This window comes from Microbispora corallina, from assembly GCF_016863035.1.
GTDB classification, from domain to species: Bacteria; Actinomycetota; Actinomycetes; order Streptosporangiales; family Streptosporangiaceae; genus Microbispora; species Microbispora corallina.
This window is the reverse complement of the sequence record NZ_BOOC01000002.1, coordinates 1-113,953: the sequence shown is the minus strand read 5'-3', so window position 1 is coordinate 113,953 and position 113,953 is coordinate 1. Positions and strand designations below refer to the sequence as shown.

The window sequence follows — 113,953 nt, the reverse complement described above, 5'->3', positions numbered from 1 at the left end:
CGGCGGGGGGCGATCGACAGGTCGCCCCCCGCCGGGGTTTTCGCGTTGCGCCTGTCCCACCCGGCACGCGAGTGTATGGATTCGCCGGACAAATCATGGGACTTCACAGAAAATGTGAGCGCCGCTGCCTTCGGGCCGCGGCAGCCGCGGACCACAGACGTCGCAGTGGGGTGAGGGCCACTGCGTGAAGGGCGTCCCCGCCATCCCGGAACCGGCGTGCGATGCCCGCGAGTGTGAAGTGTGTGGCGGTCGTGCTGACGTGGTTGAGGTCCAGGAAGACGGCGGAGGCCGTACGGGAACCGGAGCGCGAAGGGGAGATCGACAGGCGGGAGGCAGAGGACTTCATCCGGCTGTACCACGCGGAGAACCCCTCCGCGGGGCCGGTGGGACCCCGGCTCAGGGAGGTCCTCGCTGAGGTCTCGCAGCGGGGGACGTACACCCACACGCCCGAGGAACTGGAGTTCGGCGCCCGGGTGGCGTGGCGCAACAGCAACAAGTGCATCGGACGGCTCTACTGGCGTTCGCTGCGCGTGCGGGACCACCGGCACGTGGACACGGCGGACGGCGTCGCCGAGGAGTGCGTGGAGCATCTCAGGGTCGCGACCAACGGCGGCCGGATCCGTCCGACGATCACGGTGTTCGCCCCCGACACGCCCGGGGAGCGCGCGCCGCGAATTTGGAACGACCAGCTCATCCGGTACGCGGGGTACGTCGGCTCCGACGGCTCCGTGACCGGCGACCCCGCGAACACCGAGATCACGGAGTGGGCGCGCCGGATGGGGTGGCGGGGCGAGGGGACCAGGTTCGACCTGCTCCCGCTGCTCATCGAGACCAAGGACATCCTCTCCATGCGCGAGGTGCCCTCCGACGCGGTCCTGGAGGTGCCCCTGCGGCACCCGCGGCTGCCCTGGTTCGCGGAGCTCGGGCTCAAGTGGCACGCGGTGCCGGCGATCTCGAACATGTCCCTGGAGATCGGGGGCGTGACCTACCCCTGCGCGCCGTTCAACGGCTGGTACATGGGCACCGAGATCGGCGCGCGCAACCTGGCCGACGCGGACCGCTACGACCAGCTCCCCGTGGTGGCCGAGCGGCTCGGCCTCGACACCTCCCACGACCGGACGCTCTGGCGCGACCAGGCCCTCGTGGAGCTGAACCTCGCCGTGCTCCACTCCTTCGAGGAGGACGGCGTGACCATGACCGACCACCACACCGAGGCGCGGCGGTTCATGATTCATCTGGACAAGGAGGAGCGCAACGGGCGGGTCTGCCCCGCCGACTGGTCGTGGATCGTGCCGCCGCTGTCCGGGGCCGCCACGCCGGTCTTCCACCGGTACTACGACGACGTGAGCCTCACGCCCGCCTTCGTCCGCCGTACCCGGGACTGACGGCCCGGCCGTTCCCCGGGACGGCCTCCTGGGGTAGAACATAGTTCTGCGAAGGAGGCGGCCATGGTGGTGCTGTCCGAGGACGACGGCGGCGTGCGGCTCCTGACGTTCAACCGGCCCGACCGGCTGAACGCCTGGACCGACGAGATGGGACGGAGCTACTTCGACCTGCTGGAGGAGGCCGACCGCGACCCCTCGGTGCGGGCCGTCGTCGTCACGGGCGCGGGACGGGGCTTCTGCGCCGGGGCGGACTTCCGGACGCTCACCGAGATCGGGTCGGGGGAGTACGCCGGGAAGCCGGACGACCGGCCCACCACGTTCCCGGCGACGATCCGCAAACCGATCGTCGCCGCCGTGAACGGCGCGTGCGCCGGCCTCGGCATGGTGCACGCCCTCGTCTGCGACGTCGTCCTCACGGCCGAGGACGCCAAGTGGACGACCGCCTTCTCCCGTCGCGGGCTGATCGCGGAGTACGGCCTGGCGTGGATCCTCCCCCGGCTCGCCGGGCAGGCCCGGGCCATGGACCTGCTGCTGTCCGCCCGGGTCTTCAGCGGCGCCGAGGCGTACGCCATGGGCCTGGCCGTCCGGGCCGTGCCGGGGGAGCGGCTGCTGGAGGAGGCCCTCGCCTACGCGGGCGAGCTGGCCAGGGAGTGCTCGCCCACCTCGATGTCCATCATCAAGCGGCAGGTGTGGGGCGACTGGGAGACCGGGCTCGACGAGTCCCGTGACAGGGCCGTCCGGCTCATGGCCGAGTCGTTCGGGCGGCCCGACTTCGCCGAGGGAGTGGGCGCGTTCCTCGAACGCAGGCCCCCGCGGTTCCCGCCGCTCGGCTGACCCCTACCGGCGGGGAGCGCCGGGCCGCACCGGGCGGGAGCGCCGGCGCGGCTTCGTGGTCCGCGGCGGGTCAGGCCAGCCTGCGGGCTCCGGGGGCCGGGACGGCCGGCAGGAACTCGGGGGCGGCCCAGCCGCGCTCCTCGTAGGCCCCGGCGACCGTGGCGCGCACCCGGTCCACCCGGTCGTCGGCCACGAGCGCGATCGCCGAGCCGCCGAAGCCGCCGCCGGTCATCCGGGCGCCCCGGGCGCCGCCCTTGATCGCCGACTCCACGGCGACGTCGAGCTCGTCGCACGACACCTCGTACTGGTCGCGCAGGGACAGGTGCGACGCGTTGAGCAGCGCGCCGATCTCCTGGACGGCTCCCGCCCGCAGCAGCCCGATCACGGCCTCGACGCGGTGGTTCTCCGTCACGACGTGCTGGGTGCGCGCCCGCTCGTCGCCGCTCAGCCGGGCCAGCGCGGCGGTGAGGTCGGTCACGTCGCGCAGGGACGCCAGGCCGAGGTGCTTGGCGGCGTTCTCGCAGTCCCGGCGGCGGCGGGCGTACTGCCCGTCCGCCAGTTCGTGGTGGACGCCGGTGTTGATGATCAGCAGCTGGAGTCCGTGCGCGGCCAGGTCGAACGGGATCGAGCGGCTGCCCAGGGAGCGGCAGTCGAGGAAGAGGGCGTGCCCCTCCTGGCTCAGCGCCGAGGCCGCCTGGTCCATGATCCCGCACGGCATGCCGACGAAGTCGTTCTCGGCCTTCTGGCCGATCCTGGCGAGCTCCATGCGCTCCAGGCCGAGGTCGTACAGGTCGTTCAGGGCGAGGGCGGCGCAGACCTCCAGGGCGGCGCTGGAGGACAGCCCGGCGCCCGCGGGCACGTCGCCGTCCATGACGATGTCGGCGCCCCCGACCGGCAGGCCGCGCTCGCGCATGACCCACACGACGCCCACGGGGTAGCGGGCCCACCCCTCGGCCCGGTCGGGGTCGTCGAGCACCTGGTCCTTGCCCGGCGCCTGGAGCGAGCGGATGCGGATCACGCCGTCCTCACGGGGCGAGACGGCGGCGGTGACGCCCCACGGGACCGCGAACGGCAGGACGAAGCCGTCGTTGTAGTCGGTGTGCTCGCCGATCAGGTTGACCCTCCCCGGCGCGTGCCACACCCCGGCGGGCTCGGCGCCGTACGCCTCCCGGAAAGCATCAACAACGCGCATAATCACACACTCCTCAACAACTCCGGCCTTCCCGTAGGGTAGCGCCTCCCGTCGCCCGCCAGGGTCCGGATGATCAGGGAGCCGGTGTCCGGTCGGGACGGACGCAGGGCGAGGTGGCGGCGAGGTAGAGATGGTCCCCCTCCGCCCAGGCCAGCGCCAGGACGAACCCGTCCGGCCGCGACAGGGCGGACACGTTCGGATGCCCGGACTCGAAGCCCCCGGTTCCGACGAGCGTGTGCCCCTGCCTGGTCCACTCGTCCACGACCTGACGTGCCACGTGGACGTTGTCCCGTGCCGGCACCTCGCGCAGCCAGTAGGCACGGCTCACGACGATCCGGCCGGCGCCGCCGTCCGAGGCCTGGCAGCGGCCGGGGACGGTGAACAGTGTCAGAGGCTCCAGGCGGGGGTGCGGACGCAGGACCGCCGCCGTGGAGGTGATGAGCGCGCCGATGCGGTCCAGCGCCTCGTGCTCGCTCAACGTCCTGTCCACCGCTTCGCTCCTCACGCCCCCGCAGCCGACCAGCACCGCCGCCAGAAGAGCGCACAGCACGCGTCTCACCGGTCCCACCCCCGCAAAGCGTCGGGGGCGAGTTCCGGCATCAGCAGCTCGGGCCGTTCGAGCGGCTTCGGCTGGATGAGCGCGTCGTACCGGCCGTTCACGATCATCGCCATGTTGAGCAGCGACGCCGAGTGCGGGTTCCAGTAGCTGGAGTGGGCGTCGGCGATGAGGGTGCGCTGGACGAAGAAGCGGCGGGCGCCGAAGGAGGCGTCGCCGGGGTCGGCGGCGAAACGGCCGAGGTACGCCACCGGGTCGTTGCCCGCCTCGCCCACCCAGACGTGCGCGGCCGGGACGCCGAGGTCGGTCGCGTGCTCGACGCCGACTCCGGGGCTGCCCACGAAGACGAACTCGTCCGCCAGGCGACCCGGCCGCAGCAGGGCGGCCTTGCCCGCGACCAGGGAGCCGTAGCTGTGGCCGAGGACGACGTTGCGCGCGTCCGAGGCGGGCCGGTGGGCGGCGTGCAGCCCGTCGGCGAAGGACGCGAGCGCTCCCGCGCCCGCCGTGGCCGGCGCTTCCGTCGCCACCGACGTCCCCGGCGTGATCATCGCCGGTCCGATCTGCGGGGCGTCGTACCCGAGCCAGGCGATCGAGGCGACCCGCCGCCCGGTGGCGGTGGCCCGGCACTGCTGCCACAGCTGGCGGGCCCGCTCGACGTCGCCGTCCGCGCCGTCGAGGCGGCTGCCGAGGCCGGGGACGTACGTCACCGTCGTGTCGGCCGTGTCGGGGTCGCCCCACGAGACGACGAGCCGCCCGAGCCCGGTGGGGTCGAACGCGAGCAGGTACGCGTGCGGGAGGCCGCCGGCGCCGCCCGGCGCGAGCGCCCGCTCGACCAGGAGGACCTTGTCCAGGGCGCGCTGCGCGGCGTCGAGGGTGAGGAGCACGCCGGGCTCGCCCGTCCGCCCCATGAGCGCGACGAGCCGGCGGCACTCGGCCGTCAGCCGGGCCTTCTCCGCCGTCAGGAACAGCCGGTTCGCCCGATCGCGTACGGCGGCCGGAAGGCCGTCGAGCGAGCCGACGCCGCCGGGCGCCGCGGCGACCAGTTCGTCGCGCCGTTCCTGGGGCAGCGCCCGCCACCAGGCGTGGACGCGGGCGGCGAGCCCGGGGTCGGCGCCCCGCGCCTGCAGGGCGAGCAGGGCCGTCAGGGCCCCGGCGTCGCCCGAGGCGGCGCGTCGCAGCAGCGTCCCGGCGTCGCCGGGGTCGGCGGCGAACGCCCCGAACAGCCCGAAACCGATCAGGCCGGCCGGCACGAGACCGGTGCCGTCCTCCGCCCGCTGGATCAGGTCGAGGCGGCGGCGCAGGTCCCGCGCCTGCTCGGCGGCCCAGGCGGCGATCCGGGCGACGGTCAGGCCGTCGCCCGCCGGAAGGCACAGGGCGGCCAGCTCGGCCCGGAGGAGGGTCGCGAGATCGGGCAGGCGGCCGGCCGCCGTGTCCAGCGCGGCGATCAGGCCGCCCATCGCCCGCGGGTCCACCCCCCGGTACGGCCCGGGCGTCGCCACCATGACCGTCACGGACGTCCGCACCTGTGGCACGCCGGGGGAGGGGGAGCCCTGCCGGGCGGCGAGGGCGGAGACCGCGCCGAGCGCCGACTCGAGGGCGGACTGGAGGGCGGCGCGGTGGCGGGCGAGGTCGTTCGCGAAGCGGGGGGCGCCGCCGCCGACCCAGGCGTGCGCGGCCGTCAGACGGGCGGCCGGGTCCAGGTCGGCGCAGTGGGCGGCGGCCGCGGCGGCGAGCCTGCCCATCGTCCGCGCGGCCGCCGTTCCCGACATGAGCGCCAGCTTCGCAGGGGCGGGCCGGTCCTCTCAGACGATCGCCGCTTCCTCCGGGTAATTCCCGAAGGCCCGGGAAGACGCCGGAAGCCCGGCTCCCAAGGGGGGCCGGGCTCCGTGACCGCGGTCGTCAGCTCTCGGCGGCGACGGTCGCGCGCTCGTCCGGGACGCAGTGCGTCATCTTCAGGCCGGACACGTCGCGGGGGCCGTTCTTGCCGAGGTTGGCGAGGCGCGCCTGGTCCTCCTCCGTCAGGTCCTGGCCGGCCAGCGGCTCCAGGTGCTTGACGTCGTCAGGCGTGATGCCGAGACCCTCGCCCACACGCAGCCCGAGGTCGTCCTCGGCCAGCAGGAGGTGCCAGACCATCCGCTCCTGGATGGGACGGACGCACTCGGACAGCATGGTGGTCAGGTTCTCCACGAGGTCGTCGCGCTCCCACTCCTCCATCAGCAGGTAGCGCTGGCCCGGCTGCGTGTAGTCGTCGGTCCGCGGGATCCGCTTGCGGGTGATTCGGCCCACGATCTCCGGACCCTGCTCGTCGTGCGTCGGATACTCCGCCTCCCTGAGCCCGCCGGTGATCGAGGGCTCGTAGTTGACGTGCGGGTTCTCGCCGCCTGTGTCGACGTGGTAGGTCATCAGGCCGTCCCGCTGATTGGTCCGCACCTGCGCGTTCTTCGCCTGGTTGACCGGAAGCTGCAGGTAGTTGGGCCCGACCCGGTACCGCTGGGTGTCGCTGTAGGAGAAGGTGCGGCCCACGAGCATCTTGTCGTCGGAGAAGTCGAGGCCGTCGACCAGGACGCCGGTGCCGAACGAGATCTGCTCGTTCTCGGCGAACTGGTTGGACACGTTCCGGTCGAGGACCATGCGGCCGACCGGCTTGGCCGGGAAGACGTCCTCGGGCCAGACCTTGGTGTCGTCCAGCGGGTCGAAGTCCAGCTCGGGGTGCTCGTCGTCGCTCATCATCTGGACGAGCAGCTCCCACTCGGGGTACTCGCCCCTGTCGATGGCCTCGCGCAGGTCCCTGGTGGCGTGGCCCAGGTCGTTCGCCTGGATGCGGGCCGCGTCCGCGGCCGTCATGCTGCGGACGCCCTGCTTGGGCATCCAGTGGTACTTCACCAGCCGGGTCTCGCCCTCGGCGTTCACCCACCTGTACGTGTTCACCCCGAACCCCTGCATGTGCCGGTAGCCGGCCGGGATGCCGCGGGGGCTGAACAGGTTGACGAGCATGTGCAGGCTCTCGGGGGTCTGCGACATGAAGTCGAAGATCCGGTTCGGGTCCTGGCGGAAGGTGACCGGGTCGGGCTTGAGGGCGTGGATGACGTCGGGGAACTTGACGGCGTCCCGGATGAAGAACACCGCGAGGTCGTTGCCGACGAGGTCCCAGTTGCCGTCCTCGGTGTAGAACTTGACGGCGAATCCGCGCGGGTCGCGGGCGCACTCGGAGGAGTCCCGGCCGCCGATCACCGTGGAGAAGCGGACCGCGACGTCCGTGCGCTTGCCGGCCTCCTGGAAGAGCCTGGCCCGGGTGTACCGGGCGATGGGCTCGTCGCCCCAGGAGCCGTAGGCCTCGAAGAATCCGTACGACGTGGTGCCGCGCGCGTGGACGACCCGCTCCGGGATGCGCTCCCGGTCGAAGTGGCTGATCTTCTCGAGGAAGTGATAGTTCTCGAGGGTCGCCGGCCCGCGCGCGCCGATGGTGCGCTGGTTCTGGTTGTCGTAGATCGGGTGTCCCTGCCGGTTGGTCAGCACGGGACGATCGTCCCCGGGCCCCGGTCCTTTGCTCGACACGTCCGTCATGCCGGACGTCTCCTCTCATCGATGTAGGCCGCGTTTAGCCCTGTTCGTGCATGTCAGGCACTCCCTATCCGCTTTTGCGCGGCCTATTCATCGATTTACGACGCGAAAACCGGGTCGATTCAAGTTTTGCTTGGCTCGCCCCGGTAGGTGCCGAAGGACCAGAGGTTGCCTTCCGGATCCCGCACCTCGAACCCCCGGGAGCCGTAGTCGTGGTCCTCCGGCTCCCGGACGACCCGCGCCCCCGCGGCGGTCGCCCGCGCGTACACCGCGTCGGGGTCGTCGGTCACGACGTACGCCCCGAACGATCCGGGGGTGAGGTTCCACGTGTCGCCGGGGGTGTCCCGGACCGACCCGAGCATGATCCCGCCCCCGAGGGGCCAGGTGAGCTGGGCGTGGTCGACGTGGTCCCCGTCGCCGTACACGGCGGTCTCCTCGAAGCCGAACGCGTCGACGAGGAACCGGATGAGGGCGCGCGCGTCGCGGGCGCGCAGCGTGGGCCAGACCTGGGGCGGTGGTGTGGTGTCGCTCATGCCCACGAGTCTGTGGCCGTACCGAGACCGGCGGCTTGGACGTTTCGGAACCAGGGGAACTCCTCGGCCAGCCACGCGCTGGGCGGCAGCCCGGCCAGCGCGCCGAACTCGCGCGCCAGGTGCGCCTGGTCGCAGTAGCCGTGGGCCGCCGCGGCGTCGGCCAGAGTGAGGCGCGACCCGGTCAGCGCGGCCTGTTGCAGCGCCCGCCGCACCCGGTGGAACCGGACGACCCGGCACGCCTCCTTCGGCCCGAGTCCGATCTCCCGCCGGAACCGCTCGGCCAGGTGCCGGGTGCTCCATCCCACGCCGGCCGCGAGGTCCGCCACGCTCACGCCGCCGCCGCTGGAGGCGACCCGCCGCCAGGCCCACTGGACCTCGGCCGCGGGCGCCGGCGCCGAGGCCACGCGGCGCAGCAGCACCTCGTCGAGCACGGCGAAGCGCTCGGACCACCCGGGGGCCTCCCGCAGGCGCTCGCGCAGTTCGCACGCCAGAGGCCCGAGCACGTCGGCGCCGTCCAGGTCCAGCCCGGACAGCTCGCCCGCCGGGACTCCCAGCAGGGCGCGGGCGCCGGGCGGCGTGAGCGAGATCTGGACGCCCGACTGCCTCCCGTCGTGCGTGATCAGCGCGGGCGTGGTGTGGAGCCCGCCCACCAGCGTGTCGTACGACCCGGGTGGGGTGCGGGGGTCGGGGTGCGCGGCCACCACGAGCGGGTCGTCGAGCGTGACGATCAGCGTGAGGTACGGCGAGGGCAGCCCGCGGTGGACCCGGGGCGCCGCGCCGGCCTCCCGGTAGCCGCCGTACTCGGCCACGAGCGCCCGGAGCGGGAGCGCGGGCGGCCGCCGGACGTACTCGCCCAATGGTTCGCCCGCCACCTCACGCCCTCCAGCCCGCGCCGGTCCCTCCCCGCGGGGAGGGGTTCCGCTCCCAGTCTGCCCCGGCGCGGCACGGTCGCGCGTCCCCTCGCTCGTCCCGGCCTCGCAGGGGGGCCGGCGGGAGGCGCGGGCGGGGAGCGGGCGAGGTCAGGCGCCCGGGGCGCCCTCGGCGTCGAGGTCGCGGCCGAGGAGCTCGGCCAGGGAGGCCAGCGCCTCGTCGGCGCCCGGGCCGTCCGCCTCCAGCGTGACCTCGGTGCCGTGCTCCGCGCCGAGGGACAGCACGGCCAGCATGCTGTCGGCCCGGACCGGCGCGCCGTTCCCGACGCGGATCCGCACCGGCGTCCCCTGCCTGGCCGCGGCCTGCACGAAGATCTTGGCGGGGCGGGCGTGCAAACCGGAGCGCGACGCGACCGCCACGGTCCTTTCCGGCATCGCGAACCTCCTTCAGGGCTCGATGGTGACCTTGATGGCCGCGCCGCGGCCGACGACGTCGATGGCGTCCAGGACCTCGGGGAGCCCGAGCCGGTGGGTGATGAGGTCGGCCACGGGGACGGCCCCGCCGGCGATCAGGCCCAGGGCTCGCGCGTTGTGTGCCGGGCTCGACCCGTTCGCCCCGACGATCGTGAGCTCCCGGTAGTGGACGAGGTTGGAGTCGAGCCGGATGACCGGGTCGTCCTTCGGCAGCCCGCCGAAGAAGCTGATCCGCCCCTGGCGGGCCGCCATCTGCACCGCCTGCTCCTGGGCGGCGCCCGAGGCCGCCGCCGTGACGACGACGTCCGCCCCGCGTCCTCCGGTGAGCTTGCGCACCTCGTCGACCAGGTCGACGTCGCCGGCGCAGATGGCCGCGTCGGGCCGGACCAGGTCGGCGGCCATGGCGAGGCGGTCGGCGTTGAGGTCGGCGAGGAACACCCGGCCCGCCCCGCGCGAGCGGGCCAGCCGCACGTGCAGGCAGCCGATCGGCCCGGAGCCGACCACCACGACGTCGTCGCCGTCGCCGACCCGGGCCAGCTCCTGGCCGTTGAGGACGCAGGCGAGGGGCTCGGCGACCGAGGCCTCCGCGAAGCCCACGCCGTCCGGGATCCGGTTGAGGCCGTCCACGGCGAGGACCTTGGCCGGCACGATCATGTACTGGGCGAAGCCGCCGTCGTAGTGGTAGCCCATCGACTCCTGGTTGGGGCAGACGGTGCGGTGCCCCCGGCGGCACTCCTCGCAGACCCCGCAGGGGATGGCGGCGATGACCTGGACGCGGTCGCCGGGGCTCCACCCGGTCACGCCGTCGCCCAGCTCGGCGATCTCGCCGGCGATCTCGTGCCCCATCACGCGCGGCGGCCTGATGTGGTGGTGGCCGTACCGGAAGATCTTCACGTCGGTGCCGCAGGTGGAGCAGTTGCGCACGCGCACCTTGACCTCGCCGGGGCGCGGCCGGGGCTCCGGCACGTCCTCGAGGCGGATGTCGCCGGGCGCGTGGAATCGGGCGACCTTCACTCGGATGCGTCCTCTCCTTCGGAGTCCGGATCGGGGGTGAGCAGGGCGACGACCGCGGCGACCTCGGTCGCGTCCCGCAGCGCGGCGGCCCGGTCCGGGTCGAGCAGGATCCGCGCGAGCTCCGACAGCAGCCGGACGTGGCCGTCGCCGCGGGCGGCGATGCCGACGCACACCGTCACGCGCTCGCCGTGCCAGTCGACCCCGCCGGGGAAGCGCAGCACGCAGACCGCGTCGTGCCGGACGGCGTCCTTGGAGACCAGCGTCCCGTGGGGGATGGCGACTCCCTCCCCGACGTACGTGGAGATCGACCGCTCCCGCTCCAGCATCGCCTCCGTGTACGAGCCGTCCACGGCGCCGACGGCGGCGAGGGTCCGCCCGCACTGCCGGATCGCGTCCTCGACGTCCGCGGCGACGGCGTCCAGCCGTACGGCGCGGGGGTCGAGGGGGAGCGGGGCCGTGCCGGCCCGGTCAGCCATTGATCGTCCCGCCGTTCTTGATGGTCGTGACGAGCCGGGTGACGGCGGGGTCGCCGATGAAGACCTGGAACGGCACGAGCACGACGCCGGGGGCGGTCGCCCGGGCCCGGGCCGCCAGCCCGACGTGGCACAGGATCACGTCGGCGTCCGTGGGGATCGAGTTGACCGGGGTGTGCTCCACGGCGACGGAGGAGCCCTTGAGCTGCCTGCGGAGCTGGCTCGCCAGCATCACGCTGCTGCCCATCCCCGCGTCGCAGGCCACGACGATCTTGTGGACGTCCTTGCTCTCGATGGTGGACACGGCGTCACGCCTCCTTGGCGGCCGGAACGGTGGTGTTGATCTCGACGGCGGTGGTCTCGGGAGTGGTCCCGTCGGCGGCCGTCCCGTCGGCGGCGTCCGCGGCCTCGGCGGCCTCGGCGGCCTCGGCTGCCGGCTCCCCGGAGTCGTCCCCGGCGCCCCGGCCGAAGCCGAGCAGGGCCGACGCCACCGCGAACGAGACGGCCGTGGCGACGACGATGCCGGCGATCACGCCGAACCAGCCGCCCTTGGGGGTGACGGCCATGTAGGCGAAGATGCTGCCGGGGGACGGCGTGGCCACCAGCCCCGCCCCGGTGACCAGGAACGTCAGGATGCCGGACGCGCCGCCCGCGATGACGGCCAGGATCAGGCGCGGCCTCATCAGCACGTACGGGAAGTAGATCTCGTGGATGCCGCCGAGGAAGTGGATCACGATGGCGGCGGGCGTGCTGGGCCGCAGGGCGCGCGGGCCGAACAGCAGGTACGCGATGAGCAGGCCGAGGCCGGGGCCGGGGTTCGACTCCAGCATGAACAGGATCGACTTGCCGTGCTGGACCGTCTCGGCGACCCCCAGCGGGCCGAGGACGCCGTGGTTGATCGCGTTGTTGAGGAACAGGACCTTGCCCGGCTCGATGATGACCGAGGCGATCGGCAGGAGGTGGTGGTTCACCAGCCACTCGACGCCGCTCTCCGCCACCTGGGTGCACCGCTCCACGACCGGGCCGATGGCGAGGACGCCGGCGATGGCGGCGAGGGCGCCCACGATGCCCGCGGTGAAGTTGTCCACCAGCATCTCGAACCCGGCCCGCGTCCGCTCCTCGGTGAACCGGTCGACGTGCTTGAGCACGTACGCGGCGAGCGGGCCCATGATCATGCCGCCGAGGAACATCGGGACGTCCGCCCCGACGACGACGCCCATGGTCGCCACCGCGCCGACGACCGCGCCGCGCTGGCCGTGGACCATGCGGCCGCCCGTGTACCCGATGAGCACGGGGAGCAGCACCTTGATGACCGGGCCGACCAGGGCCGCCAGCGTGGTGTTGGGCACCCAGCCGGTCGGGATGAACAGGGCCGTGATGAGGCCCCAGGCGATGAAGGCGCCGATGTTGGGCATGATCATCCCGGCGAGGTGACCGCCGAAGCGCTGGATCGTCGCCCTCACACCGGTTCCGTGGACGGTGGGGGTGTACGGGGTGGCCAATGTCGTGCTCCTTCCGGGGCGGCCGGCCCGGCGGGCCGGCTGGGGGGAGTTGCGCCGCTCATCCCCCGGGCGTGAGCGGCAGGGCCGGATCAGGGGTGGTGATCCGGACGGCTGTGCGGTCGATGTCGGCCGGACCGGGCATCCGGCTGCCGGGCAGCCCGACGGCGGCGCTCGCCCATGCGAGGCCCTCGGCCAGCGCCTCCTCGCCGCGGGCCCCCGCCGCGAGGAAGCCGGCGAGCATCGCGTCGCCCGCGCCGACGCTGCTGCGGGGCTCGGCGACCGGGCAGTCCCCGAACCAGGCGCCCCCGTCCTCGACGAGCAGGGCGCCGTCGGCTCCGAGGCTGGTGAGGACGGAGCGGGCGCCCATCGCCCGCAGCTTCCCGACGGCGTCGATCACGTCGCCCAGGTGGGCGATGTCGGCGCCCGTCGCCTCGGCGAGCTCGTCGCGGTTGGGTTTGACGAGGGCCGGTCCGGCGCAGACCGCGGAGACGAGGGCCGGCCCGCTGGTGTCCACGGCCAGGTGGATCCCCGCCGCCCCGAACCTGCGGCACAACCCGGCGTACACGTCCACCGGCACGCCGGGGGGCAGGCTGCCCGAGGCGACCACCCAATCGGCGGACCGGGCCGCGTCGAGCACGGCCGCCGCCAGCGTGTCCAGCTCGGCCGCCGTGAGGGCCGTGCCCGGCTCGTTGACCTTGGTGACCGTGCCGTCGGGCTCGGCGAGCGCGACGTTCGAGCGGGTCGGGCCCGCCACCGGCACGGGGATCATGTCGATGCCCTCGACCGACAGCAGCTCCACGAGCCGCCGCCCCTCGCTGCCGCCGTACGGGATGACGGCGCACGACCTGACCCCGTTGGCCAGCAGGGCCCGCGACACGTTGACGCCCTTGCCGCCGGGGTCGAGGTGGGCCGCGCCCGCCCGGATGACGGCCCCGCGGGTGAGCGCGCCGACCTCGATCGTGCGGTCGAGGCTCGGGTTCAGGGTCAGCGTGAGGATCATGCCCGGACGACCTCGGGACCCGCCGCCGCCAGGTCGGCCGCCAGCTCCAGGTCGAGGCCCGCGTCCGTGATGATCACGTCGATGTCCGCCAGGGTGGCGAAGCGGGCGAGGTAGTTCCCGGCGAACTTCGTGTGGTCGGCCAGCAGCACGGACCGCTGCGCGGAGGCGATCATCGCCCGCTTGATCGCCGCCTCGGCCGGGTCGGGGGTGGTGAGCCCTCGTGCCACCGAGCAGCCGTTGGTCGCCATGAAGGCGACGTCCACGTGGAGCTGGGAGAGCTGCTGGAGCGCCCAGTCCTCGACCGTGGCCAGCGTGCGCCCGCGGACCCGGCCGCCGAGCATGAGGACGGTCACGGAGGGCCGGGTGGCCAGCGCGGTCGCGAGCGGCGGCGAGTTCACGACGACCGTGAGCTCGCGGTCCGCCGGGAGGACCTGCACGAGGCGGCCCATGGTCGACCCGGCGTCGATGATGATCGCGCCGTCCTGCGGGAGCTCCGCCAGGGCGGCTTTGGCGATGCGCTCCTTCTCGGCCGTCATGACCTCGTCGCGGGCGGCGAGGGCGGGCTCGAACCCGAGCCGCTCGACCGGGATCGCCCCGCCGTGCACCCGGCGCAACACGCCCGCGCGCTCCAGGACGGTGAGGTCGCGGCGGATGGTCTCCGTGGTGACCCCGAACTGCTCGGCGAGCGTCACGACGTCCACCCGCCCCGCGGCCCGGGCGGCGCTCAGGATCTCCTGCTGCCGTTCCTCGGCGTACATCGTGTGGGTTCACCGCCGTTTCAATGTTGTTTCGTATGTGTTTATCCCCGCATTTGTGGAACGTCAAGAGGGTGAGCATCACGAAACAGGCGCGCCCGCGCCGATCGTCCCGGCGTACCCTGCGCTCGTGACCTCCGGACTTCTCCTGTGCCGCGACCCCCTCCGCCCCAGGACGCCCGACGCCCACTTCCGCCGCGACGCCCAGGCCGTACGCGACCTCGGCGGGCGCCTCGCGCTCCTGGACCACGACGCGCTGACGGCCGGGGACGCGGCGCGGGCGGTCGCCGGCGTGCCGGAGGGGTTCGGCCCGGCCTGGTACCGCGGCTGGATGGTCCGCTCGGAGCAGTACGCCGAGCTGTCCCGCGCCCTCGCGGACCGGGGATGCGTCCTGCTGACGACCTCCGCGGCGTTCCAAGCGGCGCACGAGCTGCCCGGCTGGTACGACCTCTTCGCCCACCTCACGCCCCGGACCGTGGTCGTGCCGCTGCGGTACGGCGAGGTCCCGCACGAGGCGGACCTCGTGGCGGCCGTGCGGCCGCTCGGCGGCGGGCCGGCCATCGTCAAGGACCACGTCAAGTCGCGCAAGCACGAGTGGGACGACGCCTGCTTCGTCCCCGACACGGCCGACGCGTCACGGCTGTCCGCCGTCGCCCGCCGGTTCCTGGAGCTCCGGGACGAGGACCTGGTGGGCGGGCTGGTGGTGCGCCGGTACGAGCGCCTTCTGCGGCCGGAGGTCCGGGTCTGGTGGCTGGACGGGAAGGTCCTGTACGCCGGACCGCATCCTGACGAGCCGGAGGCGGCGGTGCCCGCCCTCCCACCCCTGACGGAGGTGGCTGAGGCGGTCGCGGCGCTTGCGTGCCGTTTCGTCACCTCCGACCTGGCCGTACGGGAGGACGACGGCGCGCTGCGGGTCGTGGAGGTGGGAGACGGCCAGGTGAGCGACCTGCCCCGCGGGGCCGGCGCCGACGCTGTGATCGGCGGGCTCGTGGCGGCCGCTGCGGGGCCGGACGGCGGGGGCGCGGGCTAGGGTTCCGGCATGGGCATCGCGTGGAGCACGCACCTGCACGACCAGCTCGACTGGCACTGGCGCAACCATCTGCGTCCCCGGCTCGACGGGCTCACGGACGAGGAGTACCTCTGGGAGCCGGTGGCGGGCTGCTGGAGCGTCCGTCCCCGCGGCACCGGCACGGCCCCGGCCTCGGTGGGGGACGGAGAGTACGCGATCGACTTCGCCCTGCCGGAGCCCCGCCCGGCGCCGGTGACGACGATCGCCTGGCGGCTCGCGCACGTGATCGTCGGCGTCCTCGGCATGCGGTCGGCCGCCCACTTCGACGGCCCTCCGGTCCACCACGACCACTTCCCGTACGCGGGATCGGCCGCCGAGGCCCTTCGTCAGCTTGACGCGGCGTACGCGGTCTGGATCGACGGGGTGCGCGGGCTCGGGGAGGAGGGCCTCGCCCGGCCGTGCGGGCCGAGCGAGGGCCCGCACGCCGAGTTCCCGCTGGCGGCGCTGATCCTGCACATCAACCGCGAGGTCCTCCACCATGGCGCCGAGGTCCTGCTCCTGCGCGACCTCTACCGCAATCGCCGCACGCTCGGCGACCGGGTCCCGGCCTCGTGACCGCCGGGCCCCCGGCGCCGGAGGCGGTCAGACCCCCGCGAACGGGACGGCGGCCGGTGAGAGGGCGGCGGCCCGAGCCGGGTGCGTCCACAGGCCGCGCTCGGCGAGCAGCGGCAGGACGCCCTCGCCGAACCAGTACGCCTCCTCCAGATGCGGGTAGCCCGACAGGATGAACTCGGTCAGCCCCAGGTCGTGGTACTCGGCGATCCGGTCGGCCACCTCCCGGTGGCTGCCCACGAGGGCGGTCCCCGCGCCGCCGCGGACGAGCCCCACGCCGGCCCACAGGTTGGGTGCGACCAGGAGGTCCCCGGACCGGCCGCCGTGCAGGTCGAGCATGCGCCGCTGCCCCTCGGACTCGCTGCGCCGCAGGCCCTCCTGCACCCTGCTGATCGTCTCGGGGTCGACTGCCGCGAGCAGCCGGTCGGCCGCCGCCCACGCCTCGTCCGCGGTGTCGCGGGTGATGACGTGCAGCCGGATGCCGTACCGCAGGGAGCGTCCCTCGGCGGCGGCGAGCGACGCCATCCAGGCGAGCTTGGCGGCGACGTCCGCGGGTGGTTCGCCCCAGGTCAGGTAGACGTCGGCGTGGCGGGCGGCCACCGGCCCGGCCGGTTGGGACGACCCGCCGAAGTAGATCGGCGGCAGGGGGTCCGGCACGCGGGGGATGCGCCCGCCCTCGACCTGGACGTGCTCACCTCGGAAGTCGACCGGGCCGCCCGCCCACAGCGCCCGGACCACCTCCAGGAACTCGCCGGCCCGGGCGTACCGCGCGGCCTTGTCCAGGAAGTCGCCGTACCCCCGCTGCTCGTGCGCCTCGCCGCCGGTGACCACGTTGAGGAGGAGCCGCCCGCCGGAGTGCCACTGGTACGTGGCGGCCATCTGTGCGGCGAGCGTGGGGCTGAGCAGGCCCGGCCGGAACGCGACGAGGAACTTCAGCCGCTCGGTGGTCTCCGCCAGCATCGCCGTGGTCAGCCAGGCGTCCTCGCACCACGCGCCGGTCGGCGTGAGCGCGCCCGCGAAGCCGAGGTCCTCCGCGGCGCGGGCGATCTGGCCGAGGTAGCTGAGGGTGGCGGGACGGTCGCCGGAGGCCGAGCCCGCGGCCAGGCCGTGCCCGCCGCCGACGATGTAGCGGCTGTCGCCGTACGTGGGCAGAAACCAGTGGAACGTCAGGGGCGACGAGGTCATGGTCGTGCTCTCCGTGGGTCAGAGAAGGCCGTGGCGGGGCGGGAGGGTGCCGTTCAGCGTGTAACGGCCGATGTGCTGCACCTTCCACCGCACCGGGTCGTGCAGGGTGTGCGTGCGGGCGTTGCGCCAGTGCCGGTTGAGGTTGAGCCCCTCCAGGCTCGACCGCGTCCCCGACACCTCGAAGACGGCGTCGGCGAGCTCGATCGCGGCACGGTCCGCGTACGCCTTGGCGGTGGCGACGGCGACGGACGCCGCCCCCGCGGCCTCGGCGGCGTCCCGGTCGTCCGTGGCGTCCGATCCCGCGCTGGCCGCCGCGTCGTGGGCGGCGAGGACGGCTCGGGCGTCGTCCACGGCCCGGCCCGCCTCCCGCAGGAGGGCCTGCGCCGCCCGCAGGGTGACGGCCAGCTCCCCGAACCGCTGGATGAGCAGAGGGTCCTCGGCCGCCGTGTCGGAGCCGCTCTCGAACCACGGCCGGCTCTTCGTCAGCACGAACTCCCGGGCGTCCCGCAGCGCGGCGCCCGCGATGCCGACGTCGATGGCCGCGTGCAGGAGCTGGGCGAGCGCGCCGTGGAGCTGGGGGCCGGTGAACGTCAGGTGGTGCGGCACGACGTGCGCGGCCGGCACCCGCACCTCCCGGAGGCGGACCGTGCCGCTGGCCGTGACCCGCTGGCCCATCCCGGCCCAGTCGTCGATCACCTCGACGCCAGGGGCGTCCCGGGGGACGTACGCCACCTGGAGCAGGTCGTCGGCGTCCCTGGCCAGGACGGGGATCCAGTCGGCGAACAGGGCTCCCGTGCTGTAGTGCTTCTCGCCCGTGAGGACGTGGCCGCCGTCAGGGGCGGGGGTGAGACGGGTCCGGTAGTCCTGGACGTGCCTGGTTCCCGCCTCCGACTGGGCGTTGCCGAACCGCCTGCCCGCGAGCACCTCGCCGAAGAAGAACCTCTTCTGCTCCGGTGACCCCTGCGCGCGCAGGACGTTGACGTACACGAAGTGGCTCTGCGGGATCTGCGCGATGTTGGGGTCACCGGTCGCGAGCAGGCGGAACACCTCGGCGAGCGTGGCCGCCCCGACCTCGGCGCCGCCGTGCTCCCGGGGCACGGACACGCCCAGCAGGCCGCTCGCGGACAGCTCGGCCAGCTCGGCCTCGGGCAGGATCCGCCCGGCGTCCCGCGCCGCCGCGTCCTTCGCGAAGACCGCCGCGAGGCTCTCCGCCACGGCGAGGGCCTCGGCGTCGCCGGTGATGACGTGGGCCGGCTTTCCCGGCGCGCTCATGCGCGCCTCCCGGCATCGGACGGACGCCGGCGGGGGAGGAGGCCGCGGGGCGGGGAGGGCATCAGGACGAGTGGCACAGCCCGATGCAAACAGGAATGTGCCTATTTGTCAAAAACCTACCGGTTTAGTGGGATTGCTCCATGGTCTGGTGAGCATCACCGCGGCGCGTCACCCGCTCCCGGACGTCCGCGGTGAGCGGACGCAGGCCCCCTCGGGTCCGGCTGCCGTCGCCGGACGCCAAGGGGGCCGGAAGGGTCAGAACCCCGGGAAGACCCGTCGCAGGTCGTCCAGGGTGAGCGCGTCGCCCGTCAGCCGGACGTCGGCGGGGGTGCGCTCCGGCGCGTGCCGGCCGGTGACGAGGCGCAGCCACCATTCCGCGGGGGCCGTGAGGACGGCGTCGGGCTCGGCCGGGGCGCCGACGAGCGCCACTCCGTCGCGGATTTCGAGGCCGAACGAGCGCTCCGGAGCGGTGACGTGCACGGCGACCGTCACCTGCCGGCCGCCCAGCGCGTCCGCCTTGCCGAGGAACCCGGCGAGACGGCCGGCCTCGTCGACGAGCAGATCGACGGCGACCGGGTCCAGGGCGGCGGCGGAGTCGAACGCGACCTTCACGTCCCACGTGTGGTGCGCGACCTCGCTGAGCCGCATGCCCGCGAACCCCGCCACGTCGATCGGCTGCGGCAGGAACCAGATCGGGACGAGGAGGTCGTCCCGCGTCCGCCCGTCCAGGCTCTCCAGGCGGCTCACCAGCGCCTCGTTCGCCGTGACGAACTCCTGGGCGCGGGCGGCGGGCGACATCCCGTCCCATCGGGCCCACACGCCCTTGATGAAGTCCATGTCCGGGCCGTCGGTCCCGCCGAGCGCCGCGTCGAGGGCGGCAAGGTTGATCTCCGCGCCGCTGCCCAGGTGGCTCAGCACCTGGGAGACGTCCCACTCGGCGGCACCCGAGGGGCGGCCGAGGTCGTCCGCCGTGAGGCCGCGCACCAGCGCGGCGAGGTCGTCGAGTTCCGCGCGAAGCGCCTTGATCGCCTGATCGGCCCGCTCTGCCATCGTGTCTTCCGTTCCGCGAAGGTGCTGGGACGCCGCGAGGCCAGGACGTCGGCCCGGCGCGCGTCGCGTCGGCCGCGCACGGCCCCGGCGGCGCATGGATCATACGGCGGCGCCGGGGCACCCGGAGGGCGGGCCGGTACGGCTCGTCACAGGTCGGTGGCGATGATCTTCTCGATGTTCCGCTCGGCCAGGGCGGTGATGGTGACGAACGGGTTGACGGTGGTGTTGCCGGGGATCAGGGAGGCGTCGATGACGTACAGGCCGGGGTAGGCGGTGAGACGGCCGTAGTTGTCGGTCGCCTTGTTCAGCACCGCGCCGCCGAGCGGGTGGTACGTCAGGTGATCGCCCCAGATCTTGTACACGCCGAACAGGTCGGTCCGGTAGATCGTGCCCTCGGTCGCGTTGATCCTGTCGAAGATCGTCTTGGCCATGGCGATGGACGGCTGCTTCCACGCGGTCTGCCAGTTCAGGACGACGGTCCCGGTGGCGGCGTCCCAGGAGAACGCGGCGCGGTTGGGGTTTTTCGTGATCGACAGATAGAACGACGCGAAGGTCTCGATGCCCGTGGGCAGCGGCGCCACCTCGGCGAAGGCGCCGCCGGCCGCCCAGTTGTCGATGCCGCAGCAGGGGATGGACGACTGGAGGCTGCCCGTGGGGTCCCACAGGTGGTTGGCCCGGCCGCACATCACGTTGCCGTTGTCGCCCCAGCCCTTGCCGACCTCGTCGTTCAGGGCGGGCAGCGCGCCCGTGGCCTTGAGCCTGACCAGCAGCTTGCTGGTGCCGACGCTGCCGGCGGCGAAGAACACCCGGTCCGCGGTCACGGTCTTGGTGGCCGTGACGCTGCCCCCGGTGTCGATCTGGTCGATGACGACCGTGTAGCCGCCGCCCGGCGCGGGGGCGACCGAGGTGACCTTGTGCAGCGCCGAGACGGTGACCCTGCCGGTGGCGGCGGCCCGGGCCAGATAGGTCTTCTGCAGCGACTTCTTGCCGTAGTTGTTGCCGTAGAGGATCTCGCCGGCCAGCGCCGACTTGGGGACGGTCCCGGACGCCTCCTGCTTCATGTAGTCCCAGTCGTACACGTCGGGGACGAAGACGAACGGGAAGCCCGACCGCTGGGCCTGTTTGCGGCCGACCCGGCCGTACTGGTAGCACGCGGTGGAGTCGAACCAGGCCGGGTCGACGAGGCCCGCCCCGAGCCCGGCGTTGGCGCGGGGGTAGTAGACGTCGTACATCTCGTTCGCGTCCACCGACGGGAGGATGCCCCCGAAGTTCTCCCGCTTCGGGGTGACCGCCATGCCGCCGTTGACGAGGGAGCCGCCGCCCACGCCGCGGCCCTGGTAGACCGTGATGCCGGCGAACTCCTCGGCGTCCAGGACCCCGGTGTAGCGGGGGATGTCCCTGTCGATCGGGAAGCCGAGGAAGTAGTTCAGCGGCGCCTTGGTCCGGGTGCGCAGCCAGTAGGACCGTCGGTCCGGCTGAAGGGTGTTGCAGAAGATCTTGCCGTCGGAGCCGGGTGTGTCCCAGGCCATGCCCATCTCGACCATGTGCACGTCGACGCCGGCCTCGGCGAGGCGCAGGGCGGCGACCGAGCCGCCGTACCCGGTGCCGATCACCAGGACCGGCACGTGCGCGCCGCCGGCGATCGGCGTCGCGGCGACGGCGGCGCGGGCCGCGGGCGCGCGGCCGGTCAGGGCCGCGGCCCCCAGCAGCGAGCCGGTCCCGGCGATGAACGCCCGGCGGGAGATGCCCGCGACACCGGCACCGGACGGCGTGGGGTCGCTCATGGGAGGTCCTCGCTTTCGGGGGAGGCGGCGCGGTCCGGGACCCGGACGGGTGGGGGACCGCCGGGCAGCACGCACACGGCGTCGAGACCCAGCACGCGGTTGAGCCGGCCGAACGTCAGCCAGGAGCCGATGCACATGGTCAGCTCGACGATCTCCCGCTGGCTGTAGTGGGCGGACATCCGCGCCCAGAACTCGTCGTCGAGGCCGTGGTGATCGAGGGCGTACCGCTCGGCGTACTCGGCGGCCAGGCGGGTGCGGTCGTCGAAGGCGCCGGTGGTGCGCCACTCGGCCACCGCGCCGGCGAACTCGTCCTCGACCTTCCGGCCGTCCCGTTCCGTCCGCCAGTCGAGGCAGAAGGCACAGCCGTTGATCTGCGCGATCCGCAGCCGGGCCGCCTCGAACTCGCGGAGCCCGAGCGTCGTGCGGGCGTACACCGCCAGCGAGAACGCCGAGGCCGCCGGGCCGATGCCGGGCACCATCTCGCCCCACACGTACGCGATGGGGTCCTTGCCATCGGGGACGTCGATCCTCATGGCCGTTTCCTTCCGAGCCTGCCGGTCGCGGGGCGCAGCGGGACGTCGAGGGCGTCGTACAGCCCGGGATCCGCCTCGGCGAGCCAGTCGATCGCGTTGACCAGCCGGGCGGCGGCCGTCGCGTTGCCGCCGGCGGACCGGTTGCCGCCCTCGTCGGTGGCCTCGACCGTGACCTCGATCCGCGGCCGGCCCTCGATGATCACGCGGTGGGCGCCGTCGCCGTCCGGCGGCACGGGCCAGTCGGGGGCGCAGGACGGGTGGATGCGGGTGACGTGCTCGACGACGACGCGCGGCTCGCCCTCGACGACGCCCTGCACCTCGAACCGGACGGCGCCCTGGGTGCCGGCCTCGAAGTCGCCCATCGTCGCGGTGGTCACCGTGGCGTCGAGCGGGCGGCGCTCCACGACCTCGCGGATCTCGCCGAGCTCGGCCCCGAGCGCCCTGGCGATCAGCCGCACCTGGCCGCCCCACACCATCGACGGGACGCCCGCGGCGAGCATCGGCGGCTCGTAGTCCATCGGCTGTCCCATGCCGACCAGGTAGCGCACCGCGTCCGCCTGGTCGTACGTCGAGTAGTCGAAGATCTCCTGGCAGCGGATCACGTCGACGACGGTGCCGAGCCCGCTGATCAGCAGCGGGAGGACGTCGTTCCCCCAGCCGGGGTCGACGCCGGACACGAACAGCGAGCCGCCCCCTTCCGCGACGGCGGCCAGCACCGGCTCCCGCACCTCAGGCGGCGCGCCGCGCTGGTCGTAGAGGGCGTACAGCGAGGGCGTGACGACGACGGCCCCGCCGCGGATCGCCCGCACGACGTCGGCCAGGGCCTCGTCGGGACGGATGTCGCCGGACGCCGCGTACACGACGGCACGGGGACGGGCGGCGAGCACCGCGTCGACGTCGTCCGTCGCCGCGACGCCCAGGGAGTGGCCGAGCCCGGCCAGGTCGCCGGCGTCCCGGCCGGCCTTGCCGGGGTCGTGGACGAGCACGGCCGTGAGTTCCAGTGCCGGATGGGCCTCGACGGCGGGGATGGCCGCCCGGCCCACGTTTCCGGTACCCCAAACGATCGTGGAGACCATGACCGGAGCGTAGCAAGCGCTTGGTTGTGCGTATAGGCCGCGATTCCGGCGGCGCGCCAGAAGGGCGCCGCGGCGCCGCGCTTCTGTGCCGAAAGCGCGCCCGCGGCGGCGCGGAGCGGCCTACGGTCGGGGCATGGGCAAGATCCTCATCGGCACGGCCTCCTGGACCGACCGGTCGCTCCTCGCCTCCGGCTGGTATCCCCCCGGCGCCTCCACCCCCGAGGCGCGGCTCGGCTTCTACGCCGGCCGGTTCCCCCTGGTGGAGGTGGACGCCACCTACTACAACCCGCCCGCCCGGCGCACGGCCGAGTTGTGGCGGGACCGCACGCCGAAGGACTTCACCTTCAACGTCAAGGCGTTCTCCCTGCTCACCCGGCATCCGACCCGTCCATCGGCGTTGTACAAGGACCTGCGGGCCGGCCTCGGCGAGTCCGGGAGGTCCCTCTACCCGCGCGACCTCCCCACGGAGGTCGTCGAGGAGGTGTGGCGGCGGTTCCTGTCCGCCCTGGAGCCGTTGCACGAGGCGGGGAAGCTCGGCGCGCTGCTGTTCCAGTTCCCGCAGTGGTTCCCGCCCGGCGAGGCGAGCCGCCGCTACATCCTCGGGTGCCGGGACCGCTGCCTGCCCATGCGCATCTGCGTCGAGTTCCGCAACGCGGCGTGGATGGACGGGGCCGCTCGGGAGGAGACGCTCGGCTTCCTCGCCGCCAACGACCTGCCGTACGTCGGGGTGGACATGCCGCAGGGGCACCCGTCGTCGGTCCCGCCGGTGCTGGCCGCCACCTCGGACCTCGCCGTGGTCCGGCTGCACGGCCACTCGCAGAAGTGGACGAGCCGGATCATCGAGGAGCGGTTCGGCTACCTGTACTCCGAGGAGGAGCTCCAGGACTGGGCCGGCCGCATCGCCGGCCTGTCCGCCCGGGCCGTCACCACGCACGTGCTGACCAACAACTGCTGCGCCGACAACTCCCAGCGCAACGCCGCACGGCTGATGGACCTCCTGGAGGAGCGGGGCGCCGATGTCATGAGACCGTCGCGCGACGACGTCTGAGCACCCCGTCGGCGAGTGCCGCCTCCCGGCGTGGATTCGCCGCCCGAAGATTGTCGCCGCCGTCCTCTAGTCTCCGGGGCAATTGATCAAGCGGACCTCATCTGGAGATGGCGGGACATGACCTACCTTGAGCTGTCCGAGGACGGCGGCGGAGCGCACAAGTTCTATGAGACGACCGTCTCAGGAACGCGGGTGACCATCTCGTACGGGCGCATCGGCGAGGCGGGCCAGACCAAGATCACCGACTTTCCCAGCGAGGAGAAGGCGCAGGCCGCGGCGGCCAGGAAGATCGGCGAGAAGCTCCGGAAGGGGTACGCGCCCGCGGTTCGGGGGATGCGTCAGCGCAGACCGGTCACCCGCAGGACGATCGCGAGCACCCGCTCCACGGCCCAGCAGGCGCCGGTCCTGTGGCGCTTCGACAGCGGCGCCTCCGCCTTCGGGATCTTCGTGGACGAGGAGCGCTGCTGGGTGGGCAACCAGCGCGGCGATGTCTACACGGTCGCCCACTCCGGCACCGTCACCGGCCGCTTCCGCCTGCCCGACGGCGTCAAGTGCATCGTGGCCGACGACTTCTGGATCTACGCGGGGTGCGACGACGGCAAGGTGTACGACCTGAGCGGCAAGGTGCCGAGGCCGGCCTACGAGATCGCCGCCGACGTCGACATCTACTGGCTGGACATCCACGACGGCGTCCTCGGCGTCTCCGACCGCGCCGGGCGGATCACCACGATCGACTACGAGGACGAGTTCCAGTGGGCGCGTACAGGCCGGGGCGACTACGCCTGGATGGTCCGGTGCGACGAGGACGCGGTCTACCACGGCCACTCCGGCGGCGTGGCCCGCTACGACGCCTCCGACGGCGCCCTCGTCTGGCACACCCCGTCCGCCGACCAGGTGCTGTTCGGCTGGCAGGAGGACGACGCCGTCTACGCCGCGACCGCTCGCCGTACCGTCCACCGGCTCGCCAAGGACGACGGCCGGGTCGAGGCCGTGTACGGCTGCGACGGGCCCGTCTACTCCTGCGCGACCTCGCCCGGCGGCCGCTACGTCTTCGCGGGCGACAGCCACTCCTCGGTGTACTGCTTCGCCGCGTCGGGGGAGCGGCTGTGGAAGCTCGGCACCGGCTGCGGGTCGGCCTTCTCCATGCAGTTCCTCGACGACCGTCTCTACATCGTGACCACCGACGGATCTCTGGCCTGCATCGACGCGAGTGAGCCGGCGATCGCCGCGGCGCGCGAGGGGACGGTGCCCGAGACCGTCGACGTCAAGGCCGCGGCGTCGCTGCCGGTGCTGGAGCCGTCGGTGGTGCTGGAGACCGTCAGCCATGCCGGTGACGGCGTCGTGGTGGAGTGCGTACGCGAAGGAGACCGTCTGCGCGTCCGGGTGGCCAGCCCCGGGTACGAGGCGTGGAACGTGCAGTTCCCCAAGGACGTCCGCGAGGCCGGCGCCCGCTACCTGGTGGAGGGCGTGCGCCCCTCGGGCCGCGGCGGGTTCTACCGCACCTACGGGGAGATCCGGCGGCTCCTTTAGCGTCTCCCGGTGCACGTGACCATGGGTCTGCTGGGGACTCGTACCGGGTTTCTCGTGACGATGGCGCGGGAACGCCGCGCGCCGTGTAGTGTCAGGGGTACAGGTTGTGTCGAAGTCCCGGTATGCGTTACAGCGCCCGCGGAGTTATGACAGCGGGCGTCACCGTAGGGAGCCGAGGCTTTTCCAAGGCGGTCGGTCGCAGCAGCCAGAGGACCACGCCCGTGGCACTCGAGATCGTCTCATCAAGGAGATAGCAGTATGGCTCAGGGAACCGTCAAGTGGTTCAACGCCGAGAAGGGCTTCGGCTTCATCGCCCCCGACGACGGCACCCCGGACGTCTTCGTCCACTACTCGGCCATCGACGCCGGCGGCTACCGCTCGCTGGAGGAGAACCAGCGTGTCGAGTACACCGCGGGTCAGGGCGCCAAGGGCCCGCAGGCCGAGAAGGTCCGCCCGCTCTAGAACGTGCTTGAGCCCGGATGACGGGTCCGCTGATCCGCGGGCCCGGCATCCCATGGCATCCGGCCCCGGACTCCTCACGGAGTCCGGGGCCGTCGTGGTTCTCGTGCCCGAGTCACCCTCCGGGAAGCGTCGGCTCGTGCCATTTGGGCATTCATCCGGAGTGGGGGGAACACCGCGATGCCCGACAGCAGCGAGCTCTACGACGAGTGGATCAGTGCTCTCAACGAGCATGACGAGAACCGCCTGGCCGCCTGCTTCAGCCCCGACGGCGTGATGGTCACGCCGCAGTGCGTCGTGGAGGGGCGGGAGCAGATCGCCTGGTACTTCCAGCAGTTCTTCTCGGCGTTCGGGGACTTCGGCATCACCGTGACGCGGCGGTTCTCGTGCGAGGACGGGATCGTCGCGGAATGGCGGGTGACCGGGACGCACACCGGTCAGCTGCTGCTCCCCGGCGGCACGGAGGCGTCCCGCAGCGACCGGCGGATCAGCGTGGACGGTGTGGCGGCCTACACGATGGAGGGAGGCCGCTTCGTGACCGGTCGCATCTACTACGACCAGATGCAGATCTACGGCGCCATCGGCTCCCGCGTCTCCCGGGTCTCCCCGGACCACCGCCTGCCGGACGGGAAAGGCGAGGCCCTCCGCGACGACCTTCCCCGCCGCCGGGACACCCCTGGCGTCTGACCAGGCGGGGTGGGATCATCACGTCCATGACCTCGATCAGAAAGGGCCATGCCGCGTAGGCGCCCCTCTCGGGTCCGTGCGCGCGGGCCGCTGTGCGAGGCTCACAGAGCCTCGATTCACCAGGTGCCTGGTCTCGGCTGTCGTCCCATGGCGGCGGTCATCAGGCTTGAACACACCAGAATGCGGCCGGGCGAGGTAGCGGAGGCGTTGCTCGCCTGGACGCAGGCGGTGGTTCCCGGAACCGTCGACCGGATCGCGCCGACATGTATGTGCCCCGAATGCCGCGGAGTGGCCCCACGCCGGCGGCTTGAAGAGGCGCTCACGGCCTTGCCGCAATGGGCCAGGCCCTACCTGTACTCCTTGGTTCTCCCGCTGGACAGACGGTTTCTCGCCCGGACGTCGCTGGACGAGCACGCGTCGCCTGAGTGGCCATGGTGGCAGCGAAGGCGCTGACCAGGTGATTGCGGCGCCACGCTGATCTCCGGGGATCGGCCGTGGGTCATGGCGCGCCGGCGCGCTCGGGGTGGAGGGTCGCGATCTCGTGATCCCGGGCGAGGCCGCAGCGGACGGTCAGCCCGCCGCCGGGGTTCGGGACGGCCGTCACGGTCATCGCGTGGGCCCTGGCGATCGAGGCGACGATGGACAGCCCCAGGCCGGAGCCGCCGGCGCTCGCCGTGCGGTCCGGGGCCAGGCGGCGGAAGGGCTCGAAAAGATCGGGGACGTGTTCCGCCGGGATCCGCGGGCCGGTGTTGGACACGACCAGCCCGCCCTCCGGCGTCACCCGCACGTCCACGCTTCCGCCGGGCACGTTGTGCCGGACCCCGTTGTCCACGAGGTTGGTCACCAACTGGGTGAGCAGCACGGCGTCCCCCATCACGGTGGTCGGACGGGACCGCAGCGTGACCCCGGGGAAGCCGGCGACGACGTCGCCGACGACCTGGTCGAACCGCACGGCCTCGACCTCGTCGAGGCCGTGGTCGCCGCGTGCCAGCACCAGCAGTCCGTCGATCAGGCGTTCGGTCCGCCGGTTGGCCTCCAGCAGTTCCGCCCTGAAGCGCTCGATCCGGTCGGGGGCCGGGTCGGCCAGGCCGATCTCGATGGCCGCCCGCTGGATGGCGAGCGGCGTCCGCAGCTCGTGCGAGGCGTTCGCCACGAACCTGCTCTGCGCGGCCACGGCGCGTTCGAGGCGGTCGAGCATGGCGTCGAAGGTGTCGGCCAGCTCTTTCAGCTCGTCCTTCGGCCCCTTGAGCGCGATCCGTTCGTGCAGGTTGGTCAGCGACAACCGCCGGGCGGTCGCCGTGATCCGCCCCAGCGGCCGCAGCGTGCGCCCGGCCAGCCACCACCCGGCCCAGATCGAGACACCGATCAGTACTACCCCCACGACCAGGGTGCCGATCGAGACGCTGGGACCGGTGTCCGTGACATGCCGCACGGCGACCTGCCCGCCCCCCGGTTCGGACCGGACGACACCCGACTCGGTCCTCGACCCGTACAGGACGACGCCGTACTGGATGTAGACGCTGACGGCGCTCAGCACGGCCAGCGACGTGGCGGCGAACAGGACGCCGTAGAGCGCGGCCAGCCGGACCCTGAGCGTCATGGCAGGTGGTACCCCCGGCCGGCGACCGTCCCGATGACCGGAGGGTCGCCGAGCTTGGCGCGCAGCTTGCTCATGGTGACGCGGACGACCCCGCTGAACGGGTCGGTGTGCTCGTCCCAGGCCCGTTCCAGCAGCTCCTCCGCGCTCACGATCGCGCCGTCCGCCCGCATGAGGACCTCCAGCAGGGCGAACTCCTTGCGTGACAGGGCCAGATAGCGGCCGTCCCGGAACGCCTGCATGCGCGGTGCGTCGAGGACGATGTCTCCGCGGGTCAGCAGCGGCGGGACGGGCGCCTGGCTGCGGCGCCCGAGCGCCTGGACACGTGCCACGAGCTCCGCGTAGTCGAACGGCTTGGGCAGGTAGTCGTCGGCGCCCAGGCCGAGCCCGGCGACCCGGTCGCGCACCGACGCCGCCGCCGTCAGCATCAGGATCCTCGTACGGGCGCCCGCCTGCGCGAGGTCGCGGCAGATGGCGTCGCCGGGCGTCCCCGGCAGGTCGCGGTCGAGGACGAGCACGTCGTAGTCGTTGACGCTCAGCCGTTCCGCCGCGGCCGTGCCGTCGTAGGCGACGTCGACCGCCATCGCGTACCTGCGCAGCCCCTCGGCGACCAGGTCCGCCAGAGTCTTCTCGTCTTCGGCCACCAGCACCCGCATGACCCAAGTAATACCCATACAGAGGTTGCCTGGGTGTTAAGGGGCGCGGAGACGGCCGCGAAACCTCCCCTCCGCGATCGTCGGCCGCATGAGAATACTCGTCATCGCCCTGGTGTTCCTGGTCGCGGGATGCGGCGCCATCCCGGGCCTCGGAGCCGACGGCAAGAAGCACGACCAGCTCGTCAAGTACGCCCAGTGCCTCCGCCAGCAGGGAGTCAACGCGAGCGACCCGCCGGCCGATAAGGACGAATTCAACCTCGACGCCCGTGGTGTGCCCAAAGACAAGCTCGAAGCCGCGCTGAATACCTGCAAGGAATACGCCCCGAAGCAGGAGCCTCCGAGCGCGGAGGACCTCGACAGGATGCGGAAGACGGCCGCCTGCCTGCGCAGGAACGGCGTCGAGGCGTCGGATCCGACGGTCGCCGATCCGGGGATCAGAGTCGGCACGCCCCCGCCCGGCAAGGATGTCGACGCGATCATGACCGCGTGCCGGAAGGAGGTAGGGGAGTGAGGCGGCTGCTCGCCGTGACCCTCGTGCTGACCGCGTGCACCCCCACGCAGGCGGCCACCCCGTCGTTCCCCACGACACCCGTCGTCCGTACGGACCTGGTCAGCAGGACCAGCGTGGACGGCACGCTGGGCTACGCCGGCCGCGAGACCGTGACGGGCGGCCCGGGGATCGTGACGTGGCTGCCTCCGGACGGCCGGATCATCAGGCGTGGCCGGCGGGTGTACGCGGCCGACGGTTACGCCGTCCCGCTCATCTACGGGCGGACCCCGCTGTGGCGCACACTGTCGGTCGGAGCGCTGGGCCGGGATGTGCGGGTGGTCGAGCGGAACCTCGCCGCCCTGGGCTACCCGCTGGTCGTGGACGACCGGTTCACCTGGGCGACCGCGCAGGCCGTCAGGGCGTGGCAACGCCACCTCAGCCGCCCTCGGACCGGCACGCTCACCCCGTCGGACGTCGTCGTCCAACCCGGCCCGATCAGGGTCGCCTCCCGTACCGGACGGCTCGGCGGACCGGCTTCGGGCCCGCTGCTGACCGTCACCGGCCTGAGACGTCAGGTCGTCGCCGACATCCCCGTCGACCGGCAGCAACTCGCGGTCAGGGGCGGGAAGGTCACGATCACGCTCCCCGGCGGGAAGACCACGACCGGGCACGTCACCGCCGTCGGCACCGTCGCGAAGGCGGCGACCACCGGCCAGCCCGGGCAGGGCACCGAGACCGCCACGATCGCCGTCACGATCACCCTCGACCATCCGGCGGCCGCGGGACGGCTCGTCGCGGCGCCTGTCACCGCCGGGTTCGCCGGCGCCGTTCACAAGGGAGTGCTCGCCGTACCCGTCGAGGCCCTCCTGGGGCAGGCGGACGGCACGTTCGCGGTCGAGGTGGCGGGACGGCTCGTCCCGGTCGAGCTGGGACTGTTCGCCGGAGGGCTCGTCGAGGTCACCGGAGTGGCCGAGGGCACACGGGTTCAGGTGCCCAGACCATGAGCGTGATCGAGCTGGACCACGCGTCCAAGACGTACCCGGGAGGGGTGCGGGCCCTGCGGGACGCGACGCTGTCGATCGGCCCGGGGGAGCTGGTGGCCGTCTGCGGGCCGTCCGGGTCGGGCAAGTCGACGATGCTGCACCTCATGGGGACGCTCGACCGGCCGAGCGAGGGACACGTCAGGCTCCTCGGGCACGACATGGCCACCCTGTCCGACCGGAGGCTGTCGGCGGTCAGGGCGAACTGGATCGGGTTCGTCTTCCAGCAGTTCTTCCTCACCGCCCACCTGACGGCTCTGGAGAACGTGGCCACCAGGCTGCTCTACCTGGGCGTCCCCGCCCGCCGCCGCGTCACTGCCGCGCGGGAGGCGCTCGAACGCGTCGGGCTCGGCGACCGGCTCACCCACCGTCCCCACGAGCTGTCGGGCGGCGAACGCCAGCGGGTGGCCATCGCCCGCGCCCTGGTCGCCCGGCCGGTGGTGCTGTTCGCCGACGAACCCACCGGCAACCTGGACACCGCCACCGGCGCGGGCATCGTCGACATCCTGTGGAGACTGCACGAGGAGGGCACCACCGTCGTGGTCATCACCCACAACACCGACCTGGCCGAGGCGCTCCCACGCCGCGTGGACGTCCTGGACGGGAGGGTCCTGTGATCCCGGTGACTCCCGTGATACCCGCGCCCGCCCGGCTGAGCGCGTGGGACCTGGTCGCCGTCGGGCTGGCGGGGCTGCGGGCGCGCCGCGGCCGGGCCGTCCTGTCGGCGCTCGGAGTGGCCATCGGGATCGCGTCGATGGTCGCCGTGATGGGCATCAGCGCGGTCAGCGGTGCCGGACTCCAGGAACAACTCGCCCGAGTCGGGACGAACGTGCTGACCGTGGCGCCGGGTCACTCGATCACAGGGGAGCAGGCGTCGCTGCCGCTCGAATCGGTCGCCCGCGTCTCCCACATCCCCGGTGTCGTCGGCGCCACCGCCATCGCGTACGTGAAAGGGGCGACCGCCCGCCGTACCAGGCTGATCGACCCGGCCGTCACGAACGGAGTGGGAGTCGCAGCCGTGCGGCTCGACCTCCTCGCGACGCTGAAGGGGACGGTCAGGTCGGGCACGTTCCTCAACACGGCCACCTCGCGCTACCCGGCCGTCGTCCTGGGCGCGTACGCCGCCGACCGGTTCGGCGTCGACCGGCCCGGACGGCAGATCTACATCGCGGGCCGGTGGATGACGGTCATCGGCATACTCGACTCGCTCGCACTCGCCCCCGACCTCGACAGCGCCGCCCTCGTCGGCTGGCCGTACGCGCGGGCGAACCTCGGCTTCGACGGCCATCCCACCGTCGTCTACGAACGGTCGGCCGACGACCGCGTCGGCGCGATCGCGAAGGTGCTGGCCGCGACGGCCGACCCCGAACATCCCGACCAGGTCGAGGTGAGCCGCCCGTCCGACGCGCTCACGGCGCAACTGGCCGCGCGTGCCGCGTTCAACGGCCTGTTCGTCGGGCTCGGCGCGGTGGCCCTCCTCGTCGGCGGCATCGGCATCGCCAACATCATGGTCATCTCGGTGCTGGAGCGCCGCCAGGAGATCGGCCTGCGCCGCTCCCTGGGGGCGACGCGAGGGCAGATCCGCCTGCAGTTCGTGGTCGAAGCGGTGGCCCTGGCCCTGTGCGGGGGCGTCACCGGGACCATGGTCGGCCTGGCCGCGAGTCTGTTGTTCGCCTTCGGCCAGGGCTGGCCCTTCGCCATGCCGACCCAGGTCGTCGTCCTCGGGGTCACCGCGGCTGTGCTGGTCGGGGTCGTCTCCGGCATCTACCCCGCGCGCCGCGCCGCCGCCCTCACCCCCACCGAAGCCCTGGCGGCGCTCACCTAGGACGAGTACGTCGTCTGAAGTGATCTTGATCCTGCGGTGGGTGAGGCAGAATACGGGCGCATGAGGGAGAGACCGGCGGGTCTTGCGGAGGCCGAACTGGCGGTGGCACTGGCCGAGCACTGGGGGATAGAGCCGCACGCGGTCGAGTACCTCCCGGTGGGCGCGGGCAGCTACCACTGGTCGGTGGTGGACCGGCGCGGAGCGGCCTGGTTCGTCAAGGTGGACGACCTCGGCGCCGAGGACGCGGGACGTGATGACGCGTTCGACCGACTCGCTCGATCGTTCGGTGCCGCCCTGGCACTGCGCCGTGAGGCAGGGCTCGACTTCGTCCTCGCGCCGATCCCCACCGCGACCGGCGCCGCGGTCCGGCGGCTGACCTCGCGGTACGCCCTGTCGGTCTTTCCCATGGTGACGGGGGCCGCCGGACACTTCGGCGTGCACCGGCCCGAGGACCTCGTCGAGGTGGTCGACCTGCTGGCCGACCTGCACGAGGCGACCCCGGTCGTGGCGGACATCGCGTCACGGGCCGACCTGGTGCTGCCCGGCCGCGACACGCTGGAAGAGGCGCTTCAGGACCTCGATCGGGAGTGGAGCGGCGGGCCCTACGCCGAGCCGGCCCGGAAGCTGCTATCCGTCCATGCCCGGCAGGTCCAGCGATCGCTCGCCGACTTCGACCGGCGGGTCGACCAGGTACGCGACACCGCAGCGGCCTGGGTGGTCACGCACGGTGAACCGCACCCTGGAAACGTCATGCGCACCCCGGCCGGACTGCGGCTCATCGATTGGGGCACCGTGCAGGTCGCTCCACCGGAGCGGGACCTGTGGATGCTCACTCCCGCCCTCGCCCGCATGCTCGGCGAGGACCCCGCTGGCGACGCCGACGACGTACTCGACCGTTATGCCCGGGCCACCGGCCGGACCGTCACACCGGCCGGCCTCGCTCTCTATCCCCTGTGGTGGCGCCTCGCCGACATCGCCATCTTCGTCGACGAGCTGCGCCGGCCGCATGTCACAGGTGAGGACATCGCCGCGTCGCTGACCTATCTCACCGGCTATCTCGAATCCAGCCGGGACTGATCTGCGGCACAGCCTCCCGGGCTCCTTCGGCGTACGGGGGGCGGACGCTCATCGAGTCCGGCCTGCCCTGGGAACGGCTCGCCGCCACCCCGGAGACGTACGCCACCGCCTGGACCTGCCAGTTCCGCAACCTGGAGATCGTCCCCGGCCACCTGCTGGTCATCCGCGGCGCGACCTCCTCCTTTGGTCAGACCGCCCTCAACCTCGCCGTCGACGCCGGCGTACGGGTCATCGCCACCACCCGTAACCCCGATCGCTTCGCCCTGCTGAAGGATCTCGGCGCCGAACAGGAGGTGCCGGACCTGTCCCGGCGGATCGTCGAGAGCAAGCGGATCGACGCGGTGCTCGACCTGCTGGGCAACAGCACCATCCTCGACTCCCCGGCCATGCTGCGCCGGGGCGGCCGTGCCTGCCTGGCCGGTTGCCTGGCCGGGCTGGACCCCATCGCCGACTTCACCCCGTTGCTACAGATGGTCAGCGGGGTCTAACTAACCTTCTTCGGCAGCTTCGGAGTGTCTCGCGAAGTCCGTGTCGACATGATTAACCGCCTGGGCACTCGTTGTCACCCCCGCTGTGTTCGACGCAGTAATAGGACGACGGCGTCCATATGGGGGCGTGTCTTGTACTGTTCCGCTGGCCGATCGGGATAACGACGAATACGAGAGCGACCACCGTGAGGACGGCTGCCGCGATTGCACAGAGTGCGGCAGCCGCTTTCCACCGCTGGTTGAGGCAGACAAACAGCCCGATGAATGGGCCGCCTATCCCGAGCACCGCTGCCGCGATCAAGTATGGCTCGCCGAGTTCCGGGCGGGAAGGTTCCCCAAAAAAGGGTGCGCCTGTTATTAATCCGGCGAGGGCCAGCCTATACATCGCGTACAGCCATCCGGCAGTCAACATGGCCAAGCCGATCCCGGCCAGGCTTCGAGCCTGCTGCCGATCCATGCCGAAGTTCCCCCTTGTGCTTGCCCTGGACAGAATTGTCCAACATTCCTGCGCAACAAGTGGGACATTCCGATCGCGGCCATCGTTCCCCGGGCTCATGGCCGCCGTCCGATCTGCGGAGAGCGCGCTCTGCCGGAAGCTGATCGGGTATGACGGCCAGGAGAGGTGACCGATTCGCGGTGGGCGTTGATTCAGTAGCGGTGGCCAGGCCAGTGAGGGTCGTCCCAGCGGGTGGGGCCGGCAAGGCCGAGCAGTCGTATCCGGTGGAGCAGCTCTCCGGGGGCGTCCCGGGCACGGAGCCGGGCAGGGGCATGACGGATCAGCCAGGCCGTCAACTCGATACGCGTCTCATCCTCGTTCTCCCAGCTCTCCCAGGGCGGTAGGTCTCCCAGCAAGTCGTACTCCCAGTGCGCCACCGCTTTGGCCAGGTGGCGGTCGGCCACGGCGCACGTCTGCGCTTCCCAGACACGCAGCCACGGGCTGATTGTGGCGGAGGCGTGTGGGGCGGCGCCGATGACCGCGGTGGCCTCCGCCTCGATGAGTGCTTGCAGGACGGCTTGCAGCGCGTGGCGGATGACGTCGTCGGCGTCGGCGGCTTTCAAAGACTCCAGCAGGTCGAGCAGGGCAGACTGGTCCAGAGCCATCGTGTGGTGTCCTTCGGCGAGAACCTTGGCGGGAACTCGCTGACCGTCACACGATGGCTCGTCCCATGTCCGGGAGTTGCTTCAGCAGCCTGGAGTTACACCACGCGAGGGGACGTCACCTACCTTTCGGGCTGTGCTTCTGGTGAGGGGCGGTCGTAGGTTGACGTTCGTGCACATAAGGACGGATCGATCGGTCTCGCCTCACCTTCGCCAATTCCTGGACGAGTTCGCACGTTGGTCGGACCCGATGCCCGTGGATTGGATCAAGCGAAATGCTCGCGCCGTCGATCAGGCGGGTGTCGAGACGGACGCTTTCGATGAAGCCATCGAAGCGATGATCGCTTTTGAGCAGAGGTACGGCGGGCTCTGGTTCCCCGCGCTCGGACCAAACGGCATGGATTACGGACTCGATGGCGAGGCAACGGTCTACCGCACAGCCGAGGGGTGGGCTTTCCCTGGGATCTTGGACGGGGATTGGACCTGGGCAGTCGAGATTCTGTTGGATGGCCGTGCCGGGATGACTCTCGCGGACAAACCCCTGAGGGCCCTCAATCGGAGCGTTGACCAGCGACTAGAGGCACACGCGTTGCTTGTGGCCGTGCGCCACTGGCCGCATCTGATTCTGGAACTGGCTACCCCACGGGGGATGGTTCCGGTCCTGGCAGATGCCGGCCTTCCGTCCCCAGTCGACGAAGCCTCAGGCCCGGCGGACCTGTGGTGGTTCGACGAAGTGTCCGCTATCCACCTTCAGCTCGACAACTGGTGGACACATGATCACGATATCTGGATCGCTCGTTGCTTCAGGAAGGAAGCCACCGGCCTGGATCAGCTGAAAGAATTGCTGCTCAGCGGAATGACCGGATTCCTGGAACCGGGCGAGGTTTGGTGTTCGCTGTGCAATCGGTTCGCGCCGTCGGCAGGGCCGTGTTCGTAGAGGGCGGCACAATCCTGACCCAGACAGGAAAGCTCCCTGACTTGGGCCTTTGTGATGAGAGCGGGTGACGGAATCGAACCCGCGCTGTCAGCTTGGGAATCGCATGGATCACGGCCCGGACTGGCGCTGACCTGGACGTGGAGCCGGTCATGAGTGACCGTGGTTGCCCCCTCGTTACCCCGGTTAATGGCCCGAGGATCAGGCGCACGACCTGCGGCGGTACGCAATGCGCGCGCTCGGCCCCTGCTCCGCTCCCGTCCTCCTCGTAGCTGCCGACCCCCGGGACGGGACCGCCGTGTCAAGGGTCAGCGAAGCTGATCGCGAAGCGACGCCGTAGGCGCCCTTGACTCGGCGGGAACGGCCGGGACACTTGAGCAGCGAGGAGGACGGTGGTCCCCAGGTGTCGGAGGCGGATGATTTGGCGTCACCGCGGCCGGTGAGTGTCCCGTTCGGCGCACGCCTGTCGAGATGTCCTTACGGGTAGTCCCGCCAAAACGAGACCGTTGCATGCGGCTGCCATGTCTCGGCGTGCTCAGGGCGCGGGTCCCGGAACTCCTGGTCAATGTAGTCGAGCAGGTCGGTCCCGTAGTAAATGGTGTCAGTGCCCCGCATGGATAAGACCGGATGTCCGAAGGTTCCACGCCCAGCCGGCAGGAACCGATGCGCATAGACCGGGACCATTCTGGGGACATTCGCCAGTCGCACCCGGGCTACTTCGACGGCTTCAAGAGGATCGTTCGGTCGCTTGCCCCAGCTCGATCGCCAGTGGCCATGCTCGACGTCCCACAGGAGATAGTCGACTGGCCACTCGACATGTTCACGCAGCGCCTCAGGGTCACTGTTGCGCCAGTCGGGCCACGGGTTCTCCCACGTCTGACCCTCTTCACGAGGCTGACGCACGGGTAACCCTGCTGCCAGGAAAGCCCGATGGTCGTCGGCGAACTCGAACCCGTACTCGTGCTCGATGCGAGCAAATTCCGCCTCGGAAAGTCCTTCCTCAATCTCACAGCAGGCCAGCTGAGCCAGGCGACGTGCGGCCGCCGCACCCAGCCGGGAACCCTCTTCACTGATCACTCTGCGAACATAGCGCCTGCCGCTTGTAGCCATGGCCTAGCCAGGGAGCGCAGGTCACCGATAGCGGATTGCATCGCGAGGTCTGGCGGGGGTGTATCGCTGATGTCGGAGGGCTTATTGGGTGGGCGGAGGAGAGCCGGCGGCGGCCCAAGCTGCCGGCGGCCGGGACCGGCCCCCAGGCCGCATGTCCGGCCGGCGAGCGGGCGTAGGCCGCGAGGCGGCGCGGAGCGCCGCCCTTGATCCCTACAAGAACAACTCGGCAACTGGACAACTGCGTTCACCGCCCCCCTCCTGCGGGCCGGTATCGACGCCTCGATCGGCACTGTCGGTGATGTATTGGACAACGCGCTCCTGGAATCGTAGATCGGCCTCTGCAGGACGGAGTCGGCGGTGCAGCGGCATGGTCTTCGGCCTTGCGTGATCGCTTGCTCGCGAAATGTCTGACGGGTTAATCAGTGAGGAGTGCTACGGCGTCGGGGGTGAGGCGGCCGAAGGTCTCGTCGGGGCGCATGAGGTTGTGGCAGCCGTCGAGTTCTGCGTATGCCGGTCTGTGGCCGGTGTCCAGTACGGCGAATCGGGTGTGGTGGCTCGGACAGTCAGTGGCGGGCGAGTTGTCGAGTGCGGTGAGGAGTGTGTTCAGATTGCTGCCTTTGAGGATGCGCATGGACTCGAGTGTCGCCTCGTTGATGCCTGTGGGCTTGTGTGAGGTGCGGTAGACGCATACGCGCAGGCCTTGCGGCGCTGGATTCCATAACGGCCGTGCCGAGGCTCGTCGTGCTAGTGGTGATTCTGGCTTGAAGAAGGAAAGGAACAGGTCCCTGGTCTCATGACCGCAACCAGCTCGGAACTCCTTCTCGCTTTCGATTCTGCGAACGGGTAGCTGTTTGGTGAGCCGGTACGGCAGATGGTCGAGGGCGTCGAGTGCGGAGGGGAACGGCTTTCCGCACACGCTGGTCGGCACGTCCGGCAGCACCGCCCTGCCGGAGGAGTCCACTACGACGAAGTAGTCGAACGTGTACCCGATATCCGGGCATCTGATCCCTTCGAAGAACCATCGCAGTCTGAGCAGTGGACTGGCTTGGGCTCGCTCTGGCGGGCGGCGCAGCTCGGTCATCAGTTCTGTCGCCGGCCCGTTGGCGTGCTCCTCGTTGACGACTTCCCAGCGGCCTTTGCCAGGCAGGTACTGGGGAATCCAGCGGCAGCGTATGACCTCGATCGGGACGAAGCCGTAGGGGAGCGCCTGGCGGGGCATGGAGAGCAGGTCCGGGCTTGACCTTTCGGGGCAGGAGGCGGTGACTACACGGTCTAGTCGTGGGGCCTCGTCCATCCTGTTGTCACTTCTGATGAGGATCATGACGGCGAGCACGACGAGGACGTTGCGCAGAGCATGCACCGCTGCACCTTATTGACGCGTGTCGTCTATGTTGCCGGTTTGCTAAAAGGCGACGTGAGACCGACTGGGCGGGCGACCCTGGTTCCCTCTATCCCGCAGGAAGTCAATCAAGGAGATCGGGGCGGCGTGCAGTTAGGGCGCGGCGGGCGGTCACGTATCTCTCGTGGAACTCCTCGGCGGGGGCTTCGCGGCGGTAGCGCTGGCGGAGGACGCGGTCAAGGTCTCCGGCTCGATTGACGAGATCGGTGAGGGACTTGCGCTCGATATCGAATGCGTCATGCCTTGCCCGACGGCGGCGTCAAGGTCTCCGCGTCGGGCGTGGACGATGCCGAGGTCTATGTGACCGGACGGCACGCCGACCTGGGTGTCGGGCCGGTCATGAGTGACCGTGGTTGCCCCCTCGTTACCTTGCTTAATGGCCCGCTAATGGCCCGGCGTGTCGACGACTACAACCTGCGGCTGTAAGCCATGCGTGCGCCCCGGCCCCTGATCCGCTCCCGTCCTCCTCGTAGCTGCCGGTCCCGTCCGGGACACTCAAGCAGCGAGGAGGACGGAGGCCTGGTCTGGTGGGCTCACCTGCCTGGGTCGTAGCGGATGGGGTGATCAGGCGCCTACCTCGGTGACCTACGGGCTCGCCTCGCTCGCGGCCTCACCCCGGAGTCCAGCCCTCGCCGGAGGCATGGGTGGTGTATCGGTGTGGGTCGTCCAGGGGCTCTGAGGCATCATGCGGGGATGAATGAGTCGCTTGTCGTTCCTGAGCTGGTTGCGGGTAGCAGCCTCGTCCTTCGCCCGTGGACGTTGGATGATCTTGATCTGGTGCGTGAGGCTACGGCGGATGAACTCATCCCGTTAATCACTACCGTGCCGTCGGCCTACTCTGACGCGGAAGGGATCGCGTTCATTGAGCGGCAATGGGCGCGGGCATCGACCCGGCAGGGTTACTCCTTCGCGATCGCCAGAACGGCGGATGGTCGGGCGGTAGGCCAGATTGGCCTATGGCCCCATGGTCAAGGGCGGGCGTCGCTGGGTTATTGGGTGGCTAAATCGTCTCGGGGGCAGGGCATTGCTTTGGAAGCCTTGCGCGCGGTCTCGCTCTGGGGCTTGTCAGTGTTGGAGATTCCGCGTCTTGAACTGTACGTGGAGCCGTGGAACGTGGCCTCGTGGAAGACCGCTGAACGAGTCGGCTTCAAGCGTGAAGGGCTGCTGCGAAGCTGGCAGGAAGTAGGAGCTGAGCGTCGGGACATGTACATGTACTCCATGCTCATCAGCGAGCTTCCCGCCTGATTGGAGCGGAGTGGCCAGCGCCCACCCCGAAGGGCGCTGCAGCCGTCGTGTAGCGGTTGGGGTCGGTGGGCGGAGCGACTTGGCGGTGGTGTGCGGCGGGCGGCCCGAGCTGCCGGCGGCCGGCCCCCTCGCCGGAGATCGCGGCGGCGCTGCGCTGGCTGGAAGCGGCCTCGCTGCCGTTGACGCGATGTTCGCCTGCATGTACTTCGGCGGCCTGCGTCCCGCCGAGGCGGCCGGGCTACGTGAGAAGGACTGCCATCTGCCCTCGTCCGGCTGGGGCCTGCTGACGCTGGAGAAGACCCGGCCGCAGAGCGGCAAGCGGTTCACCGACTCGGGGGAGGGGTTCGACGAACGGGGCCTCAAACACCGTGCGGAGGGCACGACGCGCATCGTCCCCATCCCGCCGGAACTGGTCGCGATCCTGCGCACGCACCTGGAGACGTACGGCACGGCCAAGGACGGCCGGCTCTTCCGCACGCGGACCGGCGGCGTCATCGCGGCCTCGGCCTACGCGAAGATCTGGAAGGAGGCTCGGACGTACGCGCTGACGCCCGAGCAGGTCGCCTCGCCTCTCGCGGCCCGGCCGTACGACCTGCGCCACGCGGCTGTGTCCCTCTGGCTCAACGCCGGGGTCCATGCCCCGGAAGCGGCGGAGCGCGCTGGTCACGGCATTGACGTCATGCTCCGGGTCTACGCCAAGTGCATCGACGGGCAACGCGAGATCGCCAACCAGCGGATAGAGGGCGCTCTTGCGTCATGAGTGATCGATGGCGAAATACTGGCTTGGTGGAACTCTCCCCTGAGCTCAGGAATCGGTTGGCTGAGCTGCGAGGTGATCTTCTCTGGGGTCGGCTCTCTGGGACCGCGCCGGAGGCTGGTTGGCTGGCTTGCGAGCTCATCGAGGCCGGCCTCAACTGTCCTGCCGTCTGGGAGCTCGCGGGCTATGTATTGTCCATCGGCTCCATGACCGAAGTCGAGCCGCTCGTCCGCGAGGTGCTGGTCGAGAGCGGCCTCCCGCCGATTGATCTCCAGCGCACGCCATGGGAGGTCGCCCGGGATGTCGCGCAGGGCATCGCCGAGAGCACGGTTCCGATCGCCAAGGGCGCGGACTTCCTGATCTTCGAACTAGGCGACAAATGCGATCGTCCCGAGGAGATCTATCTGCTGCAGGGGATGGTGGATGACTGGGAGGACATACGGGACACCCCACCAAGTGACGACGAGATCCGGGAGCAAGCAAGAAGGATCGCCGACGCCGCAACAGACCGGCTGGCGGCGATGGTGGATCAGGAGTCGTAAGAAGTGGGAACGGCGCTAGTCAAGGGCCTCGGGTCACTCCGGGGCCCTTCGGCGTTCTCCGGCGAGGATCTCATCCCGCAGAGGCACCGAAACCAGACCGCGACCTGCGGGAACGCGGCCAACATCATCCCGCGTATATCCCGTGACTGGCGACAAACGGCGGCTCTCGGTGACCTACAGCTGCATGCCCAGTAACCATGATCCATGGAGGAACCGCAGCTCAGGCAGGGTTTCCCTGATCAAACGTGGTAGGGCGGGTGGGACTTGAACCCACGACCCACGGATTATGAGTCCGATGCTCTGACCGGCTGAGCTACCGCCCCGCAATGGTGGAGTCTCTCACAACTTAGTGCGTACGTGGATCGCCAAGAGGCCGGACTCCGGCCTACGCCGGTAGCGAAAGGGAGATCGAATACGGAAGGCGACGAACCGGTCAGCGAGGGCCGAACAGTCACACCGAGGGAGATCGCGGCCAAGGAACGACCCACGGCCGTCCCCGTACGGGGTACGCCGGGGCGTCACGAGGCAACGGATCGGGTACCTCAGGCCAGGGTGGCTCTGCGAAGAATCGGGGGGTTCACGTGGGGAGACGGCTGGCGGCGGGGGCGGTCTCCCTGGTCCTGGTGATGGCCGGATGCGGGCCGGGGGAGGAGTCCGGGGACCCGCTGGGGGCGGTCGGCTCGCTCCGCGAGGGGTTCGCCATCGGGGTGCTGCTGCCCGACACGCGTACGGAGCGGTACGACACGGAGGACCGGCCGGCGATCCTCAAGGCGGTGCGGGCTCTGTGCCCGCGGTGCCGCGTCGTCTACCGCAACGCCGAGGGGGACCCGGGGCGGCAGAGCCGGCAGATCGACCGGCTGCTCGACGACGGTGTGCGGGTGCTCCTCCTCGACCCCGTGGATCCGGCGACCATCACCTCCGCCGTGGCCCGGGCGAAGATGCGCGGGGCGAAGGTGGTGTCGTACGACCGTCTCGCGAACGGCCCGGTCGACGCGTACGTCTCGACAGATCCCGAGGAGATGGGCCGGGCGCAGGGCCGGGCGCTGCTCGACGCGATGAGGGCGCGTGGCGGGAGGGGACCGGTCGCGTTGCTGTACGGCCCGCCGGGTGATCCGTTCGCGGCGGCGCTGAAGAAGGGGGTCCACGCCGTGGTGGACGGGCGCGTGCGGGTCGGCTGGGAGCGCGACGTCCCGGCGGGCCGGGCGGCGGGGGAGGCGCGCGCCGCGGTGGCCGCGTTAGGCCCGGCGGCCCTCGGCGGCGTGTGCTGCGGCGGCGACGCGATGTCCGCCCCCGCCGCCGGCCCGAGATCGCCCGCCGAGAACCGGCGGCATCGGAGCGACCCGGACGCCGCGCCGGCGTCCGTCGCGGCGATCCTGGCGGGTTCGGGGGCGCCGCTGGTGGGAGCGGGCGTGGACCGCGAGGCCCTCCGGAGGATCGTGCTCGGCGCCCAGGCGGCGGCCGTGGGGGTGGACGTCGCCGCCCAGGCGGCCGCCGCCGTCCGGCTGGCGGTCGAGGCCGCCCGGGGCCGGGTGGTGGGCGGCGCGGCGCGGGTGTCCAACGGCACGACGGTCGCCATCCCGGTGGTGTGGGTGCCGCCCGTCGTCGTCACGCGGGCCAACGCCGCGGCGCTGCTGAAGGACTGACCGGCCGTGACTCACTCGTCGGCGTCCTCCTGGGAGGGCGCGGGGGCGGCCGTCGGGCGCAGGCGCTCCCAGACGAGGAAGACGCCGCCGATCACGAGCATGCCGATCCCGGTCCACAGGTTGATCCGTACGCCTTCCGCCTTCTGCACGGCCTGGGAGCCGTCGAACAGCCCGGTGACCGTGAGAACGACGCCGTACACGAGGAACAGACCACCGATCACCCGTCGGATGTCGAAGAGCCGTTGCGGGGCGGCCATGGGGAACCTCCTCAGATGAAGGGCAGGTAGAAGGCGGCGGCGAGGACGACGGCGCCGGCGCCGAGGACGACGGGGGAGCGGTACCAGGCGGCGTCGCCGGCGAGGGCGTCGTCCGCGATCGAGGCGTCGCTCAGCCCGTAGACGAGGCCGCGCAGCTCGGCCTCCGGCTTGGGCGTGGTGACGAGCGTGACCACGACGGAGACGACGGCGTCGACGACGAACGCGATGCCGGCGCCCCAGAAGCTGGCGTTCAGCTCGGTGCCGAAGTCGACCACCCCGGCCTTGAAGAGGATGTACGACGCGAAGGCGGCGGCCGTTCCCGACGCGAGGCCCCAGAAGCCGGCCCACGCCGTCATCCGGCGCCAGAACAGGCCGATGATGAACGTCGCGAACAGCGGGGCGTTGAAGAACGAGAACAGCGACTGCAGGTAGTTCATGATGTTGTTGAAGCCGGCGGCGATGAACGCGGTGCCGATGCCGCCGAGCACGCCCACGACGGTGGCGATGCGGCCGAGCCGCACGTACCACTCGTCCGGCCGGTCGCCCTGGATGTGCGACTTCCAGATGTCGTAGGTGAAGACGGTGTTGAAGCCGCTGATGTTGGCCGCCATGCCGGCCATGAACGACGCGAGCAGGCCGGTCACCGCGATGCCGAGCACGCCGTTCGGCAGGAACGTGTCCATCAGCAGCGGGATGGCCTGGTTGTACGTCGGGCCGCCGTTCTTGCCGATGTTGTTGAACAGCACGAGCGCGACCAGGCCCGGGATGACGGTGACGACGGGGATCACGAGCTTGGGGTAGGCCGCGACGATCGGGGTGAGCCGGGCGGCGTTGGTGTTGCGCGCCGACAGGGCCCGCTGGACCTCCGCGAAGTTGGTCGTCCAGTACCCGAACGACAGCACGAACCCGAGGCCGAAGACGATGCCGATCCAGTTGGCGTTCAGCGGGTTGTCCGTGCCCGCGGTGTGCGCCCAGGTGTGCAGCCCGCCGTCGCCGAGCACGCTCTGCCTGACCTTCTCGCCGAGCCCGGAGAAGCCGCCGACGCGGACGAGGCCGAGGACGACGATCGGCACGAGCCCCGCGAGGATCACGAAGAACTGCATGACCTCGTTGTAGATCGCCGAGGACAGGCCGCCGAGCGTGATGTACGCGAGCACGATGGCGGCGGACACCACGATCGACAGCCACAGCGGCCAGCCGAGCAGCGACTCCATGATCAGGGCCAGCGCGTACAGGTTGATGCCGGCGATCAGGATCTGCGCGATCGCGAACGTCGAGGCGTTGAACAGCTGCGTGGCGCCGTTGAAGCGCCTGCGCATGAACTCCGGGACGCTGTGCACCTTCGACCGGTAGTAGAACGGCATCATCACGATGCCGAGGAACACCATCGCGGGCACGGCGCCGATCCAGTAGTAGTGCACGGTCATGAGGCCGTACTGGGCGCCGTTCGCCGCCATGCCGAGGATCTCGGTCGCGCCGAGGTTGGCGGACACGAAGGCGAGCCCGGTGATCCACGCGGGAAGCGCCCGGCCGGAGAGGAAGAAGTCGAGGCTCGTCCGCACGGCCCGCCGCGCGGCGAAGCCGATGCCCAGCACGACGAGGAAGTAGAGGGCGAGGATCGCGTAGTCCAGAGCGTTGACGTCGAGCCGCAGATCCTGTGCGGCCATCACATGGGCAAGAGGCACGGAACGCTAGCTACCCTCACATTCCTCCCTTTCACCAAGGTGGCGCTTCTTCCCGCAGCCGTGACAAAACCGCAGCCAGAAGGCCGGTAAAGCCGTCCGGGAGTGGCGCAATCTCCGCGTTATCCCTATTTCCCTACCTGATAGCTAGCTTTATAGGCATGGAGCTGGCGGAGACACGGCGGAGGCGGGCAGACCGGGCCCGGCAGGTGGCCGACCTGCTGCGCAGGGAGATCGTGCACGGGAGCTTCGGCGACGGGCACCTCCCGCTGGAGGCGGCCCTCGCCCGCGAGTTCGGCACGTCCAGGAACACGATCAGGGATGCGCTCGATCTGCTGCGCGACGAGGGGCTGATCGAACGCTGCCCGGGCGTGGGGACCACGGTGGCGGCCGAGAAGTTCCCCCACGGCCTGCACCGGCTGCTCGGGCTGGCCGAGACGCTGAGCGAGCACGGCGAGGTCGTCAACGAGGTCAGGACGATGGGGTTCATCGAGCCCCCGGCCGCCGTCCGGGCCCGGCTCGCCCTGCCGGCCGGGGAGCCCGTCGTCTACGTGGAGCGGCTGCGCCGGCTGAACGGGCTGCCGCTCTCGCTCGACCTGACGTACCTCGTGCGCGACGTCGGCGAGCCGCTCTTCGACGCCGACCTCGTGCACAACGACGTCTTCGTCCTGCTGGAGGGCATCGCGGGCCAGCCCCTCGGCAGGGCCGAGCTCACCATCGAGGCCGTCAACGCCGACGCCCACACCGCCGCCGTGCTGGACGCGCCGCGCGGCGCCGCGCTGCTCATGGTCGAGCGGCTCGCCCACCTGTCGGACGGCCGCCCGGTCGACCTGGAGTTCATCCGGTTCCGCGGCGACCGCCTGACCATGCGCGGACACCTCAGCAGGACCACCGAACGAGAGTGAGACACCCGTGAGCCTTGTCCCCACCCGCGTCGACGTGCCGGTGACGATCGACGAATCGCTGTGCATCGAGGGCTGCACCCTCTGCGTGGACGTTTGCCCGCTCGACTCCCTCGCCATCAGCGACGAGACCGGCAAGGCGTACATGCACGTCGACGAGTGCTGGTACTGCGGGCCGTGCGCCGACCGCTGCCCCGCGGACGCCGTGACCGTCAACATCCCCTACCTGCTGCGATAGAAGGGATCACCCCCCGATGCGCACGATGATCGTCGCCCTTGTGGCGTTCCTCGCCGCCGGGTGCTCGCTCGGCGCGGCCTCCGGCTCCCCGGGATCCGGCGACGCGGAGACCGTCGTCGTCGGCTACCAGTCCAAGACCATCAACACGGTGACGGCCGGCACCCTGCTGCGCTCGCTCGGCCTGCTGGAGAAGCGGCTCGGCCGCCGGTACCGGGTCGAGTGGCAGGACTACGACACCGGTGCGCCGATCACCGCCAAGATGGTGGCCGGGAAGATCGACATCGGCTCGATGGGCGACTACCCGTTGCTGATCAACGCCTCGCGCACCCAGCCGCTCGGCGACGGCAGGACCGATCTCGTCTCGGTCACCGGCTACAACCTGCGCGGCGGGCTCAACATGGTCGTCGTGCCGCCGTCGTCGCCGGCGAGGACGCTGGCCGACCTCAAGGGCCGCGCGGTCTCCGCCAGCGCGGGCTCGGCCGGGCACGGCACGCTCGTGCAGGCGCTGGAGAAGGCCGGGCTCGACCCCGCCGCCGACGTCGAGACCGTCAACCAGCTCCCGCAGGTCGGGGCGTCGGCGCTCCAGGCGGGGACGGTGCAGGGGTACGCCCAGTTCGTCGCCTGGCCCGGGCTGCTCGTCTTCAAGAAGCAGGCCCGCCTGCTGTACGACGGCTCCGCGCTCGGCGTCCCCACCTTCCACGGTGTCGTCGTCCGGCACGCCTACGCGGAACGGCACCCGGACGTCGTCCAGGCGTTCCTCCAGGCCCAGATCGACGCCACGCGCTACCTCCACGAGCACCCGGTGCAGGCGGCCGAGTCGGTCGCGAAGGTCACCGGGCTGCCGGCCGAGGTCGTCTACCTCTACAACGGCCGCGACGGCATCTCCACCTTCGACGTCACGGTCAAGCCGCAGCTCGTCGCCGCGCTGGAGCACGACGTCCCCTACCTCAGGAAGATCGGCACCGACTTCACGGACGTCGACGTGGACGCGTTCGTCGACGACGCGCCGCTCAGGAAGGCGTACGGCCCCTCGTACGACGCCGACACCGCCTCGACGGTCAACCCGGCGCGCATCACCGGGCGGGACGCCACCTGCGGCACGCAGGTCTCCGGGCCCGGCAGGGCCGGGGAGATCTGGCTGGCCGGGGAGCAGGACACCCGCCCGGCGGCCACGCCCACCTGCCTGCTCCGCCAGCTCGCCGCGGCGGCGGCCGGGGGCAGAACGGTCCGCGCCGCGTACGTCCCCGACGCCGCGACCGGGACGCACTGGTTCGCCGGCGACTCGGTCTGGGTGCGCGACCCCTCGGCGCCGAAGGACGACGCCCTCCTGCCGTTCACGACACGGGACGGCGCCGAGGCCTACCTGGAGGACCACCCGAAGGCCGCGATCGTGAGCTACGAGGACGCGCTCAGGGCGGCGGCCGGGGGAGCGGCCCGATGACCGGCGCCACCGGCACACCCGCCATCGCGATCCCGCAGGAGGCCCCGCAGGCGAGCGCTCCGGACGCCGCCGTGCCCGCCGGTCCCGTCGTGGGGCACGTGCGCACGGGACGGAGGGGGCGGCGGGGAGATCCGGCGTCCTGGGCGATCAGGGCCGCCTCTCTGCTCGCCGCGGCCGGGCTGTGGCAGCTCCTCACGGCGGCCGACGCCCGGATCGGCCTGCGGTTCGACCGGCTGCCCTCGCCCGCCGAGGTCGTGACCGAGCTCGCACGTCAGCTCGGGACCGGCCTCTACTGGCTCGACCTCGCGCAGAGCGTGATCCGGATCCTGACCGGGTTCGCGCTCGCGGCGGTCCTCGGCGTCGGGACGGGCGTCCTGGTCGCCCGGTCCCGCCGGGCCGGAGACGTCCTGCTGCCGCCGCTGGAGGTGGTCCGGCCCATTCCGGCGATCGCCATGGTCCCGATCGCGATCCTGCTGTTCCCCGCCGACGAGCAGGGCATCGTCTTCATCACGTTCGCGGCCGCCTTCTTCCCGATCATGGTGAGCACCCGGCACGCCGTACGGGCGCTGCCCACGCTGTGGGAGGACGCGGTCCGCACCCTCGGCGGCGGACGGCGGCGGGTGCTGTGGAACGTCGTCCTGCCGGGCGCGCTGCCCGGCGTCCTCGGCGGCCTGTCCGTCGGCATGGGCGTCGCCTGGATCTGCGTGATCTCGGCCGAGATGATCTCGGGCGAGCTCGGCGTGGGCTACCGCACCTGGCGGGCGTACACCGTCGTCGACTACCCGGGAGTGATCGTCGGCATGGCCACGATCGGCGTGCTCGGCTGGGTCACGTCGGGCGCCGTCGAACTGGTCGGGCGCCGGCTCACCCGCTGGCTGCCCCGGGCCGAGGGGAGCGGATCGTGACGGCTCCCGCCGCGTCCGCCGCCCCCGCCACGCCCGCGCCCCGGCGGGGGACGGCGCTCGCCCTCGACCGCGTGTCCCTCGGGTACGGGCGCGACCCGGTGCTGCGCGACGTCGCCCTGGAGGTCGCGCCGGGGGAGGTCCTCGTCGTCGTGGGCTCGTCCGGCTCGGGCAAGTCCACGTTGCTGCGCGCCCTCGCCGGGCTGCTCGCGCCGTCCGCCGGCCGCGTCCTCGCGGACGGCGCCGAGGTGCGGGGCCCGTCGGCCGAGCGCGCGATGGTGTTCCAGGACGACGCGCTGCTGCCGTGGCGGACGGTCCGCGGCAACGTCGAGCTCGCCCTGGCCGTCCGCGGGACACGCCGGCGCGAACGGGCCGCGGCCGCCGCCGGGTGGATCGAGCGGGTCGGGCTCGCCGGCAGCGAGCGGCGGCTTCCCCGGGAGCTGTCGGGCGGCATGCGCCAGCGCGTGCAGCTCGCCAGGGCCCTCGTCGGGGCGCCCCGCGCGGTGCTCATGGACGAGCCGTTCGGGTCGCTCGACGCGCAGACCCGCGCCGAGATGCAGCGCCTGCTCGTCCGCGTGCTGGCCGACACGCCCGCCACCGTCGTCTTCGTCACCCATGACGTGGACGAGGCCCTGCTGCTCGGCGACCGGGTGACGGTGCTCGGCGGCGGCGGGGTCCGGGCCGTCCACGACGTCCCGCGCCCCCATGAGGGGTCCGACGACGCCCGCGCGCTGCGGGCCCGCATCCTGGAGGAGCTGTGACAGCGGTGACCACCCCGGCCATGGAGATCCCGTCCCTGGACGACCGGCTCCGCCTGGAGTGCGAGGTGCTCGTCGTGGGCGGCGGCACGGCCGGGACGATGGCGGCCATCACCGCGGCCGAGCACGGCGCCGACGTCATCCTCCTGGAGAAGGCGCACGTACGGCACAGCGGCGCGCTGGCCATGGGCATGGACGGCGTCAACAACGCGGTCATCCCCGGCAAGGCCACGCCCGAGGACTACGTCGCCGAGATCACCCGGGCCAACGACGGCGTGGTGGACCAGCGCACCGTGATGCGCACCGCCACCCGGGGACACGACATGGTGCGGCGGCTGGAGCGGTACGGCGTGAAGTTCGAGAAGGACGAGTACGGCGAGTACAACGTCCGCCGCGTCCACCGCTCGGGCAGCTACGTCCTGCCGATGCCGGAGGGCAAGGACGTCAAGAAGGTGCTCTACCGGGTGCTGCGCCGCCGGGACATCCGCGAGCGGGTGCGGATCGAGAACCGGGTGATGCCGGTCCGCGTCCTCACGCGGGACGGCAGGGCCGTGGGGGTGGCCGGGTTCGACACCCGGTCCGGGCGGTTCGTCACGGTCGCCGCCCGGGCGGTGATCCTCGCCACCGGGGCCAGCGGCCGTCTCGGGCTGCCCGCGAGCGGCTACCTCTACGGCACGTACGAGAACCCGACCAACGCCGGGGACGGCCACGCGATGGCCTACCACGCGGGCGCCGAGCTCAGCGGCATCGAGTGCTTCCAGATCAACCCGCTCATCAAGGACTACAACGGCCCGGCGTGCGCGTACGTGGCCAACCCGTTCGGGGGCTACCAGGTCAACGGCCGGGGGGAGCGGTTCGTCGACTGCGACTACTGGTCCGGCCAGATGATGGCCGAGGTGGCCAGGGAGATCGCCTCGGCCCGGGGCCCGATCTACCTCAAGCTCAGCCACCTGCCCGGCGAGACGATCACGGCGCTGGAGAACATCCTGCACACGACGGAGCGGCCCACCCGGGGCACGTTCCACGCCGGGCGGGGGCACGACTACCGCACCCACGACGTCGAGATGCACATCTCGGAGATCGGCCTGTGCGGCGGCCACTCGGCCTCGGGGGTGTGGGTGGACGAGAACGCCGCCACCACGGTCCCCGGCCTGTACGCCGCCGGCGACCTCGCCTGCGTGCCGCACAACTACATGATCGGCGCCTTCGTGTTCGGCGACCTCGCGGGAGCGCACGCCACCGCGCACGCCCGCGGCACGTCCCTCGTGGACCTTCCCGAGGACCAGGTCGCCGAGGCCCACGAGCTGGTCTACCGGCCGCTGCGCAACCCGGACGGGCCGCCCCAGCCGCAGGTCGAGTACAAGCTGCGGCGGTTCGTCAACGACTACGTGGCCCCTCCGAAGACCGGCGCGAAGCTGGAGATCGCGCTGGAGACGTTCGACCGGATGCGGGAGGAGATCGCGGCGATGGGCGCGCGGACGCCCCACGAGCTGATGCGGTGCGCCGAGGTCACGTTCATCCGCGACTGCGCCGAGATGGCCGCCCGGTCGTCGCTCGTGCGGACCGAGAGCCGGTGGGGCCTCTACCACGACCGCGCCGACCTGCCGCGCCGCGACGACGACGAGTGGCTCTTCCACCTCAACCTGCGCAAGAACGCGGCCGGGGCCATGGAGTTCGTCAAGCGGCCGGTCGAGCCGTACCTGGTGCCGGTCGAGGGGTTCGAGCCGCGCCCCGCTGAACCCGTCGTCGTCGGCGCGTACGGCCCGGCCGCGCGGCGCGGTCCCGCGCGGGGCGGCCGGCTCGCGGTCGAGGCGGTCGGCCGGTCTCCCCGCATCCTCGACCTGCTGCGGCTGGCCGAGGAGCAGCCCGGCGTGGAGCGCATCGCGCCGTACCTGGCCGACCCCGACCCGAAGGTCCGGCGGGCCGCGATCGCGACGCTCACCGAGACCGCCCCGGCGGGGGCGGGGGAGGCGCTCGTGGCGGCCCTCGACGACCCGCACGGCACCGTCCGGCGGGCCGCGGTGACCGGGCTGCGGGAACTGGTGGAGGTGCTGCCCGCCACGCCCGCGTTCGGCGCCCTGCTCCGCCCGGCGGCGCGGCACTCCGACCCGGCGGTCCGGGCGGCCGTGCTCGACACGCTGCGCGCGCTGCGCCTCGGGGACGGCGACCTGTTCGGCGCCGCGCTGGCCGACGAGGAGGGCCGGGTGCGGATCGAGGCCGTCCGGGGGCTGGTGTCGCTCGACGACGACGCCCGGGTCGCCCTGGCCGCGGGGGACCCGAGCCGGGAGGTGCGCGTCTGGGCGGCCCGCGGCCTCGGCGCGATCGGCAAGCCCTCCGCGGCGGACGCGCTCGCCCGGCTGGCCGCCGACCCCGACCCGCTCGTGCGGGCCGCGGCCCTGGAGGCGGCCGGGGCGGCGGGCCGGGCCCTCGACGCGACGGCGGTCCTCGCCCTGCGCGACCCCGCCTGGCAGGTGCGGGTGGGCGCGGCGCGGGGGCTCGCCTCGGCCGATCCCGCGGTGGCCGCCGGGCCGCTGGTCGCCGCGCTCGGCGACCCCCATATCGACGTCAGGAAGGCGGCCGTGCTGGCCCTGTCCGGCTGGGCCCGCAGGCCCGACGTCGCCCGGGCGCTGGACGCGGCGCTGCGGGACTCCGACGCGGACGTCCGGGCATACGCCCGCAGAGCCCTGAGTGACGCTGGAGATGAGGGGTAGTCGGAGGGAGAAGAGCGGAACCGCCGACGGAGGGAGGAACCCCATGGCTGAGGCACCCAACCCGATCCAGCTGCAGAAGCACCTGAAGGGCGTGGACTACCCGGCCGGGAAGTCGGACCTGATCCAGACGGCCCGCGACCAGGGCGCCGACGACACGGTGATCGGCGCTCTGGAGAAGATCCCGGACCGGGAGTACGACGGCCCGAACGCGGTCAGCAAGGCGGTCACCGAGGTCCGGTGACCAGCGGGGAGACCGGCGTGGCGCGCGCCGGTCTCCCACCGCGCCGGTCTCCTGTTCAGGCGTCAGGGCCAGACGGCGCGCAGCGGCTCGGCGACGACGGGCGCCTGCGCGAGCCCCGCCTGGAACGCGGGCCCCCACAGGGCCGGATCCAGCACGTTGTCCCCGAACACGGCGACCGCGGCCTCGTCCGCCTGCACGACGTGCGTGCGGGGCGCCCGCACTGCGAGCAGCTCGCGCTCCAGGACGGCCCGCGGCGACATCGCCCCCAGCGGCTCCAGGATCACCAGCGTGTCGGCGCCCGCCGCCAGGTCGGCGTTGGTCGGCGAGCGCACCCCGCCGTCGACGTACCGGCGGCCGTCGATCTCCACGGGCGGGAACACCATCGGCACGGCGCAGCTCGACGCGACCGCGAGCACGAGCGGCACGCCCGCGTCCCTGGTCCAGACGACGAACTCGCCGGTCTGCGCGTCCACGGCCGTGATCATCAGCTCCCGGTCGGGCCACTCCTTGACCGGGAGGCGTTCGCCGACGGCCGCGAGGCGCTCGGCCGCGTGGTCGACCCGCGCCTCCAGGGCCATGTGGCCGACCCGGCGGCGCGCCTCCTGGGGTTCGAGCGCGGGGTCGAACAGGACGGCGAACGCCTGCATCACGGCGTCCAGGTCCACCTTGTGCGGGGGACCGGTGTCGACGGCGACCTGGTGGGCGATGGCCTCCTCCAGGTCGGCCCCGGTCGCGACGAGCGTCCCGGCGACCGAGCCGGCCGAGGTGCCGATGATCCTGTCCGCGGTGCCGAGGTCGACACCCTCACGGCGCAGGCCGGTCAGCAGGCCCGCCTCCCAGGCGATCCCCGCGACGCCGCCTCCGGCCAGTACGAGAGCAGTGGTCATGAGCAGAAGTATGTTCCACCAACCTGAACGGCGCGTGGCCGGGCATTAGTTCAAACGCCCAACTATTGACGGGGCTTCCGCTCCTGTGTGAATCTTCCGTCAGTTCCATGCACGTGGGCGGTCGACGGTCAGGGTCCCTCCTGGTCGTGCATGGCGGTTGTCCGTGCCTACAGGGGCTCCCCGGAGCCCGAAGGGGAAACCGTCCATGCGAAGAAGATGGGCAAGCATGCTCGTGGTCGCCGCCGTGGCGCTGGCCACGGCCGTGATCAGGACGGCGCCGGTCGCGGCCGTCGCCGCCGATCCGTACACGTTCAAGAACGTGCAGATCGCCGGGGGCGGATTCGTCCCGGGAATCGTGTTCAGCCAGGCGCAGAAGGATCTCATCTACGCCCGTACGGACATCGGCGGCGCGTACCGGTGGAACCCGTCCACCCAGAGCTGGACGCCGCTGCTCGACTGGGTGGGCCAGTCCAACTGGGGCTACAACGGCGTCGCCAGCCTCGCGGCCGACCCGGCGGACGCCAACCGCGTGTACGCGGCGGTCGGCATGTACACCAACAGCTGGGACCCGAACAACGGCGCGATCCTGCGCTCCACGAACAAGGGCGACTCCTGGCAGGTGACCCCGCTGCCGTTCAAGCTGGGCGGCAACATGCCCGGCCGCGGCATGGGCGAGCGCCTCGCCGTCGACCCGAACAAGGACAGCGTCCTGTACTTCGGCGCGCCGAGCGGCCAGGGGCTGTGGAAGAGCACCGACTACGGCGCCACCTGGGCCAAGGTCACGAACTTCCCCAACGCCGGCAACTACGTCGCCAGCCCGGGCGACGCGTACAACGGCGACAACCAGGGCGTCGTGTGGGTGACGTTCGACAAGCGGACCGGCACCTCCGGCAGCGCCACCCAGACCGTCTACGTGGGCGTGGCGGACAAGCAGAACACCGTCTACCGGACCACCAACGGCGGCACCTCCTGGGAGCGGGTCGCCGGCCAGCCCACCGGATACATCGCCCACAAGGGCGTGCTCGACACGACCAACGGCTACCTCTACATCGCCACCAGCGACACCGGCGGCCCGTACGACGGCGCCAAGGGCGACGTCTGGCGCTACGCGACGGCAACGGGCACCTGGACGCAGATCAGCCCGATCCCGTCCAGCAGCTCCGACGACTACTTCGGCTACAGCGGCCTGACGATCGACCGCCAGCACCCCGGGACGATCATGGTCGCCACCCAGGTCTCCTGGTGGCCCGACGCGATCTTCTTCAGAAGCACCGACAGCGGCGCGACGTGGACCCGCGTCTGGGACTGGACCTCGTACCCGAACCGCAGCTTCCGCTACAAGATGGACATCTCCGCGGCCCCCTGGCTGACCTTCGGCACCAACCCGCAGCCGCCGGAGGTCACGCCCAAGCTGGGCTGGATGAACGAGTCCGTCGAGATCGACCCGTTCAACTCCGACCGGATGCTGTACGGCACGGGCGCCACCATCTACGGCACCACGGACCTCACCAAGTGGGACTCGGGCGGCCAGTTCACGATCAGGCCGACCGTCAAGGGCCTGGAGGAGACCGCGGTCCTCGACCTGATCAGCCCGCCGACCGGCGCCCCGCTGATCAGCGGGCTGGGCGACATCGGCGGCTTCCGCCACACCAACCTCGACGCCGTGCCGTCCATGATGTTCACGCAGCCCGTCTTCACCTCCACGACCTCGCTCGACTACGCCGAGACGAACCCGGGCGTCATGGTGCGGGCCGGCAACTTCACCGACTCCGACCGGCCGAACGACAGCCACGTGGCCTTCTCCACCGACGGCGGCGCCAACTGGTTCCAGGGCACCGAGCCCGGCGGCGTGAACAACGGCGGCACGGTCGCCGCGGCCGCCGACGGCAGCCGGTTCGTGTGGTCGCCGGCCGACCCCGGCATCCAGGTGGTCTACTCCGTCGGCTACGGCAACAGCTGGAGCGCCTCCACCGGCGTCCCGGCCAACGCGATCGTCGAGTCCGACCGGGTCAACCCGCAGAAGTTCTACGCGTACTCGGCCGGCACGTTCTACGTCAGCACCAACGGCGGCGCGAGCTTCGCGGCCACCGCGGCGACCGGGCTGCCGACGAGCGGCGTGCACTACAAGGCCCTGCCTGGCAAGGAGGGCGACATCTGGCTGGCCGGGACCGGCGGCCTGTGGCACTCCACCGACTCCGGCGCCTCGTTCGCCAAGCTGTCGAACGTGTCCGACTCGATGAACGTGGGCTTCGGCAAGGCGGCGCCGGGCCGGTCGTACCAGGCCCTCTACCTCGTCGGCACCTCCGGCGGCGTGACCGGCCTGTTCCGCTCCGACGACACCGGCGCGAGCTGGGTGCGGATCAACGACGACCAGCACCAGTACGGCAACTGGGGCGAGGCCCTGACCGGCGACCCCCGGATCTACGGCCGGGTCTACGTCGGCACCAACGGCCGGGGAATCGTCTACGGCGACCGGACCGGCAGCATGCCGTCCCCCTCGCCGTCGCCCTCTCCTTCGCCATCCCCGTCTCCGTCGCCCTCCCCGTCCCCGTCTCCGTCCCCGTCGCCCTCTCCCTCCCCGTCACCCTCGCCGTCTCCGTCGCCGTCACCCTCGCCCAGCCCCAGCGCGGGGAAGGCGTGCACGGCCGCGTACAAGGTGGCGAACCAGTGGCCGGGCGGCTTCCAGGGTGAGGTCACGGTGAAGAGCAGCGGCTCGGCCGCGATCAGCGGCTGGACCGTCAAGTGGGCGTTCGCGAACGGCCAGACGATCACCCAGTCCTGGAGCGGGACGGTCAGCCAGTCCGGGGCGAACGTCACCGTCACGAACGTGAGCTACAACGGCTCCCTCGCTGCGGGCGCGAGCACCACGTTCGGGTTCAACGCCAACTGGACCGGGAGCAACGGCGTGCCGTCGCCGGTGAGCTGCACCGCCTCCTGACCCTTCCCGATCCCGTGATCGCCGGCCCGGGGCCGCACCGCCGCCCCGGGCCGGTCCCCTGGTCCCTCTTGGGCCGGGCCCTCCGTCCCCGATCATCCGCCGATCGTCACGCCGTGGCCTCGGTGTGCCGGAACCGTCACCCGTGTCGCGTAGCCTGTGCTGCGGGTCGCGAGCCGGGCCGGAACAGGGAGACGCAGGATGGCCATCGGGGTGTACGTCGCGGCCGGCGACGCCAGGAGCAACAAGGGCACCGTGGCTCTCGGCCTGCTCGAGATGCTGACCCGCCAGGTCGGCAACGTGGGCGTCTTCCGTCCCGTGGTCCGGCAGGGCCGGGAGGACAGCCTCGTCAACACCGCGCGCAGCCGCTTCGGCATCGGCCTGCCGTACGACGCCTGTGTGGGGGTGACGTACGAGGAGGTCCACGCCGACGAGGAGCGGGCGGCCGGCGAGATCGTGGCCCGCTACCGCGCGATCGCGGCGCGCTGCGACGCGGTCGTGGTGATGGGCACCGACTACACCGACGTGGGAGCGCCGACCGAGTTCGCGTTCAACGCCGGCCTGGCGGCCAACCTGGGCACACCGGTCGTCAACGTCGTGAACGGCCTCGGCCGGACGGCCGACGAGATCGCCGCAGCCGTCGAGATGTCCGGCAAGGAGCTCGCCGAGCGGCACGCCACCGAGCTCGCCACCATCGTGACCCGGGTGACGCCGGGCCTCCTGCGGGAGGTCGCGGCGCGCGTGCGGGCCTACGTCTTGCCCGAGGTCCCGCGGCTGTCCGCGCCCACCGTGAGCGACCTCATGACGGCCTGCGACGGCCGGCTCTTCCGCGGCGACGCCGCCCAGCTCGGCCGGGAGGCGGGCGCGCTCATGGTCGGGGCCATGTCCCTGCCGAACATCCTGGAGCGGCTCACCGACGGCGTCGCGGTCGTCGTGCCCGCCGACCGGGCCGCCGCGCTGGTGCCCGGCCTGCTCGCCGCGCACCGCGCGCCCACGTTCCCCGCCCTGTCGGTCATCATCCTGAACGGCGGGATGCCGCTGCCCGACCCCGTCCTGCGGCTGTTCGACGGGATGGACATCCAGCTGCCGATCATCGCCACGGACGGCGACACCTACCCGACGGCCCGGCGGCTCTCCGAGGCCGAGGGCCGTTTCAGCCCGGACGCCAAGGGGAAGATCGACACCGCGCTCGGGCTGTTCGCCGACCACGTCGACACCGCGGCGCTGCTGAGCAGCCTGCGGATCACCAAGGCCGGCGCGATCACCCCGCTCATGTTCGAGTACGACCTGCTGGAGCGGGCCCGGGCCGACCGGCGGCGGATCGTGCTGCCCGAGGGCGGCGAGCCGCGCATCCTGCGGGCGGCCGACAGCCTGCTGCGCCGCGGCGTCGCCGACCTGACCCTGCTCGGCGACGAGAAGGAGATCCGGGCGACGGCCGCCCAGATGGGCCTCGACCTGCACGACGCGCGGGTGGTCAGCCCGTTCGACCCGGAGCTGCGGGAGATGTTCGCCGAGGAGTACGCCCGCCTGCGGGCGCACAAGGGCGTGACGGTCGGCCCGGCCCGCGACATCGTCACCGACGTCTCCTACTTCGGCACGATGATGGTCCACCTCGGCCTGGCCGACGGCATGGTCTCCGGCTCGATCCACACGACCGCCCACACCATCAGGCCGGCGTTCGAGATCATCAAGACCTCGCCGGGCGTGGGGATCGTCTCCAGCGTGTTCTTCATGTGCCTGGCCGACCGCGTCCTCGTGTACGGCGACTGCGCCATCGTCCCCGACCCCACGGCCGAGCAGCTGGCCGACATCGCGGTCTCGTCGGCCGTCACCGCCGCGCGGTTCGGGGTCGAGGCGCGGGTGGCCCTGCTGTCGTACTCCACCGGGGAGTCGGGAGCGGGACCGGAGGTCGACAAGGTCCGCGCGGCCACGGCCCTCGTCCGCGAGCTGCGGCCCGGCCTGCCGGTCGAGGGGCCCATCCAGTACGACGCGGCGGCCGAGCCCAGCGTGGCCCGCACGAAGATGCCCGGAAGCGCGGTCGCCGGCCGGGCGACCGTCTTCGTGGTGCCCGACCTCAACACCGGCAACAACCTGTACAAGGCCGTGCAGCGCAGCGCCGGCGCGGTCGCCGTGGGGCCGGTGCTGCAGGGCCTGCGCAAGCCCGTCAACGACCTGTCCAGGGGCGCGACGGTCAACGACATCGTGAACACCGTGGCGATCACGGCCATCCAGGCGCAGGCGCGGGAGGAGACACAGTGACCGGCCAGGTCCTCGTCCTCAACAGCGGGTCGTCGTCCATCAAGTACCGCCTGATCGACATGGCGACCCGCCGGGGCGCGTCCGGGGGGCTCGTCGAGCGCATCGGCGAGCGCGAGGGCGTGCTCACCCACGACGGCGTCCGGGTCGAGCGGCCCTTCGCCGACCACGACGAGGGGCTGCGGGCCGTCCTCGACGCCTTCGCCGAGCACGGTCCCGCGCTCGACGGCGTCGCCGCCGTCGGCCACCGGGTCGTCCACGGCGGCAGCCGCTTCGTCGAGCCGACGCTGATCGACGACGCGGTGGAGCGGGCGATCGAGGAGCTGGCGCCGCTCGCGCCGCTGCACAACCCGGCCAACCTGGAGGGCATCCGGGTGGCCCGGCGGGTGTTCCCCCGGCTGCCGCACGTCGCCGTCTTCGACACCGCCTTCCACGGCACGATCCCGCGCCACGCGCACACCTACGCGGTCCCGAAGGAGTGGACCGAGAAGCTCGGCGTCCGCCGCTACGGCTTCCACGGCACGTCCGCGGCGTACGTCTCCCGGCGGGCCGCCGAGCTCCTCGGCCGCCCGTACGACGAGGTGAACACGATCATCCTGCACCTCGGCAACGGCGCGAGCGCCACCGCCGTGCGGGGCGGGCGCAGCGTCGACACCTCGATGGGCATCACGCCGCTCGCCGGGCTGGTGATGGGCACCCGCTCCGGCGACGTCGACCCGGCCCTCCCGGCCTACCTGAACCGGGTCGCGGGGATGAGCCTGCCGGACATCGACACCGCGCTGAACAAGGAGAGCGGGCTGCTCGGCATGTGCGGCGCCAACGACCTGCGCGAGGTCTGGCGGATGGTCGACGCGGGCGACGAGGACGCCCGGCTCGCCATGGACGTGTACGGCTATCGCCTGCGCTCCTACATCGGGGCCTACTACGCGGCGCTCGGACACGTGGACGCGATCGTCTTCACGGGCGGCGTGGGGGAGAACGACTCCCGCACCCGGGCCCTGGCCGTCACCGGGCTCACCCGGCTCGGCGTCGCGATCGACGACGAGCGCAACGCCGCGCCGGCCACGGGCGTCCGGATGATCTCCCCGGACGGCGCGGAGGTGGCGCTGCTGGTCGTCCCCACCGACGAGGAGCTGGAGATCGCCGACCAGGTCGCCGCCTGCCTCCGGGCGCGGTGAACGAGCCCGGACGGGCGCGATGGCTATCCTGGGCATCGGACGGGGGTGATCGCGTGGCGACGGCGGAGAGCAGCCGTACGGGGGACGACGAGGACGCGCCTCCGGGGCTCGGCTGGCTGGACCGGATCCGGGCGCGCCCCGGCGGCCGGCTCACGCTGCGCATCGTCATCGGCGTGCTCGGGGCGGCGATGGTGGTCAGCGGGCTCATCATGGTGCCGTTCCCCGGGCCGGGCTGGCTCGTGGTCTTCGCCGGCCTCGCCGTGCTGGCCACCGAGTTCGCCTGGGCGTCCCGGCTGCTGGTGTTCGCCAAGGAGCGGGTCCGGGCGGTGACCGACTGGCTGAAACGGCAGCACCTCGCCGTGCGGGTCCTGGCCGCCGTGGTCACCTTCGCGTGCGCCGCCGCGATCGTCTGGGCGTCGGTCCGGCTCACGCTGGGCGTCGACATCCTGCAGAAGGCCCGCGAGCTGCTCGCCGCGCGCGCCTCCCGATAGGCGCGGGTCCGCCCGGCCGAGCGGGCTTCCCCATGGAAAGCGGTGCCTCACACCGTCTCGTGTGAGGCACCGTTCGACACCCGATCGACACCGGAACGGCCGCGGTTTCCGCTGACGGCGACAAAGCCGTCAGCTGATTTCACGGGCGATCATCGGTTTACCAGAAATAGTTCCAGCTTCCGCACGAGTCGATTTCATAGCCCTCGACGCGAATCGTCCGGCAGGCCCGGAAACCCTTGATCTTGGAGCTCGTGCTCTGGGATTTGGAATAGCCCACGCCTGTTGACAGCGAGTGGACGTACCCGTCCGAGAACTGGTATTCGATGGTTCCCCGGATCGTCCCGTCGCCAGCGCCTGCCCAGACCCAGACCCAGCCCGCGGCCCCGTTGCCCGGGCTGTTGTCCACCGCCACCTCGACCGTCCTGTATTTGGCGGTGACCTGTGCGGCCGAAGCGGGCTGCGCGACAAGCGCACCCGCGAAGGCGGCAGCCGCCGCGACGTAGGCCGCTTTCCGGGCGAGTTTCCTCGACGTCATTGCCCCGATCTCTCCGGCAGCGCATCGCGCCGCCTGCAGTCGCTGAGTGGTGGAAACGGCCGACGATCCCGAACAGGGTGATCGGCCAGGGGAATAGTGGCACGCCACTCGGCGATGGCAGTGAAAGGAAGTGGGCCGGGTAATGAACCTTTCCCGACGGCGGCGTTCGGCGCCGCCGGGGGACGTCAGTGAGCCGCGAGGGCGAGGCGCCGGACGGCGAGCTCGGTGAAGAGCCCGGCGCCGTCGGACAGGATCGCGTCGTCGAACTCGGCCTCCGCCGAGTGGTTGGACGGCGCCGTGGCGGCGTCGCGGTCCGGCGGGCAGGCCCCGACGATGAGGAACGCCCCCGGCACCCGCTCCAGGACGTACGAGAAGTCCTCCGACCCGGTCGCGGGGTTGGGCAGCGGGAAGAACCGGTCGGCCCCCAGATGCTCCCGCACGATCTCGGCGGCGAAGTCGGACTCGGTCCGGTCGTTGACCGTCACGGGGTACCCGATGCCGAACTCGCACTCCACCGTCAGCCCGTGGGCCTCGCCGATGCCGCGCGCGACCCGCACCAGGCCGTCCCTGGCCCGGTCGCGGGAGTCGGCCGAGAACGTCCGGATCGTGGTCTCGAACCGGGCCTCGTCGGGGATCACGTTGTCGGTCGTGCCGGCGTGGAAGCTGCCCACCGTCACCACGACGGGGTCGAACACGTCGAACGTCCGGGTCACGTGGGTCTGCAGGGCGGTGACGATCTCGCAGGCGGCCGGGATGGGGTCGAGGGCCCGGTGGGGGGACGACCCGTGGCCGCCGCGCCCCCGTACGGTCACGGTCAGCGTGTCGGCCGCGGCCAGCACGGGGCCGCCGCGCGTCAGGAACAGCCCGCGCGGGATCGTCGTGGAGAAGACGTGCATGCCGTACGCGGCGACCGGCGTGGAGCCTGCGGCGTCGAGCACGCCCTCCTCGATCATGATCTTGGCGCCCTCCTGGCCCTCCTCCCCGGGCTGGAACATGAACACCACGTCGCCGGCGAGGTCGGCGCGCCGGCCGGACAGCAGCCGCGCCGCCCCGGCGAGCATCGCCGTGTGCAGGTCGTGCCCGCAGGCGTGCATCACGCCGTCGACCCGCGACCGGTACGGCACGTCGGCCTTCTCGTGCACCGGCAGCGCGTCCATGTCGGCCCGCAGGAGGACGGCGGGTCCGGGCCGGGATCCGCGCAGCACCGCGGTCACGGAGGACAATCGCTCGCCCGTGGTGATCTCGAGGGGGAGGCCGTCGAGGGCCGCGAGGACCTTCTCCTGCGTGCGCGGGAGGTCGAGACCGACCTCGGGCTCGCGGTGCAGCGACCGGCGAAGCTCGACCAGCTCTTCCTGAAAAGTCATGACTCATCACCATCGACGGAGGGCGCTACCGCTGGTCACCCTAGCGCGCGTGAACGGCGGGCCAGCGCCGGACGGCCACGCGGTGAACACCCGGCCGGCTCGGGGGAGGCCGGTGGGAACGAGGCCCGCTCGCGTCAGAGGTAGAGACCGGTGCCGTGGTCGGTCTGCTGGGTTGCCACGGCGTGCAGGTCGCGCTCGCGCATCACGAGGTAGAGGTGGCCCTGGACCTCGACCTCGAACTGCTCCTCGGGGTTGAACAGCACCTTGTCGCCGGTCTTGACCGACCGGACGCTGGAGCCGGCCCCGCACACCTCACCCCAGACGAGCCGGTTGGCCAACTTGACCGTAGCGGGGATGACGATGCCTGCGCTGCTGCGCCGTTCCTCTGCATCCCGCTCGACCTTGACCATCACGCGGTCGTGGAGCATCTGGATCTCGAACTTCGGGTCGGCCACGCTGGCAGTTTACGCGGGGCGGACGGGCCGTCGTCATCCCGGCGTCATCCCGGCCCACGGCGGCAGAACAGCGGGAGAACGGCGGGTGAGGCGCGGGGAGCCCGTCCGGGGGTCAGCGCTTGCCCATGGCGAGGGCGTAGCCCGTGCCGGAGTGGCGGTAGACGCCGCCCTTGCCCCACTTCAGCACCTGGAAGTGGACGTGCACGGTGTTCGACCGCACTCCGCTGAGGTCGGCCATCATCAGCTCCGACAGGTCGACGATGGCGGGGATGTCGTGCTGGGCGACGGCCCACTCGGCGGGGCCGAAGTCCTCGACGACGCCCACGGCGCTCCGGCCGTGATAGCTGATCTTCACCTTGGTCCCGAGCGGCCAGTAGGGGCTGGCGACGGTCGCGTACCGCATGGGCTTGCCCGAGGCGGTCTCGCCGTCCCAGAACGAGGTGGCCGTCGCGACGCCGGACGGCAGGGACGGATCGGGGGACGCGGAGGGTGAGGGGGCGGGCGAGGCGTCGGACCCGGGGGCGACGGGAGCGGGGGACGCGGGAACCGGAGCGGCGGGGGAGGGGGTCGCGAGGACGGACGTGCCCGGGGCGGGGAGCACCTGGCCGGGGATCCACGCCGCGGGGATCAGGGAGGGAGCCTGGCTGACCACCGCGGCGTCGGCCGTCGTGGCGCCCGTGACGACGAGGGCGCCGGCCGTGACCGCGACGAACACCTGCTGGGCTCGACTGTGCATGGGGCTCCTTTCGTGAGGATCGCGCCCGCGGGGAGAGCGGGCGCCGCCGGGGAAGGACACCCGGCTGGACGGCGGGCTCCGGGTGCGCGCCGAGGGCGCGCCGGACGACGGACCCGCGGGGAGGCGGCGGGGCGGACGGCGCGAGGACGGACACCGACCCCTGGGGAAGGGGTGACGACGGCTTTGCGATGTGGGGGAGTTGCGAGGGGAAAAGGTGATGTAGGGCACGAGTATAGGGAAAGAGACAGTAAAGAGGACAAAACGGTCTAAATAGGAGGTAGATCGTCCTTTACCGTGTGAGATCGTCCTTTGCCTCTCCATGTCTGCCACCCGAGGAGAGCGCTCTCATGAAATGATCGCCGACATGGCATTCGAGGACTGGATCTGGATCAACGAGCCGGACGACTGGTCGGCGCAGGGCGAGGGACTACGGGTCGTGGCGGGCGCCAGGACCGACCTGTGGCAGCAGACGCACTACGGCTACTCCTTCGACACGGCCCACATGTTCGGCCGGACGGTGGACGGCGACGCGCGCGTGTCGGTGACGTTCGAGGCCGCCTACGCCGACCAGTACGACCAGGCGGGCGCGGTGCTGCGCGTCGACGAGCAGAACTGGATCAAGGCCGGGTGCGAGTTCGTCGACGGCGCCCTGCAGCTCAGCACGGTCGTGACGCGCGGGTTCTCGGACTGGTCGGTCACCCGGGCGCCCGTCGACGGCCCGGTGGACGCGGTCTCCGTGACGTTCGACCTCGAACGCGCCGGCGACGCCGTGACCGTCCGCTACGGCCTGGGGGACGAGGAGCCGGTCCACATGCTGCGGCTGGCCTACTTCCCGCCCGGCGTGCCCGCCCTCGCCGGCGCCATGTGCGCCGCGCCCACGGGCGAGGGCTTCGAGACCCGGTTCACCCGGCTGCTGGTCGCCTGACGCGCGATCCCCGCGCTCCGCTCAGCCGCGGGGCAGGACGAGGTCGGCGACGATCGAGCGGTGGTCGGTGCGCGGCAGCCGGTTGACCGCGAACGACCGGACGGCCACCCGCGGGTCCACGAGCACGTGGTCGATCGTCACCGGCGGGACCTGGACGCCGAGCAGCCGCCACGGCCGGTACGGCCAGGTGGTGGACAGCCCGTCGCCGGTGGCGTCGGCCGCGTCCCGGTACCCCGCGGCGAGCAGGTCGCGGACCCGGGCGTGGTCGAGGGTGGCGTTGAAGTCGCCCGACAGGATCCGCACGCCGCTGCCGGGCCGGGGCAGCGCCGCCAGGCCGTCCCGCCAGCACCTCAGCCGCTCCACGTACCGGGGGGCGCAGGGGTGCACGGACACGATCCCGACCGGCCCGGCTCCCGGCACCCGCACGGTGGCCGTCGCCTGCCGGAACCCGCCGTACTCGAGGGCCTCGCCCGCATCCAGAGGGAACCGGGCGAAGACGGCCGAGCCGCCGACGCCCTGCCGCGGCGACGACACGGCGTACGGCAGGAGCGTTCCGAGGCCCGCCCTCCGGTACGCCTCCTCGGCGGCGGGCGTGAACTCCTGGAGCGTGAGCACGTCGGGACGCACCCGGCGGACCAGCCCGACCAGGTCGGCGGCGGGCACCGACCCCATCAGGAGGTTGGCCGACATGACCCGCAGCGCGGGGCCGTCCGCCGCGGGCTGCCCCGATCCCAGCGCCCGGGGCACCACGCAGGCGGCCAGCACGGTGGTCACGCACACAGCGGCGGCGAAGGGCGTCCGCCTGTGGGCGGCGAGCGCGACCAGCGGCGCGACCAGGGACGCGAGGGCCACATAGGGAGTGAAGGCCACGATCTGCACCCAGTGGAACTGCACGTCGGCCGGCAGCAGTCGGAGCACGGCCCACACCGCGAACGGCGCGACGACGGCCCAGGCCACCGTGCCCCGGACCCGGGCCCGTCTCCGCCCGCGGCCGGGCCGCCCGCTCGCCGTGTCCGCCGCCGCCGCAGAGCCGGTCGCCACGCCTGGTTCCTCCCTCGCCCGAAGTCCTTGATCGTAGTGTCCGTACGGGGAATTTCGCGGGGAAATAGGCGAGATGTGCCCTCCTGCCCCGAGGCCATACAGTCTGCGCATGGATGTCGAAGCGAGGGTGCTGGACGCGATCGACGAGGCGGGGACCGTGCGCCTCCTGGCGGACCTCGTCCGGGTGCCGAGCGTCACCGGCACCGACGCCGAGTCGGACCTGCAGGACCGGTGCGCCCGGCAGCTGGCGGAGTGGGACCTCGACATCGACCTCTGGAAGTTCGACCTGGCCGACCTCCGGTCGCGCGAGGGCTTCCCGGGCATGGAGGCCGTACGGTCCGAGGGGTACGGCCTGGTCGCGACCAGCGAGGGGGAGGGCCCGCCCGCGCTGATCCTGCAGGGGCACGTGGACGTGGTGCCGATCGGCGACGCGGCCAAGTGGGAGGGGCAGGACCCGTTCGGCGCCCGCCTCACCGCGACCGCGCTGCACGGCCGGGGCGCCTGCGACATGAAGGCCGGCCTGGCCGCCAACCTGGCCGTCGTGCGCGCGCTGCGGGCCGCCGGCGTCCGGCTCGCCCGACCGCTCGCCGTTCACTGCGTGGTGAGCGAGGAGGACGGCGGGCTGGGCGCGTTCGCCACCCTGGCCAGGGGCCACACGGGGGAGGCGGCGGTCATCACCGAGCCGACCAGCGGACGGATCATCACGGCGAACGCCGGGGCGCTCACGTTCCGGCTGGAGGTGGCCGGCCGGGCCGCCCACGGCGCCACCCGGTACGAGGGCGTCAACGCCGTGGAGGCCTTCTGGCCGGTCTTCCAGGCCGTACGGCGGCTGGAGCGGGAGCGCAACCGCGACGCCGGGCCGCTGTTCGACGGCAACCCCCTGCCGTACCCCATCGAGATCGGCACCGTGCGGGCCGGCGACTGGGCCAGCAGCGTCCCCGACCTGCTCGTCGCGGAGGGGCGGCTCGGTGTGCGGCTCGACGAGGACCCGGCCGACGCCCGGGCCGCCCTGGAGGACGCGCTCGCGGGGCTGGACGACCCCTGGCTGCGGGACAACCCGGTCGCGGTGACCTGGCCGGGAGGCCAGTTCGCGAGCGGCCGGCTGCCGGAGGGCCACCCCCTGCTCGGCGAGACGGCCCGGGCGGTCGCCGACGTGACCGGCGCCGGCCCGGGCACGACGGCCGCGCCGTACGGGAGCGACCTGCGGCTGTACAACGCGGGCGGCGTGCCGGCGCTGCACTACGGGCCGGGCGACGTCCGGTTCGCCCACGCGCCCCGGGAGCAGGTGGACCTGCGCGAGCTGCGCGACGTCACCCGGGCCCTCGCCCTGCTCGCGGTCCGCCGCTGCGGCGTGCGCTGACGGTTGCCTCAGGTTGCCTCCGGTCGGTTAATAGGACTACAGTCCGGTTGTATGAGCACGTCGGAGGGGCCCCGGGAACTGCTGGCCCTCATGGGCGGCCCGCCCGCGCGCGAGCGGGCCGACGCCGCCCGCAACCGGCGCAAGGTGCTGGAGGCGGCCGCGGCGCTGTTCCGCGAACACGGCGTCGAGGCCGTCTCGATGGACGCCGTGGCGGCGCGGGCCGAGGTGGGCAAGGGCACGCTGTTCCGCCGCTTCGGCGACAAGTCGGGACTCGTGGCCGCCCTGCTCGACGAGCAGGAGCGGGACCTTCAGGAGCGCATCCTGTCGGGGCCCCCGCCGCTCGGGCCGGGGGCCGGGGCGGCCGAGCGCGTCCGCGCGTTCGTCGCCGCCTACGCCGACTACCTCTTCGGCCACCTCGACCTGCTGCGCGTCTCCGAGACCGCGAGCGCGGGCGCCCGCTACCGCATCGGGGCCTACCGCTTCTGGCACCTGCACCTGTCGATCCTGCTGGCCGAGGCCCGGCCGGAGGCCGACGCCGGCTACCTGGCCCACGCCCTGCTCGCCCCGCTGGCGGCCGAGCACGTCACGGCCGTGCTGCGGGAGCGCGACCCCGCGCAGATCAAGGCCGGGCTGGCCGGCCTCGCCGCCGCCGTGACGGCCGGTCCCGTCAGTGGGTGTTCGTGACGGACGCGATCTCGTTGAGCGGGAACTCCAGGTAGTCGCCGGCCTCCTCGCACCACGCGTCGAGGACGCCGCTGCGCAGCTCCCCGTGACTGATCGTCGCGGTCACCCCGTCGGACAGCGTGATCAGCGCCCGAACGTCGCGGTCGACGACGAAGCCCAGCAGGGACTGCTGCGCCGCGGGGAGCCGGGTCGCCATCCGCCCGATGACGGCCCAGGTCTGCCCGCCGGGGCCGACGGAACCGGCGTTGACCAGCAGTCGCCGGGCGTGCTCGCGCGGGTCCGGGGGAGGCTCGAGCAGGGCGCCGGGCGGGTCGAGCTCGGCGACCCGGCCGCCCGGGAGGAGGATCAGCCGGCCGCCGGGCGGCTCCCGGCGGACCGTGATCTCGCCGGTGTCGTCGACCGGCACGGGCGCGTACCCCGCCTCGCGCAGCGCGTCCAGCGTCGAGGCGGGCGCGGCGGCGCTCGCCAGCACGGTGGGGGCGAGCAGCCGGAGCCCGAGCCGCGCCAGCCTCCGGTGGGCCGCGATCTCGGCCAGCAGCGCGGGGTCGGAGCCCTGGATGATGCAGCCGACCGACGACACCGTCACCTCGCCGTGGCGGCGGGCGACGTCGCGGATGAGGTACGTCAGGGGCTGGGGGAGCGTCCCGACCTCCGACAGGTCGTCGATCAGCGACTCGGCCGTCTCCCCGGCGTCCAGCGCGCGCCGCACGCTCGCCGGGCCGAACCGCCACACGGACGCCGAGCCCTGCGACTCCCGGTCGGCGGCGCGGTCGAGCAGCGCCGCCAGCTCCACCGACGGCGGGCCGGTCACCACGGCGGTGAGGTCGGCCCCGAACAGCGCGGTGCGCTGCGCGCTCGCGAGCGCGTGCGTGGAGCACTTGGCCAGCGCGGGGTCGTGCTCGACCTCGGGCACCGAGTCGTGGCTCTCGTCGCCGGCCGCGGCGGCGAGCGGCGCCAGCGCCCGGCCGAGGCCGGTGAGCGTGTCGCAGGCGACGAGCCCGAGCAGCCGGGCCTCCTCCAGCATCGACGGCGCGCACCCGGCCAGCAGTTCCTTGTCCAGCAGCGGGGCCCGCCAGTGCACCCGCTGCACGAGCTCCTGCAGGGTCGCGAAGCCCTGGTCCTCGGGGATCTCGGCCAGCGCGGCGAACACGGCCCACCGGATCCGCGCGACGGTCTCGCCCGCGGGGTCGTCGCTCAGCAGGGCCGGCTGGCGTCCCTCCGGCCGGCGCAGCGACGAGCGCTCCATCCGCCACCACGCGGCCAGCAGCACGCGCAGCCGGGTGGCGGGCTCCTCCAGCCGCCAGGTGTCGAAACGGTCCGTCGGCGTGAGCCCGCCCGCCGTCTCGTCCAGCGCGATCAGCCGGGCCACCGCGGCGACCTCCAGCAGCAGGCGGGTCTCGTCCTCGGACGAGCCGGTCTCCCTGGCCACCCGCTTGACCTCCCGGACGCCGACCCCGCCGTTCTTCAGCAACGGCAGCACGGTCTTGTCGACGTTCTCCAGCAGGGCGGTCGCGCGGTCGAGCACGTGCGGCGCGGCCAGGCACATCTCGTGCTCGACGCCGTCGGGGTCGAGGGAGGTGGTGGCCATCTCCGGCGGGTACGGCGTGAACGGCCCGTGGTAGTCGGGACCGCGCAGGGCCAGCGCGACCTCGCGGGGCATCTCCGCCAGGTCCCACTGCGTGCGGAACAGCAGGCCGCGGTCGAGCGCCCACTTCTCCGGCGTGCCGGGCAGCACGAAGCGGTTGCCGTCCACACTGCGGACGGGGCCGTCCCAGGCGAAGTCGTCGAGCGTCTCCAGCGTGCCGTCGGGGGCGCCGTCGAGCAGCGCGCCGAGCCGCTCGCTGTCGGCGAGCAGCGCGGAGATCCGGGTGACGACCTGGCGCCGCCCTCCGTGCGGGGGGAGGCCGAGCGTGCGGCAGATGCGGCGCAGCGCCTCGGTGCTCAGCTTCCACGAGTCGAGGTACGCCGCGAGCGGCTCGCCGAGACCGCACGGCGCCGTCCACCACCGGGCGACGCCCGGCGCCAGGGTGATCCTCCCGTCGTGGCCCGGCCAGGCGAGCGCGTGGTCGTACAGGTGATCGAGCCAGGGGAGGACCTCGGAGGTGCTGACCCCGAGGAAGCGGGCGATCTCGTCCTCGGTGGGGCGGCCGCCGATCACCAGGCACGCCTGGAGCAGTTCGAGCGGGGGGAGGGGGAGGGCGCGCATCACCTGCATGACGGCGAAGTCGTCGATCAGCCGCTCCGCCAGGGCGTCCAGCCGGCGGGGCCACGGCGCGGCGATGGCGTCCGGGCGGTTGGCCAGGACGCGGGCGAGCCGGTCTTCGTCGAGAGTTGTCAGCCAGCCGATTAGGTGATCGTCCATCGTAGATCTCTCGGGAGTCTCGCGAGGCCACCGCTATGCAGATCACACAAATGACGGGGTCCGCGAGCAAGGATATAGCGAGCCGTCCCGAATCCCGAGATCACGATTGTCTCCCCGATCGCTGTGAAAACGGGCATGCCGTTCGGCCGTTACGGTCCGATCTCAGCACATCCTCGGCCTTCGCGCTCGGGGTTCGCCGAAGGTGGGGCGACGCGGGCCGCCGGCCGGAGGGCGCTCCCGTACATTCCGGGCTGTACGGGAGCGCTCTGCGGCCGGCGGGCCGGAGCGGGCGGCAGGCAGATCTAGCGGACGGGTAGACGCGCGGCGCCGTCCGACGTGGCGACCGGATCGCCTCAGGCGGCGAGCACGGCCCATACCGCCTTGCCCTGGGGGGACAGCGGGTTCCAGCCCCAGCACACGCTGAGCGATTCGACGATGTGCAGCCCGAGGCCGCCCGGTTCGAACGGCGAGGGGTCGCGCAGCACCGGCGCGGCCGAGCCGGGGTCGGTGATGGCGCAGGTCACGAACGTTCCTCGGCGGATCAGCGACAGGCGGATGACCTCCCGTGGCTGGGAGCTCGCCAGCACCAGGCCGTGCCGCAGGGCGTTGGTGGCCAGCTCCGAGACGACGAGCTCCATGCCGTCGAGGAGGTCGTCCATCTGCCAGCCGGCCAGTGTCCCCGCCGCGAAGCTGCGGGCCGAGTGGACCGACTCGGCGCGGGGGAGCAGGACGAATGTGGCGCTGGCGGCGGTCGACCCGGGCTGGAGGAGTTCGCGTGCGGGCTCCGGCCACCAGCCGAGCGGCGGCCACCAGTCGAGGGTCGACCACTGGATCTGGCCACGAGTCAGGTTCGTGGACTGCACGAGATCATGATGCGGGACAATCGTGTGCATGTGCAAGAGCGAATGCACGTGCAAGCGCGTGGTGCACGCGCTACGGTTACCCCGGAACAACACTGGGACGAAGGGGGCGATCTTTGACAGACTGTGAACCAGTCCACAAAGCGGAGGAATAGCACGTGTCCATAGATCCGCCCGGTTCCGGTTCGACCGTACGGCGAATCATGCTCGGCGCCAGCCTTCGCCGGCTGCGCGAGGAGCGGGGCCTCACCCGCGAGGTCGCCGGGTTCCACATCCGGGCCTCCGAGTCGAAGATAAGCCGGATGGAGCTCGGCCGGGTCGGGTTCAAGACACGTGACGTCGAAGACCTGCTCACGCTGTACGGCGTCCACGACGACGCCGAGCGGCGTGGCCTGCTGGAGATGGTCCGAGAGGCCAACACCCCGGGCTGGTGGCACAAGTACGGCGAGGTCCTGCCGAACTGGTTCGTCACATACGTGGGCCTGGAGGAGGCCGCGAGCGTGATCCGCACCTACGAGGTGCAGTTCGTGCCCGGTCTGCTGCAGACGGCCCGGTACGCCCGGGCGGTGATCCAGCTGGGCTATCCGGAGGCGCCGGATACCGAGCTCGACAAGCGTGTGCATCTCCGCATGCAGCGGCAGGACAGGTTGACGCGCAAGGACGGTCCGCGGCTGTGGGCCGTCATCGACGAGGCCGCGCTCAAGCGGCCCATCGGAGGGAGAGCGACCATGCGGGAGCAGCTCCAGCACCTGCTGGAGGTCTCCACGCTGCCCAACATCACCCTGCAGGTGATGCCCTTCCGTTTCGGGATGCACGCCGCCGAAGGGGGCGCGTTCACGATCCTCCGCTTCCCGGAGTCCGACCTTTCGGACGTGGTCTACGTCGAGCAGCTCTGGGGTGCCCTTTACCTCGACAAGCGTGAGGACATCGATCCCTACCTCACGGCCATGGAGCAGTTGTGCGTTGAGAGCACGACGCCCGGGGGCACCGCCGAGATCCTCGGCGATCTTCTCAGAGAGATATGAATGCAGACATACAACGGGATGCCCGCAACCGACCTGGCCGGAGTCACCTGGCGGAAGAGCGTCCACAGCAATTCGACCGGCAACTGCGTGGAGCTGGCCGAGCTCCCCGACGGCAGCGTGGCCGTCCGGAACTCGCGCTATCCCGAGGGGCCGGCTCTCATCTACACCCGCGATGAGATCCGGGCGCTCGTGCTCGGCGTCAAGGACGGCGAGTTCGACGGCCTCCTCGTGTAACACTGAGTTTACTTCGGTGTGAAGGGGCGTAACAGCGCCGCGCAGGCGGCGTAACAACGATCCGGCACAGTGGTCCCAGGGCAAGTTGAGCAAGAGGGGGCCGGACGTGCTGGACCAGATGACTCTTTACCCGGTGGCCGACGACGTGCTGTTCGCACCCGGAGGCCGCGTGGTGATCCGTACGTACGGCGTCGCGTCGGCGGCCGAGCCCGAGGACGGGCGGCCACGGTCGGTCGCGTACCGGACGTGGGTCACCGGGGTCCGTGAGCAGCCGAGGTACTGGCGGTGGGGGCACTTCGAAGACGCCCGGCGCGGCCACCGCAAAGTACTCGAGTGGCTGACCGGTCGCGGTCCCCAGCCCCAACCCGTCGCGGGCACCTGAGCCCTGAACCCCGCCGGTCGCCCGCACGCGGAGAAGCCGGCGGGTGACGCCGGCGGGGACGTCCTCGCGGGCTTCTCACGCGGGAGCCGTTTCATACAGGCCGTTTCATACAGGCCGTTTCATACAGGCCGTCTCGTGCAGGGCGTCTCATGTAGGCCGTCTCACACGGGCGCGTTCCAGGTCAGCAGGACCGGCTCGCCGTGCTCGTGGCCGAGCGTCGAGAACGTGCCGGTGTCGAGCCGGAAGAACCGCCCGTCGGCGGCCGGCAGCCCAAGCCAGCGGGCCGCCAGAACCCGCAGGAAGTGGCCGTGCGCCACGATCAGCACGTCACCGTTCCCGTCCCCATTCCCGTCATGGGCCGGTACGGCGGCCCTGATCCTGGCGATGACCTTGTCGGCCCGCTCGCCGACGCGGTCGACGCTCTCGCCGGGGTGGGCGTCGTCGCCGGGCACCACGCCGTCGCGCCACAGGTACCATCCGGGGCGCGACTCGCGGATCTCGGGCGTCGTGACGCCCTCGTAGCCGCCGTAGTCCCACTCCCACAGGTCGGGGTCCACCTCGTAGCGGCCGACGCCGGCGAGCTCCGCCGTGCGGCGGGCCCGCTGCGCGGGGCTCACCAGGACGAGCGCGAACGCCCGGTCCCCCACGACCCGGGCCAGTGCCCGGGCCTGCTCCTCGCCGCGGGCGGTCAGCGGCACATCGGTGCGCCCGGTGTGCCGTCCCGCCCTGCTCCATTCGGTCTCGCCGTGCCGCAGCAGTATCACGTTCATGACAGGTCCATCTTGCCGGTACGGCCCGGGCCAACCCTTACCGGGGCACATCGGACTCCCTGGTCGATCGTGACCACGGCGCTCCAGTAGGGTCGCCCACACGAGAGAGGGGCGCCATGGAGCCGGTGTCGGTGGGACTGGTCGGAGCGGGTCCGTGGGCGGAGATGGTCCACGCGCCCGTCCTCGCGAAGGGGCCGCACACGCGGCTCGCCGGTGTGTGGGCCCGCAGGCCGGTGGCGTCCCGGGGGCTGGCCGCGGCCCACGGCGCGCCCGCGTTCGAGCGGCTGGAGGACCTGTTCGACGCCTCGGAGGCGGTCGCCTTCTCGGTGCCGCCCGCCGTCCAGGCCGACATCGCCGGCCGGGCCGCGAAGGCGGGCAAGGCCCTGCTGCTGGAGAAGCCGCTCGCGGCCGACCTCGACGGCGCCCGCCGGCTGGCCGCGGCGATCGCCGAGGCCGGGGTCGCCTCCCAGATGGTCTTCTCGTTCCGCTACTCGCCCGCGACCACCGCGTTCCTGGAGGCCGCGCGGGCGCTGCGCCCGTTCGGGGGGCACGCCGCGTACATCTCCGGCGGCCTGAACGGCGGGCCGTTCGCCACCCCCTGGCGGCTGGAGCGCGGCGCCGTGCTCGACCTCGGCCCGCACATGATCGACCTGCTCGACGCCGCCCTCGGACGGGTGGTCGGGGTGCGCGCCCACGGCGACCCGCTCGGCTGGGCCGGCCTGCTGCTGGAGCACGAGAGCGGGGCGGTCAGTGAGGCGTCGCTGACCATGCGGGCCGGGGGCGAGACGCCGCCCGCCCGCGTCGAGGTGTACGGCGCGGAGGGCAACGCGACGCTCCTCGGCTCCGACCTCGGCGACGACGCGTTCGCCGAGGTCGCCCGGCAGTTCGCCGAGACCGTGCGCCGGGGCGGCGGCCACCCCCTGGACGCCGCTCACGGCCTGCGGATTCAGGAGATCCTGGAGGAGGCCGAGCGCGGGCTCAGGTGACCCACGGCCCCCGAGCCGCTCGTGAGGCGGAGGCCCGCCGCCAGAGCCAGCACGGCGGCGACGGGCGCGACACCGGGGGCGAAACCGGTCGCGGTGAGCGTGGTGAGCGCGCCGCCGATCAGGACCGCGGCCGCCACCACCCGGCCGGCGGAGGCCGGCCCCGGCGGCTCCTCGAAGCGGGCGAACAGCCCCGTGAGCGCCAGCAGGACGATCACCAGGGCGGCCAGCCACAGGGGCACCCGGCTCCACCAGGAGAACGACCCGACCGCCGGTGTGACCAGCCCGAATCCGAACATCGCCACGCCCGCGACCGTGACCAGCGCGGTCATGTGCCACAGGTACAGCGTCATCATCCTGGGCGCGAGGACCGCGAGCGCGGCTTCCACGCGGGGCCGCCGGGCGAGGGAGACCAGGGCCGGGCGGAGCAGCATCGCGAGCCCGAGCTGGCCGGCGAACAGCGGCAGCAGGCAGGCGCTCGGCGGTGCCATGTTCGAGACCATGCCCGGCATCCCGATCATGCTGGCCGGGTACGGCCCGGCGACGACGAGGGCGGCTACCATCCCGAACCCGGCGACGGCGAGCCCGGCCGCCCGCGCCCCCGACAACCAGGCGAGGCGTCCCTCGGCGTACCGGAACCCGACCTGGTGGACGGCGAGCCAGACGAACACCACGTTGAGGTAGCCGGCCGCCTCGACCCCGGAGAACCGGACCACATCGGTCAGCACCGCCCCGGCCGCCAGGAGCGGCAAAACGCGCGAGGCCCGGGCGCGCACCAGCCAGGGCGTCGACACGACGGCGACCAGGTAGACCGCGAGGAACCACAGCAACTGGCCGACCGTGCGGGCCGCCACCTCGACCGGCTGGGACGGCAGGCCCAGGCCCTCCAGCACGTACGGCAGCGGCACCCACACGGCGGCGAGCGGCACGACGGGCCAGGCGAGCCGCCGCAGCCGCCGGGCGGCCCAGAGCCCGGGGGAGGAGGCCGAGCGGAGGCTCATCGCGTTCGCCGCGCCCCCCGCGAAGAACACGAGCGGCATGACCTGCGAGATCCAGGTGATCAGCGGCACGCCGGCGAGCGCGTTCCCGGTCGTGAGCCGGCCCCCCGCGAGCGCCAGCACCGGCATCGTCCAGTGCTGGACGACCACGAGCACCATGCCGAACACGCGCAGGAGGTCGACGAAACGGTCCCGCGGCGCGGGGGACGCCGGGGTCCGCGCGGGCGCCGGGGGGAGGGCAGTGAGGGACATGGGGGCCGCCTTAGCTGGGATTACGACCCTCCAAGCGTGTCCCGCGGCACCAGTCCGGCACAGCGACGGAGGCACTACTCCCGATCTTGGGGACACCCCACCCGGGGGGTGGGGCTGGCACCACCATCCGGCCCGGGCCGGACGCCGCCCAGGAGGTTGGTACCGTTCTGTCCGACGCGCGTCGTGCAGCGAAGTCCGGTGTGAACCCGGCGCTGTCCCGCAACTGTGGATCCCCGGGCCCTCCACCCTGGGGGCGAGCCAGGTCGCCTGCACTGCGCGCCGACGTCGTGACCCTCGAGGAAAAGGGTGATCCGTCGCAATCCGCGGGTCCGCCGATTTTCCCCGCTCCCCAGGAGGAACACTCGTGAGGCCCGTACGCACGGCCGTCGCGGGCGTGGTGCTGGGCGTGCTCGGGCTGGCCGGATGCGGCCAGTCCGGAGACGCAGCCGCACCCGCCGCGTCCAGCGCCGCATCTGCCGCGGCTCCCGCCGCGTCGACCGCCGGCTCGGCTTCGGCGGCGTTCCCGGTCACCGTCCAGGCCGGCAACGGCGCGGTGACCCTCGACCGGCGGCCCGAGCACATCGTGTCGCTGTCCCCGACCGCCACCGAGATCCTGTACGCCGTCGGGGCGGGCGGCCAGGTCGCGGCCGTCGACGACCAGTCGGACTATCCGCCCGAGGCGCCGAAGACCTCGCTGTCCGGCTTCAAGCCCAACCTGGAGGCCATCGTCGCCGCCAAGCCCGACCTCGTCGTGCTCGCCAACGACCTGGAGGGTGTGGTGGCGGGGCTCCGCAAGGTCGGCGTCCCCGTGCTCCTGGAGCCCGCGGCGACCAAGCTCGACGACACCTACGACCAGATCAGGGACCTGGGGGCGGCCACCGGCAACGCCGCCAAGGCCGATCAGGTCGCCGACGGCGTGAAGCAGGACATCGACCGCCTGGTGGCCGCCGCGCCCAAGGGCAAGGCCCTGACGTACTACCACGAACTGGACACGACGCCCTATGCCGCCACGTCGAGCACGTTCATCGGGCAGATCTACGGCCTGTTCGGGCTGAAGAACATCGCCGACCAGGCCCCGGACGCGGCCGGGGGCTATCCGAAGCTGTCGGCGGAGTACGTCGTCATGGCCGATCCGGACCTGATCTTCCTGGCCGACACGAAGTGCTGCGGCCAGAACGCCGCCGCCCTCGCGAAGCGTCCCGGCTGGTCGGGGCTGTCGGCCATCAAGACGGGGCACGTCGTGACGCTCGACGACGACGTGGCCTCCCGGTGGGGGCCCAGGATCGTGGACCTGGCCGAGGCCGTGAGCCAGGCCGTCCAGAAGGCCGCGGGCTGAGGCGACCGTGATCCCCGGTGATCCCGCCGGCGACCCCGCGGCCGGAGTCGCCACCGGCGAGGACGGCGTCGTCGTCGAGCGGCCGCGGCAGGGGCCGGCGTCCGCCGGGGGCGCCGTCCATGGTGATCCCGCCGGCGGCCCGGGTCCCGGCGTGGGCGGGAACGCCGACGGTGCCGGTGCTGCCGGTGGTGCCGGTGGTATCGGCGGCGGCGTGGGGCGGGCGCGGCGCGGGCGGGCGTACGGCGTGGCGTCGGCGGTCCTGCTCGCCGCCATGGTCGTGGGGGTGCTCGCCGGGGCCGCCGGCCTTCCGGCGCGCGGCGTCGCCCTCGCGCTGCTCGACCGGCTGCCGCTGGTGTCGGCGCACTCGGGGCTGACCTCGAGCCAGGAGGGCCTGCTCTTCCAGCTGCGGGTGCCCCGCGTGCTGCTCGCCGCCCTGGTCGGAGGCCTGCTGGCGATGGCGGGCGCCGGCTATCAGGGCGTGTTCCGCAACCCGCTCGCCGATCCGTACCTGCTGGGGGCCGCCGCGGGAGCCGGGCTCACGGTCACGCTCGTCGTGGTCTTCCTCGGCGGTGACGCCGGGGTGGCGGCCGTCCCCGTGGCCGCCTTCGCGGGCGCCGTCGGCGGGGTGTTCCTCGCGTACGCGCTGGGCAGCGCGGCGGGGCGCGGCGGAGGCACGTCCACGCTCGTGCTCGCCGGCGTGGCGGTGACCTCGTTCCTCACCGCGATCCAGACGTTCGTGCAGCAGCTCAAGGTGGACGAGCTGCAGCGGATCTACTCGTGGATCCTCGGCGACGTCGGCGGCGGGTGGGAGCAACTCGCCATGGTCGCGCCGTACGCGGCCGTCTCCACGGTCGTGATGCTCCTGCACGGGCGGCTGCTCGACGTGCTGTCGGTGGGCGACGAGGAGGCGACGGGGCTCGGCGTCCACGCCACCCGGGTGCGCTTCGTCGTGCTGCTGGCCGCGTCGCTCGCCACGGCGGCGGCGGTCGCCGTCAGCGGGCTGATCGCGTTCGTGGGGATCGTGGTCCCGCACGTGGTGCGGCGGCTCGCCGGCTGGTCGTACCGGATCGTGCTGCCGCTGTCGTTCCTCGGCGGCGCGGCCTTCCTGGTGCTGGCCGACACGGTCGCCCGCACCGTGCTCGCCCCGGCCGAACTGCCCATCGGCGTGGTCACGGCGTTCGTCGGCGCGCCGTTCTTCGTCACTGTCCTGCGCATGTCGAGGCGGGTGGACGCGTGAGCGGGCCGCATGCCGAGGACGGCGGCGCGGACGCCGCTGGAGTCCGCGCGCGGGGCGTGGGGGTGACGCTCGGAGAGCGGCCCGTGCTCGCGGACGTCTCGCTCTCGGCCGGCCGCGGCGCGTGGCTGGCCGTCATCGGGCCGAACGGCGCGGGCAAGTCCACCCTGCTCAGAGCCGTCGCCGGGCTGATCCCCGCCGAGGGCGCCGTGTTCGTGAACGGCGTGCCCGTGCGCGCCCTGCGCCCCCGCGACCGCGCCCGGCTCGTCGCGTACGCCCCGCAGAGCCCGGCGCTGCCGCCCGACATGACCGTCTACGAGTACGCCCTGCTGGGCCGTACGCCGTACATCGCCTATTTGGGGAGGGAGAGCGCGCGGGACCGGGAGGTGACCGGGTCGGTGCTGGAGCGGCTCGACCTGGACGCCTTCGCCTCGCGGCCGCTCGGCCACCTGTCCGGCGGCGAGCGCCAGCGCGTCGTGCTCGCCCGCGCGCTGGCACAGCAGGCGCCGGTGCTGCTGCTCGACGAGCCCACCACGGCCCTCGACCTGGGCCACCAGCAGCAGGTGATGGACCTGGTCGACCAGCTCCGGGTCGCCGACCGGCTCACCGTGGTGACCACGCTGCACGACCTCACCCTCGCCGGGCAGTACGCCGACACGCTGGTGCTGCTCGCCGGCGGCCGCGCCGTCGCCGCCGGGACGCCGGACCAGGTGCTGACCGAGCCCCTGCTCGCGCGGCATTTCGGGGCCCGGGTCCGGGTCGGGCCGGCTCCGGACGGGCGTCCGCTCGTCCATCTCGTACGGCTTGGGGGTGCGCGGGCGTGACGACGCCGGCTGCACGTGCATCGCTGAGCCACCGGTACGAGGACGGGATCCGCCTCGGCACGCTCCTGTGGCGCTTCGGCCCCGGGTGGCGGATGATCTCCTCGGCGATGCTGGGCGGCGGGATCGGACCCCGCGAGTGGGTGGTGAACGCGCAGGTCCCGGCGGGGTACGCGCGCATGGATCCGGTCGATCACCTGACGTCCATCGGACCGCCGGAGGGACGGGGCATGGGCATGCTGACCGCCGCACCCGTCGCGCGGTACGTCGCCGCGGCGGACGGGGGAGCGGAGGCCGTGGCGACCGTCGGCCTGGGGGTGCCCACGTAGGCCGCGTCTCCCGAAGGCGTCCCGGACCCCGGTGATCTCTTCGGCTCCGGCGGCGCCGGGCCGGGGGTGCCGGTTCCGGGAAACGGTGCCGTCCGGCCGGGGACGGTCAACATCGTCGTCGCCGTCCCGGTGGCGTTCTGCGACGCGGCCCTGGTCAACGCGGTCATGACCGTGACCGAGGCGAAGACCCAGGCGCTGGTGGAGGCGGGCGTCCCCGGGACCGGCACGGCCTCGGACGCCGTCTGCGTCGCCGTACGGGACGAGGGGCCGGAGGAGCTGTTCGGCGGGCCGCGGTCCGAGTGGGGCGCCAGGATCGCGCGGGCCGTGCACCGCGCGGTCCTCGACGGCGCCCTCGACTGGCGACGCCGGGCCTCCGGTTAGCCGGGTCTCCGGCTTCGCCGGGTGCGGGAGGGCCTGACGGTACGGGCCCTCCCACCAGGTGCGTCAGCTCCAGGTCATGTCGATCTGCCGCTGGAAGGTGACGTAGCCGGCCCGTTCGAAGGCGCGGGCCATCGGGACGTTGGCGACGTCCGTGGCCGCTCTGATCCGCGTCGCGCCCTGGTCCGCGAGGATCCTCGTCCCCTCGGCGAGGAGGTCGTCGACGTGGCCCCGCCCGCGGTACGCCGGGAGGACGCCGATGTAGGCGATGATCGGGTTGTAGTCGTTCCGCGCCGGGACGACGAAGCCCACGGGCTCGCCGCCGGCCGCGATTCCGATCCGCCACCAGTCGCGCCGGGCGTACCGGCCCAGCTCGCCGTCGTAGTGGTCGGCCGCCACCGCGGCCGCCGGCAGCCGGGCCAGCTCCGCGCGGCTGTGGGCGTCGAGCGTGTCCTCCAGCACGAGGGTCATCAGGTCGACGAGTTCCGTACGGTCGCGCACCGGCCGGAACGTCAGCCGGCCGCTGGGCGGGGGAATCGGCGTCCCCGCCCGCCATTCGAGCCGTCGTCGTTCGACGAGCAGCCGGGCGCCGGCGTGTTCGAGGACGGTCATGCGGTCGCTCACCTCCCGTCTGGCCGCCTCGTCCTCCCGCCAGTCCGGCGAGATGAAGCGGCTGTACTCGGGGGGAGCGGCTCCCGGCGGCAGGACCGCGGCCATCGCCGTCCGGAGCAGCCGGACCCCGATGTCGAGCCGGTCTGATGCGCCGGGCCGGTCTGGTCGGTGGGGTTGATCGGGCTGATTACGTTGGTCCGGGTTGCCTGGTTCGTCCGGATGTTGTGGTCGGCCGGGCCGGTCGTCGAGGTCGAGGATGTCGAGGATCTGCGGCGCGGCGCCTTCGCGCGGCCCCCACCAGGCCACCCGCGCCACGACGCGGTCGCCGCTGAGCGCCATCCACATCCACTCCGGCCGCCGCCGGCCGGAGGCGAGGTCGTCGGCCAGCTCGTCGTTCAGCACGTACGGCAGTCGGCAGAAGAGGTCGATTTCCTCAGGTCCCGTGATGGGACGCATGATCAGGTCGTTCTGAGTCACGGCACTTCCCTTGTGCAGGTGTGCCGGCTCGTTCCGGGGACGGCTACTGGTGCTCTCCCCGGGAGGGAGCCGGCACGTCGGTCATGGGGTACATGGCTCGTCCCTCCTCTCGTGTCCCGATGGCAACCGTTCTCGGCCGCCGATCTGTCGCAGTTCCAGCAGTTCTAGTCGTCATGTCCGTGGCGGAGCAATTGCTTTTACGGCGCCTGTCGTCACAGGTCCCGCTCACGCGAGCCGGGAAGTGTCGGAGGGGGAGTATAGGGTGGGAACAGTTGTTCGAGGTGGGTGAGTTCGTGGTGGGTGAGGAGGTGTCGCAGGTGTCCGCGTTCCCGGCCGAGGAGTCGTTCGGCGCTTTCGACGACGCTCACGCCTTCGACGTGCCCTCACCGCTCTCGGGCACGATCCTCGATCCTCAGGCGCTCCGGCGTCCCGGCCGCAGGGGGTCCGGGCCTGGCGGACGCAGGCGACGGGACCGTGGCCGGCGGCAGGAGACGTTCGCCTTCCCCCGAGGAGAAAGCGCCGAAGGGGGCGCCCGGTACGCGTCCGGCATGGGCACGGAGGAGGCGGACGGTCGTGCGGATGCCGCTGGGTATGCGTCCGGCGTGGGCACGGAGGAGGCGGACGGCCGTGCGGATGCCGCAGGGTCCGCGGGCTCTGCTCCGGACACCGCCGCCGGCCCCGCGCCGGAGGCCGGAACGACCGCCACCGGTGAATGGGTGTCGCGGTTGCGGGAGACCGCCTCCCGGCTGGCAGCCGCGGATCCGCCCGACAGTGCCGTGACATGCCTGGAAGAAGCGGAAGAACTGACCACTGTCCGTGATCTGGTGATCTCGGCGATCACCGCGCGGGTGGACCGGGTCCACGCGACGGGCGAGGCCAAGGCGAACGGGCACGCGTCGACCGGGACGTGGTTGCGCACGGCGACCGGCATGACCGGCGCGGGCGCGACCCGCCTGCTCCGGATCTCCACCGAGCTGTCCCGGCTGCCGGTCGTGCGGGACCGGTTCGCGTCCGGTGCCCTGGCCGAAGGGGCCGTCGACGCGATCACGCAGGTCACCGCCCGGTTGACCGAGGCTCAGGCGGCTCTCGCCGAGCCGATCCTCCTTGAGCTCGCCCAGACCGCGTCCCCCGCCGAGGTGTGCAAGGTCGGGCGTTACCTGCGCGAACTGCTCGATCCCGGCAGCCTGGACGGCGAGGCCGAGGACGACTACGCCGCGCGGTTCCTTCTCGTGCGCCCGTCGCCTACCGGTGGTGTGGAAGGTGAGTTCCGCCTGCCGCGTGAGGCCGGCGCCCGCCTGCGCGAGTTCCTGACCGCGTACGCGCGACCGAGGGACAAGCACGACGACCGGCCACTGCGGGTGCGCCAGGCCGACGCGTTCTCCGCCCTGCTGACCAAGAAGGTCTCCACCGAGTTGCTCGTGCTCGTTCGCGCCGAATCGCTTCCCGACGACGCCCTCAGTGGCTCCGATCAGGATCAGGCCGCAGCCCGCGAGCCTGTTCAGGAGCAGGCCGAGCACGAACCCGGCCATGCTCGTGCGGGAGCCTCTGGCGGCCAGGTGACGGGGACGGGTGCCCATGAGCGTCCCGGGGCCGGCGAACGTCCCGACGCCTGCCGGACCTGCGGCCACGCTCCCGACCGTCTCGCGCCCGGGCTGCTGGTGGCCACGGGGCACCTGCTGCCCGTCAGCGACGTCCACCGGCTCGCCCGCACCTCGAAGCTCGTCCGGATGGTCGTGAACGCCAAGGGCCAGATCCTCGACATGGGCCGTGCGGTCCGGCTGGCCACTCCCGCGCAGCGGCAGGCGATCGTGACCCGATACGCCACCTGCTACGTCGAGGGCTGCCCCATCCCGGCCGACATGGCGGAGGTCGACCACGTCACGGGCTGGGCCGACGGCGGAACGACCGACCTCGACCATCTCGCGCCCGCATGTGGCTGGCACAACCGCGACAAAGCGGTGCATCCAGAGCGCTATCTTCCCCGCCGCAACGACGACGGCACCTGGACCCTCCTCTACTTGGGAAGGCGGGCCCGGCACCGCGGCAGCCGGAGCGGGCAGGCCAGGCGAGGCAGGCGCGGAGGCTCCCCGGACCGGTTACGCCGATGACCCGGCACGTCACTCACGCGCACCGATCGGTGACGCCCGGAGGCACGGGCGGCCGGGCGGTCGGTCTCGCGCGCCGAGATTCGGGGCCCGGCATTCGGACCTCCGAACGAAGCGCGCAGGCGACCCGCCCCGTGTCACCGCGACACGCCCTGGTCCGCGTCCAGACGTCCCGGTCAGACGTCCCGGTCAGGCATCCGGGTCGGACGTCCGGGTCAGGACTTGAACGCCACCGTGTTCACCATGTGCTCGATGAGCTGCTGGTCGCACCGCCCCGACGGGCAGAAGAACGTGATCAGTACCGGCGTGTCGCCGCTGTCCTGACGCACCAGGTAGGAGGTGAAGTCGAGCCGCCCCGTCTGCTGCGGGTCGGTCATCACACCATTGATCTTGAAGGCGGGCTTGCCGCCGACCGTCGTGGGGACCGGGGCGCCGGTGTACCCGGTCGTCCCCGGCAGGGCCGACTGCAGGCTCTGCTGGAGCTCCGCGGGGGAGTCCATAGTGCTGAGGGCATTGCTCACCTGGGCGAACACCCCGACGGCCCGCTCCGGCTGGCCGCTGATGATCGGGTCGACCTTTGACCAGTCGGTGTTGCCCGGCACGGCGAACAGCGCGTTGAACTCGTCGACGGCCGGTGAGGCGATCATCCACTGGTCGGCGTTGGTCTTCGCGTTCCCCCACGTGGACGGGTAGGCCATCGTGAACGGCGCGGCGACCGACCCCGGGTAGGTGTTCCACGTGGCGGCGGTGTCCCCGCCGCGGGTGAGGATCAGCGTCGCCGCCACCGCGATGGAGACGAGGACGGCGAGGCCGCCGATCACCGGCCCGACGGGGAACCTGCGCCTGCCCTCGCCGGCCGTGGCCGGCCGGGACGGCGTGGCGGCGACGGTGGGCGCGGCGTGCGGATGGGCGCCCGCCTGCTGGTAGGCGCCCTCCGGGTACGGCCCGCCGTACGACCCCTGCGTGTAGGCCGGGTCGGAATACGACGGGTGGGACGACGGTGGATACGACCAGGCGGAACCGGACCCGCCCGCCTGCGACCCGGAGGGCTGTGACACCGGCGGGTACGACGGGTGGGAAGACGGGTGCGACGAGGGATGGGACGAGGGATGGGACGTCGGACGGGAGGCGGAGGGATGGGACGGGTGGGAGGGATGCGAGGGGTGTGAGACCGGCGGGTAGGAGCCCGCCTCCGGCGAACGGCCCGCCCGCCCCGCCGCCGGGCCGTACTGCTCCTCCTCGACGCCGCTGATCGCGTCGCGCAGCGCGGCGACGAAGGCCTGGCACGTCGGGAACCGCTCGGCCGGGCTCTTGGCCAGCGCCCGCAGCAGCACCCCGTTCACCGCGTGCGGCAGGTCGGGCCGGTACGGCGTGAGCGGCGGCGGGTCGTGGGACACGTGGGCGTACAGCAGCGCGAGCTCGGTGTCGCGCTGGAAGGGCGGCTGCCCGGCCAGGGCCTCGTAGACCACGCAGGCGAAGGCGTACAGGTCGCTGCGCCCGTCGACCGGCAGGCCGCGGATCTGCTCGGGGGCGACGTAGCGGGGCGTGCCCATGAAGTGCCCGTGGCTGGTCAGCCCCGCCTCCGCCGAGGAGCTCTTGGTGAGCCCGAAGTCGGTCAGATAGACGTGGTCCGACTCGGTCACCAGGATGTTGGCGGGCTTGACGTCCCGGTGCACGAGCCCGTTGGAGTGGGCGGCGTCCAGGGCCGAGGCGATCTGCGCGAACAGCGGGTTGGCCCGGCCCACGGGTAGCGGCCCCGAGGACTGGACGAGCTTGCGCATGTCGCTGCCCTCGACGTACCGCATAGCGATGAACAGCAGGTCGTCGCGCTCGCCGGCCTCGTAGATCGGGATGATGTTGGGGTGGTCGATGCTCGCAACGAGCCGCGACTCGCGGACGAAGCGGTCGCGGAAGCGGTCGTCGTGCGACAGCTGCGGCGCGAGGATCTTCAGCGCCACGGCGCGGCCGAGCCGCTGGTCGCGGGCCCGGTAGACGGTGGCCATGCCGCCCCGTCCGACGACGGCCTCGATCTCGTAGTCGCCGAGCCGCCGCCCGATCAGCGGCGGCAGGGCCGGTCCCTCGGTCATGACGCCTCCCCCCGGGGCGGTCGCTGACGGTGGTGCGCTGGCGTGGATGTCATGAGTCCGCCGGGTTGCCGCAGAACCCGCAGAAGCGGTGTCCCTGGCCGAGCCGCATGCCGCACTGCGTGCAGAACTTCATCTGCCCCTGCCCCCGCGGCGGGGACAGGTCGGCCGGGTGGGGCCGGCCGCCGGGCGGTGACAGGTCGACCGGCTGCGGGCGGCCGCGGGGCGGGGAGGGGTCGTGCGGCGGGTCGGACGGCGAGACGAACGACCGGCCCGCCTCCGGCGGCGTGGACGTCTCGGGGCGGGCGGCCGCGGGCCACGAACCGGGGTGCGACGTCTCCGCGGGCCGGGCCGTCCCGCCGGCGGTCTCGAACACCTGGGTGACACCGTGCGGCGGCCAGGAGACCGGAGGCACGGAGTCGGTCCCGGCGGAGCCGTCCTGGCCGGTCCGGCGCCTGCGCAGCAGCAGCGGGACCGCCACGGCGACGAGGAGCGCCACCACGACGACGCCGCCGATGACGAAGACCAGCGCCGAGGGCGAGGAGGCCTTCTTGGCGGCGACGGGGCTCGGCCGCGGCCGGCTGCCCGCGTCCTCGGCGGTCCCCGCCTTGGCGCGGGAGACCCGCAGGTGGTCGAGCGCCACCGCGTGGTCGGGCCGCAGGTTGAGCACCTGCTGCAGCACCGGCACCGCGCTGGAGTACAGCTTGTTGTGGTACGACGCGAGGGCGTTCTCGAAGACCACGTCGACCGGGCCGCGGCGCGGGGTGATCCCGGCCGCGACCAGGGCGGTGCGGATCTCGTCGGCCCCGGTGATCGTGGTCGCCACGTCGTCGCCGCCGGCGAGCAGGCCCACGACCTCGCTCTTGCCGTCGTCGATGAGCGCCGAGCCCGGTCCCGCGTTCTTGAGGACGCCGTCGAGCTTCTCGCGCTCGGTGCTCTTGAAGGTGTGGCTGCCCGGGGGGTCGAGGTGGGCCGTGTCGAGCTTGGGCGGCGCCGTCGCCGACGGCCGGGCGGGCAGGGACATCACGTCCAGCGACTGGATGTTGGCCGCGATCTCCGTTCCCAGCGGCACGGTCGGCAGCGTCTGCTTCTCCCCGCCCTTGGTCGCCTTCAGGACGGCGGGCGCGGCGGGCGACGTCCCCATGGTCAGGATCTGCGCCGGCAGCCCGTCCGGGGGAGGCGGGTCGAGGTAGGGGAAGACGGTGACCTTCGTGGTGACCTGCGAGATGCAGGTCGAGTCGGACTGCTGGGGCGGGTAGCACGCCTGCAGCCGCCGGTTGAGGTCGGCGTTGTCGAGGGTGTGCCGCTTGAAGTCCGCCGGGATCTTGACCTTGAAGTACTCGGCGAAGACCCGGTTGGCCGCGTAGATCCTGGGGTCGCGGCTGGCCTGGACGACCTGGGTGGCGGTGACGACCACCCCGTCCGGGGTGACGGTGAACCCGCTCCCCTCGGCGAGCTCGGTGTCGTACTCCCGGGCGACCTGCTGGATGACGCTCCGGTCGTCGAGGAGCGTGATCGATACGTGCGAGGTGGACTCCACGCGCACCGCCCCGGGCGTCACCCGGTCGGTGGACCCGCTCGGATGCGGATGGAGCATGGGCGCCGCCAGGGCGCCGAGGGCGCCCAGCCCCGCGATGAGGGAGTGCAGGCGGGGCATCCGCGTCTCCTATGCCTGATCGGAACAGTCCAAGAGTCTCAGCGTGACCGGGGGCCGACAAGGCCGGTGCCACGACCGACACTCACTTGATACAGGCCTATGATCTTGCGGCCACTTGCAAACGGCTTGCCGCTCGATTGGCGCGGCGATTTCAGGCATGCACGCGTGTCCCGTTCGGATTAATGTGCCGCACATGCACCCCCTGATCCGGCATTTCCGCTCGCTGCCCACGGTCGATCTCCTGATCGGAGCGGCCGTCATCGCCCTCGGCATACTCGAGGCGTTCACGGTCGCCACCTCGTACGGCGCGACCGAGAACCCGGAGCTGTGGTGGGTGGGCCAGGCGATCGTGACGGGCGTCCTCGTCTGGTACCGCCGCCGGGCGCCGATCGCCGTCTTCATCCTGATGATCCTCGCCCAGTACGCGTGGCACCGGCAGGGCCACGAGCAGTGCCCGGTGTGGCAGCTGGCCGCGCTCCTCATCGTCTTCCACACCATGGGCGCGCACCTGCCGCTGAAGCCCGGCGGCGCGTGGGCGGTCACCGGCATCCTCGTCTTCGACTCGGGCGCCGTGGACCACCGGTTCCTCCCGTTCGACGAGGTCATCTTCCTGACCGTGATCTTCGGCTCGGCCTACGTCACGGGGCTCGCCCTCCGGCGCTACCTCGTCCGGGTGCACCGGATGGCAGAGCGGGCGGCCCGCATGGAGATGGAGCGCGAACGGCGGGCCACCGAGGCCGTGGCGGCCGAGCGCACCCGCATAGCCCGGGAGCTCCACGACGTCGTCGCCCACAGCGTGAGCATGATGGTCATGCAGGCGGGCGCGCTGCGGCGGACCCTGGGCGTGGCGGACGAGACGAACCCCGGGCAGGTCGCGGTCCTGTCCGGCATCGAGAGGTCCGGGCGCGAGGCGGTCGAGGAGCTGCGGATCATGCTGGGGGCGCTGCGGATGCCGCAGGAGGAGGCGCTGCCGCAGCCCGGCCTCGACATGGTGTCCAACCTGATCTCCACGGTCGGCACCTCGGGCCTGCGGGTCTCGCTCGCGGTCGAGGGCGACCCCGTACGGCTCCCGCCCGGCCTCGACCTGTCGGCGTACCGGATCGTTCAGGAGGCCCTCACCAACGCGGTGAAGTACGCGGGGGAGTCCGAGGTGCGGATCCGGGTGGCCTACCTCCACGACTCGCTGGAGGTGGAGGTCGCCGATAATGGCCAGGGCGCCGGACCGGCGCTGTCCACCGGCAACGGGCTCATCGGGATGCGCGAGCGGGCCGAGCTGTTCGGCGGCTCGCTGGAGGCGGGCCCGCTGCCGCAGGGCGGCTTCCGCGTCCGCGCGACGCTGCCGATCCCCAGGGGAGTCCCGATGAGCGAGGCCACGAGTTGATCGACGGCACCGGTTCCATGAGCTCCGCCGGCTCCCTGCGCTCCATCCGCATCGTGCTCGCCGACGACCAGGCCATGATCCGGGCGGGCCTGCGCATGGTCGTGGAGAGCGAGCCCGGCATGGAGGTCGTCGGGGAGGCCGCGGACGGCGCCGAGGCGGTGGCGGTCGCCACGCGCGTGCGGCCCGACGTGGTGCTCATGGACATCTCCATGCCGCGCATGGACGGCCTCACGGCCGCCAGACGGCTGCTCGACTCCCCGAACCCGCCGAAGATCATCATGCTCACGACGTTCGACACCGACGAGAACCTGTACGCCGCGCTGCGGGCCGGGACGAGCGGGTTCCTGCTCAAGGTGTCGCCGCCCGAGCAGCTCGTCGAGGCCGTCCGGGTGGTCGCAGCAGGGGACGGCCTGCTCGACCCCGCCGTCACGACGCGGGTCATCGCCTCGTTCGCCGGGCGGCACGAGCCGGTCCGCCCGCCGCAGCTGTCGGAGCTCACCCCGCGCGAGCTGGAGGTGCTGCGGATGCTCGCGAGGGGCCTCACCAACGCCGAGATCGCCAAGGAGCTCTTCGTCGGCGAGGCGACCGTCAAGACCCACGTCGCGCGCGTGCTCATGAAGCTCGGCCTGCGTGACCGCGCTCAGGCGGTCGTGTTCGCGTACGAGTCGGGCGTCGTCACCCCGGGCACCGGGCTCGGGTAGTACGACGCCCACGCCCGGTCGCCCATGCGCAGGATCTTGAGCCCGAGGTAGCCGAGCACCAGGAGGTTGCCGCCGCTCCAGAGGAAGCTGAGCGGCCCGTAGTCCATGACGTACGGCGAGATCCACACGAGCGCGCCCGCCGCCGGGAACCACCAGCGGACGAACCCCGCCCTGGTCAGCGCGACCATGATGAGGATCAGGCCGAGTGGCCCGAGGAAGACCCACGGCATCTGGAACGAGAACACCACGCCGGGCAGGTCGAACACCTCGTTGAACAGCTTCTCGGCCTGGTCGGCCGGGTAGTGCCGCCCGAACCACCACTCGACCGCGTCGCCCATGAGCAGGGCCGACAGGTTGATGAAGCCGAGCGCGGCGAACAGCCCCCCGATGTGCCCGAGGACCACGCCCCGCCGGCGGGTCAGGTGCAGCAGGCCGAGGGCGGCGAGCGGCAGCAGGACCCAGCTCCAGTGGTAGAGGGCGGACTGCAGTTGCGCCATCGCCGGGTTGATCGCGAACGTCGCGACCTCCCGGTCGTCGTCGCTCCACGTTCCCGGGTCGACGAGCGTCGCGGTGAGCTGGAACAGGGGCGAGACGATCAGCGCGGCGCCGATCGCGGACCGCCGGAAGCCGGCGGCGTCGGTCAGTTTGAACATCGGGTCCCCTCAGGCGGTCGGCCGGACTGGTGCACGGGCGGGCTGTACGACCGGGGACCGTAGGCGGGCGGTCCGGCGCGGCTCGTCCGCCGCTCGGGTGATTCGTCCTCACCCGCTGGATCGACTTATCGCCAGAAGGACACCTTTGTGTATATTTTCCGGAAGACGGCTCACGGAACGGGAGATATTTCATGAAGGCCTTCCCGTCGGTCCTGTTCGACGAGGCGCACAGCGAGGCGTGGACCACCAGGCGCGAGGTCGCCGAGGCCATGAATCCCGCGCACCCCGACGACAACAGCTACGCGGAGGCCGCCGGCGTCCTGCGGCGTCTCGGGCACACCGTCGCCGCGCACGTCGAGGGCGAGGTCACCCCGGGCGTGCTGGAGGCGAGCGACGTGTTCGTGGTCGCGCACCCGTCCGGTGAGCGCTGGGAGCGGACGACCGGCGGCAGCCCCGTCTTCTCCGTCGCCGAGATCGACGCCGTCGAGGCGTACGTCGCGGCCGGCGGCGGGCTCGTCGTCCTCGCCGAGTGCGAGCAGGAGAAGTACGGCACCAACCTGGCCGAGCTGCTGGCCCGGTTCGGCGTCGCCGTCGAGCACGCGACCGTCCAGGACCCCGCGAACTGCCACAACGGGGTCGCGACGTGGGTCCTCGGCGTCCTGGCCGACGGCCAGACCCGGGAGATCACGACGGGCCCCGGCGGGACCCGTCAGGACCTGCTCGCCGAGGTCCGCCAGGCCTGCTTCTACCGAGCCGGGACGCTCACCGCGCCCGGGGACGCGACCGTCCTGTTCTCCACGTCCCCGACCGCCGGCCCTGCCGGCCGCCCGCTCGCGGTGGCCCTGCGGCACGGCCACGGACGGGTCGTCGTGCTGGCCGACTCGGACCTGTTCGGCGACGACTCGATCGCCGACTACGACCACGGCCAGCTGTGGGCCAACCTCGTCACCTGGGCCGCCCGCGTCCCCGAGCACGCCTCGTCCCGGACCGCCGGCCGGCCGGAGGCCGAGAGGGCGGCTGAGGGGGCGGCTGAGGGGGTCGCCGAGGGCTTCGCCGTCCTCAAGGCCGCCGTGGAGCGGCTGCGGCCCCTGCAGGCCAAGGACGGCTCGATCACGGGCGACAAGGACCTCGCCGTCGAGCTGATCGCGGAGGTCTCCGACCGCGTCGTACGGCTCGCGCCGCACTTCCCGCACGACCGGGAGTACCTCGACGCCGTCGCCGCCGACCTGCGCAGGTGGGTGTCCGACGGCCTCGGCGTGCCCGACTTCCTCGACTCGCTCAACGCCTTCCACCCGGACACGCAGCGGGAGGACGGCCTGGAGCACCTCGTCGTGTTCCCGATGTACACCCAGAACGGCAACCCGAACCGCAACCTCGAGGCCGTCTGGATCCGCGTGGTGTGGCCGGACTGGCTGGCCGAGCTGGAGCGGGGCGGCTACGACAACCCGATGTTCGTGCCCATCGCGTTCGAGGACTTCACCTCCGGCTACGACACGAACTCGGCGGTCCTGTTCCCCGAGACCGTCGCGGTCCGGCAGACGCCGCCGCGGTTCACCTGGGGCGGCATCTTCTGCGACCGGGAGGCCGCGCGCTTCCGGGCGGTGAGCGAGGCGGCCGCCGCCACGCTCAAGCTGGCCCTCCCGCCGGACGCCGCCCGGCTGCTGGCCTCCCAGGACCTCGCCCAGGACACGTTCGTCCTGTGGGACCTCGTCCACGACCGGACCCACAGCCACGGCGACCTGCCGTTCGACCCGTTCATGATCAAGCAGCGCATGCCGTACTGGCTGTACTCGCTGGAGGAGCTGCGCTGCGACCTCACCGCGTTCGGCGAGGCCGTGAAGCTGGAGGTGGCGGGCGTGCCGCACGCGCGCTACGTGCAGTACGCCATCCTCTTCGACCGGCTCTTCCGCTTCCCGATCACCGGTGAGCGGGTGCGCAACTACGACGGCCTCGGCGGCCAGCTGCTGTTCGCGTACCTGCACCGCAAGGGCGTCGTCCGCTGGACCGACAACCGGCTCACGATCGACTGGACCCGGGTGGCCGACGCCGTCGCCGACCTGCGCGGCGAGGTCGAGACCCTCTACCGGGACGGCATCGACCGTTCGAAGATGGCCCACTGGCTCGCCGCCCACCGGCTCGTCGCCGCCTATGTGGAGCCCCACCCGGCGTCCGTGTGGCACCAGGGGGTCCAGGCGCTGCCCACCGAGCAGAAGGCCATGGTGGACGCCGTACTGCCCGACGAGTTCCCCCTGAGCATGTTCTACGAGGCGCTGCGCCGTAAGCTCGCCGACGTGGTCGAGTCGACCAGGGGCATCCGGGCCTGAGACCCGGACGCCGGCGCGGAACCCGCGGGCGGCACGGACGCATACGGACGCATACGGACCGATACGGACGGGAACGGACGGACGATGAGCAGAGTGATCCTGGTCACCGGGGCGGGCGGCCCGACCGGCGAGGCGGTGACCCGGAGGTTCGCCGAGCTCGGCGACACCGTGATCGGGGTGAACCGGACCGGTGAGGGCGGCGCCGTCGCCGTCGACCTCCTCGACCGGGACGCCGTACGGGAGCTCGCCGGGCGGATCCAGGCCGAGCACGGCCGGGTGGACGGCGTCGTCCACCTCGTCGGGGGCTGGCGGGGGTCGAAGACCTTCGCCGAGACCTCCCTGGACGACTGGGACGCCCTGCACGCCCTGCTGATCCGGACGCTGCAGAACGTGTCGCTCGCGTTCGAGCCGCTGCTGCGGGCCAGCGACAACGGCCGGTTCGTGATCGTCTCGGCCCGGGCGGCGCAGAAGCCGACCCAGGGCAACGCGGCGTACGCGGCGGCCAAGGCGGCCGCCGAGGCCTGGACGCTGTCGCTCGCGGACGCCCTCGACGGCACCCGGTCGGCGGCCGTGGTCCTGGTGGTCACCGCGCTGGTGCACGATGGGATGCGGGCCGCCAACCCGGATAAGGCGTACAAGACGTTCACCGACGTGAAGGACCTGGCGGCGGCCGTCGCGGGACTGTGGGACGAGGAGCCGGGGGCCGTCAACGGGCGGCGGATCGACCTCACGCCCTGAGACCGCCTCGCGATTCCGTCGGGAGCCCGCTCCGGACGGCCAGGCCCTCGGACGGATGGAGAGATTTCGTGACAACGGATGCCGTGCGGCGGCACGACCCGGCGACCAAGGCGTTCGCGAGCGACAACTACGCGGGGGTGCACCCCGAGGTCATGGAGGCGATCGCCCTCGCCAACGGCGGGCACCAGGTGCCCTACGGCGACGACGTCTACACCGAGGCGCTTCAGGGGATCTTCCGGGCCCACTTCGGGGAGCAGGCCGAGGCGTTCCCGGTGTTCAACGGCACCGCCGCCAACGTGGTGTCGCTGCGGTCGATGTGCGCCCATTGGGAGGCCGTGGTCTGCCCGGAGACGGCGCACATCAACACCGACGAGGGCGGCGCCCCCGAGGTGACCGGCGGCCTGAAGCTGCTGCAGGTGCCCACCCCGGACGGCAAGCTCACGCCCGAGCTGGTCGACCGCCGCGCGTGGGGCTTCGGCGACGTGCACCGCGCCCAGCCCAAGGTGGTGTCGATCTCGAACGCCACCGAGCTCGGCACGCTCTACACGCCGGCCGAGATCAAGGCGGTCGCCGACCACGCGCACGAGCTGGGGATGTTCGTCCACCTCGACGGCTCCCGGATCACGAACGCGGCGGCCGCCCTCGACGTGCCGCTGCGGGCGCTGACCACGGACGCGGGCGTCGACGTGCTCTCGTTCGGCGGCACCAAGATCGGCCTGATGTTCGGGGAGGTCGTGGTCGCGCTGAACCCGGCCGCCGCCCACGGCCTGCCGTACCTGCGCAAGACGAGCATGCAGCTCGCCTCGAAGATGCGGTTCGTGTCGGTGCAGTTCGAGGCGCTGCTCGGCGGCGACCTGTGGCTGCGCAGCGCGCGGCAGGCCAACGCGATGGCGCGGCGGCTCGCCGACGGCGTGCGCGACATCGCCGGCGTGACGCTGCCGCGCCCCGTCGAGGCGAACGCGGTCTTCGCGATCATCCCGGCCGACGCGGCCGACCGGCTGCGCAAGCGGTTCCGGTTCTACAACTGGGACGAGCAGATCGGCGGCGGCCTGGTCGAGGTCCGCTGGATGTGCGCCTACGACACTACCGAGGAGGACGTCGACGCGTTCGTGCGGGCCGTCGCCGAGGAGTTCCGCGCCGCCTGACGGACTCTCTTACTGGGAAGCCGTCTCGCCGCGGCGACGGCGCGGTGTCGGCGCGGTGACGCCGCGGTGACGGCGCGGTTCGGGAAACGCGGTACGGGCTCAGGCCCGTACCGCGACCGGACCCGCGACCCGACCTGGCGGGCAGACCTGACGGCGGGGTCTAGCCGACCGGCGTCTTGAGGATCGACGGCAGCGGCTGCGCGCCGCGCTGGGCCAGGAAGCCCTTCATCAGCCGGATCTCCGCCGTCTGGCCGTCGACGATGTGCTGGGCCAGGTCGCGCACCTCGGGCCGGTCCGACAGCCCCAGCAGGGCCTGGGCCATCTCGACCCCGCCCTCGTGGTGGCGGATCATGAGCTGCAGGAAGAGGATCTCGGCGTCCTTGCCGGTGGCGGCCCGGAGCCGGTTCATCTCCTCCTCGGAGGCCATGCCCGGCATCGTCCCGGCCGTCACGCCGGTCATCCCCGCCGCGCCGTGACCGTGACCCCCGGCCATCCACGCCATGACGGGCTGCGTGGACCCCTGGTCGAGCCCCCACTGCTGCAGCCAGCCCATGAAAATTCCACGCTGCGCGCTCTGCGTCGTGATGATGTCGTACGACAGTGTGCGCAGCGGGCCGTCGGAGGTCTTGTCCCGCACGATGAACGACATCTCGACGGCCTGGGCGTGGTGGACGGCCATGTCACGGGCGAAACCGGCCTCGGGCGAGGTGTCGCCCGGGGTCCCCGACCTGGTCGCGAACACCACCACGAGAACGGCCGCCACGAGGACGGCGACTGCCCCCAGGACCGGGAGAGTCCTGCGGGGGCGCTGGGCGGTGTCCACCGGGACACCGGTATCGGTGCTCATCGCAGCACAGGCTACCCGTCGACGCTGTCAGGCCCGCGTCAAAGCATCACCTATACCCACTATTCTCCATACCGCAGCGGGGGAGTCGGAGATCGGTGCTTGGAGGATGGATGACGAAGGAGAAGGCGCAGGCGAGGCGTGAGAGTCTCGCCCGCATGCGCGCCGAGCAGAAGCGCAAGGAGCGCCGCGCCGCGCTCCTGATGTGGGGCATCGGCGGCCTCGTCATCGTCGTGCTGATCGCGCTCGTCGGCTTCTACGTCGTGAACGACCGCTCGCAGAAGTCGCTGAGCGCGGTCAAGACCTACAACTACAAGGGCTCCGAGCACACCTGGAACCCGGTCAAGTACAAGGAGACCCCGCCGGTCGGCGGCCAGCACAACTACTACTGGCAGAACTGCGGCATCTACGACAAGCCCATCCACAACGAGCACGGCGTCCACGCCCTGGAGCACGGCGCGGTGTGGATCACGTACCAGCCCGACCTGCCCAAGGCCGACGTCGACAAGCTGAAGAGCCTCGCGTCCGCCGATTACATGCTGCTCAGCCCGTACCCGGGCCTGCCGGCGAAGGTCGTGGCGAGCTCCTGGAACCACCAGCTCACGCTGACCGGCGCCGACGACCCGCGCCTGCCGGAGTTCATCAAGAAGTACAAGCAGAACCCGACGTACACCCCCGAGTTCGGCGCGGCCTGCGACGGCGGCGTGGGCACCACGCAGGACCAGCCGCTCCCGCCCGAGCCCAGCGCCACGCCGAGCACGACGGCCATGCCGAGCGCCTCGCCAGCGGCCTCCTGACGTCCCCGTCCGTCCGGCGGGTCGCGCGCGGCGCGGCCTGCCGGCGGACTGATGGTCGGATCCGTCGGACGGTTGTCGGACGGCCGGCAGAGGGTCAGGGCACGAGCATGCGGTCCACCGGGACGGCCTCCAGGCCGTGGGCCTCGGCCACGGGCCGGCTCGTCAGGTGGCCCTCGTGGGTGTTGAGCCCGCGTGCCAGCGCGGGGTCGGCCGTCAGCGCCTTCCGCCAGCCCAGGTTCGCGATGGCCAGCGCGTACGGCAGCGTCACGTTGGTCAGCGCGTACGTCGAGGTGTGCGGCACCGCCCCCGGCATGTTGGCCACGCAGTAGAACACCGAGTCGTGCACCCGGTAGACGGGGTCGGCGTGCGTCGTCGGGCGGGAGTCCTCGAAGCAGCCGCCCTGGTCGATCGAGATGTCGACCAGCACCGAGCCCTTCTTCATCCGCGCGACCAGGTCGTTGCTCACCAGCGTCGGCGCCTTGGCGCCCGGCACCAGCACCGCCCCGATGACCAGGTCGGCGTCGACGACGGCCCGCTCGATCTCGTACGCGTTGGACGCGACGGTCGTGCAGCGTCCCTGGTAGAGCAGGTCGGCGTCGCGCAGCCGGTCGACGTTCCGGTCGAGCAGCAGGACGTCGGCCTGCATGCCGATCGCGATGGCGGCGGCGTTCATGCCGGACACGCCCGCGCCGATGACCACGACCTTGGCCGGGTAGACGCCGGGGACGCCGCCCATCAGCACGCCGCGCCCGCCGCCCTGCCGCATCAGGTGGTAGGCGCCCACCTGCGGCGCGAGCCGTCCCGCGACCTCGGACATCGGCGCGAGCAGGGGCAGCGTCAGGTCCGGCTTCTGCACGGTCTCGTAGGCGATGCCGGTCACGCCCGCGTCCAGCATCGCCCGCGTGCACGCCTCCGACGCGGCGAGGTGGAGGTAGGTGAACAGCACCTGGCCCTTGCGCATCCGCTGGTACTCGGGCTGCACCGGCTCCTTGACCTTGAGGATCAGGTCGCCCTCGGCCCAGACCTCGTCGGCCGAGCCGGCGATCACGGCGCCGGCGGCCGCGAAGTCCGCGTCGGGGATCGAGGAGCCGGTGCCCGCGTCCCTCTCGACGAGGACCTGGTGGCCGTTCCTGACGAACTCGTTGACCCCCGCCGGGGTCGCCGCGACCCGGTACTCGTGGGTCTTGATCTCCCGGGGAACTCCGACCTTCATGCCTTCACTCTCTGCGCGTTGCCTCCGCGCGGCATCGAGCACGGCGCAACCATGTGGCCGGGATTCATGACAAATTGTCAAGAAAGCAGCGTGCTGGCTGTCTCTTGACTGGTCGATTACCCGCCGTTGGCATACCTCGGTAGGCTCTGCGAGCGATGGCAGGGATCGAGGTGGGGATGCAGAACGCGCCCATTCCGGGGGACGAGGAGCTCGGCCTCCCCGGTGGAGCCGCCCTCCCGGAGGCGCCCCCCGGCGCCCCCGGAGACCCGGTCGCCCTGGTGGATCCGGTGGATCCGGTGGATCCGGCGAGCCCGGTCGCGGATCCGGCCGCAACCCCCGGCGCCCCTCCCGGACCGCCCCAGGCGGGCCGGGGGACGACGATCGCCCTCGTGGCCGCGCTGGCCATGGTCGTCGTGATGTCCGGCGTGCTCGGCGCGGTGGCCGTGGTGATGACCCGCAACCCCGACGCGCCGCCGCTGTCCACGACGCAGGTGCGGCGCCTGCAGACGCCGATGCACCTGGCCCCGGTGACGGGGGTGCGCCCGGCGCCCTGCCCGGACACCGACGGCGTCCCCGACGACAAGAACACCACCTGCTACCAGCTCGACCCCGGCGTGAACGTGACCACCGTGCAGAAGGTCGAGGCGCTGCCCGAGCGCGACGGCACCTACTCGGTGCGGGTGGTCCTCGCCCCGTCCAGCCAGGAGCAGGTCGCGAAGCTGACCCATGACACGGTGCAGCAGCAGCTCGCCATCGTCGTGGGGGACAAGGTGGTCGCCGCGCCCCGGGTGGCCCAGGAGATCACGCAGGACAGCCTGAGCATCGCCGGGTTCACCAAGGAGCAGGCGGACGACCTGGTCGCTCTCCTCGTCGGCACCGCCGCGCCCCAGCCCGGGCCGAGTCAGCCGCCGGCCACGCAGCCGGGGACGACACAGCCGGGGACAGCCCAGCCGGGCACGACGCAGCCGGGGACGACCCAGGGGCAGCAGCAGGCGACCCAGCAGCCGGTCCGGACGCCGCCCGGCGTCACCAAGCCGGAGAGCCTGACCACCACGGGCGCGTCGTCGCGGGACGGACAGGGGGCCAAGTCCCAGGGATGGCGCAGCGGGAACACCATGCGGTTCCCGGACTGCAAGGCGGCCAACGCCGCCGGCTACGGGCCGTACACCAAGGGCATCCACCCGGAGTACTACTGGTACAAGGACGTCGACAACGACGGCGTGGCCTGCGACCCCGACGACCTGTGAACCCGGGTCCCCGCTGCAAGCGGGGGTCAATCGGCGTGCAAGGCGGCCCGCCTACCGTACGAACGTGTCCAGACGAATCCTCGCCGGCGCGGCCGTGACGGCCGTGGCCGCCGCCCTGCTGCTGCCCTCGGCCCCGGCGTCCGCCCAGGCGGCGCCCGCGCCGGCCAAGACGGCCAAGAAGCTGTTCGCCGCGTGGCTGCGCGGCGACCGCGCCGCGGCCACCCGCGTGGCCTCCCCGGCCGCGGTCAACACGATCTTCGCCTATCCGTACCGCGCGCCGGACGGGTTCGCGGGCTGCTCGGGCCACTCCTGCCGCTTCACGCACACCAGCGTGCGCGTGCCGGGCGGGCTCGACGGCATCCTGATGATCGTGTCCGGTTCGAAGGTCGCCAAGGTCTACGAGTCGCGCCACATCACCAAGCCCTCGGCCGTCGCGGCGTACTTCTTCGGCGCCTGGAAGGCGAACGACCGCAACCGGGCGCTGGAGGTGGCGCGGAGCGGCGCCGTGACGACCCTGTTCCGGGCGAGGTTCGACCCGCACGGCGTCGCGTACACCTTCCAGGGCTGCAACCCGGAGAAGAAGGGCTACGGCTGCGCCTACTCCTACGAGGGCGGCGCGATGTTCCTGCACGTGCGCGGCTCGAAGAGCGCCGGGTACGACGTGCGGTCGGTCGGCTTCATCGCCGACTGAGACCCGCCCGTCCCGGGCCTCACGCCCGTGCGGGCGCGAGGGCGACGTCCTCCGGGCGGATCGGGACGCGCGGCAGCTCCAGCCCGGTGGCGGCCCGTACGGCCGCCGCCACGGCCGGGGTGGACGACAGCGTCGGCGGCTCGCCCGCGCCCCGCAGCCCGTACGGCGCGTGGGGGTCGGGGTTCTCCAGGATCGACAGCCGCATCGGCGGCATGTCGAGGATCGTCGGGATGAGGTAGTCGGTGAACGACGGGTTCAGCACCCGGCCGTCGCGCACCTGGATCTCCTCCATCAGCGCCAGTCCGAGTCCCTGGGCCGTGCCGCCGTGGATCTGGCCCTCCAGCGCGAGGGGGTTGAGGATCTTCCCGACGTCCTGGACGGCGGCCAGCTCCACGACCTTCACCAGGCCCAGCTCGACGTCCACGTCGACGACGGCCCGGTGGACGCACAGCGCGAGCTGGGTGTGCGAGTCGCCCTGCCCGGTCACCGGGTCGAGGGGGTAGGTCGGCCGGTGCCGGTACTCGCGGGTCTCCTCCACCGGCCCGGACCGCTCCAGCAGCTCCTCCAGCGACAGCTCCGGATGCGCGGCCCGCAGGCCGTCCAGGCGTTCCCGCACGGCCTCGCAGGCCGTCTTGACCGCGCCGCCCGTCACGTACGACTGGCGGGAGGCCGAGGACGACCCGGCCGAGCCGACGGAGGTGTCCGCGGGGGCCACGGTGACCGTCTCGATCCCCAGCTCGGTGCGGGCGATCTGCGCCTGGACCGTGACGAGGCCCTGCCCCACCTCCGCGGCGGCGGTGTGCACGAGCACGTGCGGCTCGCCGCCGATCAGCTCCACCCGGACCCTCGCGGTGGAGTAGTCGTCGAAGCCCTCGGAGAAGCAGATGTTCTTGATGCCCACGCCGTAGCCGACGCCGCGGCGCACGCCCTCGCCGTGCGTCGTCTGGGCGACCCCGCCGGGCAGCGCCCGCAGGTCCACCTCGCCGGAGGCCTCCTCCGGCATCGGCATCGCGGCCAGGCGCTCCAGCATCTCGGCGAGCGGCGCCGGCGTGTCGATCAGCTGTCCGGTGGCCAGCCGGGAGCCCTGCGACACGGCGTTGCGGACGCGGATCTCGACGGGGGACAGGCCGCACGCCTCGGCGAGCCGGTCCATCTGCGACTCGTACGCGTAGCAGGCCTGCACCGCCCCGAAGCCGCGCATCGCCCCGCAGGGCGGGTTGTTCGTGTAGACGCCGTACGCGTCGATCCACACGTTGCCGACCTCGTACGGCCCGACGCCCAGCGAGGCGGCGTTGCCGACGACGGCCGGGGTGGACGAGCAGTAGGCGCCGCCGTCCAGCAGGATCTCTGCCCTGACGTAGACGAGCCGCCCGTCGGCCGTGGCGCCGTGCTCGTAGCGCATCCGGGCGGGGTGGCGGTGGACGTGCCCGAAGAACGACTCCTCCCGGCCGTACACCATCTTGACCGGTCTGCCGGTCCGCAGCGCGAGCATCGAGGCGTGGATCTGCATGGACAGGTCCTCGCGGGCGCCGAAGGCGCCGCCGACCCCGGCGAGCGACAGCCGCACCTTCCCGGGCGGCAGGCCGAGGCAGGGGGCCACCTGGCCCTGGTCCACGTGGAGCCACTGGGTGGCGATGTAGAGGTCGACGCCGCCGTCCTCGGCCGGCACGGCCAGGCCCGACTCGGGCCCGAGGAACGCCTGGTCCTGCATGCCGACCTCGTACTCGCCGGTCACCACGACCTCGGCCTCGAACGTCGAGCCCACCCGGACGGGCTGGTGCCGCACCACGTTGCCGCGGGGGTTCACCTGCGGGCAGGAGGGGTCGAACGCGGCGCGCCGGGGGTCCACGACCGCCTCGCGCACCTCGTACTCCACCACGATCGCGGCGGCCGCCCGCCGGGCCGTCTCGGGATGGTCGGCGGCCACCACCGCGACCGGCTCCCCCTGGTAGCGCACCTGGTCGATCGCGAGGACCGGCTGGTCGCGGTGCTCCAGCCCGTAGAACTTCTCGCCCGGCACGTCCTCGTGCGTGAGCACGGCGAACACGCCCGGCATCGCGAGCGCCGGGCCGACGTCGACCGAGCGGATCCAGGCCGAGGGGTGCGGGCTGCGCAGCGTGGCGCCCCACAGCATCCCCTCCAGCCACAGGTCGGAGGAGTACGCGAACTCGCCGGTCACCTTCAGCGTGCCGTCGGGCCGCTGGGCGCTCGCGCCGACGCCCGACCCGCTTCCCGAGCGCCGCTCCGTCTCCGTCGTCATCCGCCGCTCCACCAGCTCCGTCCCGGTTTCGCTGGCAGTACATCAACCCGCGCCGGCCGTGAGCCATCGGCGGCGGCATGAAAGCGAGCGGCCGCCCGTGTCCCCGCTTGTAGGTTTCTCCAAATACGCTGTCGGTGTGTTGCTGAGGGACCTGCTCGCCGTACCCGCGCTCCGGCTCGCGCTCCTCGCCGGTGAGGAGCGGCTGGACCGGGCGGTCACGGGCGTCCTCATCACCGACCTGCCGGACCCGCGCCGCTACCTGTCCGGCGGGGAGCTGGTGCTCACCGGGCTGATGTGGCGGCAGGGGCCGGACGACTCCGCCCGGTTCGTGGACGCCCTGGTCGGCGCGGGCGTCGCGGCCCTCGGCGCGGGGGACGCCCGGCTCGGCACGGTCCCGGACGACCTCGTGACGGCCTGCCGTGACCGGGGCCTGCCGCTGGTCGAGGTGCCGGTCGAGGTGTCGTTCGGCGCCGTGACGGAGCTGGTCCGCGGTCGTCTCGCCGGGCCCGCGGGCGACCCGCGCGGCGCGCTCGGACGGCACCGCAGGATCGTCGCCGCCGTCGCCGAGGGCGCCGGCCTCGACGAGCTGTTCGCCCTCATCGCGAGCGAGCTCGGCGTCGCCGCCGCCGTGATCACGGCGTCCGGCTCGGTCGTCGCGGGCGACCTGCCGGCCGGGGAGGCCGTACGGCTGGCCCGCGACTACCTGTCGGCCGTCCGGCTGCCGGTGGTGGTGCGGCCGCGCGGGGAGGGCGTCGCGCACACGCTGTTCGCGGTGGACCGGTCGCACCGGGCGGCCGGGTGGGCGCTGGTGTGCCGGGGCGAGCTCGACGCGGAGATCGGCTACGAGCTGGCGGCCTGCGTGGCGATGGAGCGCACCCGCAGGGAAGAGGGCCGCCGGGTGGAGCGGAGGCTGGCCGAGCAGCTGATCGCGCTCGCCTGCTCCGGCGGCGACCCGTCCGAGCTGTCCGCCCGGCTGCGGACCAGCGGCATCGACGCCGCCGAGCCGTACGCCGTGGTCGCCGCGACCGTCGCCCGCCCCGGCGCGACGGACGGTCCCGACCCCGCCGTCCTGGGCGGCCAGGTGGTGGAGGAGCTGCTGGACCGACGGGCCGTGGCCGCCGCGGGGGCGGACGGGTCGGTGGCCCTCGTCCCGCTCCGGCAGGTGACGGCCGACGACCTCGCCGCCTCGCTGCGGGACCGGACCTCCCTGCTGACGGCCGGGCTGCCGGGAACCCGGGTGGCCATCGGCGTGAGCGGCGCCCTCACCGGCGCGGCCGCCATCCGGGGCGGTGTCGAGGAGGCCGGCCACGCCCGCCGGATGGCCGAGGCGCGCGGCGGGGGAGTGGTCACCAGCGACGAGATCTACACGCACGCGCTGCTGCTGGCCACCGTGCCGGGCGACGTGCGCGGCTCGTTCGCCGAACGGCTCCTGGGTCCGTTGTTCGACTACGACCGGCGGCACGGGGCGGAGCTGGTCCGCACGCTGGGGGCGTTCCTCGACTGCGCCGGCTCGTGGAACGGCTGCGCCGAGCGGCTGCACGTCCACGTCAACACGGTGCGCTACCGCATCAAACGGGTGGAGGAGCTCACCGGCAAGGACCTGTCATCCATGGCCGACCGCGTCGACCTCTTCCTCGCCCTCCGCGCCGGCTGAGCCGCCTTCACGGCTCACACCGCCCAAAGCGGCGAGTTCCGCTTGGGCCAGCCCCAGGGAATATCCGTCACCGACCTCGCGCGCCAGAATCAGCGCTTTTCGGGAGTGATCGAGTGCTTCACGCAGGTCGCCGTGCAGCCGCATGGCCTGGCCGAGCCGTGCCAGAATCTTCGGCTCGACGGCCAGACTCCGCGTCTCGCGGCTCCGAGCCAGGGCCACCTGCAGAACCTTGATAGCGGACGCCGGATCGTGTTGCTCCACGTGGACGAGGCCAATGCCCATCAGCGCCTCGCATTCGTGCATCGCGTCATCCGCATCCCGGGCCAGAACCTGGAACTCCGCGAACGCCTCGATCGCCGCGGGCAGGTTCCCCAGGCCGTGCTGGGCGATGCCGATGCTCATGAGCGCGTGGCGCTCGCCCACGGGCGACGCGATCTCTCGCGCGATCTCGAGCTGCGTTCGCGCACCTGCCAGGGCTTCGCTGAACCGCTTCAGCGATGACAGGGTGAGGTTCATGTTGCCGATCGCGCGCATCTCACCGAACCGGTCGCCGCTCGCACGATGCATGGCGATCTCCTCTTGCTGATGCGTCAGGGCCTCCGGTTGCCGGCCTGTCATCAGGAGCCCCGCGGCGACATATCCGTGCGCAAGGGCGAGGATCGATCGATCGCCGGTCCGCTGGCTCATGTCGAGCGCCATGCCACAGATGGGGAGCAACTCTCTCCGGTGTCCCGTTTACACGAGAGGCCAGTAGAACGTGAACGTCAGGTAGGCCCCTGCGCGGGCGACGGAGGGGTCGGCGACGGACATGGCCTGGGCGGCCGCGGCCAGGATGTTCGGCCGTTCCCGCTCCAGCCAGCCGAACGCGTCCGCCTCCTCGGCAAACGCGACCGGCTCGCGCTCCACGAAGTCGTACGGCGGATGGACGCGGTTGGCGTCGACCAGCGTCATGGCGTGGCGGATGGTGAGGCCGTACAGGCCCACCGCCCGCAGCAGGGCGTCCCTGCGCTCCTCGTCCGTCAGGTGCCGTTCGGCCAGTTCTATGGCGAACAGGCGGACCAGGTCGTGCAGCCGGAAGCGGCCGGACTCGTGCCGTTCGGCGAGGTGGGCCCGGGCGAGGCGGTCCACGTACCGCTCGGCGTCCGGCGCCGGGACGTCGAGCAGGGCCGCGACGACCTCGGCGGTCGCGTCGGGGATGTGCAGGACGCCCAGGTGGCGCAGGGCCCGCGCGGCGGCCACGTCGAGCTCCCGAGGACTGCCGGAGAGCAGGTCGTGGCTCAGCCGCAGGCTGGCACTGACGGCGACGTCCCCGGACTCCAGCTCGTGCAGGGCGCGCCTCCGGTCCCGGAGCCGGGCGTTGAGGTCCTTCAGGCTCGCGTGGCGGTTCTCGGCGAGCCGGGCCGCCGCGAGGCGCAGGGCCAGCGGCAGCCCGCCGCACAGGTTCGCCAGCTCCGCGGCCGCCCGCGGGTCGGCCGCCACGCGCTCGGCGCCGACGAGCTCGGCCAGCATGGCGACCGCCTCGGCGTGCGGCATCGTCCCCAGGGGGACCGCCACGCAGTCGTCGACGATCGCGAACGACTCCCGGCTCGTGACGAGGACGGCGTTCCCCGCGGGCAGGCCGAGCAGGGGGCGGACCTGGTCGGGGCCCGCCGCGTCGTCGAGCACGATCAGCAGGCGGCGCCCCTGCAACCGCGTCCTGAGCATGGCCGCCGCCTCGTCCGGCTCCGCCGGCACGGCCTCGGGGTGCACTCCCAGCCCGCGCAGGAGCCTGCCGAGCAGGTCGATGGGCCGCAGGCGCTGGACTCCGGGCGTGGCGCCGAGGAGGTTGGCGTACAGCTGACCGCCGGGGAAGTGGTCCCGCACCGCGTGGGCGGCGTGCACCGCGACCGCCGACTTGCCCGCGCCCGCCGTGCCGGTCACGGCGACGATGGCCTGTGGCGCCGAGCCGTCCGGCGGCACGAGCAGGGACCGGAGCCGCGCGAGCTCCTCGGCGCGTCCCACGAAGACGCGGATGTCGCGCGGCAGCTGGCGGGGGATCGTGGGCGGCCGGACGGTGTCCCTGGGTGGGGCGAGGGAGGGGTCGGCGCGCAGGATCAGCTCGTGGCAGCGCTGCAGCGACTCACCGGGATCCACGCCGAGGTGCTCGGCGAGCAGCCGCCGGCCCTCGTGGTAGGCCGCCAGCGCCTCGGCCTGGCGTCCGCAGCGGTAGAGGGCGAGCATGAGCAGCTCGCGGGCCCGTTCCCTGAGGGGGTCGTCGCCGACGAGCGCGGTGAGGAGCTCCACCGCTTCCTGAGGCCGGCCCAGGCACAGCAGCGTGTCGGCCTGGTCCTCACGCGCCGTGAGGCGCAGGCCTTCCAGGCGTTCCCGCTCGGCGTGGGCGAAGGGGCCGGGGACGCCGCCCAGGGCGGGCCCGGTCCACTGCCGTAACGCGGCTTCCAGCTCCCCGAGGCGGGCCTGCGGGTCGTTCTCCGCGGCGTGATGCCGGGCCCGGCCGAGGTGGTGGTCGAACCGCCCGGCGTCGATGTCATAGGCCCCGGCGGCCAGCAGGTAGCCGCGGGCCGAACTGAGCACCAGGCCATAGGGGCCGCGGCGGCCCGCCTCGGGTTCGAGCGCGCCGCGAAGCCCCGCGATGTAGGTGTAGACGCTCTGCTCCGCGGTCTTCGGGTGGCCGCCGCCCCACAGCCCGGCGATCAGCCTGTCCTTGGCCACGACCTGTCCGGGCTGCGCGGCGAGCAGGCACAGGACCGCGCGCTGGAGCGGCGGCCCGAGATCCACGGCCAGGTCCCCCCGCCACGCCGCGACCGGCCCCAGCAGCTGAAGCCGTACGACGAGGGAGGCCGCGTCGCGCGCCGACGGCTGATCGGGCACGCTCACTCGCCCATTATGGCGGCAGCGCGCTCCGGCGAGGTGTTCGTGCCGGCCATGGCCTCCCGGATCGCCTCCAGCTCCCGCGCCGCGACGGCGCCGAGCCGGGGGTCGTTCAGCTCACGCGCCAGGCGTTCCGCTCGCAGTGCGTGCGCCCGGGCGCTTTCGAGGTCGCCGAGAAGACGCTCCACCTCGACGAGCTGGCACAGCCGCCCGAGCTCGGCATCCTGATAGCCAACCTCGCGGAGATGGACGAGAGAACGTTCAAGATGGCTCTTGGCCGCCGCCAGGTCGCCGCGTTCGGAACGAATGGACGCCATGGGCCCGAGGCACATGGCCACGTGTGCGTGATCCCCGGCCTGCTCCGCCAGTGAGGACGCCTCTTCGAGGAGCGACAAGGCCGATGACCAGTCACCGAGCCCTCGCAGGGCGATCGCGGTCATGACCAGCGCGTGCCGCTCACCGACCTCGGAGCCGATCTCCCGGGCGATCTGCAGCTGGAGCTCGGCACACTCAAGCCCCTTCGCGTACCGTCCGAGGTCTGAGTAGTTGAGGCTGAGATTGCCCAGGGCTCGCATCTCTCCGAAGCGATCACCCAGCACCCGCTGCAGGCGCAGCTCGGCCTCATGGTGCACTGTGGCGTCGGCGGCCCGGTTCAAACGGTTGAAGGCCATGGACAGCTGGTTATGCGCCAGGGCCTCCACAGTCGAATCGCCCGTTCGCGCCGCCACCCGCAGCGCCGCCTCGCCGATCTGCAGATGATCGTTGCGATGTCCGCCCCAATAGAGGTGCCACGCGAGCGAGAATCCCAGGTACGCCCCCATCAGGGCGACCGCGTCGTCGGGGCAGGAGGTCGCCTGCATCGTCGCCGCGATGACGTTCGCCCGTTCCGACTCCTGCCAGGCCTTGGCGTCCTGGGCATCGGTCAGAGGGGCGGGATGCTGGGGGACGTCGGGCCAGGGGGGTTGCACACGGTGCGGGTCCACCAGGTGGTTCGCACGATGCATCGTGGCGCCGTAGAAGCCGAGCGCGCGGATCAGCGCCAGGGATCTCTCCTGGGCCGAGAGCTGCTCGTCGGCAAGTTCGATCGCGAACAGTCGCACGAGATCGTGCGGCCGGAACCGCCTCGACGCGACCGGCTCGACCAGATGGGCCCGTGAGAGCCGGTTGAGCGCCCGCTCGGCGACGTCCACGGGTTCGTCGAGCAGGGCGGCCATGACGTCCGGGGTCACCTCCGCCACGTGCAGAACGCCCAGACGGCAGAGGGCGCGCGCCGCTGTCCTGTCGACCGCGGCGCGGCTCCTGCGCAGCGACTCGTAGCTCATCTCCAGGCTCGATCGGACGGCGGTCTGCCCCGACTCCAGCTCGTGCAGGGTCCGGCGCCTGTCCTCCAGCCGTACGGCGAGGTCGTGCACCGTCCACTGCGGGCGTTCGACGAGCCGGGCGCCGGCCAGGCGCAGGGCGAGCGGCAGGCCGCCGCAGAGGTCCGCCAGGCGGCCGGCGGCGATGGGGTCGGCCGCGATGCGGGCCGCGCCGGCGAGCTTCGCCAGTACCGTGACCGCCTCGCTGCGTCCCAAGCCGCCGAGGACCAGGTGGACGCAGTCGTCGGCCATGGCGAACGACTCACGGCTGGTGATCAGGACGGCGTTTCCGTGCGGGAGGTTCAGCAGCGGGCGCACCTGGTCGATGTGGGCGGCGTCGTCGAGCAGGATCAGCGCGCGCCGCCCCTCCAGCCGATCACGCAGCGTCGCGGCGGCCTCGTCCACCTGCGAGGGAACGTTCTCATGTCCGACGCCCAAGGCGCGCAGGAACCGGCTGAGTACCTCGAGCCCGTCGAGCCGTTCCACACCCGGCGTGGCCCCGAGAAGGTTGGCGTAGAGCCGTCCGTCCGGGAAGTGACCGCTCACGGCGTGCGCGGCCTGGACGGCGAGCGCCGACTTGCCGGCTCCGGGAGCGCCCGTGATGGCGATTACGGCCTGTGGGGCGCCCTCGTCCCCGGGAGCCAGAAGCGATCGGAGCCGTGCGAGCTCCTCGACCCGGCCGACGAAGTGGGCGGTCGCCCGCGGCAGCTGGCGCGGTGCGAGATCCGTGTCCCGGTCCTCGGCCACGGACACGTAGGTCGTGATCGGGTCGTCAAGGGAGGGGTCGGCTCGGAGGATCAGCTCGTAACGTCTGCGGAGAGCCTCGCCGGGATCGACGCCGAGCTTCTGCCCAAGGAGACGCTGAAGCTGGAGATACGTGTCCAGAGCGTCGGCCTGCCTGCCGCAGCGGTAGAACGCGAGCATGAGGAGCTCTCGCGCCCGCTCCCGTAGAGGGGCCTCGCCGACCAGCGTGGTCAGGGCCGTCGCGGCCTCGTGGTGGCGGCCGAGGGCGAGCAGGACGTCGGCGCGTTCCTCGCCCGCCGTGAGCCGCAGCTCCTCCAGCCGGGCACGTTCCACCTCGGCGAACGGCCCGGGGACGCCGCACAGGGCGGGACCCGTCCACATGCTCAGCGCCAGGTCGAAGGTCTTCAGGGATCCGTCGAGATCGTCGGCGGCCTGCAGCCAGCGGGCCTCCTGGAGGTGACGCTCGAACTCCTCGGCGTCGGTCTCCAGCGCTTCACGCCGCAGCAGGTAGCCGCGTGACCTGTGCACGAGGACGGTGTAGGGGCGGCGCGGCCCCTGCCCCGGCTCCAGGATCCGGCGCAGCCCGGCGACGTAGGTGTAGATGCTCTGCTCGGCGGTGACGGGGGCGCGACTGCCCCACAGGGAGTTGATCAGTCTGTCCTTCGTCACGACCTGCCCCGGGCGCGCCGCGAGGACGCACAGCACGGCCCGCTGCAGCGGCGGTCCGAGATCGACCTCCTTCCCCCCGCACCATCCCTTGACAGGACCCAGTAACTGCAGTCGACAAGACGACCCTTGACAAAGCGCACGCTGATCCGCGGTCTCCATACGCCTGCGGAACTCCTCCTCACGACGACATAGGTGCATTCGTTGGAACCTCATGCGGGAGGAACCCCTGCTGCCATGCCCGCCGAAAGCTCTGGTCCCCGTGCGTGGTGCTGCCCCGTCGAGCAATTCGTGTTCACGGGTCTGTAACACCACGCGCGCGTCGCCCAGGCCAATATGCCATCAGCTATCTAGATTTCGTCTAGATGGTGCGGACTCTTTGAGTCGAAGCTCGCCTCTCGACCCATCTTGTCGGGTGTGCGTCGGTCACCTCTCCGAGCCGAGGTGGATGGGACGGGCGGATTAGTAGAAGGGGCTGAGACGCTCCGTGCACGCGCTTTGTCTGACCGTAAGGAGTGGCGTCGCTTGAACTCCGTCATGGTCTGTGAATCGCGCCGCGGCGGCATATATTCGAAGCCTGCCCGCGGAAGGCTGCCCTGTGCCTCGTCTTGGCCGCCGGTGCATCGACGGCCCCTGCCGGAGGCGGGGTTGTCTGTGGTCGGTCTTCAGAGGCGGGCGCGCCGGCGCTCACGGTGGGACTCGTGGGCGTCTGATGGGTTGCCCGCAGGGTCGGTGGACGCGGCAGGAAGAGCCGGGATGCGAGCATCTGAAGGCAGGTGAGGCAGGTCAGCCTCCGCATGCGGCTCTTCCCGCGACTGGTTCCCGCCGGCTGCTGGGCAGATGCGGCGGCCCGCTCGCACCTCGCGTCGAACGGATGGCGTACGGTCCGCTCCCTGTGCAATCTCCGTCGCCCGGGCTCATGGGCCCGGCATAGTGGTTCCGCTGGGCTCTCGACTCTCGCTCAGATCTTTCGCTCGAGCCGATCGGAGCCCTTGGGCTGTTCAAGCGGATCGTTGGTCGTTCTGTCAAGGGGAGTTGAGATGGCTGTCGGCCGCCGGCACGTGCGAGGTGTGTTAATCGATGGGGGGTTTCCTCTCCTCTCGCGCGGTGCCTGACCGGGATTTCCTCTCCGGGTTTGGAAGAACCATTTATAGGGGGGTGGGGCGCGACATCGGCCCGGTCGTGATAATGATTTGTTCTATCGCTGCATGCAATGGCCGAGACGGTTGGCCGACAATTGCGTGTTCAGACGAGGGTGGGCTGGTGTCCGCGTAGTAGATCTCTACTTCAGCTGTCAATCGCGTGGTCAGGTGTGCTGACTCGCCCTAATTGAAGGGGTGGTAGGGGTGGTCAGTCTGTGGCGCTGGCAGCTGGAAGAGCGGAGCGAGGAGCGTGCTGTCGGATAACAGCTCAGCAGCACCACACGCTCGCTATCTCCATTGATGATGACGTAGAGGCGCTTGCGGCCGTAGCATTGGCGGCAGTTACCAGGCCTACCGAAGCCAGGATAGTCAGTGCAATCATCGCGAGGCGGCGCATGAGGGCCTCTTTCGTGAGGGGTTCGATCGTGCGGCCTTCATCTTCTCAAGGAGTGCGTGTGACCGGTCAAGGTTTGGTCGGCGAGCGAATCAAGGCGATCCGACGACAGCGAGGGCTGTCTCAGGCACAGCTCGCTCACCCAGAGCTCTCCGACAGTTACGTTTCCTTGATCGAGAGTGGCAAGCGTACGCCGACTCCGGCGGTCCTCGAACTGCTGGCGCAGAAGCTCGACTGTTCCCTCACCTACCTGGTCAACGGTGTCACCGCCGAGCAGATGGAGGAGCTGGAGCTGGGTCTGCGCTTCGCGCGCATGGCGCTGGAGAACGGTGACCTGGCTGAGGCGCGGCGTCGGTTCGCCGAGCTCCTCCAGGACAACAACCTCACAGGGCTGGCGGCGCTCCGCCAGGAGGCGCAGTACGGCTACGCCCTGGCGGTCGAGGCTTGTGGGGACCTCCCGGAGGCCATCAACGTACTGACGATGCTGAGGGAGGACCAAGAGGGCCAGGCTCCCGAGCGGCGCATACAGGTGGCGCTGGCGCTGTGCCGATGCTACCGGGAACTCGGTGACTTCCAGGCGGCGGCACAGGTGGGAGAGGAGTCGCTCGGTCTGAACGCGTCTCGTCCCGTCTGGAGCGACGCCCTCATCGAGCTGGGTTCAACCCTGTTGTCCGTCTACAGCGAGCGGGGAGATCTACTCCGCGCCCGCCAGTTCGCGGGAGAGCTTCTGCAGGCGGCCGAGGAACTGGGCACCCCCCGCTCCATCGTCGCTGCCTGTTGGAACGCCGCGCTCACCCTGCAGAGGGTCGGAGCCGGTGAGGAGCCGATGACCTTGATCGAGCGTGCGCTCGCCATACAGTCGGAGAACGGCGAACCGCGCAACCTGGCCCGCCTTCGCACGGCGTACGCCATCGTCCTGCTACAGGCGAAGCCGACTGAGGCGCTGACCGCCCGAGACCTTTCTCTTCGCGCTCTGCGAGAGCTGCGCGAGTCGTCGGCAGGAGTGGCCACGATCACCATGTGCCTGCTGAACATCGCGCGGGCGGAGATGGCCTTGGGTAATCCCGATGAGGCGATGCGGTACGCACTTGAGGCGCGGGAGTCCACGGTTGACCGAGTGGGCAGTGCGATCATGGCGGACGTGCGCCTGGTGCTCGCGCAGGCCTCCTGGTTGCAGGGCAGGGATGACGACGCCCTGGCGGAGCTGTCGTCGGCCGCGGAATGGCTCGAGCATCTGCCCGCCACCCGTAAGACCGCAGAGCTGTGGCAGTCCGTCGCGGAGACAACGAATCGCGCGGGTGATTACGGAAGGGGTGCCGACGTCTACAAGCGGGCGCTTGCCTGCGTGGGGCTATAGGGCTCTTACTCGCGCCGCCGGCTCTCAGCAGAGGTGTTGAGAACATCGCTGCGTGCGGTTCTTCAGGTTGTCCACAGGTTTCGGTGCGCGGTATGGACCGGGGGTGGGCGTCGGTAGCCTTGGGGGTGTCATGAAGAAGACCTCCCTCGCCGCCGTCGTCGCGGTCGTCGTGACGCTCCTGCTGGGCATGGCCGCGGCCATCCCGGCGCAGGCGCACACGTCGCTCAAGAACAGCGACCCCCAGAAGAACGCCCAGGTGCAGACCCTGCGGAAGGTCACCCTGGAGTTCGCCGAGTCCGTACGGTTCCCGGTCGTGGTCGTGCGCGGCGAGGACGGCAAGCGGTACGAGAGCGGCGACCCGGCGGTGGACGGGCCGAAGGTCTCCGAGGCGGTGGTCGACGCGGTGCCGCCGGGGCGGTACACCGTCGCCTGGCGGGTCGTCTCGCAGGACGGGCACCCGGTGGAGGGGGAGATCCCCTTCACCGTGGTCGGCGGGTCCTCCACCGGCGGCTCGGAAACGGCGGGCTCGGTGGGCAGCCCGACCGCCGTGAGCGCGGCCGCCGGCCAGGACGGCTCCGGCGCGCAGGCGTCCCAGAGCCAGGACGACGCTCCCGCGTCCGTGCCCGGCTGGGTGTGGATCGTGATCTTCGGGCTCGCCGGCATCGGCATCGGGATGTTCATCAGCCTGCGGAAGAAGCCATGAACAGGGCGCTGCGCCTGATCGCCGCCGCGCTGTGCGCGGCCGCCGGCGCGCTGGTGATCGGCATGGTGGCCGGGGGCGCGGCCACGCCGCGGATCATCCCGGGCCTGCCCGACCAGGGCATGCTGACCCGCTGGATGCTTCCCATCTCCAAGCTGGCCATGGACGTGTCGGGCCTGCTGACGGTGGGCCTGCTCGCGTTCGCCGCGGTCTTCCTGCCGAGCGACAAGGGCCTCCTCGGCAAGACGGCCCAGTCGTACGTCAAGGCCGCCTCGTGGACGGCGCTCGTGTGGGCCGTCGCGGGGGCCTCCTCGCTCGTCTTCAGCCTCTCGGAGACCCTCGGCGCGCCGGTCGGCCAGATCCTCGGGGGAGACCAGCTCACCAGCTACGCCAGCCAGGTGCCCCAGGGCATCGCCCTCACGCTGGTCGTCCTCTTCACCGTGGCCATCGCCCTGTTCGCCCGCGGCGCGATCACCGTGGGCGCGGCCGGCGGGCTGCTGGTCTTCGCGCTTGTGACGCTGTTGCCGCCCGCCCTGACGGGCCACTCGTCCTCCTCGCCCAACCACGGCCTGGCCACCACGTCCGTCGCCTTCCACCTGCTGTTCCTGGCTCTGTGGGTCGGCGGCCTCGGCGTCCTGTGCCTGCACGCCCTGCGCGGCGAGGACCGGCTCGACGTGGCCGCCGACCGGTTCTCCCGGATGGCGTTGTGGTGCTTCGTCGGCGTCGGGCTGTCGGGCCTGGCGAGCGCGATGGCCCGGCTCACCTCGATCGGCGAGGTGTTCACCTCGGCGTACGGGCTGATGCTGCTGGCCAAGACGGTCGCCTTCGTCGTGCTCGGCGTCATCGGGTGGCGGCATCGCGGCCGTACGCTGCCCCGCCTCGCGTCGGGGGAACGGCACGCGTTCCTGCGGCTCGCCCTGGGAGAGATCCTGATCATGTCCGGGACGGTGGGGCTCGCGGTCGCCCTGTCCCGCACCGCCCCCCCGCCGGTCGACGTTCCCCTCGACCGGGCCTTCGAACTGCTCGGCTACCTCGTGCCGCCGCCGATCTCGGTGGTCAACCTGCTGACCCTGTGGTGGTTCGACCTGTTCTTCGCGGCGCTGGCCGTCGCCCTGGCCGGGCTGTACGGCGCGGGCCTCGTCCGGATGAGCCGCCGCGGCGACCGGTGGCCGGTGGGGCGCACGGTCAACTGGTACATCGGCGTCGCCATCCTGGTCCTCGCCACCCAGAGCGGCGTGGCCCGCTACGCGCCCGTGCTGTTCAGCGTCCACATGGCCGAGCACATGGTCCTGTCGATGCTGGCCCCGATCTTCCTGGTGCTGGGCGCGCCGGTGACGCTCGCGCTGCGCGCCCTCAAGCCGGCCGTCCGCAGGGGCGACCGCGGGCCGCGCGAGTGGATCACCGTGATCCTGCACAGCCGGGCCGTCAAGTTCATCACCCACCCCGCCATCGCGACGGCTATCTTCATCGTCTCGACGTACGCGCTGTACTTCACGCCCCTGTTCGCCTCCGCCATGGAGGAGCATCTGGGGCACATCGCGATGACGCTGCACTTCCTGCTCAGCGGGACGCTGTTCTTCTGGGTGATCATCGGTGTCGACCCCGCGCCGCACAAGCTGCCCTACGTCGGGCGGCTGCTGCTGGTGCTGGTCACGATGCCGTTCCACGCGTTCTTCGCGCTCGCCCTGATGAGCATGGGCACCGTGATCGCCTCCAGCTGGTACGACCAGCTCGGCCGGACGTGGGGGGCCTCGTCGCTCTCGGACCAGCAGACGGGAGGGGGGATTGCGTGGGGTTTCGGGGAGATTCCCACGCTGATCGTGCTGCTCGCCCTGGCCATCCAGTGGTGGCGCGACGACGACCGAGCGGCGCGGCGGGCGGACCGGCGGGCCGACGCGGCGGCCGCGAAGAGCGGCGGCAGCGGCGACGCCGAGCTTGACGCCTACAACGAGTACCTCACTCGCCTGAACAAGCGGTCCGCCGAGTAGGGCCCACGTAGAACGCCTTTGGGGCGTAGGGCGGTGGTGGAACGCTACGGAGCGTTGTAGGGCCCGCGGTAGGGCGGCCCCGCTGCCGTCTCGTGAGGCGCCCGCGAGCTGCTCGCGGGTGTGCGCGGGAGGCCGTTCCTGGCCTTTTCCAGGGTGTCCGGCGCCGCTGACCAGCCACAGGCTGGCTGGGCGGGAGTGCGCGCCGGCCGCGCTCGAGCGGGCGTGGGTGGGCGTGGAACGCGCCAGTTCTCCTGGCGCTTCTCTGGTCGGCCGTTGGCGTGACGACCAGGAGAAATGGGCATCACTACGTAGGGACGCGGCAAACCCAGAGTCAATCGAGGGTTTGCCTCAGGGTTGGGTCGGTAGCGTGGAAGACCGCCCCAGCGGCGGCCTGCGCTGCGTTCAGGAGGGTTGCACTTGTCCGAGGATGTACGCCTTCGCGAAGGTGGCGGGCTCAGCCGGGTCCTTGAGGACTACCTCTCCGACTGGACGGAGCGGTCCGGGATCGCGGTGGAGGTGTGGGCGCTGCCTTCCAGGCCGATCCCCGGCGACGTCGCGAAGGCGGTCTACGCCACCGTGGTCGAGGCCCTGACCAACGTCGAACGGCACAGCCACGCCCGTCTGGTCTCCATCGCGATCACCGTCGGCCGCAGCGGCCTGCGCATGACGGTCAGCGACGACGGCGCCGGCTTCGCCCAGGACAGTCCCGGACGGCTGGCCGGCCGCGGCCTCGCCGCCATGCGCGCCCACTTCGCGGAGGTGGGCGGAGCGCTGACCGTCAACACCGTCGCCGGTGGCGGCACGACCGTCACCGGCGTCATCCCCCTGTGAGGGCCGGTCAGGGGAGGGTCAGGATCTCGTGGCCGGTCTCGGTGACGAGGATCGTGTGCTCGAACTGCGCGGTGCGCTTGCGGTCCTTGGTCACGGCGGTCCAGCGGTCGGGCCAGATCTCGTAGTCGATCGTCCCGAGCGTCAGCATGGGCTCGATCGTGAACGTCATGTTCGGCACCAGCGTGACCTGCAGCGACGGGTCCTCGTAGTGCGGCACGATCAGGCCGGAGTGGAACGACGCGCCGATGCCGTGGCCGGTGAAGTCGCGCACCACGCCGTACCCGAACCGCTTGGCGTACGCCTCGATCACGCGGCCGACGATGTTGAGCTGCCGGCCGGGCGCGACGGCCTTGATCGCCCGCATCGTCGCCTCGCGGGTCCGCTCGACCAGTAGTCGCGACTCCTCGTCGACGTCGCCCACGAGGAATGTGGCGTCGGTGTCGCCGTGCACGCCGCCGATGTACGCCGTGATGTCGACGTTCACGATGTCGCCGTCGTTGAGGACGGTGTCGTCCGGGATGCCGTGGCAGATGACCTCGTTGATCGAGGTGCACAAGGACTTCGGGTACCCGCGGTAGCCGAGCGTCGACGGGTAGGCGCCGTGGTCGCAGAGGAACTCGTGGCCGATCCGGTCGAGCTCGTCGGTCGTCACGCCGGGGGCGACGTGCTTACCGACCTCCTCCAGCGCCTGGGCGGCGATGCGGCCCGCGACGCGCATCTTCTCGATCGTCTCAGGGGTCTGGACGTCGCTGTCGCCCTTCTTGGGCTCGTGCTTCCCCACGTACTCGGGGCGGGCGATGGAGGCGGGGACCTTGCGGGTGGGCGAAAGTCGGCCCGGACGGAGCAGCGTCGTCATGCCGACAAGTCTAGTTGCGCGTGAACGGGGCACGATGATGTGCGTGAGCGATCAATGGTGGTTCTGTCTGAAGCACATGCGGGTCGAGCCCGAGAAGGGGTGCCCGAACAAGGACCGTCTCGGCCCGTACGACACGCAGGAGGCCGCCGCGAACGCGCTGCAGACGGCCTCCGAGCGCAACAAGGCCTGGGCGGAACAGGACAAGGACTGGGACGAGTGACGCCCCCCG

Annotated in this window: 101 protein-coding genes, 1 tRNA gene and 2 pseudogenes; 56 read left to right on the top strand and 48 right to left on the bottom strand. The window is 72.1% G+C overall.

From position 1 onward, the window contains the following. Positions 1-242: 242 nt before the first annotated feature. Entirely contained in the window at positions 243-1,385 is a 1,143-nt protein-coding gene (locus Mco01_RS02700) for a nitric oxide synthase oxygenase (protein ID WP_239103284.1), read from the top strand. Between the two features lie 63 nt (positions 1,386-1,448). After that, on the top strand, positions 1,449-2,219 hold the full coding sequence (locus Mco01_RS02695; protein ID WP_204055301.1) for an enoyl-CoA hydratase-related protein: 771 nt from the start codon (positions 1,449-1,451) through the stop codon (positions 2,217-2,219). A gap of 70 nt (positions 2,220-2,289) precedes the next feature. Here Mco01_RS02695 and galK read toward each other — a convergent pair whose 3' ends face one another. The 13 genes from galK to Mco01_RS02630 form a co-directional block, all read right to left on the bottom strand. Then, positions 2,290-3,411, bottom strand: a complete 1,122-nt coding sequence (gene galK / locus Mco01_RS02690) for a galactokinase (RefSeq protein ID WP_204055300.1) — start codon at positions 3,409-3,411, stop codon at positions 2,290-2,292. Between the two features lie 73 nt (positions 3,412-3,484). Beyond that, positions 3,485-3,901 (bottom strand): hypothetical protein, encoded by a 417-nt coding sequence (locus Mco01_RS02685; protein WP_204055299.1) that lies wholly within the window; start codon positions 3,899-3,901, stop codon positions 3,485-3,487. A 65-nt stretch (positions 3,902-3,966) separates the two neighbouring features. Beyond that, positions 3,967-5,736: an alpha/beta hydrolase gene (locus Mco01_RS02680; RefSeq protein WP_204055298.1), complete on the bottom strand. Its 1,770-nt coding sequence runs from the start codon at positions 5,734-5,736 to the stop codon at positions 3,967-3,969. A gap of 130 nt (positions 5,737-5,866) precedes the next feature. Further along, complete coding sequence (locus Mco01_RS02675; protein WP_204055297.1) at positions 5,867-7,531, bottom strand: catalase; 1,665 nt, start codon at positions 7,529-7,531, stop codon at positions 5,867-5,869. Positions 7,532-7,650: 119 nt separating this feature from the next. Continuing rightward, positions 7,651-8,061, bottom strand: a complete 411-nt coding sequence (locus tag Mco01_RS02670; RefSeq protein WP_204055296.1) for a VOC family protein — start codon at positions 8,059-8,061, stop codon at positions 7,651-7,653. Beyond that, a complete protein-coding gene (locus tag Mco01_RS02665; RefSeq protein WP_239103283.1) occupies positions 8,058-8,933 on the bottom strand; it encodes a helix-turn-helix domain-containing protein in 876 nt (291 codons plus the stop codon). The genes Mco01_RS02670 and Mco01_RS02665 overlap by 4 nt, the downstream gene beginning before the upstream one ends. Before the next feature lie 147 nt (positions 8,934-9,080). Further along, positions 9,081-9,365 carry an HPr family phosphocarrier protein gene (locus Mco01_RS02660; protein ID WP_036322191.1) on the bottom strand — a complete coding sequence of 95 codons (285 nt, stop codon included), beginning with the start codon at positions 9,363-9,365 and terminating at the stop codon, positions 9,081-9,083. A 12-nt stretch (positions 9,366-9,377) separates the two neighbouring features. Beyond that, the gene (locus Mco01_RS02655; protein WP_204055295.1) at positions 9,378-10,418 is read right to left on the bottom strand and encodes a zinc-dependent dehydrogenase; all 1,041 of its coding nucleotides are present in this window, start codon (positions 10,416-10,418) and stop codon (positions 9,378-9,380) included. Then, positions 10,415-10,894: a PTS mannitol transporter subunit IIA gene (locus Mco01_RS02650; RefSeq protein WP_204055294.1), complete on the bottom strand. Its 480-nt coding sequence runs from the start codon at positions 10,892-10,894 to the stop codon at positions 10,415-10,417. Before Mco01_RS02650 ends, Mco01_RS02655 begins: the two co-directional genes overlap by 4 nt. Next, positions 10,887-11,195, bottom strand: a complete 309-nt coding sequence (locus tag Mco01_RS02645; protein WP_036322186.1) for a PTS sugar transporter subunit IIBC family protein — start codon at positions 11,193-11,195, stop codon at positions 10,887-10,889. The genes Mco01_RS02650 and Mco01_RS02645 overlap by 8 nt, the downstream gene beginning before the upstream one ends. 4 nt (positions 11,196-11,199) lie before the next feature. After that, on the bottom strand, positions 11,200-12,393 hold the full coding sequence (mtlA, locus tag Mco01_RS02640; protein WP_204055293.1) for a mannitol-specific PTS transporter subunit IIC: 1,194 nt from the start codon (positions 12,391-12,393) through the stop codon (positions 11,200-11,202). A 58-nt stretch (positions 12,394-12,451) separates the two neighbouring features. After that, the gene (gene pfkB / locus Mco01_RS02635; RefSeq protein WP_204055292.1) at positions 12,452-13,393 is read right to left on the bottom strand and encodes a 1-phosphofructokinase; all 942 of its coding nucleotides are present in this window, start codon (positions 13,391-13,393) and stop codon (positions 12,452-12,454) included. Further along, positions 13,390-14,151, bottom strand: coding sequence for a DeoR/GlpR family DNA-binding transcription regulator (locus tag Mco01_RS02630; RefSeq protein WP_204055291.1), 762 nt, complete (start codon positions 14,149-14,151; stop codon positions 13,390-13,392). Before Mco01_RS02630 ends, pfkB begins: the two co-directional genes overlap by 4 nt. A 127-nt stretch (positions 14,152-14,278) precedes the next feature. Here Mco01_RS02630 and Mco01_RS02625 point away from each other — a divergent pair, with 127 nt between their 5' ends. Both Mco01_RS02625 and Mco01_RS02620 read left to right on the top strand, forming a co-directional pair. Then, the gene (locus Mco01_RS02625; protein WP_204055290.1) at positions 14,279-15,178 is read left to right on the top strand and encodes an ATP-grasp domain-containing protein; all 900 of its coding nucleotides are present in this window, start codon (positions 14,279-14,281) and stop codon (positions 15,176-15,178) included. 9 nt (positions 15,179-15,187) lie between these two features. After that, positions 15,188-15,772: a DinB family protein gene (locus Mco01_RS02620; protein WP_204055289.1), complete on the top strand. Its 585-nt coding sequence runs from the start codon at positions 15,188-15,190 to the stop codon at positions 15,770-15,772. A 27-nt stretch (positions 15,773-15,799) separates the two neighbouring features. Here the strand turns inward: Mco01_RS02620 and Mco01_RS02615 are convergent, their stop codons facing one another. From Mco01_RS02615 to Mco01_RS02590, 6 genes are all read right to left on the bottom strand, one after another. Continuing rightward, on the bottom strand, positions 15,800-16,954 hold the full coding sequence (locus tag Mco01_RS02615) for an LLM class flavin-dependent oxidoreductase (protein WP_204055288.1): 1,155 nt from the start codon (positions 16,952-16,954) through the stop codon (positions 15,800-15,802). A gap of 18 nt (positions 16,955-16,972) precedes the next feature. After that, positions 16,973-18,226 carry an SfnB family sulfur acquisition oxidoreductase gene (locus Mco01_RS02610; RefSeq protein WP_204055287.1) on the bottom strand — a complete coding sequence of 418 codons (1,254 nt, stop codon included), beginning with the start codon at positions 18,224-18,226 and terminating at the stop codon, positions 16,973-16,975. A 255-nt stretch (positions 18,227-18,481) separates the two neighbouring features. Beyond that, complete coding sequence (locus tag Mco01_RS02605; RefSeq protein WP_204055286.1) at positions 18,482-19,276, bottom strand: maleylpyruvate isomerase family mycothiol-dependent enzyme; 795 nt, start codon at positions 19,274-19,276, stop codon at positions 18,482-18,484. 146 nt (positions 19,277-19,422) lie between these two features. Then, on the bottom strand, positions 19,423-21,060 hold the full coding sequence (locus Mco01_RS02600) for a GMC oxidoreductase (RefSeq protein WP_204055285.1): 1,638 nt from the start codon (positions 21,058-21,060) through the stop codon (positions 19,423-19,425). Continuing rightward, positions 21,057-21,593, bottom strand: coding sequence for a carboxymuconolactone decarboxylase family protein (locus tag Mco01_RS02595; RefSeq protein ID WP_204055284.1), 537 nt, complete (start codon positions 21,591-21,593; stop codon positions 21,057-21,059). Before Mco01_RS02595 ends, Mco01_RS02600 begins: the two co-directional genes overlap by 4 nt. Next, positions 21,590-22,669 carry an NAD(P)H-dependent amine dehydrogenase family protein gene (locus tag Mco01_RS02590; protein WP_204055283.1) on the bottom strand — a complete coding sequence of 360 codons (1,080 nt, stop codon included), beginning with the start codon at positions 22,667-22,669 and terminating at the stop codon, positions 21,590-21,592. Before Mco01_RS02590 ends, Mco01_RS02595 begins: the two co-directional genes overlap by 4 nt. A gap of 133 nt (positions 22,670-22,802) precedes the next feature. Between Mco01_RS02590 and Mco01_RS02585 the strand changes: the two genes are divergently transcribed. The 4 genes from Mco01_RS02585 (at position 22,803) to Mco01_RS02570 (ending at position 26,393) form a co-directional block, all read left to right on the top strand. Continuing rightward, positions 22,803-23,717, top strand: coding sequence for a DUF72 domain-containing protein (locus Mco01_RS02585; protein WP_204055282.1), 915 nt, complete (start codon positions 22,803-22,805; stop codon positions 23,715-23,717). Positions 23,718-23,834: 117 nt separating this feature from the next. After that, positions 23,835-25,247, top strand: coding sequence for a WGR domain-containing protein (locus Mco01_RS02580; protein WP_204055281.1), 1,413 nt, complete (start codon positions 23,835-23,837; stop codon positions 25,245-25,247). A 258-nt stretch (positions 25,248-25,505) separates the two neighbouring features. Then, positions 25,506-25,709 (top strand): cold-shock protein, encoded by a 204-nt coding sequence (locus Mco01_RS02575; RefSeq protein WP_036322172.1) that lies wholly within the window; start codon positions 25,506-25,508, stop codon positions 25,707-25,709. A 177-nt stretch (positions 25,710-25,886) separates the two neighbouring features. Further along, complete coding sequence (locus tag Mco01_RS02570) at positions 25,887-26,393, top strand: nuclear transport factor 2 family protein (protein WP_204055280.1); 507 nt, start codon at positions 25,887-25,889, stop codon at positions 26,391-26,393. Positions 26,394-26,892: 499 nt separating this feature from the next. On the opposite strand, the gene Mco01_RS02565 is transcribed toward Mco01_RS02570, so the two are convergent. Together Mco01_RS02565 and Mco01_RS02560 are read right to left on the bottom strand one after the other, a co-directional pair. Then, positions 26,893-27,993 (bottom strand): sensor histidine kinase, encoded by a 1,101-nt coding sequence (locus Mco01_RS02565; RefSeq protein ID WP_204055279.1) that lies wholly within the window; start codon positions 27,991-27,993, stop codon positions 26,893-26,895. Beyond that, entirely contained in the window at positions 27,990-28,646 is a 657-nt protein-coding gene (locus tag Mco01_RS02560; RefSeq protein WP_204055278.1) for a response regulator transcription factor, read from the bottom strand. The genes Mco01_RS02565 and Mco01_RS02560 overlap by 4 nt, the downstream gene beginning before the upstream one ends. An 88-nt stretch (positions 28,647-28,734) precedes the next feature. Here Mco01_RS02560 and Mco01_RS02555 point away from each other — a divergent pair, with 88 nt between their 5' ends. Genes Mco01_RS02555 through Mco01_RS40055 form a run of 6 tightly spaced genes read left to right on the top strand, consistent with a single transcriptional unit; the run spans position 28,735 to position 33,566 of the window. Then, the gene (locus Mco01_RS02555) at positions 28,735-29,157 is read left to right on the top strand and encodes a hypothetical protein (RefSeq protein WP_204055277.1); all 423 of its coding nucleotides are present in this window, start codon (positions 28,735-28,737) and stop codon (positions 29,155-29,157) included. Further along, positions 29,154-30,140: a peptidoglycan-binding domain-containing protein gene (locus tag Mco01_RS02550; RefSeq protein ID WP_204055276.1), complete on the top strand. Its 987-nt coding sequence runs from the start codon at positions 29,154-29,156 to the stop codon at positions 30,138-30,140. Before Mco01_RS02555 ends, Mco01_RS02550 begins: the two co-directional genes overlap by 4 nt. Further along, the gene (locus Mco01_RS02545) at positions 30,137-30,793 is read left to right on the top strand and encodes an ABC transporter ATP-binding protein (RefSeq protein ID WP_204055275.1); all 657 of its coding nucleotides are present in this window, start codon (positions 30,137-30,139) and stop codon (positions 30,791-30,793) included. The genes Mco01_RS02550 and Mco01_RS02545 overlap by 4 nt, the downstream gene beginning before the upstream one ends. A 5-nt stretch (positions 30,794-30,798) precedes the next feature. Then, entirely contained in the window at positions 30,799-32,001 is a 1,203-nt protein-coding gene (locus Mco01_RS02540; RefSeq protein WP_239103282.1) for an ABC transporter permease, read from the top strand. A 60-nt stretch (positions 32,002-32,061) separates the two neighbouring features. Further along, positions 32,062-33,078, top strand: a complete 1,017-nt coding sequence (locus Mco01_RS02535; RefSeq protein WP_204055274.1) for a phosphotransferase — start codon at positions 32,062-32,064, stop codon at positions 33,076-33,078. Then, entirely contained in the window at positions 33,063-33,566 is a 504-nt protein-coding gene (locus Mco01_RS40055; protein WP_204055526.1) for a zinc-binding dehydrogenase, read from the top strand. Before Mco01_RS02535 ends, Mco01_RS40055 begins: the two co-directional genes overlap by 16 nt. 954 nt (positions 33,567-34,520) lie before the next feature. Here the strand turns inward: Mco01_RS40055 and Mco01_RS40455 are convergent. Then, positions 34,521-34,667: pseudogene (locus tag Mco01_RS40455) on the bottom strand (IS256 family transposase); the annotation flags it as partial. 253 nt (positions 34,668-34,920) lie between these two features. On the opposite strand from Mco01_RS40455, the gene Mco01_RS02520 reads away from it, so the two are divergent. Then, positions 34,921-35,601, top strand: a complete 681-nt coding sequence (locus Mco01_RS02520; RefSeq protein WP_204055272.1) for a hypothetical protein — start codon at positions 34,921-34,923, stop codon at positions 35,599-35,601. A gap of 474 nt (positions 35,602-36,075) precedes the next feature. Here Mco01_RS02520 and Mco01_RS02515 read toward each other — a convergent pair whose 3' ends face one another. After that, a complete protein-coding gene (locus Mco01_RS02515; RefSeq protein ID WP_204055271.1) occupies positions 36,076-36,675 on the bottom strand; it encodes a hypothetical protein in 600 nt (199 codons plus the stop codon). Between the two features lie 448 nt (positions 36,676-37,123). Further along, the gene (locus Mco01_RS02510; RefSeq protein ID WP_204055270.1) at positions 37,124-38,068 is read right to left on the bottom strand and encodes a hypothetical protein; all 945 of its coding nucleotides are present in this window, start codon (positions 38,066-38,068) and stop codon (positions 37,124-37,126) included. 732 nt (positions 38,069-38,800) lie between these two features. Between Mco01_RS02510 and Mco01_RS02505 the strand changes: the two genes are divergently transcribed. From Mco01_RS02505 to Mco01_RS02495, 3 genes are all read left to right on the top strand, one after another. After that, positions 38,801-39,352, top strand: coding sequence for a GNAT family N-acetyltransferase (locus tag Mco01_RS02505; RefSeq protein ID WP_204055269.1), 552 nt, complete (start codon positions 38,801-38,803; stop codon positions 39,350-39,352). Between the two features lie 187 nt (positions 39,353-39,539). Continuing rightward, on the top strand, positions 39,540-40,112 hold the full coding sequence (locus tag Mco01_RS02500) for a tyrosine-type recombinase/integrase (RefSeq protein WP_275410458.1): 573 nt from the start codon (positions 39,540-39,542) through the stop codon (positions 40,110-40,112). A gap of 26 nt (positions 40,113-40,138) precedes the next feature. After that, a complete protein-coding gene (locus tag Mco01_RS02495; protein WP_204055268.1) occupies positions 40,139-40,651 on the top strand; it encodes a hypothetical protein in 513 nt (170 codons plus the stop codon). Between the two features lie 246 nt (positions 40,652-40,897). Here Mco01_RS02495 and Mco01_RS02490 read toward each other — a convergent pair. Further along, positions 40,898-40,974: transfer RNA gene (locus tag Mco01_RS02490), tRNA-Ile, on the bottom strand. 258 nt (positions 40,975-41,232) lie between these two features. Between Mco01_RS02490 and Mco01_RS02485 the strand changes: the two genes are divergently transcribed. Next, positions 41,233-42,294, top strand: a complete 1,062-nt coding sequence (locus Mco01_RS02485; protein ID WP_204055267.1) for a substrate-binding domain-containing protein — start codon at positions 41,233-41,235, stop codon at positions 42,292-42,294. A gap of 11 nt (positions 42,295-42,305) precedes the next feature. Here the strand turns inward: Mco01_RS02485 and Mco01_RS02480 are convergent, their stop codons facing one another. Next, positions 42,306-42,551 carry a hypothetical protein gene (locus Mco01_RS02480; RefSeq protein WP_051457898.1) on the bottom strand — a complete coding sequence of 82 codons (246 nt, stop codon included), beginning with the start codon at positions 42,549-42,551 and terminating at the stop codon, positions 42,306-42,308. A gap of 11 nt (positions 42,552-42,562) precedes the next feature. Further along, positions 42,563-44,236 carry a sodium:solute symporter family protein gene (locus tag Mco01_RS02475; protein WP_239103281.1) on the bottom strand — a complete coding sequence of 558 codons (1,674 nt, stop codon included), beginning with the start codon at positions 44,234-44,236 and terminating at the stop codon, positions 42,563-42,565. Between the two features lie 158 nt (positions 44,237-44,394). Between Mco01_RS02475 and Mco01_RS02470 the strand changes: the two genes are divergently transcribed. Genes Mco01_RS02470 through Mco01_RS02440 form a run of 7 tightly spaced genes read left to right on the top strand, consistent with a single transcriptional unit; the run spans position 44,395 to position 51,426 of the window. Continuing rightward, on the top strand, positions 44,395-45,138 hold the full coding sequence (locus Mco01_RS02470; protein ID WP_204055266.1) for a GntR family transcriptional regulator: 744 nt from the start codon (positions 44,395-44,397) through the stop codon (positions 45,136-45,138). A gap of 7 nt (positions 45,139-45,145) precedes the next feature. Beyond that, positions 45,146-45,373, top strand: coding sequence for a 4Fe-4S dicluster domain-containing protein (locus tag Mco01_RS02465; protein ID WP_204055265.1), 228 nt, complete (start codon positions 45,146-45,148; stop codon positions 45,371-45,373). A gap of 16 nt (positions 45,374-45,389) precedes the next feature. Then, positions 45,390-46,814, top strand: a complete 1,425-nt coding sequence (locus tag Mco01_RS02460; protein WP_204055264.1) for an ABC transporter substrate-binding protein — start codon at positions 45,390-45,392, stop codon at positions 46,812-46,814. Next, complete coding sequence (locus Mco01_RS02455) at positions 46,811-47,719, top strand: ABC transporter permease (RefSeq protein WP_204055263.1); 909 nt, start codon at positions 46,811-46,813, stop codon at positions 47,717-47,719. The genes Mco01_RS02460 and Mco01_RS02455 overlap by 4 nt, the downstream gene beginning before the upstream one ends. After that, positions 47,716-48,477 (top strand): ABC transporter ATP-binding protein, encoded by a 762-nt coding sequence (locus Mco01_RS02450; RefSeq protein ID WP_204055262.1) that lies wholly within the window; start codon positions 47,716-47,718, stop codon positions 48,475-48,477. The genes Mco01_RS02455 and Mco01_RS02450 overlap by 4 nt, the downstream gene beginning before the upstream one ends. Continuing rightward, positions 48,474-51,185, top strand: coding sequence for a fumarate reductase/succinate dehydrogenase flavoprotein subunit (locus Mco01_RS02445; RefSeq protein WP_239103280.1), 2,712 nt, complete (start codon positions 48,474-48,476; stop codon positions 51,183-51,185). Before Mco01_RS02450 ends, Mco01_RS02445 begins: the two co-directional genes overlap by 4 nt. A 43-nt stretch (positions 51,186-51,228) precedes the next feature. Continuing rightward, positions 51,229-51,426, top strand: coding sequence for a DUF2795 domain-containing protein (locus tag Mco01_RS02440; protein ID WP_036322015.1), 198 nt, complete (start codon positions 51,229-51,231; stop codon positions 51,424-51,426). 62 nt (positions 51,427-51,488) lie between these two features. Here the strand turns inward: Mco01_RS02440 and Mco01_RS02435 are convergent, their stop codons facing one another. Next, positions 51,489-52,313 (bottom strand): patatin-like phospholipase family protein, encoded by an 825-nt coding sequence (locus Mco01_RS02435; RefSeq protein ID WP_036322013.1) that lies wholly within the window; start codon positions 52,311-52,313, stop codon positions 51,489-51,491. A gap of 226 nt (positions 52,314-52,539) precedes the next feature. Here Mco01_RS02435 and Mco01_RS40450 point away from each other — a divergent pair, with 226 nt between their 5' ends. The 4 genes from Mco01_RS40450 to Mco01_RS02415 all read left to right on the top strand — a co-directional run bounded on the left by Mco01_RS40450 (position 52,540) and on the right by Mco01_RS02415 (position 59,173). Continuing rightward, entirely contained in the window at positions 52,540-55,251 is a 2,712-nt protein-coding gene (locus tag Mco01_RS40450) for a cellulose binding domain-containing protein (protein WP_275410457.1), read from the top strand. Between the two features lie 198 nt (positions 55,252-55,449). Next, on the top strand, positions 55,450-57,507 hold the full coding sequence (pta, locus tag Mco01_RS02425; RefSeq protein WP_204055260.1) for a phosphate acetyltransferase: 2,058 nt from the start codon (positions 55,450-55,452) through the stop codon (positions 57,505-57,507). Next, positions 57,504-58,682 carry an acetate kinase gene (locus Mco01_RS02420; protein ID WP_204055259.1) on the top strand — a complete coding sequence of 393 codons (1,179 nt, stop codon included), beginning with the start codon at positions 57,504-57,506 and terminating at the stop codon, positions 58,680-58,682. The genes pta and Mco01_RS02420 overlap by 4 nt, the downstream gene beginning before the upstream one ends. Before the next feature lie 53 nt (positions 58,683-58,735). After that, positions 58,736-59,173 (top strand): TIGR02611 family protein, encoded by a 438-nt coding sequence (locus tag Mco01_RS02415; protein WP_239103279.1) that lies wholly within the window; start codon positions 58,736-58,738, stop codon positions 59,171-59,173. Positions 59,174-59,330: 157 nt separating this feature from the next. Here Mco01_RS02415 and Mco01_RS02410 read toward each other — a convergent pair whose 3' ends face one another. The 4 genes from Mco01_RS02410 to Mco01_RS02395 form a co-directional block, all read right to left on the bottom strand. After that, positions 59,331-59,708 (bottom strand): hypothetical protein, encoded by a 378-nt coding sequence (locus Mco01_RS02410; RefSeq protein WP_204055258.1) that lies wholly within the window; start codon positions 59,706-59,708, stop codon positions 59,331-59,333. A gap of 185 nt (positions 59,709-59,893) precedes the next feature. Further along, positions 59,894-61,072, bottom strand: coding sequence for a M20 metallopeptidase family protein (locus tag Mco01_RS02405; RefSeq protein WP_204055257.1), 1,179 nt, complete (start codon positions 61,070-61,072; stop codon positions 59,894-59,896). Between the two features lie 134 nt (positions 61,073-61,206). After that, the gene (locus Mco01_RS02400; protein ID WP_204055256.1) at positions 61,207-61,527 is read right to left on the bottom strand and encodes a GroES family chaperonin; all 321 of its coding nucleotides are present in this window, start codon (positions 61,525-61,527) and stop codon (positions 61,207-61,209) included. Between the two features lie 112 nt (positions 61,528-61,639). After that, positions 61,640-62,263 carry an RlpA-like double-psi beta-barrel domain-containing protein gene (locus Mco01_RS02395; RefSeq protein ID WP_204055255.1) on the bottom strand — a complete coding sequence of 208 codons (624 nt, stop codon included), beginning with the start codon at positions 62,261-62,263 and terminating at the stop codon, positions 61,640-61,642. A gap of 364 nt (positions 62,264-62,627) precedes the next feature. Between Mco01_RS02395 and Mco01_RS02390 the strand changes: the two genes are divergently transcribed. Beyond that, positions 62,628-63,188 (top strand): DUF1349 domain-containing protein, encoded by a 561-nt coding sequence (locus tag Mco01_RS02390; protein ID WP_239103278.1) that lies wholly within the window; start codon positions 62,628-62,630, stop codon positions 63,186-63,188. Between the two features lie 21 nt (positions 63,189-63,209). Here the strand turns inward: Mco01_RS02390 and Mco01_RS39695 are convergent, their stop codons facing one another. Further along, the gene (locus Mco01_RS39695; RefSeq protein ID WP_204055253.1) at positions 63,210-64,229 is read right to left on the bottom strand and encodes an endonuclease/exonuclease/phosphatase family protein; all 1,020 of its coding nucleotides are present in this window, start codon (positions 64,227-64,229) and stop codon (positions 63,210-63,212) included. Positions 64,230-64,338: 109 nt separating this feature from the next. Here Mco01_RS39695 and Mco01_RS02380 point away from each other — a divergent pair, with 109 nt between their 5' ends. Together Mco01_RS02380 and Mco01_RS02375 are read left to right on the top strand one after the other, a co-directional pair. After that, positions 64,339-65,589: an ArgE/DapE family deacylase gene (locus Mco01_RS02380; RefSeq protein ID WP_204055252.1), complete on the top strand. Its 1,251-nt coding sequence runs from the start codon at positions 64,339-64,341 to the stop codon at positions 65,587-65,589. 51 nt (positions 65,590-65,640) lie between these two features. After that, on the top strand, positions 65,641-66,273 hold the full coding sequence (locus tag Mco01_RS02375; protein ID WP_204055251.1) for a TetR/AcrR family transcriptional regulator: 633 nt from the start codon (positions 65,641-65,643) through the stop codon (positions 66,271-66,273). Here Mco01_RS02375 and Mco01_RS02370 read toward each other — a convergent pair. Beyond that, positions 66,257-68,635, bottom strand: coding sequence for a helicase-associated domain-containing protein (locus Mco01_RS02370; protein WP_204055250.1), 2,379 nt, complete (start codon positions 68,633-68,635; stop codon positions 66,257-66,259). The two genes, Mco01_RS02375 and Mco01_RS02370, sit on opposite strands and share 17 nt — an antisense overlap. A 353-nt stretch (positions 68,636-68,988) precedes the next feature. Continuing rightward, positions 68,989-69,498: an ATP-binding protein gene (locus tag Mco01_RS02365; RefSeq protein ID WP_239103277.1), complete on the bottom strand. Its 510-nt coding sequence runs from the start codon at positions 69,496-69,498 to the stop codon at positions 68,989-68,991. 155 nt (positions 69,499-69,653) lie between these two features. Here Mco01_RS02365 and Mco01_RS02360 point away from each other — a divergent pair, with 155 nt between their 5' ends. The 3 genes from Mco01_RS02360 to Mco01_RS02350 all read left to right on the top strand — a co-directional run bounded on the left by Mco01_RS02360 (position 69,654) and on the right by Mco01_RS02350 (position 71,136). Continuing rightward, positions 69,654-70,520 carry a Sco1979 family transcriptional regulator gene (locus Mco01_RS02360; protein ID WP_084369544.1) on the top strand — a complete coding sequence of 289 codons (867 nt, stop codon included), beginning with the start codon at positions 69,654-69,656 and terminating at the stop codon, positions 70,518-70,520. After that, positions 70,521-70,754, top strand: coding sequence for a DUF397 domain-containing protein (locus Mco01_RS02355; RefSeq protein WP_036321981.1), 234 nt, complete (start codon positions 70,521-70,523; stop codon positions 70,752-70,754). 106 nt (positions 70,755-70,860) lie between these two features. Beyond that, positions 70,861-71,136, top strand: a complete 276-nt coding sequence (locus Mco01_RS02350) for a hypothetical protein (RefSeq protein ID WP_204055248.1) — start codon at positions 70,861-70,863, stop codon at positions 71,134-71,136. A gap of 161 nt (positions 71,137-71,297) precedes the next feature. On the opposite strand, the gene Mco01_RS02345 is transcribed toward Mco01_RS02350, so the two are convergent. Continuing rightward, positions 71,298-71,906 (bottom strand): histidine phosphatase family protein, encoded by a 609-nt coding sequence (locus Mco01_RS02345; RefSeq protein ID WP_204055247.1) that lies wholly within the window; start codon positions 71,904-71,906, stop codon positions 71,298-71,300. Positions 71,907-72,037: 131 nt separating this feature from the next. Here Mco01_RS02345 and Mco01_RS02340 point away from each other — a divergent pair, with 131 nt between their 5' ends. Next, the gene (locus Mco01_RS02340; RefSeq protein ID WP_239103276.1) at positions 72,038-72,892 is read left to right on the top strand and encodes a Gfo/Idh/MocA family protein; all 855 of its coding nucleotides are present in this window, start codon (positions 72,038-72,040) and stop codon (positions 72,890-72,892) included. On the opposite strand, the gene Mco01_RS02335 is transcribed toward Mco01_RS02340, so the two are convergent. After that, complete coding sequence (locus tag Mco01_RS02335; RefSeq protein WP_204055245.1) at positions 72,853-74,139, bottom strand: acyltransferase family protein; 1,287 nt, start codon at positions 74,137-74,139, stop codon at positions 72,853-72,855. The two genes, Mco01_RS02340 and Mco01_RS02335, sit on opposite strands and share 40 nt — an antisense overlap. A gap of 364 nt (positions 74,140-74,503) precedes the next feature. Between Mco01_RS02335 and Mco01_RS02330 the strand changes: the two genes are divergently transcribed. The 4 genes and pseudogenes from Mco01_RS02330 (at position 74,504) to Mco01_RS02315 (ending at position 78,240) form a co-directional block, all read left to right on the top strand. After that, a complete protein-coding gene (locus Mco01_RS02330; RefSeq protein ID WP_204055244.1) occupies positions 74,504-75,475 on the top strand; it encodes an ABC transporter substrate-binding protein in 972 nt (323 codons plus the stop codon). Between the two features lie 271 nt (positions 75,476-75,746). Continuing rightward, positions 75,747-76,712, top strand: a complete 966-nt coding sequence (locus Mco01_RS02325) for a FecCD family ABC transporter permease (RefSeq protein ID WP_204055522.1) — start codon at positions 75,747-75,749, stop codon at positions 76,710-76,712. Next, complete coding sequence (locus Mco01_RS02320; RefSeq protein WP_204055243.1) at positions 76,709-77,533, top strand: ABC transporter ATP-binding protein; 825 nt, start codon at positions 76,709-76,711, stop codon at positions 77,531-77,533. Before Mco01_RS02325 ends, Mco01_RS02320 begins: the two co-directional genes overlap by 4 nt. Beyond that, a pseudogene (locus Mco01_RS02315) lies at positions 77,530-78,240 on the top strand (adenosylcobinamide amidohydrolase). The gene Mco01_RS02320 and the pseudogene Mco01_RS02315 overlap by 4 nt, the downstream one beginning before the upstream one ends. A gap of 63 nt (positions 78,241-78,303) precedes the next feature. Here Mco01_RS02315 and Mco01_RS02310 read toward each other — a convergent pair. Next, the gene (locus Mco01_RS02310) at positions 78,304-79,326 is read right to left on the bottom strand and encodes a GNAT family N-acetyltransferase (RefSeq protein WP_239103275.1); all 1,023 of its coding nucleotides are present in this window, start codon (positions 79,324-79,326) and stop codon (positions 78,304-78,306) included. A gap of 173 nt (positions 79,327-79,499) precedes the next feature. On the opposite strand from Mco01_RS02310, the gene Mco01_RS02305 reads away from it, so the two are divergent. Then, the gene (locus Mco01_RS02305) at positions 79,500-81,434 is read left to right on the top strand and encodes an HNH endonuclease signature motif containing protein (RefSeq protein ID WP_204055242.1); all 1,935 of its coding nucleotides are present in this window, start codon (positions 79,500-79,502) and stop codon (positions 81,432-81,434) included. A gap of 212 nt (positions 81,435-81,646) precedes the next feature. Here the strand turns inward: Mco01_RS02305 and Mco01_RS38865 are convergent, their stop codons facing one another. After that, positions 81,647-83,518: a serine/threonine-protein kinase gene (locus Mco01_RS38865; RefSeq protein WP_239103274.1), complete on the bottom strand. Its 1,872-nt coding sequence runs from the start codon at positions 83,516-83,518 to the stop codon at positions 81,647-81,649. 49 nt (positions 83,519-83,567) lie between these two features. After that, positions 83,568-85,172 carry a zinc ribbon domain-containing protein gene (locus Mco01_RS02295; protein WP_204055241.1) on the bottom strand — a complete coding sequence of 535 codons (1,605 nt, stop codon included), beginning with the start codon at positions 85,170-85,172 and terminating at the stop codon, positions 83,568-83,570. A gap of 193 nt (positions 85,173-85,365) precedes the next feature. On the opposite strand from Mco01_RS02295, the gene Mco01_RS02290 reads away from it, so the two are divergent. Then, positions 85,366-86,553, top strand: a complete 1,188-nt coding sequence (locus Mco01_RS02290) for a sensor histidine kinase (protein ID WP_204055240.1) — start codon at positions 85,366-85,368, stop codon at positions 86,551-86,553. 17 nt (positions 86,554-86,570) lie between these two features. Next, a complete protein-coding gene (locus Mco01_RS02285) occupies positions 86,571-87,254 on the top strand; it encodes a response regulator (RefSeq protein WP_204055239.1) in 684 nt (227 codons plus the stop codon). Here Mco01_RS02285 and Mco01_RS02280 read toward each other — a convergent pair. Beyond that, a complete protein-coding gene (locus tag Mco01_RS02280) occupies positions 87,194-87,907 on the bottom strand; it encodes a hypothetical protein (RefSeq protein ID WP_204055238.1) in 714 nt (237 codons plus the stop codon). The genes Mco01_RS02285 and Mco01_RS02280 overlap by 61 nt on opposite strands. A gap of 191 nt (positions 87,908-88,098) precedes the next feature. Here Mco01_RS02280 and Mco01_RS02275 point away from each other — a divergent pair, with 191 nt between their 5' ends. The 3 genes from Mco01_RS02275 to Mco01_RS02265 all read left to right on the top strand — a co-directional run bounded on the left by Mco01_RS02275 (position 88,099) and on the right by Mco01_RS02265 (position 92,114). Next, positions 88,099-90,231 carry a DUF6421 family protein gene (locus Mco01_RS02275; protein ID WP_204055237.1) on the top strand — a complete coding sequence of 711 codons (2,133 nt, stop codon included), beginning with the start codon at positions 88,099-88,101 and terminating at the stop codon, positions 90,229-90,231. 84 nt (positions 90,232-90,315) lie between these two features. Beyond that, positions 90,316-90,969 (top strand): SDR family NAD(P)-dependent oxidoreductase, encoded by a 654-nt coding sequence (locus Mco01_RS02270; protein WP_051457890.1) that lies wholly within the window; start codon positions 90,316-90,318, stop codon positions 90,967-90,969. Positions 90,970-91,037: 68 nt separating this feature from the next. Beyond that, positions 91,038-92,114, top strand: coding sequence for a threonine aldolase family protein (locus Mco01_RS02265; RefSeq protein WP_239103273.1), 1,077 nt, complete (start codon positions 91,038-91,040; stop codon positions 92,112-92,114). A gap of 160 nt (positions 92,115-92,274) precedes the next feature. Here the strand turns inward: Mco01_RS02265 and Mco01_RS02260 are convergent, their stop codons facing one another. Beyond that, complete coding sequence (locus tag Mco01_RS02260) at positions 92,275-92,961, bottom strand: DUF305 domain-containing protein (RefSeq protein ID WP_204055236.1); 687 nt, start codon at positions 92,959-92,961, stop codon at positions 92,275-92,277. A 110-nt stretch (positions 92,962-93,071) separates the two neighbouring features. On the opposite strand from Mco01_RS02260, the gene Mco01_RS02255 reads away from it, so the two are divergent. Continuing rightward, positions 93,072-93,755: a thioredoxin-like domain-containing protein gene (locus Mco01_RS02255; RefSeq protein ID WP_204055235.1), complete on the top strand. Its 684-nt coding sequence runs from the start codon at positions 93,072-93,074 to the stop codon at positions 93,753-93,755. A 94-nt stretch (positions 93,756-93,849) separates the two neighbouring features. Here the strand turns inward: Mco01_RS02255 and ald are convergent, their stop codons facing one another. Further along, positions 93,850-94,968 carry an alanine dehydrogenase gene (gene ald, locus Mco01_RS02250; protein ID WP_204055234.1) on the bottom strand — a complete coding sequence of 373 codons (1,119 nt, stop codon included), beginning with the start codon at positions 94,966-94,968 and terminating at the stop codon, positions 93,850-93,852. A gap of 155 nt (positions 94,969-95,123) precedes the next feature. Between ald and Mco01_RS02245 the strand changes: the two genes are divergently transcribed. Both Mco01_RS02245 and Mco01_RS02240 read left to right on the top strand, forming a co-directional pair. Then, a complete protein-coding gene (locus Mco01_RS02245; protein WP_204055233.1) occupies positions 95,124-96,215 on the top strand; it encodes an excalibur calcium-binding domain-containing protein in 1,092 nt (363 codons plus the stop codon). A 64-nt stretch (positions 96,216-96,279) separates the two neighbouring features. Further along, positions 96,280-96,906, top strand: coding sequence for a hypothetical protein (locus tag Mco01_RS02240; protein ID WP_204055232.1), 627 nt, complete (start codon positions 96,280-96,282; stop codon positions 96,904-96,906). A 19-nt stretch (positions 96,907-96,925) separates the two neighbouring features. Here Mco01_RS02240 and Mco01_RS02235 read toward each other — a convergent pair whose 3' ends face one another. Continuing rightward, on the bottom strand, positions 96,926-99,166 hold the full coding sequence (locus Mco01_RS02235) for a molybdopterin cofactor-binding domain-containing protein (protein ID WP_204055231.1): 2,241 nt from the start codon (positions 99,164-99,166) through the stop codon (positions 96,926-96,928). Between the two features lie 136 nt (positions 99,167-99,302). On the opposite strand from Mco01_RS02235, the gene Mco01_RS02230 reads away from it, so the two are divergent. After that, positions 99,303-100,820 carry a PucR family transcriptional regulator gene (locus tag Mco01_RS02230; protein WP_204055230.1) on the top strand — a complete coding sequence of 506 codons (1,518 nt, stop codon included), beginning with the start codon at positions 99,303-99,305 and terminating at the stop codon, positions 100,818-100,820. On the opposite strand, the gene Mco01_RS02225 is transcribed toward Mco01_RS02230, so the two are convergent. The 3 genes from Mco01_RS02225 to Mco01_RS02215 are packed head-to-tail and all read right to left on the bottom strand — an operon-like array spanning position 100,770 to position 106,618. Beyond that, on the bottom strand, positions 100,770-101,519 hold the full coding sequence (locus tag Mco01_RS02225) for a tetratricopeptide repeat protein (protein ID WP_204055229.1): 750 nt from the start codon (positions 101,517-101,519) through the stop codon (positions 100,770-100,772). The genes Mco01_RS02230 and Mco01_RS02225 overlap by 51 nt on opposite strands. 36 nt (positions 101,520-101,555) lie before the next feature. Next, positions 101,556-103,694 (bottom strand): AfsR/SARP family transcriptional regulator, encoded by a 2,139-nt coding sequence (locus Mco01_RS02220; RefSeq protein ID WP_204055228.1) that lies wholly within the window; start codon positions 103,692-103,694, stop codon positions 101,556-101,558. Then, a complete protein-coding gene (locus Mco01_RS02215) occupies positions 103,691-106,618 on the bottom strand; it encodes an AfsR/SARP family transcriptional regulator (RefSeq protein WP_239103272.1) in 2,928 nt (975 codons plus the stop codon). Before Mco01_RS02215 ends, Mco01_RS02220 begins: the two co-directional genes overlap by 4 nt. A 1,435-nt stretch (positions 106,619-108,053) precedes the next feature. Between Mco01_RS02215 and Mco01_RS02210 the strand changes: the two genes are divergently transcribed. From Mco01_RS02210 to Mco01_RS02195, 4 genes are all read left to right on the top strand, one after another. Next, positions 108,054-109,349, top strand: coding sequence for a helix-turn-helix domain-containing protein (locus tag Mco01_RS02210; RefSeq protein ID WP_204055226.1), 1,296 nt, complete (start codon positions 108,054-108,056; stop codon positions 109,347-109,349). Positions 109,350-109,479: 130 nt separating this feature from the next. After that, positions 109,480-110,052, top strand: a complete 573-nt coding sequence (locus Mco01_RS02205) for a copper resistance CopC family protein (protein ID WP_204055225.1) — start codon at positions 109,480-109,482, stop codon at positions 110,050-110,052. Continuing rightward, positions 110,049-112,037: a bifunctional copper resistance protein CopD/cytochrome c oxidase assembly protein gene (locus Mco01_RS02200; protein WP_204055224.1), complete on the top strand. Its 1,989-nt coding sequence runs from the start codon at positions 110,049-110,051 to the stop codon at positions 112,035-112,037. Before Mco01_RS02205 ends, Mco01_RS02200 begins: the two co-directional genes overlap by 4 nt. A 417-nt stretch (positions 112,038-112,454) precedes the next feature. Continuing rightward, positions 112,455-112,868 (top strand): sensor histidine kinase, encoded by a 414-nt coding sequence (locus Mco01_RS02195; protein ID WP_204055223.1) that lies wholly within the window; start codon positions 112,455-112,457, stop codon positions 112,866-112,868. A gap of 7 nt (positions 112,869-112,875) precedes the next feature. Here Mco01_RS02195 and map read toward each other — a convergent pair whose 3' ends face one another. Further along, positions 112,876-113,724, bottom strand: a complete 849-nt coding sequence (map, locus tag Mco01_RS02190; RefSeq protein ID WP_204055222.1) for a type I methionyl aminopeptidase — start codon at positions 113,722-113,724, stop codon at positions 112,876-112,878. Positions 113,725-113,767: 43 nt separating this feature from the next. Here map and Mco01_RS02185 point away from each other — a divergent pair, with 43 nt between their 5' ends. Then, on the top strand, positions 113,768-113,944 hold the full coding sequence (locus Mco01_RS02185) for a hypothetical protein (protein WP_372444742.1): 177 nt from the start codon (positions 113,768-113,770) through the stop codon (positions 113,942-113,944). The last annotated feature ends 9 nt before the right edge of the window (positions 113,945-113,953 follow it).

Excerpts from the sequence above, each read along its gene's own strand:
- Mco01_RS02695 (WP_204055301.1), top strand. The coding sequence starts at position 1,449 with ATGGTGGTGCTGTCCGAGGACGACGGCGGCGTGCGGCTCCTGACGTTC.
- galK (WP_204055300.1), bottom strand. The coding sequence starts at position 3,411 with ATGCGCGTTGTTGATGCTTTCCGGGAGGCGTACGGCGCCGAGCCCGCC.
- Mco01_RS02680 (WP_204055298.1), bottom strand. The coding sequence starts at position 5,736 with ATGTCGGGAACGGCGGCCGCGCGGACGATGGGCAGGCTCGCCGCCGCG.
- Mco01_RS02675 (WP_204055297.1), bottom strand. The coding sequence starts at position 7,531 with ATGACGGACGTGTCGAGCAAAGGACCGGGGCCCGGGGACGATCGTCCC.
- Mco01_RS02670 (WP_204055296.1), bottom strand. The coding sequence starts at position 8,061 with ATGAGCGACACCACACCACCGCCCCAGGTCTGGCCCACGCTGCGCGCC.
- Mco01_RS02660 (WP_036322191.1), bottom strand. The coding sequence starts at position 9,365 with ATGCCGGAAAGGACCGTGGCGGTCGCGTCGCGCTCCGGTTTGCACGCC.
- Mco01_RS02650 (WP_204055294.1), bottom strand. The coding sequence starts at position 10,894 with ATGGCTGACCGGGCCGGCACGGCCCCGCTCCCCCTCGACCCCCGCGCC.
- pfkB (WP_204055292.1), bottom strand. The coding sequence starts at position 13,393 with ATGATCCTCACGCTGACCCTGAACCCGAGCCTCGACCGCACGATCGAG.
- Mco01_RS02630 (WP_204055291.1), bottom strand. The coding sequence starts at position 14,151 with ATGTACGCCGAGGAACGGCAGCAGGAGATCCTGAGCGCCGCCCGGGCC.
- Mco01_RS02620 (WP_204055289.1), top strand. The coding sequence starts at position 15,188 with ATGGGCATCGCGTGGAGCACGCACCTGCACGACCAGCTCGACTGGCAC.
- Mco01_RS02615 (WP_204055288.1), bottom strand. The coding sequence starts at position 16,954 with ATGACCTCGTCGCCCCTGACGTTCCACTGGTTTCTGCCCACGTACGGC.
- Mco01_RS02610 (WP_204055287.1), bottom strand. The coding sequence starts at position 18,226 with ATGAGCGCGCCGGGAAAGCCGGCCCACGTCATCACCGGCGACGCCGAG.
- Mco01_RS02605 (WP_204055286.1), bottom strand. The coding sequence starts at position 19,276 with ATGGCAGAGCGGGCCGATCAGGCGATCAAGGCGCTTCGCGCGGAACTC.
- Mco01_RS02600 (WP_204055285.1), bottom strand. The coding sequence starts at position 21,060 with ATGAGCGACCCCACGCCGTCCGGTGCCGGTGTCGCGGGCATCTCCCGC.
- Mco01_RS02595 (WP_204055284.1), bottom strand. The coding sequence starts at position 21,593 with ATGAGGATCGACGTCCCCGATGGCAAGGACCCCATCGCGTACGTGTGG.
- Mco01_RS02590 (WP_204055283.1), bottom strand. The coding sequence starts at position 22,669 with ATGGTCTCCACGATCGTTTGGGGTACCGGAAACGTGGGCCGGGCGGCC.
- Mco01_RS02585 (WP_204055282.1), top strand. The coding sequence starts at position 22,803 with ATGGGCAAGATCCTCATCGGCACGGCCTCCTGGACCGACCGGTCGCTC.
- Mco01_RS02580 (WP_204055281.1), top strand. The coding sequence starts at position 23,835 with ATGACCTACCTTGAGCTGTCCGAGGACGGCGGCGGAGCGCACAAGTTC.
- Mco01_RS02575 (WP_036322172.1), top strand. The coding sequence starts at position 25,506 with ATGGCTCAGGGAACCGTCAAGTGGTTCAACGCCGAGAAGGGCTTCGGC.
- Mco01_RS02570 (WP_204055280.1), top strand. The coding sequence starts at position 25,887 with ATGCCCGACAGCAGCGAGCTCTACGACGAGTGGATCAGTGCTCTCAAC.
- Mco01_RS02565 (WP_204055279.1), bottom strand. The coding sequence starts at position 27,993 with ATGACGCTCAGGGTCCGGCTGGCCGCGCTCTACGGCGTCCTGTTCGCC.
- Mco01_RS02560 (WP_204055278.1), bottom strand. The coding sequence starts at position 28,646 with ATGCGGGTGCTGGTGGCCGAAGACGAGAAGACTCTGGCGGACCTGGTC.
- Mco01_RS02555 (WP_204055277.1), top strand. The coding sequence starts at position 28,735 with ATGAGAATACTCGTCATCGCCCTGGTGTTCCTGGTCGCGGGATGCGGC.
- Mco01_RS02545 (WP_204055275.1), top strand. The coding sequence starts at position 30,137 with ATGAGCGTGATCGAGCTGGACCACGCGTCCAAGACGTACCCGGGAGGG.
- Mco01_RS02535 (WP_204055274.1), top strand. The coding sequence starts at position 32,062 with ATGAGGGAGAGACCGGCGGGTCTTGCGGAGGCCGAACTGGCGGTGGCA.
- Mco01_RS02505 (WP_204055269.1), top strand. The coding sequence starts at position 38,801 with ATGAATGAGTCGCTTGTCGTTCCTGAGCTGGTTGCGGGTAGCAGCCTC.
- Mco01_RS02500 (WP_275410458.1), top strand. The coding sequence starts at position 39,540 with ATGTTCGCCTGCATGTACTTCGGCGGCCTGCGTCCCGCCGAGGCGGCC.
- Mco01_RS02480 (WP_051457898.1), bottom strand. The coding sequence starts at position 42,551 with ATGGCCGCCCCGCAACGGCTCTTCGACATCCGACGGGTGATCGGTGGT.
- Mco01_RS02470 (WP_204055266.1), top strand. The coding sequence starts at position 44,395 with ATGGAGCTGGCGGAGACACGGCGGAGGCGGGCAGACCGGGCCCGGCAG.
- Mco01_RS02460 (WP_204055264.1), top strand. The coding sequence starts at position 45,390 with ATGCGCACGATGATCGTCGCCCTTGTGGCGTTCCTCGCCGCCGGGTGC.
- Mco01_RS02455 (WP_204055263.1), top strand. The coding sequence starts at position 46,811 with ATGACCGGCGCCACCGGCACACCCGCCATCGCGATCCCGCAGGAGGCC.
- Mco01_RS02440 (WP_036322015.1), top strand. The coding sequence starts at position 51,229 with ATGGCTGAGGCACCCAACCCGATCCAGCTGCAGAAGCACCTGAAGGGC.
- Mco01_RS02435 (WP_036322013.1), bottom strand. The coding sequence starts at position 52,313 with ATGACCACTGCTCTCGTACTGGCCGGAGGCGGCGTCGCGGGGATCGCC.
- Mco01_RS40450 (WP_275410457.1), top strand. The coding sequence starts at position 52,540 with ATGCTCGTGGTCGCCGCCGTGGCGCTGGCCACGGCCGTGATCAGGACG.
- pta (WP_204055260.1), top strand. The coding sequence starts at position 55,450 with ATGGCCATCGGGGTGTACGTCGCGGCCGGCGACGCCAGGAGCAACAAG.
- Mco01_RS02410 (WP_204055258.1), bottom strand. The coding sequence starts at position 59,708 with ATGACGTCGAGGAAACTCGCCCGGAAAGCGGCCTACGTCGCGGCGGCT.
- Mco01_RS02405 (WP_204055257.1), bottom strand. The coding sequence starts at position 61,072 with ATGACTTTTCAGGAAGAGCTGGTCGAGCTTCGCCGGTCGCTGCACCGC.
- Mco01_RS02395 (WP_204055255.1), bottom strand. The coding sequence starts at position 62,263 with ATGCACAGTCGAGCCCAGCAGGTGTTCGTCGCGGTCACGGCCGGCGCC.
- Mco01_RS02390 (WP_239103278.1), top strand. The coding sequence starts at position 62,628 with ATGGCATTCGAGGACTGGATCTGGATCAACGAGCCGGACGACTGGTCG.
- Mco01_RS02380 (WP_204055252.1), top strand. The coding sequence starts at position 64,339 with ATGGATGTCGAAGCGAGGGTGCTGGACGCGATCGACGAGGCGGGGACC.
- Mco01_RS02375 (WP_204055251.1), top strand. The coding sequence starts at position 65,641 with ATGAGCACGTCGGAGGGGCCCCGGGAACTGCTGGCCCTCATGGGCGGC.
- Mco01_RS02370 (WP_204055250.1), bottom strand. The coding sequence starts at position 68,635 with ATGGACGATCACCTAATCGGCTGGCTGACAACTCTCGACGAAGACCGG.
- Mco01_RS02355 (WP_036321981.1), top strand. The coding sequence starts at position 70,521 with ATGCAGACATACAACGGGATGCCCGCAACCGACCTGGCCGGAGTCACC.
- Mco01_RS02345 (WP_204055247.1), bottom strand. The coding sequence starts at position 71,906 with ATGAACGTGATACTGCTGCGGCACGGCGAGACCGAATGGAGCAGGGCG.
- Mco01_RS02335 (WP_204055245.1), bottom strand. The coding sequence starts at position 74,139 with ATGTCCCTCACTGCCCTCCCCCCGGCGCCCGCGCGGACCCCGGCGTCC.
- Mco01_RS02325 (WP_204055522.1), top strand. The coding sequence starts at position 75,747 with ATGGTCGTGGGGGTGCTCGCCGGGGCCGCCGGCCTTCCGGCGCGCGGC.
- Mco01_RS02305 (WP_204055242.1), top strand. The coding sequence starts at position 79,500 with ATGTCCGTGGCGGAGCAATTGCTTTTACGGCGCCTGTCGTCACAGGTC.
- Mco01_RS38865 (WP_239103274.1), bottom strand. The coding sequence starts at position 83,518 with ATGACCGAGGGACCGGCCCTGCCGCCGCTGATCGGGCGGCGGCTCGGC.
- Mco01_RS02295 (WP_204055241.1), bottom strand. The coding sequence starts at position 85,172 with ATGCCCCGCCTGCACTCCCTCATCGCGGGGCTGGGCGCCCTCGGCGCC.
- Mco01_RS02290 (WP_204055240.1), top strand. The coding sequence starts at position 85,366 with ATGCACCCCCTGATCCGGCATTTCCGCTCGCTGCCCACGGTCGATCTC.
- Mco01_RS02285 (WP_204055239.1), top strand. The coding sequence starts at position 86,571 with ATGAGCTCCGCCGGCTCCCTGCGCTCCATCCGCATCGTGCTCGCCGAC.
- Mco01_RS02280 (WP_204055238.1), bottom strand. The coding sequence starts at position 87,907 with ATGTTCAAACTGACCGACGCCGCCGGCTTCCGGCGGTCCGCGATCGGC.
- Mco01_RS02275 (WP_204055237.1), top strand. The coding sequence starts at position 88,099 with ATGAAGGCCTTCCCGTCGGTCCTGTTCGACGAGGCGCACAGCGAGGCG.
- Mco01_RS02270 (WP_051457890.1), top strand. The coding sequence starts at position 90,316 with ATGAGCAGAGTGATCCTGGTCACCGGGGCGGGCGGCCCGACCGGCGAG.
- Mco01_RS02260 (WP_204055236.1), bottom strand. The coding sequence starts at position 92,961 with ATGAGCACCGATACCGGTGTCCCGGTGGACACCGCCCAGCGCCCCCGC.
- Mco01_RS02255 (WP_204055235.1), top strand. The coding sequence starts at position 93,072 with ATGACGAAGGAGAAGGCGCAGGCGAGGCGTGAGAGTCTCGCCCGCATG.
- ald (WP_204055234.1), bottom strand. The coding sequence starts at position 94,968 with ATGAAGGTCGGAGTTCCCCGGGAGATCAAGACCCACGAGTACCGGGTC.
- Mco01_RS02245 (WP_204055233.1), top strand. The coding sequence starts at position 95,124 with ATGGCAGGGATCGAGGTGGGGATGCAGAACGCGCCCATTCCGGGGGAC.
- Mco01_RS02235 (WP_204055231.1), bottom strand. The coding sequence starts at position 99,166 with ATGACGACGGAGACGGAGCGGCGCTCGGGAAGCGGGTCGGGCGTCGGC.
- Mco01_RS02225 (WP_204055229.1), bottom strand. The coding sequence starts at position 101,519 with ATGGCGCTCGACATGAGCCAGCGGACCGGCGATCGATCGATCCTCGCC.
- Mco01_RS02215 (WP_239103272.1), bottom strand. The coding sequence starts at position 106,618 with ATGGAGACCGCGGATCAGCGTGCGCTTTGTCAAGGGTCGTCTTGTCGA.
- Mco01_RS02205 (WP_204055225.1), top strand. The coding sequence starts at position 109,480 with ATGAAGAAGACCTCCCTCGCCGCCGTCGTCGCGGTCGTCGTGACGCTC.
- Mco01_RS02200 (WP_204055224.1), top strand. The coding sequence starts at position 110,049 with ATGAACAGGGCGCTGCGCCTGATCGCCGCCGCGCTGTGCGCGGCCGCC.
- map (WP_204055222.1), bottom strand. The coding sequence starts at position 113,724 with ATGACGACGCTGCTCCGTCCGGGCCGACTTTCGCCCACCCGCAAGGTC.